Here is a 100,066-nt window from a genome sequence, read left to right on the forward strand (position 1 = left end):
CTGATCCGATCAAGGTCATCACCGTGCGCTCGACCGGTTTTGATGCCGTCGCGGCCGAAGGCGGCAGCGCAGCGGTCGAGAAGATCGAAGCGGCAGCCGACGCAGGCCTCGCGCAGTTCGTGAGCCGGGAAGTGACGAAGCTCGATCGTCCGGAACTGACGAGCGCGAAGATCATCGTGTCGGGTGGCCGTGGTCTGGGCAATGGCGAGAACTACACGAAGGTGCTGGAACCGCTGGCCGACAAGCTCGGCGCGGCGCTCGGTGCATCGCGCGCGGCGGTCGACGCGGGGTTCGTGCCGAACGACTATCAGGTTGGCCAGACCGGCAAGATCGTCGCGCCGCAACTGTACGTCGCGGTCGGCATCTCGGGCGCGATCCAGCACTTGGCCGGCATGAAGGACTCGAAAGTCATCATCGCGATCAACAAGGACGAAGAAGCGCCGATTTTCAGCGTCGCCGATTACGGCCTCGTTGGCGATCTGTTCACCCTCGTGCCGGAACTCGAGCAGGCGCTCGGCTAACCGCATCCAGCGGTTAGCGTCCGGCACAACGCGCAGTTCGCGCCAGAAGAGGGCAAATGCGCGCCCAGCAAGCGGAATAATCATGAATGAGCTTAACGGATACGATTTCGAAGACCTGCGACCGGGCATGAGTGCCCGGTTCGCCAAGACCATCACGGAGGCGGACATTCTGCTTTTCGCGGGCGCGTCGGGAGACATCAACGCGGTTCACATCAACGAGGAGTTTGCGCAAACCACACCCTTCAAGGGGCGCATCGCTCACGGCATGTTGACCGCCAGCATCATCTCCGCGGCGATCGCGGGGCGGCTGCCCGGCCCGGGCACGATCTACCTCGGCCAGAACCTGCGCTTCAAGGCGCCGGTTCGGCCCGGCGACACCGTGCAGGCCGAAGTGACCGTCAAGGAACTGATTCACGACAAGCGCCGCGTGGTGCTGTCCACCGTTTGCACGGTCGGCGGCAAGGTGGTGATCGAAGGCGACGCCGTGGTCATGCCGACAACCTGCCGCGACCGCGTCGTCGAGGACGCGGCTTGCGCCGTCGGCAAAGCATGATAGCGAGCCCCGCCATGAGAATGCCATTCAGCATGCCACACGAGTTTTCCACGGGCTGGGTCAATGCCGGCTTCGATTTCTGGCGTTTTTCGCCGGTCAAGGATGAATACGCTACGACGGTGCCCGACACCGACGGCTCGGACTTCGATTTCAACGGGCCGTTTGCGCGAGGCTCCGTGACCCACACGAGCGCCCACTACCTGCAACAGCAGGCGCAACTGTGGAGCGACGCCGTCGCCGGATTGGTCGGCGGGCGCACGGAGTTGAAGGCGGTCGCCGAGCCCGAGCAGGGAGACCGGCGCTTTCACGCCGACGACTGGTCCAGCAACGGCTGGTACAGCCTTCTTAAACAGAGCTATCTGATCAATGCCCGGGCACTCGCGGAGTTCGTCGAGGCGAGCGCGCTCGACGAAAAGGGCAAGCACAAGCTGCGCTTTTTCATGCGCCAGTTCATCGACTTCGCCAGCCCCGCGAATTTCGTCGCGACGAATCCCGAAGTCATCCGGGCGGCGGTGGAATCGGGCGGATCGAGCCTGCTCGCGGGCGTCACGCATCTGCTCGACGATCTGGGCAGCGGCTCGATTTCGATCACCGATCAAAGCGCGTTCGAAGTGGGCCGCAGCGTTGCCACGTCCAGTGGCGCGGTGGTCTATGAGAACGATCTGTTTCAGCTGATCCAGTATGAGCCGCTGACACCCAAGGTCGCCGCGCGGCCGCTCGTGATCGTTCCTCCGTGCATCAACAAGTTCTACATTCTGGATCTGCAGCCGGAGAATTCCTTCGTGCGCTTCGGCTGCGAGCAGGGCCTGACGGTGTTCGTCGTGTCCTGGCGCAACCCGCAGCAGGACATGGCGCAGACCACGTGGGACGCCTACCTCGAGGACGGCGTGATGCAGGCGATCAGCGTCGCGCGTGCGATTAGCCGGGCCGACCAGGTCAATGCATTGGGCTGGTGCGTGGGCGGCACGATGCTGTCGTCGGCGCTGGCGGTCATGCGTGCGAACGGCGACGACTCCGTGGCCAGCCTGACGCTGCTGACGGCGTTGCTCGACTTCACCGACCCGGGCGATCTCGGCGTGTTCATCGACGAGCAGGGCGTGGCGATGCGCGAGCATGCGATCGGTGGCGGTGGGCTCTATCCCGGACGCGAACTCGGCTTCGTCTTCCAGTCGCTGCGTGCCAACGATCTGATCTGGCCGTATGTCGTGAACAATTACCTGAAAGGCAAAACCCCGGCCGCGTTCGATCTGCTGTACTGGAACGCGGACACGACCAATCTGCCCGGTCCGATGTACAGCTTCTATCTGCGCAACATGTACCTCGAAAACAGTCTGCGCGTGCCGAACAAACTGAAGTTCTGCGACACGCCGGTGGATCTCGGCAACATCGATATTCCGAGCTATCTGATGGCGGCCGAGGAAGATCACATCGTGCCGTGGCGATCCGCCTATCAGTCGACGCAACTACTGGGCGGTCAAACCGAGTTCGTGCTGGGGGCAAGCGGCCATATCGCGGGTGTGATCAATCCGGCCTCGAAGAACAAGCGCAGCTACCGAACCAACGATGCCTGCGACGAGAACGCCGACGAGTGGCTCGCAACGTCGGTTCAGCAGCGCGGCAGCTGGTGGAATCACTGGATCGACTGGGTCAAGCAGCATTCCGGCCAGCAGGTCGAGGCGCGCACGAAGCTCGGCAATAGGAAGTACAAGGCAATCGAGAGTGCACCGGGCCGCTATGTGAAGCTTCGCGCCGAGTGACCGGATGGCGATAGCGGGTGCGGCAACAACGGAGGGTGATGCTCAGTGCATCACCCTCCGTTTTTTTGTCTTCACTGCCACCGGCCGTCACTTCGCATGGCTCGCGCGCCAGTCGCGCGGCGTCATGTGGAAGCGCGACACGAACCAGTTCGTGAACGATCCCTGTTGCGCGTAGCCGAGAAGCGCCGAGACCCGTCCGATCGGATAGGTGGGATTGCTCATGTAACGCACGGCGAGTTCGCCGCGGACTTCCTCGACCTGATCCGAAAAACTGGTGCCGGCCGAATTCAACTGCCGTTGCATGGTGCGTACGCTCAGACGCAAATAACGTGCAACCAGCTCGACGTTCGCCTGCTCGAGCGGCAGCAGCAGGTAGATCGCCTTGCGCACTTCCAGCGCGGCCGATTCCGCGGTGCTCGCGTTCAGCGGAGAGGCGAGGCTTTCCGCATAGCGCACGAGTTCAGGATCGGCCAGTGGATTCGGGTAGTCGAGATCGGCGCTTGCGCAGACGAACCCGTTGAAGTCGCTGCCGAACACCAGCGGACAGCCGAAGAAGCGTCGATGAAACGTCAGGTCTTTGGGCGCCGGATGCGTGAAGTGGACCTCGCGCGGTTTCCAGAACTTGCCGAGCAGGGCACCGGAGTGCCGCGCGAGGACGCCGAGCGCCAGTTCGATTGCCTGCCTTGTCGGGGTACCCCGTTCGACGACGAGTTCCTCCCGAATGGTGACCGTATTGTCCGCGTCCTCGACGTACACCGCCAGGGCTTCGTTGAGCAGATGGCGGTATTCGGCCGCGGCCAGCAACACTTCGCGCAGCGTGCGTTTGTGCGCGAGCAGGACATTGATCACGCCGCTGCCGAAGGTCTGCCGCGTTTCCGCCATTTGCAGCGCGAGGGTCGGGCACGACGCCTTTTCGGCCGTCATTTCCAGCAGCCGGCAACAGGCGGTGGCCGATACGCGATCGTCCGGATTCGCGAGCGCGCCGGCGTCGATGCCGGCCTGTTTCGCGAGCTCGACCGGATTCAGTCCAAGCCGTCGCGTCACTTCGAAATAGCCGCTCATGGCTACCGACGTCACCATCGTTTCCATCGTAGTTTCTCCGGACGATTCATACGCTGAGTATTTTTCTAGTCATTAAACACTTGCTTCGCGCAATTATTGGTGTTAACGCGCAGTGGCACGAATCGCTAAAAGGATGGCGTCCAATCATAAAAGTGTAGCGCGCGATTGCCGTATTGTGGGCACATGTCGTTCGATGTGTTCCAGCAAATTTTCACGCGACCTCGCGATAGCGGAACACCGTCACTTCAAAACTGGATGGAGGCAAACAAATGCAATTTCTCGACGATTCGTTGCACCCTGAGAATCAGGACAAGGTAGTCATCACCACCGCCCCTTACGGCCCGGAATGGATGCCGGAGGACTTCCCGGAAGACATCCCCGTGACGATGGATGAGCAGATCCAGAAGGCCGTCGATTGCTACAACGCCGGCGCCACGGTACTGCACCTGCACGTGCGTGAACTGGACGGCAAGGGCTCGAAGCGCCTGTCGAAGTTCAATGAACTGATCGCGGGTGTGCGCGCGGCAGTGCCCGACATGATCATTCAGGTCGGTGGCTCGATCTCGTTTGCGCCGGAAGATGACGGACAAGCCGCGAAGTGGCTGTCCGACGACACGCGTCATATGCTGGCCGATCTCGATCCGAAGCCCGATCAGGTGACGGTCGCGATCAACACCACGCAGATGAACATCATGGAGCTACTCTATCCGGAGTATCTGGCAGGCACCTCGCTTTCCAACCCCGCGTTCATGGCCGCCTATAGTGAAATGACGGTGCCGGCTGGCCCCGCATGGGTCGAGGAACACCTGCGCCGCCTGCAGGCTTCGGGCATCCAGCCGCACTTCCAGCTCACCGGCATTCACGCGCTCGAAACGCTCGAGCGCCTCGTGCGCAAGGGCGTCTACAAGGGCCCGCTGAATCTGACGTGGATCGGTATCGGTGGCGGCTTCGACGGCCCCAATCCATTCAACTTCTTCAACTTCGTGCATCGCGCGCCGGATGGCTGCACGCTCACCGCCGAGTCGCTGCTGAAGAACGTGCTGCCGTTCAACATGATGGCGATGTCGATGGGACTGCATCCGCGCTGCGGCATCGAGGACACGATCATCGATCAGCACGGCAAGCGCTTCACGTCGGTGCAGCAGATCGAGCAGTGCGTGCGCGTCGCGCGCGAACTGGGGCGCGAAATTGCCACTGGCAAAGAAGCGCGCGAGATCTATCGTATCGGTGTGCAGTATGAGACGGTCGAAGAGACGCTGGTCGCCAACGGCATGGCGCCGAACCGCCAGGCCGGTGTCAGGAACCTGCCGCTTCGCGCGGCGTGATCACCAGGAGCCCGGGCCGGCGCATTGGCCGAGGCTGGGCTTCATGGCTAACGCTTCCGGTGCATAGCGGGGAGCAGATAGCTGAATCCATAACAGGTCGTCGGCCCACGCGGGCAAGGCGGCCGCCAGGGAGTCAGCGTGGAAGGAGACAAAATATGCTCGTTCAGCATGCAGCGCCCGCGACGGGCGAAGCTTCGGCAGCTCAGACAGACGTGCGCGCTTATGCGTGGGTAGTGTTTGCGTTGACGGTCGGATTGCTGCTTTCCGACTATATGTCGCGGCAAGTGTTGAATGCCGTGTTTCCGCCGCTCAAGGCGGCATGGCATCTGTCCGACGCGCAGCTGGGTTCGCTCAGCAGCGTGGTCGCGCTGATGGTCGGTGTGCTCACGTTCCCGCTATCGGTTCTGGCCGATCGCTGGGGCCGCGTGAAGAGCATCGTGCTGATGGCGGCGATGTGGAGTCTCGCGACGGTGGGCTGCGCGATCTCGGCGAACTATGGGCAGTTGCTGCTGGCGCGTGCCTTTGTCGGAATCGGCGAAGCGGCCTATGGCAGTGTCGGTATCGCAGTTGTTCTGAGCATCTTTCCGGTCCGGCTGCGCTCTACGCTGACCGGCACCTTCATGGCGGGCGGCGCGTTCGGCTCGGTGCTGGGCATGGCGCTCGGCGGCGCGGTGGCGGCTCACCTCGGCTGGCGTTCGGCATTCGGCGCCATGGCGGCGATGGGGGTCGTGCTGGTCGTGATCTACCGCCTCGTCGTCACCGAAAAGCGTCTTGTGCCGCTGCAGCCGGCGAGCGTGACGAGGCAGGCGCAATCGCGCGGCATGTGCATGAGCCTGCGCGCGCTGATGAAGGGGTTGTTTTCGACCAAGTCCGTGGTGTGCGCCTATGTGGGCAGCGGCCTCCATCTGCTGGTTCCCGCCGCTGTGTGGGCATGGATGCCGAGCTTCCTGAATCGTTACTACGGCATGGCCACCGGCAAGGCTGCGATGTGCGCGGCGGTGTTCGTGCTGGTGACCGGGGTGGGCATGGTGGTGTGCGGAAACCTCGCCGACCGGCTCAGCAAGAACATGCGGGAACGCAAGTGGAGCGCCGCGATCGCCTTCTGCCTCGCCTGTTTCGTTCTGCTCGCGATTGGCTTGCGGATGCCCGCGGGGCCATGGCAGCTGGTCGTGATCGGCGCCGGCATGTTCTTCTGCGCCGGTGCGAGCGGCCCGTCGGGTGCGATGGTGGCGAACCTCACGCCGCCGACGATTCATGCCTCGGCGTTTGCGACCCTGACGCTCGCGAACAACCTGCTGGGCCTCGCGCCGGCGGCTGTCCTGACGGGGATCATCGCCGATCGGATCGGACTGCTGGGCGCGTTGCAACTGGTGCCGTTCGCACCGCTCGTCGCGGCCGCCGCATTCATGATCGGCAAACGGAACTACTCGGGCGATCTGGATCGGCTGAACATGCTGCGCGAGCAGGCGGCACGCTGACATCGCATGGTGCCGCGCGGACGGCGCGGAGCACCGAACCTGTAACTGCGCCGCTGGCGCAACGAATTCTGCAAAGTGCAGATCAAGTAAAGAATTGGAGAGTCAACATGGCAAAGGCAGTTCGCTTTCATGAAACCGGTGGTCCCGACGTGCTGCGCTACGAGGACGTCGAAGTGGGCAACCCCGGTCCCGGTCAGGTTCGCCTGCGCCATCAGGCAGTGGGCCTCAATTTCGCCGACACCTACTTTCGCAGCGGCCTGTATCCGGTCCCGCTGCCCGCGGGGATGGGCGTGGAGGCCGCGGGCGTGGTCGAGGCCGTTGGCCCGGACGTCACGAACGTCGCGGTGGGCGATCGTGTGACTTACACGGGCTTCCTCAACACGCTCGGCGCGTACAGCACCGAACGCCTGATTCCGGCCGCGCCGCTGATCCGGCTGCCCGATGCGATCGGCTGCGAAACGGCTGCCGGCATGACCATGCGCGGGTTGACCTCCGCGTATCTGATGCGCCGCATTCACGACTTCAAGGCGGGCGACACGATCCTTCTGCATGCCGCCGCCGGCGGTGTCGGCCTGATCGTTTCGCAATGGGCGAAGCTGCTGGGTCTGACCGTGATCGGCACGGTTTCGAACGAGGCCAAGGGCGAGGTGGCCCGCGCGCACGGCTGCGACCACGTCATCAACTACAGCCACGAAGACGTCGCCAGGCGCGTGCGCGAACTGACCGATGGCGTCGGCGTAAGCGTCGTGTTCGACAGCGTCGGCAAAGACACCTTCGAGGCTTCGCTCGATTCGCTGAAGCGCCGCGGTCTGCTGGTTTGCGTCGGCACGGCCTCCGGCCCGATCCCGCCGTTCAATCCGCAACTGCTGGCTATGAAAGGCTCGCTCTATCTGACCCGCCCGGCGCTGGCTGACTACATCGCCGACCCGGCCGAGAAGGACGAGCTTGCCGGCGAAATCTTCGGGCTCATCGCCTCGGGGCGCATCAAGATCGAGTTGAATCAGCGCTATGCGCTCGAAGATGCGGCGCAAGCCCATCGTGATCTGGAGTCGCGCAAGACGACGGGTTCGTCGATCTTCGTCATCTAAGGAGCTAGCCATGCGAGTCGAACAACTGACGTACTCGATCGGCGCCGAACTGATAGGGGTGAATCTCGCCCACGCCATCTACGACGATGGCCTGTTTGCCCAAATCCGCTCGGCGCTGCTGAAGCACCGGGTGCTGTTCCTGCGCGACCAGGACATCACGCGTGCCGAACACGTGGCGTTCGCGCGCCGCTTCGGCGAACTGGAAGCCCATCCGGTCGCGGGCAGCGATCCGGAAAATCCGGGCCTCGTGCGGATCTACAAGACCCCGGATCAGCCCAACGACCGCTACGAAAACGCGTGGCATGCCGACGCCACCTGGCGCGAAGCGCCGCAGTTCGGTGCCGTGCTGCGCTGCGTCGAGTGTCCGCCCGTCGGCGGCGACACGATGTGGGCGAACATGGTCCTAGCCTACGAGAATCTGCCGGCGTACGTGAAGGCTCAGATCGCGGACCTGCGCGCGCGCCACAGCATCGAGGCGAGCTTCGGTGCCGCGATGCCGATCGAAAAGCGTCTCGCGCTGAAGGCGCAATTTCCGGACGCGGAGCACCCGGTCGTGCGCACGCATCCGGAAACGGAGGAGAAGGTGCTGTTCGTGAGCGCTTTCACGAGCCATTTCACGAACTTTCACACGCCGGAGCGAGTGCGCTTCGGGCAGGACGCGAATCCGGGCGCGGGCGATCTGCTGCGCTATCTGATCAGCCAGGCGTACATCCCCGAGTATCAGGTGCGCTGGCGCTGGCAGAAGAACAGCATCGCGATCTGGGACAACCGCAGCACGCAGCACTATGCGGTGATGGACTACCCGCCGTGCCACCGCAAGATGGAACGCGCCGGCATCGTCGGCGACAAGCCGTACTGAACTAGCAGGTAGCTTCCCATGAATTACGAATTGAAACCGACCATTCTGATGGTTCCGGGTCTGCGCGACCACGTCGCGGAGCATTGGCAAACCCTGCTGCAGCAACGGCTGCCGAAAGCGCTGTCGGTGCCGCCGCTCGAGCACGACAAGCTCAGTTGCGCGGCACGCGTCGCGGCGCTCGATGCCACGCTCGCGCGGATCGACGGCCCGGTCATTCTGGTCGCGCATAGCGCTGGCGTGATGATCACCGTGCAATGGGCGGCGCAGCACAAGCGCGAGATTCACGCTGCGCTGCTCGCGGCGCCCGCGGACCTCGAGACGCCGATGCCGGCGGGCTATCCGGAGCTGGGTACGCTCGAGCAGAACGGCTGGCTGCCGATTCCACGCAAGCCGCTGCCGTTTCCGAGCATCGTCGGCGCGAGCCGCAACGATCCGCTCGCGCGGTTCGAGAAAGTGCAGGAGATGGCGCAGGACTGGGGCAGCCGCCTCGTCGATCTCGGCGAAGTGGGGCACCTCAACCCTGCTTCGGGCTTTGGCGAATGGCCGATGGCGGAGACGTTGATTCGCCGCCTGGTACTGATGTGACGCGGCCCGCGTCGGATCAGAAGGAGTCTGGGATGTCGCGTCGGATCGTGGTGGGTGTTGGCGGCGAGCTCGCGCCGGGCCAGCGCAAGCTGGCCTTCATAGATGGCCGCAGCATCGTGCTGTTCAACATCGAAGGCACGCTTCACGCCATCGACAACACATGTCCGCACAACGGGGCCGCGCTGTCGAGCGGCCAGCTGGAAGGCTGCATGTTGCGCTGCCCGGCGCACGGTCTGCGCTTCGACGTGCGCACGGGCTGCATGGCGGGAACAGGCGGATTGAGCGTGACGACCTTCCCGGTCGAAATAGTGGATTCAAAGGTGGTGGTGAGTCTCGACGCGCCGAACGCGGCGCCCTCGCAAGCGCGAGCCGGCAGCGCGGCAACGTAAGGCCTCGTAGGCCAGGCGCGAGACGCCACAACCAATCAGGAGACGGAAAGATGCAAGGCTTGATGATGCAGCAGTCGCTGCTGGTTTCCGCGCTGCTCACGCACGCGGAGCGCCATCACGGCGAACAGGAAATCGTGTCGCGACGCGTGGAAGGAGACATCCATCGTTATTCGTATCGGCACCTCGCGCAGCGCGCGCACCGTATGGCCAACGCGCTGTCGACGCTCGGCGTCGGCCAGGGCGAGCGCGTCGCGACGCTCGCGTGGAACGGCTATCGCCACATGGAGCTCTATTTCGCGGTGTCGGGCTCCGGGTCCGTGCTGCATACGCTGAACCCACGACTGCACGTCGACCAGCTCGCGTACATCATCGAGCATGCGGAAGATCGTGTCGTGTTCTTCGACCTGACCTTTCTGCCGCTGATCGAGAGCGTCGCGCCCCGGGTGAAGAGCCCGAAAGTATTCGTGGCGATGACCGATCGCGCGCACATGCCGCAAGCGAACGACCTGACCGGCATGCTGATGTGCTACGAGGATCTGCTCGAGCTGCACGACGACGTTTTCGAATGGCCGCTGCTCGATGAAAACAGCGCGTCGTCGCTGTGCTACACGTCGGGCACCACCGGCAATCCGAAGGGCGTGCTGTATAGCCATCGTTCGACCGTGCTGCACACCTACGCGGCGGCGCTGCCCGATTCGCTGAACTGTTCCGCGCGCGACGTGATCCTGCCGGTCGTGCCGATGTTCCATGTGAACGCGTGGGGACTGCCCTATATCGCCTGCATGGTCGGCGCGAAGCTGGTGTTTCCGGGGCCGGCGCTCGACGGCAAGTCGCTCTATGAACTGATCGAAACGGAACACGTGACGCTGTCGGCCGGCGTGCCGACCGTGTGGCAGGGACTGCTCACGCATGTCGATGCGATGGGCGGGACCTTCTCGTCGATGCGACGCACGGTGATCGGCGGCGCGCCGTGTCCGACCGCGATGACCGAGGCGTTCCAGAAGCGCCACCGGGTGGAGGTACTGCACGCGTGGGGCATGACCGAATTGAGTCCGATCGGCACGGTCTGCAGCTTCAAGGCGCATCAGCAGTCGCTGCCGATGGAGGATCAGTACAAGGTTCAGGCGAAGCAGGGACGCGCGCTGTTCGGCATCGACATGCGGATCGTCGACTCCAACGGTAATGAATTGCCGTGGGGCGGCGAGAGCGCTGGCGATCTGCAGGTGCGCGGTCACTGGGTCACGCAGCAGTACTTCGGCGCCGACGTCGAGTCGCCATTGTGCGACGGCTGGTTTCCGACCGGCGACATCGCGACGATCGACCCGCACGGCTTCATGCAGATCACCGATCGCAGCAAGGACGTGATCAAGTCGGGCGGCGAATGGATCAGTTCGGCGGCGATCGAAAACGTCGCTTATCTGCATCCGGAAGTCTCGACGGCAGTGTGTATCGCCGCACGGCATCCTAAGTGGGACGAACGGCCGCTGCTGCTGGTCGTGAAAAAGCCGGGCAGCGAGCTGGCCAGCGACGAACTGCTGTCCTTCTTCAACGGCCGGGTCGCGCGCTGGTGGACTCCCGATGCAGTGGTGTTCGTCGACACGGTGCCTATCGGCGCAACAGGCAAGGTCCTGAAGAACCAGTTACGCGATCAGTTCGGCAACTACTACCTGCCCTGACGCACGGCTTTCGCAGCAACGCAGTTCGATTCACGCAACAACGCGACCGGGTACGCCCGGCGCACACAAAACCACCAACCATTTGAAGCGACCGCAGCATCGGCTTTTGCCCCACCGCCGGTACGCGAAGGAGACAAAATGAAGTTGAAGTCAAGCAGCGCTATCGTGTTGGCCATTTTCGCCACCGCGGCTCATGCGCAGTCGTCAGTGACGCTTTATGGCGTAGTCGATACGGGGCTGCTGTATCAGAGCACATCGGCCGCTACCTTTCTGCCGCACGCGCCGAACACGGGCAAAATTTATCAACTGAAGGACGGCGGTATCTATTCGAGCTTCTGGGGTATGAAGGGAAGCGAAGACATCGGCGGCGGCTACAAGATCAACTTCAAGCTGCAGGGCGCGTTCAACACCACGAACGGCAAGTTCGGTCTGTCCGACACGCCGGGCGTCACGGCGATCTTCAACCAGTTCGCGACGGTCGGCGCATCGGGGCCGTTCGGTACCTTCGACGCCGGCCGGCAGATCATTCCGATGATCTACGCGATGGCGGAAACCGACGTCCGCGGCGCGCAGTATTTCGGCAGTATTCTGACCGCGTGGCTGGGCATCAATCAGGCGGCCGGCTGGCCAGGCACGAGCACGAACGCGCCGATCGGCGCGCTGTACGACAGCAACGCGCTCGTCTACAACTCGCCGAAATTCCATGGCGCGTCGCTCGCACTCGAGTACGCGCCGGGCGGCGTCGCCGGTCATTTCCAGGGCGGCACGCGCGAGTCGGCCGTGCTCAAGTATTCGAACTACGGTCTGAATCTGTCCGCGTTGTATTACAACGGCCACGATACCAACCCGTACCCGATCACCTACCCGGCGGCCCCCGCTATCCCCGCGACCGGGCTTGCGAACAACCGTTTCTACTATTTCGGTGCGATGTACACGATCGCCGGATTTTCGGTGTCGGCCTCGTACGGCGCCGGCAAGAACCCGGCCCATACCAACACCGCGGACTTCGAAATGATCTCGGGGGGCCTCGGCTACCAGTTCAATCCGCGTTTCAAGATCACGTCCGGGTACTACTACCTGAAAGACAAGAACAACTCGGCGAACCATTCGGGCGAGTTCGCCGTGGGCGCGGAATACAACCTGTCGCAGCGCACCAAGGCTTACGCGCAGGTGGGTTATGTCAACAACAGGGGGACCATGAATCAGACCATCGTCTATGGCGCCCCGGTTGCACCTGGCGTGTCCACCACGGCGGCCATGGTCGGTATCCGCCATAACTTCTGATTACGTCGCCTATAACAACTGGAGTATTCGATGAAAAGCATTCAGGCACGCGCGTTGGCGATTGCCATATTGATTCTGGCCGCGTCGAGCAGCGCATGGTCGCAGTCGGGCCAGACGGCTAGTGCAGCTTCGGGCGCACCCGCGATGTCAGCTAGCGCAGCCGCTCCCGTCAGCTCGAGGCAAGCCAATCGCGCGTTGCGTCGGCAGGTGTATGCCGCGATCGGCAAGCATAAGGAGATCAGCGCCGGCAATATAAGCGTCATCGCAAAAGGCGGCGCGGTGACGCTGAGCGGCACGGTCACCGACGTTTCCCAGATCAATCAGGTCGCGGAGATCGCGAAGGGTGTTCCGGGGGTGACTTCGGTGACCAACAAGCTCACGGTGGAAAAGCCGTTCGGCGGGATGTAAAAAGAGCTCACGCATCGGGGGATTAAGCGCGAGGAGCCCAATATAACAATCCACTAGCTGTCGAACAGCGCCGTGTAACGGCGCTGCATCTCTTCAGGCGTGAGCGCTTCGATCTGCGCGCCGAGCATCCATTCGTGGCCGAATGGATCGCGCACGGTCGCCGAGCGCTCGCCATAAAAATGATCGGTTAGCGGGCGGACCACGGTTGCGCCCGCTGCAACCGCTCGTGCGAACAGCTCGTCGACGTCGTCGCAGTGGATATGCAGCAGCACACTCGGCCGGCTGTCGCCGGTCGGTCCGAGCATGTCATGCTCGGGATATTCATCGGACAGCATCACGGTCGCGGGACCGATCTTCACTTCGGCATGACCGATGCGGCCGCCTGGCTCGGTCAGGCGAAACTGCTCGACGCCGCCGAATGCCTGCGCGTAGAACTCGATAGCCCGTGCGGCGTTGCGCACGCGCAGATAGGGGTAGACCTCGTGGATCGCATTCATCGTCACCTCCGGGTTGCTGGTGATGATTATCGGAGAAACGTGTCAATCCAAGGGCTTTTTTGCATTTTCGATGCCGGAGCCCGCGCCAACAGGCCGCCAGTGAATCTCGTGTGCACTGAACGAGGTCTGCCTCATGTATTAGTTCAATACGATCTCCACGCGCCGGTTTTTTGCGCGTCCGTCTGCCGTCGTATTCGGCGAAACGGGATTGGCACTACCGTGTCCGTTGACAACGAATTGCTGCGCCTTCAATCCGTGGCTCTGCAGATACTGCGCGACGCTTTGCGCGCGCTGCGTCGATAATTTCTGATTGTAGGAGCTGGATGCCGTCGCGTCGGTATAGCCATTCACCGTGACGGTGTCGAACCTCGCACCTGCCGCAGTTCTGATCAGCGCGTCGAGACGAAGACGAGCTTCGGTCGTGAGCGTCGCCTTATTGAGTTCGAAAGTTGCATCGCCGTTCAACGGCAGCTTCTGAGGCGGCACGCTTGCTGGAGCGGCAACCCGCGCGACGGGGGGAGCGGCAGGCATCGGTGAAGGGGCTGCGACCGGAGCTGTCTGCGCGACAGGCGCCGCTCCGCACTGGAATGTCAGCGTGCGCACGTCGCGATGACTTCCAGCGGCCGCAAGCGGTGCAATCTCCTGCATCGGACGCACGGGGTTCTTGCCGCAGATTTCGCGAGCCTTCGAATAACAGGTGTTCTGGCTCGAGATGAGTCCATCGCAATCGACCCGAAACGCCTTTTCATTATTCGGCAGGTTGACCGAGTATGCACTAAACGTCGGGCCTGATGCGGCGGAACATCCTGCGAGCACCACGCTAACCAGTAGCGCTGCTCCAAATTGCTTTGTCATGTCGAACTTCATGGAGTATTGAGCCTCATTGGTCTTTTTCTTCATCTGCACGAATTCACGTCGGTTTTTCGTTGCGTCGTGGCGGTTGATCCCGTGGGCAATTGACGCGGCCAACCACCGTGCGTCCACTCTCTTTCAGTGTGCAATCGCGGACACCCAAAAAGCGACGCTCTGTTTGGTCTCCTGCGCGTGAGTTCGTGAACTGTAGCTGTGCTTATTCCTGGCAATTGCCACAATTTGTAAATCCGTCCGACGAGATTTACGGGCAGGCGATTTGGTGAAACGCTCAACTGCTGTCCTTCGCGACCAAAATCTGAACTTCTGTCAAAGTTTGCGGATTTACGTCAGTTATTAGAAAAGAGTTAAAGCGTGCTTCACAGGCTCTCTAAAAGCGCTTACCTTACGCTCAAAATATCGCCCGGCCTTGCCAAGGCGCTCAAGCGCAGCAATTTCACGAGAACAGAAATGAAGAGCATCGATCTTGCCAACTCAATTGATGCGGTATTTTCCGATTCGATCCGGCAGTGTCTTGCGGAGCAAATCGGCCTTTCGTCGGAAATACTTGGCAGGATTCCGACCCACGCCAGCCCTGCGCTGATTGCTTCGCTGATGGCGGCTGCGGTGACGCCCGATGGGGCGAAGGCCGTATTCTCCGCTGTGATGTCGCCAGAAGCGAATGCCCGTATCGAAGAGCAATTCCTGCGGCTGTGTAGTGCTTCATCGAGTATCAAAGACCTTGAAACAATAGGAGAGTCGCTCTTCGTGCGTGCTACCGGCACGCGTATCGCGCTGGCGAGTGATCCGATCTCGCGTCAGACCGGCATACCGCCTCAGGCCGCTCATGTCATGACCGCGTTGGTCGGTTCGGTGGTGTTCGGCGTGCTCAAACATCACATTCTGCTTGAGCAAGGAACGTTGGCCGGACTGCCTGCGTTGCTCGGCGGTCAATTACCTGTCGTATCGAGGCTTTTGACCGATCGCGTCGCCGAATCGATCGGATTTGAAAATGCTGGCAATTTCACTCGATCGATTGCAGGCAGGCTTGAGTCAGTAGCGGCCAACATGATGCAACCGATGGCTGACGATGAAAACGTACTTCGACGTTCCGCACCCGCCGCGGCGCACGAAGTCGCGGCGCCGGTCGGCGGAGCGAGGTCTTCGCGTAGAGGCATATGGCTGCTGTTTGCCGTGTTGACGGCCATACTGCTTGGGGTTTTCGCCTATGCCCAATTTTTCGGGCAGAGGGCGGGTGTTGAACCGACCGCGTCGTCGAATGTTTTGACCAGTGGCGTCGTCGCGCCCTCGATCGCGTCGGCCGTCCCTGGCGTCGTCGCGCGACCGGACGCGGCTTCATCCGTACCGCAGGGATGCGCGGCGGCTCCGATGACGGCGTCGGGAGGTGCAGCGTCTGCCCCGGCGGCCGATGCTGTATCCGAAGCCGCTTCAAATCCGGCGGCGAACGCTTCCACGAGAAGTGGAAAAATCGCTTTTAGCGTCAATCAAGCCGGCGTACCTTCATTGACGGGTACGCTGAGTAGTGATGCGGAGCGGCAAACACTTACCGATGTGTTGAACCGAAAATTTGGCGCGGGACGCTTCGCCGCCGACCTGAGAGTCGACGCGAGCCTGCGCCCATCTGACTGGCTGACGCATATCGATGAGCTCTTGTCGTTGATGGCCCTGCCGCGCGCCGAGGTCGGAATAGACGCGCAGCACATCGAGCTAGGCGGGGCGGCGGCGAATGCATCGCTTGGCTGGAAGCAGCGCCTGCAGAATGTGTTCGGTCCGTCCTGGGAAATCGGTCAGTTCAGCGCGGGAACAGCCGTCGATCTCGCCACGCAGCTGTTCCTGAGCACGATGGTGAAGATGCTCGATGCGGGCAACGCCTGCATAGGTCCGGATGTCGCAACAGTTCTGAACTTGCAGGTCGTGGACTTCGCCGCATCCAGTGGACATATCCCTTTATCCGCCAAAGAGAACCTTGCCGAGTCCGCACAACTGCTTAAGGCATGTTCTGACGACGGCCATCCCGTGGCACTCGATATCAAGGCATATTCCGACAACGTTGGCGATGAGCAGGCCAATCTGCTGCTTTCGCAAAAGCGTGCGGACGCGGTGCGCGGTTTTCTGATCGAGGCGGGTGTGAAGCCGGACCTGTTGACGGCACGCGGCTATGGCTCAGCGACGCCGATCGCGAGCAATGCGACGGCGGGCGGTCGCTTTGCGAATCGCCGTGTCGAGTTTGTTCTGGCGCAAGCTTCGGTTGGCTAACAGATTGCGTTGGCTGAAAGCACGGGTTTTACCTGAGAGCGTTAGGCACGTTCGGCCAGACTCGGGAGCCTCGCAGAATGGATCAATCGCAAGCCCTACCCGACAGACGCACAAGGGCCGCCGATGTCACAATTCTTGGCAACCCCCACGTACGCGTCCGGTTACATTCGGTTGCGAGTGTTCTAACCCGAACCTTGTGAGCACCGAACGAAACTGGAGCTATCCATGGCAACCCCGCATCAGGTCCAAGTGACCCTTTCGCTTCACCCCGAAGATTACGCTTCACTCAAGATGGCCGCGCGAGCTGCCGGTCTTGACGAGTTGTCGTTCGGCATTCTGGCAGTCCATCGCGAGGCGCGTCGCGTGTTGGCCGAGGACCGGCGCAATCGCGAAACCGCTCCGCACGACTACAAAATTTTTTGATTGCTGAAGGTGCCTCGCATGGTTGCATGGTCTGCAGAGGATCTGCTCTATCTACGCCTCGGCACGGAGACGCCGAATTGGTCTCTTGCCGCGGATGACGACATGCTCTTGCTCGCGGCCGGCCACGGCGAGAAACGCGTTGGGGTTCGACTCACCAGTGTGCAGTTGGAGAAGATACGCATGGCGAAAGGCGGTCTCGAAAAAATGCTATGGGCGTGATCATTCTAGAAGCATATTTTCGGCTGTACCTGGTAGGCCGGAAAGTCAACGATCATGCGTGGAAAGGGAGGGCGTCCAGCGATGCTAATTTTCTCCACGTGGCACAGGCGGCGGAGGAGTCGACCGCCTATCCGTCGATAGTGGTCGATCTTGTAACAGCACCCTGAAAACAGATACAGATGTCGTTTCCCTGGCCAGACGGCGTTCGATCGAATTCGATCAGGTTTTCACGCCAGAGCCTGGATACGATTCTGGAAATTGTTAGCGGCGACGGGAGCGACGCGTAATGAATGAGTTAAAGACGAAAACAATATCGGAATTGCATCAGCAACTCGAAGCGATGGAGGCGTGGCTCACGTCAAAACCTGCGATTGTGACGGGCGTGCAAGGGGTGAGGATCATGCGTCTGGTTGCACTGATGTCAGGCGATGCATTCCGGTATGTGCTTGTCAGGACGAGACCAAAAGGGCGCTGGTCCTAGTGTGCGTCAGGCACCTTCGTGGTCGTTCTGCCAGCTCTCTACGATTCGCATCTCGAAATCTCCTTCGAGTTTTAACAAATCTTGACAGACCGGGTTGCCCCGCGCCGGTAGAGTACAGGCGTCCGCAAGCCGATGCGGTTCGGTCGCGCGCGCATTGCATTAATCGTTTAGTCGGCGACAAACTGTGTCATACACAAAGCTGTTCAAACGCTTTCTTCGGGAAAAGCTGATATATGCGAAGCGAAGTAACTACTCAACCGGGGCTACCTGAGGCAAAGAAATTCGCCCGCCGGACCGACGAAGTTGAAGACATGTCGGGTCTTCGCAAGCGCTGGATCGCATTGCTTGGCATCGGGACGATTTCACTGTCACTGCTGTTCGTGTGGGGATTTCTCCATTTGATTCTCGCGCTGATATTTCCGAAGTCGGTAATTGTCCATTAGGTCGTTGCGGGGTGAACTCGTGGGCGTTGTATTATGGTCGCGAAGTGATCGGGGGCGGCCTTTCGGTGGTTCACTCGATGGAGTATCCCTATGCATACGGACGTTGCCTCATCTTTCGCGGTAGCGGGACCTGATCCGGCATATCGAGCATGGCTGTATTACTACGACGATGAACAGCAAGCACTTTTAGGCCAGATTCGAGCAGCTTGGGGTCAGGACTGCGTGATTCAGATTTGTGGTGGGCGACTGAGGATTTTTGCCGAGGAAGGGCGGTTGGAATTTTTCAGCGCGCGTGAGCTGTTTGACGCAATCGCTGTGAAGACGCTGAAAGGAATCGGTCGGCGACAGAAGTAGAGCAGTACAAGCCGGATGACCCATTGCGCACGTTAGGAGATTGCGGTGTTGTCCAACGAAGAAAGTCTCCAATTGCTTAGGCTGGTTTGTCACCGCCAGATCCCATGGGGGAAGAAGCCGAAGAAACTGATTACGCTTCGCAACCTCGGGCTGGTCGAGGTCCAGCGCCTTCCGCCCAGAGTCAACGCGAGAGTTCCCGAACCCATCGACATCGCGATCCTCACAAGACGAGGGCAAGAGGAGTTTGCTCGTCTCGAAAAGATGGCCTCGCTTCTGGAATGGCGATGCGCGGGGTTAATGGCATACCAGGTGGGACTAGAAACTTTTCCGTGAGCCCACCACCTGCAGGTCGCCTGTCTTTAGGCCAACCAACTAACATGGTTCACGTCTGCTCAACTTAAGTGGAGTGAAAAGCCGAGAAGATCGTATTGGACTGGCTGAAGGCCACGACTCAGTCGTCACAATGATTCCCATCTAACGAGTGAGTCTTTCATTTACAACGTTATCAATAGCAGACTGAGCGAGCCAATGGCAGTAGCCCCCCAAAGTGTTTCGATCTATCTGGTCTGATCTGATGTCAAAATATTTTCCTGCGCGAAAGTCGTGTTTTGACCAATATTGGTTCGTATGCCACGCATGAATATGCAGAACGTCACTGCCGATATTTCTCGTTGCAGAAGGGAAGTGGTCAAGGAACCCGAGCGAACATTGTTGCGGATAGGTGCGGCGAAGCGCTAGCTCCCCAGCGTACATCGTCAAAACATTCTTACACCAGCCTGGCCATGCACCTTCGAAGTTGGAAAATTCCTCTTTGATTAATTTGTTGCAATAGTCCAGCTGCGCAGTGAGGAAGTTGCACACATGGTCCGATGGTCCCAGGACCGAAGCCCCAACATTATGCAGGCCCGAATGAGGGAATCCCCACCGTAGACTACATTGAGACAATTTCCCTCGGACTTCTTCCTCATAGGCGTACGCGCCGAAACCAAAGCATAGTCCGGATGGAGAAAAGTCAAGCAATGCTGGCGTAACGAACGTGTCGCAGTCCGTTTTCAATATAAATCGGTATTTTTTGCACTCGTCAAAAACGCTTTGATCAACGAAGTTTCCAACGCTATTGATGTAAGCATATCCCTGCCATTCAGCATTCCGCTCGAGGTATGGCGTACTCGGAATGATCGTCAACTTTTCATCTACTGGCAGAAGATTGATCGCATCAGGATGACACACAGCAATAATCCTGGAGCGCAGGAACAAATTGCTGAAAATCATGCTCTTGTAGAGCCAATGAAACTCCTCGACGGTCTCCTTTCTGCTGTCGATATAGACCAAAACGCCCAAGTCGATCGACGCTTCTGAGCAGCTCAGGTCTGATCTGCTTTCAGCGTTGGCGTTGTAGTTGTTTTCCATCTGCTTACAGCCTTCATCAAGGGGCGGGCAATGCATTCCGATATGTGCGTGTCAGAGCAAAGCGAACCGGGCGTTGGTGTTAACGATCAGTCCGCCGTACTTCACGGAATGGTATCAGTGCGCGTTCGAGAGAGATATAGCGAATAGGGAGTATGGGACGAGAAAAGGTGAAGCCCCGGCAATCAAGGATTAGTCGGGGCTTCAAGGAGCAGGCGCAGCTTCGGGGATTAGCTCTCCTGCCCGTGATCGACCGGAAAAGTCGATGAATTCAGCATAACCGGAACGGGGCGTGATGTTGTGAATAATTGTCACGCACTCGCGGGTTTTTGTCGGAGCGGGAAAAGCAGATGTTTGTGACCGACCGCCGTCGAGATTCAACGAGCTTGACAGACCGGTTTGCTGGGAACCGATAGCGTATTTGGATTCGGGGACAGGCTGAATTGAAAGCGACTACTCAGGCCTGTACCAGACTCGTGCAGCTGGAGCGAGGATTGCGCAATCAGATCGCTGGGCGACTGAGAACTAATGAGTGACGCCATGTCTCGCAACGAATTCGTCGATTTGTTCGTTTGTGATCGGTGCGGAGATGTAGTAACCCTGACAATCTATCTGATCGATTGTGCTCGCCCATGCGAACTGCGCTGCCGTTTCGATCCCCTCTATGACAACACGTTTTCCGAGACGTTGTCCGAGTTGCACGAGCGACTCGACCACGACTTTCGAAGCGGCATGCTTCTGAATATCGCACATGAACTTGCGGTCCAGTTTGAGCGTGTCGACCCCAAGCCGATGCAGAATGGTAAGTGACCAGCAGCCCGAGCCGAAGTCGTCGATTGCCATACTTACGCCGGATTCTTTGATGGATTCAACGGCGGAGGCGAGCGCTTCAATTGGACCCGGATCGGTGGCCTCGGTGAGTTCGATCTGAAAGCGTGCCGCATTGAGTGAACGAGTACGAAGCAGGGCGGATAACTTGCTTGCCAGCCCGGGCCGGCCAATTTCTCGGGCGGGAAGATTGACGGCTAGCGAAAGCGTGTTGTATCCGCGAACGGTCCAATCGGCTAGCGTTTGAGCAGCTTCCTCGATAACAAAATCCGTGAAACGCGGGGTAAGTTCAGAGTCTTCCACAAGATGGATAAACGAAGCGGGCGTCAGGACGCCGCGTGCCGGGTGGCTCCATCGCAGCAGTGATTCAAAACCACACAGCCGGCCTTCCTGCATACGCAGCTTAGGCTGATAGAGGAAAAAGAACTCCCGTCTGGCGAGGCCGCGCTCCGCGTCTGCGACCGTGCAGGAGTGGAGAATGTCTGCAGCAACGTGTTCCATAGCAATCTCTAGTGCGCGTATGTTGCAAGCCTCACATCAAAATGGATCGACACTGTCTCGTGAAAGGTCGGCGAAACGCTGGTGCAAAACTTGAAAAATGCGCGCGCTCGAATGGAGGTGTAGTGGAATCGCACAACTTTCATCGTTGTTCATATCAACGTCCTCCGACCATCGACGAATGTGCCAATTGTCGGGTGGCTAGTTCCGGCCATTGAATCGTATCGAATTGAGCGACATGAGTTGTGAATTATTGAAACATCGGAGCGGCGATGAGAAACGGCGGCGCTGTTTTCGACCAGCCTTGCGGTTCACACTCTGTGACGCGCTGCACGGTGGTGTCCTCTACTATTCACCCGCTAATTGATGGGGCGGCTCGGCGGTTGTGCGGGTGAACAACGGAAATCAAGAGGGGATTGTGCGTTCGGCGTATTTGACTGACAGGTTTGTTTGGGGAATTGCATTGGGGGCTCTCGTCGGGTGGGCGATCTCCGCAGGAGTGGATCATTGGAGAATTTCTCATTCGATCGATCCGAGGTTCGGCCTGCGTCTGACGCCGGAAACTGTAGCCTCTGCATGCCTGCTTCTGCCGAGGCCATTGTTGCTGAAGACAGTCTTTCGGTTGCGACGTAGCGTGTTCATGCGGGATGAGGATGTGCATGCGATGCTGATGGGGCGCTTGTTTGGCGTTCTAGGCGGGGTCTGGCTCGGCGCGACGGTCAACTGCCTGCTCTTTTGAGTGCGTTCCCGCCATTGATAAATAAAACGATCCTGACGGCGTTTGCGGCTTGATGTGTGTCGTGTTCACTGCGGCTATCGCACAACTGCTGGACATCTGCTCGCGAAAAATTGACGCTGGTCGTGCCCCGGGGGACATTGGGCAGTATCGCGCGGGCAAGTGGCGATCGACTTGTCACGGGAATACAAGGTCGACGCAAATCGGATCGCTTTGTGAATTCAATCGAATTTCGAGGCCGACCATTGCGCTCCGACTCTAATGGTTTGGTGGCGGCGTGTTGTGAATATTCGTGAACTCTGGCGATATTTTTCGCGAAGTGTATCGAATTGGGCAATCTTCAAGAAATGACGTGGCTTCAGTACTTTCGGACTGTTATATATGCGCGCTGCCGAAAAAACTCCGGCGGTCGGGCGTGATGTAAGTGCCTTCATAAGGCACAGGCTATTTCTATTTCGTTCACCTTATGTACGCAGATTCCCTGAAGCTATCGGTTTGCCGATGGGCCGTTCACCGTAGCCCTTATCGCGTGCGTCTGCCTGGTGATCCCTTTCGGAGGGCTGGAATCGCAGGATCGCGCAAAGCCTCTCCAGAGTGGACGGGTCTCGCAACCTGCACGGGAACGATGGTGAGCGGGAAGCGGGGTGCTATTTGAGTAAATACCGACAGAAACCATGGCATGTCACAAATATTCGCAATGCGGGTTAAGGCGATCGATATGCTGCCCAAGATGATATTTGGGGAATGAGATCGTGTTGAAAGGAATTTGATAGTAATTCCTAGTGGCAGCGTTGTCGCCGGGATCTCGTTTTTTCTGTTTGGGTCGTGCTGAAGCCGGATCAAAGAATTCATGAGCGATCGGGTGGGTGGACGAGGTGGGGAATAAAAAATGAATAAGACGTACCGATCGATTTGGAACGAGTCGCTGGGGGCGTGGGTTGCCGTGTCGGAACACGACTCAGCCAGGGGCAAGCCGAAGAAGTCGAAGGTGGTTCAGGCGGTTACCTTGGCGGCTGTGGTGGTTGGCACGCATGCGCCGGTTGCTCATGCACAGTACTATGCCGGCGGTGGAGCGGGTACAGCTAGTCCAAATACCAATACAGTCGCAATTGGAACTTCTGCTCTTGCCTCCGTTAATGCGGTGGCTATTGGCGGCTCTGCATTAGCTGGCACTAACTCAGAGGCTATTGGCACGACTGCAACGGCTACTGGATGGGCTTCTCTGGCAATCGGTTATCAGAGCACTGCTAATTCCAACTATGCCGCAGCGATTGGATATGCAAACACTGCCAGTGGGAACACCGCTTCTGCGATCGGATATGCAAACACCGCCAGTGCAATGGACGGTATAGCGATAGGGGTTTCCAACGTTGTTACCAACACCGGCTCTTATGGCATCGCAATTGGTACGCAATCTACAGCTTCGGCTCTTGATGCTACCGCAATTGGTGTGACGGCTAACGCGGAGGCTACAAAGGCCACAGCCATTGGATATCAGGCGACAGCGAGTGTCATGGGGTCGGTCGCGCTCGGCAATAACGCCTCTACGACCGCTGCTTCATCGACTGCCACGGCTGGGACCACCGCGTATAGCACTCAGCAGATCGGTGGTACGACTTATGGCTCGTTCGCAGGCGCCGACGGGGCTGCTGGTGTCGTAAGCGTTGGGGCTGTGGGGGCTGAGCGACGCATTCAATATGTGGCCGCTGGCCTGATTGGCCCTAGCAGCACTGACGCGGTAAACGGCAGCCAGTTGTATTCGGTCGCAAGTACGGTCGACTCTTTGTCGACTTCGACGTCGACGGGTATTTCATCGCTGTCTACAGGTTTGAGCACGACCAATAGCACGGTCACGTCGCTGTCGACGGGTGTGAGTTCGCTGTCGGCCTCCACGTCGACGGGTATTTCGTCGCTGTCGACCGGGCTGAGCGCGACCAATAGCACGGTCGCGTCGCTGTCCACGGGCGTGAGCTCGCTGTCGACCTCCACGTCGACGGGCCTCTCGTCGCTGTCGACGGGGCTGAGCGCGACTAACAGCACAGTCACGTCGCTCTCGACGGGTGTGAGTTCGCTGTCGACGTCGGCCTCGACGGGCATCAGCACGGCACAGAGCGGCGTGAATTCGTTGTCCACGGGCGTGAGTTCGCTGTCGACCTCCACATCGACGGGTATCTCGTCACTGTCGACGGGCCTGAGCACGACTAACAGCGCGTTCACGTCGCTCTCGACGGGTGTGAGTTCGTTGTCCACGGGTCTGGGTTCGCTGTCGACGGGCCTAAGCACGACCAATAGCACGGTCGCGTCGCTGTCCACGGGCGTAAGCTCGCTGTCGACCTCCACGTCGACGGGCCTCTCTTCGCTGTCGACGTCGGCCTCGACGGGCATCAGCACGGCGCAGAGCGGCGTGAATTCGCTGTCCACGGGCCTGGGTTCGCTGTCGACTTCCACGTCGACGGGTATCTCGTCACTGTCGACCGGGCTGAGCACGACCAATAGCACGGTTACGTCGCTGTCGACGTCAGCTTCGACGGGCATCAGCACGGTGCAGAGCGGTGTGGATTCGCTGTCCACAGGCCTGGGTTCGCTGTCGACCTCCACGTCGACGGGCCTCTCGTCACTGTCGACGGGGCTGAGCACGACCAATAGCACGGTTACGTCGCTGTCGACGTCGGCTTCGACGGGCATCAGCACGGCGCAGAGCGGCGTGAATTCGCTGTCCACGGGCCTGGGTTCGCTGTCGACCTCCACATCGACGGGTATCTCGTCACTGTCGACGGGCCTGAGCACGACTAACAGCGCGGTCACGTCGCTCTCGGCGGGTGTGAGTTCGTTGTCCACGGGTCTGGGTTCGCTGTCGACCTCCGCGTCGACGGGCATCTCTTCGCTGTCGACGTCGGCCTCGACGGGCATCAGCACGGCACAGAGCGGTGTGAATTCGCTGTCCACGGGCCTGGGTTCGCTGTCGACCTCCACATCGACGGGTATCTCGTCACTGTCGACGGGCCTGAGCACGACTAACAGCGCGGTCACGTCGCTCTCGACGGGTGTGAGTTCGTTGTCCACGGGCCTGGGTTCGCTGTCGACCTCCACGTCGACGGGTATCTCGTCGTTGTCGACGTCGACCTCGACAGGCCTCTCTTCACTGTCCACGGGTATGAGCTCGCTGTCGACGTCGGCCTCGACGGGCATCAGCACGGTGCAGAGCGGTGTGGATTCGCTGTCCACAGGCCTGGGTTCGCTGTCGACCTCCACGTCGACGGGTATTTCGTCACTGTCGACGTCGACCTCGACGGGTCTCTCTTCGCTGTCGACGGGTATGAGTTCGCTGTCGACCTCCGCGTCGACGGGCATTTCGTCACTGTCGACGGGCCTAAGCACGACCAATAGCACGGTCGCGTCGCTGTCCACGGGCGTGAGCTCGCTGTCGACCTCCACGTCGACGGGCATCTCTTCGCTGTCGACGTCGGCCTCGACGGGCATCAGCACGGCGCAGAGCGGCGTGAATTCGCTGTCCACGGGCCTGGGTTCGCTGTCGACTTCCACGTCAACGGGTATCTTGTCACTGTCGACCGGGCTGAGCACGACCAATAGCACGGTTACGTCGCTGTCGACGTCAGCTTCGACGGGGATCAGCACGGCACAGAGCGGTGTGGATTCGCTGTCCACAGGCCTGGGTTCGCTGTCGACTTCCACGTCGACGGGTATCTCGTCACTGTCGACGGGTATGAGCTCGCTGTCGACCTCCGCGTCGACGGGCATCTCTTCGCTGTCGACGTCGGCCTCGACGGGCATCAGCACGGCGCAGAGCGGCGTGAATTCGCTGTCCACGGGCCTGGGTTCGCTGTCGACCTCCACGTCGACGGGTATCTCGTCGTTGTCGACGTCGACCTCGACAGGCCTCTCTTCACTGTCCACGGGTATGAGCTCGCTGTCGACTTCCACGTCGACGGGTATCTCGTCACTGTCGACCGGGCTGAGCACAACCAATAGCACGGTTACGTCGCTGTCGACGTCAGCTTCGACGGGGATCAGCACGGCACAGAGCGGCGTGAATTCGCTGTCCACGGGCGTGAGCTCGCTGTCCACGGGCGTGAGCTCGCTGTCGACCTCCACGTCGACGGGTATTTCGTCGCTGTCGACGGGGCTGAGCGCGACTAACAGCACAGTCACGTCGCTCTCGACGGGTGTGAGTTCGCTGTCCACGGGGCTGAGTTCGCTGTCGACCTCCACGTCGACGGGTATCTCGTCGTTGTCGACGTCGACCTCGACAGGCATCTCTTCACTGTCCACGGGTATGAGCTCGCTGTCGACGTCAGCCTCGACGGGTCTCTCTTCGCTGTCCACGGGTATGAGCTCGCTGTCGACCTCCACGTCGACGGGTATCTCGTCGCTGTCGACATCGGCCTCGACGGGGATCAGCACGGCACAGAGCGGCGTGAATTCGCTGTCCACGGGCGTGAGCTCGCTGTCGACGTCAGCCTCGACGGGGATCAGCACGGTGCAGAGCGGTGTGGATTCGCTGTCCACAGGCCTGGGTTCGCTGTCGACCTCCACGTCGACAGGTATTTCGTCGCTGTCCACGGGTATGAGCTCGCTGTCGACTTCCACATCGACGGGTATCTCGTCACTGTCGACGGGCCTGAGCACGACTAACAGCGCGGTCACGTCGCTCTCGACGGGTGTGAGTTCGTTGTCCACGGGCGTGAGCTCGCTGTCGACCTCCGCATCGACGGGTATCTCGTCGCTGTCGACGTCAACCTCGACAGGTATCTCTTCACTGTCCACGGGTATGAGCTCGCTGTCGACTTCCACGTCGACGGGTATCTCGTCGCTGTCGACGTCGGCCTCGACGGGGATCAGCACGGCACAGAGCGGCGTGAATTCGCTGTCCACGGGCGTGAGCTCGCTGTCGACCTCCACGTCGACGGGTATTTCGTCACTGTCGACGTCGACCTCGACGGGCCTCTCTTCGCTGTCCACGGGTATGAGTTCGCTGTCGACTTCCACGTCGACGGGTATCTCGTCGCTGTCGACGTCGGCCTCGACGGGCATCAGCACGGCGCAGAGCGGCGTGAATTCGCTGTCCACGGGCGTGAGCTCGCTGTCGACCTCCGCATCGACGGGTATCTCGTCGCTGTCGACGTCGACCTCGACAGGCCTCTCTTCACTGTCCACGGGTATGAATTCGCTGTCGACTTCCACGTCAACGGGTATTTCGTCGCTGTCGACGTCGGCCTCGACGGGCATCAGCACGGCGCAGAGCGGCGTGAATTCGCTGTCCACGGGCGTGAGCTCGCTGTCGACGTCAGCCTCGACGGGGATCAGCACGGTGCAGAGCGGCGTGAATTCACTGTCCACGGGTATGAGTTCGCTGTCGACTTCCACGTCGACGGGTATTTCGTCGCTGTCGACGTCGGCCTCGACGGGCATCAGCACGGCGCAGAGCGGCGTGAATTCGTTGTCCACGGGCGTGAGCTCGCTGTCGACGGGGCTGAGCGCGACTAACAGCACAGTCACGTCGCTCTCGACGGGTGTGAGTTCGCTGTCAACCTCCACGTCGACGGGTATCTCGTCGCTGTCGACGTCGGCCTCGACGGGGATCAGCACGGCACAGAGCGGCGTGAATTCGCTGTCCACGGGCGTGAGCTCGCTGTCGACCTCCGCATCGACGGGTATCTCGTCGCTGTCCACGGGTATGAGCTCGCTGTCGACCTCCACGTCGACGGGTATCTCGTCGCTGTCGACGTCAGCCTCGACGGGGATCAGCACGGTGCAGAGCGGTGTGGATTCGCTGTCCACAGGCCTGGGTTCGCTGTCGACTTCCACGTCGACGGGTATCTCGTCGTTGTCGACGTCGACCTCGACGGGTATCAGCACGGCGCAGAGCGGCGTGAATTCGCTGTCCACGGGCGTGAGCTCGCTGTCGACGTCAGCCTCGACGGGGATCAGCACGGTGCAGAGCGGTGTGGATTCGCTGTCCACGGGTATGAGCTCGCTGTCGACTTCCACATCGACGGGTATCTCGTCACTGTCGACGGGCCTGAGCACGACTAACAGCGCGGTCACGTCGCTCTCGACGGGTGTGAGTTCGTTGTCCACGGGCGTGAGCTCGCTGTCGACCTCCGCATCGACGGGTATCTCGTCGCTGTCGACGGGTATGAGTTCGCTGTCGACTTCCACGTCGACGGGCTTCTCGTCGCTGTCGACGTCGACCTCGACGGGGATCAGCACGGTGCAGAGCGGTGTGGATTCGCTGTCCACAGGCCTGGGTTCGCTGTCGACCTCCACGTCGACAGGTATTTCGTCACTGTCGACGTCGACCTCGACGGGCCTCTCTTCGCTGTCCACGGGCATGAACTCGCTGTCGACCTCCACATCGACGGGTATCTCGTCGCTGTCCACGGGTATGAGTTCGCTGTCGACTTCCACGTCGACGGGTATCTCGTCGCTGTCGACGTCGGCCTCGACGGGGATCAGCACGGCACAGAGCGGCGTGAATTCGCTGTCCACAGGCGTGAGCTCGCTGTCGACCTCCACGTCGACGGGTATGTCGTCGTTGTCGATGTCGACCTCGACAGGCATCTCTTCACTGTCCACGGGCATGAGCTCGCTGTCGACTTCCACGTCGACGGGTATCTCGTCGCTGTCGACGTCGACCTCGACAGGCATCTCTTCACTGTCGACGGGTATGAGCTCGCTGTCGACGTCAGCCTCGACGGGGATCAGCACGGTGCAGAGCGGTGTGGATTCGCTGTCCACAGGCCTGGGTTCGCTGTCGACCTCCACGTCGACGGGTATCTCGTCGCTGTCCACGGGTATGAGTTCGCTGTCGACCTCCACGTCGACGGGTATCTCGTCGTTGTCGACGTCGACCTCGACAGGCATCTCTTCACTGTCCACGGGTATGAGCTCGCTGTCGACGTCAGCCTCGACGGGGATCAGCACGGTGCAGAGCGGTGTGGATTCGCTGTCCACAGGCCTGGGTTCGCTGTCGACCTCCACGTCGACGGGTATTTCGTCGCTGTCGACGTCGGCCTCGACGGGCATCAGCACGGCGCAGAGCGGCGTGAATTCGCTGTCCACGGGCGTGAGCTCGCTGTCGACCTCCGCATCGACGGGTATCTCGTCACTGTCCACGGGTATGAGCTCGCTGTCGACCTCCGCATCGACGGGTATCTCGTCGCTGTCCACGGGTATGAGTTCGCTGTCGACCTCCACGTCGACGGGTATCTCGTCGCTGTCCACGGGCATGAGCTCGCTGTCGACTTCCACGTCGACGGGTATTTCGTCGCTGTCGACGTCGGCCTCGACGGGCATCAGCACGGCGCAGAGCGGCGTGAATTCGCTGTCCACGGGTATGAGCTCGCTGTCGACTTCCACATCGACGGGTATCTCGTCACTGTCGACGGGCCTGAGCACGACTAACAGCGCGGTCACGTCGCTCTCGACGGGTGTGAGTTCGTTGTCCACGGGCGTGAGCTCGCTGTCGACCTCCGCATCGACGGGTATCTCTTCACTGTCCACGGGTATGAGCTCGCTGTCGACCTCCGCGTCGACGGGCCTCTCCTCACTGTCGACGGGTGTCTCTTCGTTGTCGACGTCGGCCTCGACGGGCATCAGCACGGCGCAGAGCGGCGTGAATTCGCTGTCCACGGGCCTGAGTTCGCTGTCAACCTCCACGTCGACGGGTATCTCGTCGTTGTCGACGTCGACCTCGACAGGCATCTCTTCACTGTCCACGGGTATGAGCTCGCTGTCGACGTCAGCCTCGACGGGGATCAGCACGGTGCAGAGCGGTGTGGATTCGCTGTCCACAGGTCTGGGTTTGCTGTCGACCTCCACGTCGACGGGTATTTCGTCGCTGTCGACGTCGGCCTCGACGGGCATCAGCACGGCACAGAGCGGCGTGATTTCGCTGTCCACGGGCCTGGGTTCGCTGTCGACTTCCACGTCGACTGGCTTCTCTTCACTGTCCACGGGTATGAGCTCGCTGTCGACTTCCACGTCGACGGGCCTCTCCTCACTGTCGACGGGTGTCTCTTCGCTGTCGACGTCGACCTCGACGGGCCTCAGCACGGTTCAGAGCGGCGTGGCGTCCCTGTCGACGGGCCTGAGCACGACCAACAGCACAGTGGCACTGTTGTCCACCAGCGTTAGTACGGCAACCAGCGGCGTCAGCGCGCTGTCCACGGGCATCGCCACAGGCACGATCGGTCTCGTGCAGCAGGTAGGCGGCGCGCCGGGCAACGGGGCCATCACGGTGGGAGCCAACACGGGCGGCACCAGCGTCGACTTCACCGGCACCGCGGGCGCGCGTCACCTGACCGGCGTCGCCGCCGGTACGGCGCCGACCGATGCAGTGAACGTGAGCCAGTTGCAGGCGGTGGCCTCGGTCGCAAACGACGCCGTGCTGTACGACAGCGCGGCGCATAACAGCGTGACGCTCGGCGGCGTCGGTGCGAGCTCGGCGGTCGCGCTCACCAATGTAGCCGCGGGCACGATCTCCGCCACCAGCACCGATGCGATCAACGGCAGTCAGTTGTTTGCGCTCGAAACGCAAATCAGCTCGCTCGGCAACGGTTCACTCGGCGCCCAGCTTCCGCAGACCTCGCAGTCGACAGTCGCCAGCACGTCGTCGCAGTATGTCTCTGTGAATTCGACCGGTAGTGCGGCGAGTGCTACGGGGACGGAATCGGTGGCGGTCGGCGGCAATTCGACCGCGAGCTCGGCCCATAGCGTTGCGGTGGGTTCCGGTGCACAGGCGACGGGCTCCAATTCGTCGGCGATCGGCTCGAACGCGGTGGCCGCCGCGCCGAACTCCGTGGCGGTGGGCTCCGGCTCGATCGCCAACGAGGCGAATTCGGTGTCGTTCGGCTCGCTGGGCAGCGAGCGGACCCTCACGAACGTGGCGCCGGGTGTGAATCCGACCGATGCGGTCAACATGTCGCAGTTGAACTCCGTTCAGCAGGGCGTGAACGCGCTGGCGCGGCAGGCGTACTCCGGTATCGCGGGCGCAACCGCTTTGACGATGATTCCCGACGTCGACCCGGGCAAAACCTTGGCGGTCGGGATCGGCACGGGCAACTACAAGGGCTACTCGGCGGTCGCGATCGGCTTCTCGGCACGCCTTACCGACAATCTGAAGATCAAGGGCGGCGCGAGTACCAGCGGATCGGGCAGTGTGGTTGGAGCTGGCATTGGCTATCAATGGTAAGGCGGATGGCGCGAGTGAAGGAGCGCGTATGAGTGTGACGGATTACACCGATCGTTTCATAGCCAATCTGCTGGCGGGAGGGCTGGTGACGTGCTTGACGATGTCTGTCGTCGGCTATTTCAACTGGTTCGCGCACGGCATAGGCGGCATGATGCCGGAGGTTGTGCAGCTATGTCTGGTTGTACTGCTGGCTTCTGTCATCCTGTTTGTCTTGCCCTGGCTATGGCGCGTATGTGCGCGCTCGCGACGCACGCTCTTCGCCGAAACCCGGCCGCGCGCGGGGGCGTGGCAGGGTCGGGCGACTGGTCTCGTTTTGGGTCTTGCCGCCGCGGTTTCTATCATCGCGCAGTTGAGGTAGGGGGATGTCGAGGAGACCGCGCAACGCAGTCAATCACGTCTCCTCCTCGCATGAGGAGGAGCATGAGGCACATGACCAGGAGCACAATGTGCAGACTCCAGCGCCGAGGCTTTGGATGAGCGCAGGCGAGCTTGCATCACGTTGGACCGCTCTGCGCCCGTGGGCCTGGAGCGCCGGAGTCGGGCTCCCGCGTGGTTGGCGGTGGGTGAGGCTAAGCCCGGGAGTGCGGGCGCCGTTTTGGAGGGATTGTGCACAATGAGCAGCGCGATGGCGTCGTACTCCGAACGTATTGATGAATTGATGGCCGAGGGGGATCTCGTTGGCGCCTGGCGTCTGCTGGAGGCTCACGGTGCTTCGCGCCCCGGCGATCCGGGCATAGTGGCGGCGGCTGGGCGGCTTTTGCGTCTGCGAGGACGCCACGCGGAAGCCCGTGCATTGCTGGATCGTACATTGCAGGGCGCTTTGGACGACACCCGCGTGGTGACAGAGCTTGCGTATGTCGCGCGGGATCTTGGCGAGCGCGAAGTGGCCGATGGGTGGTTCGAGCGAGCGTACCGCAAAGGTACGGAAGGCGAGCGATGGGTACTGGACTGGATCGATCTCCTGTGCGGTCTATGCCGGTTCGATGTGGCACAACGCGTCGCGGCAACGTATTGCGAACGCATGCCTGGGAGCGCTTCAGGCTGGTTCTCGCTTGGCCTCGCGTACCAGCTCGGCAAGCGGCATGATCAGGCGCTCGACGCTTACGAGCGTGCGATGCGGCTCGATCACGCGTTGCCAATGCTGCGCAACAATATGGCGGCCGCGTACATTGCGACGGAAAATTACCACGAGGTGCAATCGCTGCTCAGGGATGTTCTCCGTGATGATCCCGGCAATGCGTTGGCCTGGACCAATCTCGCGACGATGCTACTGAAACGGGGCGATCCGACAGCAGCCCAGGTGGCAGCAGAGCGTGCCTGTTCGCTCGCACCTAACTATCCCGTTGCGCTGCAGTGCTGCGCGAATGTATTCAGTGAATTGCAGCAATGGGACATGGCGCTGCATTTTGCGCAACGCGCGGTAGAGCTTGAGCCGGCCAATATGTCTTACGTCTGGTCGCTCGCGATGTTGCAATTGCTGCGTGGCGACTATGCGGCGGGCTGGTTGAACCATGAAGCGCGATGGGACGGCTCCCCTGAATTGAACGGCAGCTGGCCTAATTTACCGATGCCGCGATGGACAGGGCAATCTCTGTCCGGCAAGAGCGTTGCCGTGTGGAGTGAACAGGGCAACGGCGATGTTCTGCAATTCGCACGGTTCCTGCCGCTCGTTGCCCGGAATGTCAGACAGGCGGGGGGCAAGCTCATCTTCATTTGCTATGCGAGCCTCCTGACGCTCATGCAGCGCAGCCTTGGCGATGAGGTGGAAGCGGTCATCCCGAGCGAGCAGCCGCTTCCCGAGACTGCGATCGATTACCACTTGCCGCTCGGGAGCCTGCCGTTTGCGCTCGGTGTGACGCCGGACCAGCTTTTCGCCGGGACGTCCTATCTCAAGACGGATCACGCGAAGGTCGGTGCCTGGCGTTCGCGGCACGAGTCGGACACGGGCCGGCTCAAGGTTGGGCTGGTCTGGAGCGGCAGTCGCGCGCATCAGCGCAATCCGTTGCGCTCTGTCGACTCGCGCGTCCTTGCGAGCGCGCTCGGCGCCGTGCGGGGTGTCGATTTTGTCAGCCTGCAGATCGGCGCCGGCAGTGAGACGAAAGCGATGCGCGAGGCCGGGATGAGTGTGTCCGACCCAACTGGCGAACTCCGGTCGTTCGATGACACGGCGGCCTTGCTGCACAGCATGGATCTGGTGATCACCGTGTGTACGTCGGTCGCGCATCTGGCCGGCGCTTTAGGCGTGCGCGCGTGGGTCTTGCTCGACGTCAGACCGCACTGGACCTGGATGATCGAACGTAACGATAGCCCGTGGTATCCGTCGATCCGGCTGTACCGGCAACAGGTCTATGGCCAGTGGGAACCGGTGCTGACGCATGTCGCGCGTGATCTCGCGGCGCTAGTCGTGACGGCAACGCACCAGTTGACTCAAAAGGCGAGCGCGTGATGGTGCCGTGCGAAGCGATCTTTCTGCCGGCGTTCGAGGCACATCGATGCGGGCATCTTCAGGAAGCCGAAGCAGGTTATCGCCGCGTACTCAAGTACGATCCCCGGCACGCCGATGCGCTGCATTTGCTGGGTTTGATTCACGCCGGACGAGGCGCGTTGCCCGAGGCTGCGGCGTTGATGCAGCAGGCAGTTGGCATCGCGCCGACTGCCGTTTACTTCGGCAACCTGGGTGATGTGCTACGCCAGCAGGGACTGCATGCGGCTGCAGAGGCAGCATGCCGCCGCGCGATCCAACTGAAGCACGACCATGCACCGGCCCACTTCAACCTCGGTCTGCTGTTCATGGCGACGGGGCGCAGGGACGAGGCGGAGCACGCGCTTCGTCAGGCATTGACGTTCGCCCCTGCGTCGAACGACGCGCTGAACAACCTCGGCGTCCTCCTTCAAGGCATGGGGCGCGCCAACGAGGCCGAGACCGCATACCGTCGCGCGATCGGCAACGATCCCAGCTACTTGCGCGCGCATTACAACCTCGGCTTACTGCTTCTGCGAGCAGGCCGTTTCGGCGAGGCCGAACTGGCCTTCAGAAACGCGCTCGAAATCGATCCGGCGTACGCCGACGCGCAGAACGATCTTGGTACAGCGCTGCGGGAGCAGCATCGTTACGCGGACGCCGAGGCGACATACCGGAGCGTGCTGCAGCAGTGCCCTGATTTCGCGGATGCCCGCTGGAATCTGGCGCTCCTGCTGCTGGCTCAGGGGCGATACGCGGAGGGTTGGCAGCATGCGGAGGCTCGCTACGATATGCATCGGACGACTCCCGTTTTACTCCCCGATCCGGGCTATCCGCAGTGGCGGGGCGAACCGCTGGCCGGCCGCTCACTCGTGATCTGTCACGAGCAAGGTCTCGGCGACTCCATCCAGTTTGCCCGATACGTGCCGCTCCTGAAGGCGCGAGGCCTGCGCCGTCTTACTTTGTTTTGCCCCGAGCCGTTGCAGGAACTCCTGAAGACGCTCGAAGGCGTGGATGAAGTGGTCTGCAATATGCAGGAAGTCGGACCGCACGATTTCTGGTCGTTGAGTATGAGCCTGCCTTTGCATGTCGGCACCACGACCGCAAACATTCCCGCACGTCTGCCGTATCTGCGCGCGCTGCCCGATCGGGTACGGCGTTGGCGTACCTGCTTGCCCGCACACGGGATCAAGGTTGGACTCGTCTGGAAGGGCTCGACTTCACATAGTCACGACGCAGACCGGTCTTTGCCTGGTCTGCTGTCGCTCGCGCCGCTTTGGTCGGTGCCGGACGTAACGTTCGTGAGTCTGCAGAAAGGGCAAGGCGAAGACGAACCTGCGGCTCTGGCGAAGCAATTGCCGATGGTGTGCGCCGCGCCAGACCTGACTGATCTCGCCGATACGGCGGCCCTCGTCAGCCAACTGGATCTCGTGATTTCCGTCGACACCGCGGTCGCACACCTCGCGGGGGCGCTCGGCAAGCCGTGTTGGCTCCTGCTGCAGAAGCCGTGGACGGACTGGCGCTGGATGCACGGCAGCACCGATTCCCCTTGGTATCCGCACGTAATGCGTATCTACCGGCAAGCGACGCCCGGGGATTGGGCCGAGGTCATAGGGCGGATCGCGGTGGCGTTGGAGCAGTATGCACAACCCACGGTGGCTTCGTGAGCATGCCAAAATCCATCGAGGCGATGTGGCCTCGAATCATTTTCGCCAGTATGGCGAATCAAGCTGCAAACCCTGGCGACGAGCGAGGGTTTATGACATGGCGTAGAGAACTGAATCGTGCGAATCGGAATTTCCGTTATTAGTCGTAGTGGGCAGAGCATCTGGGAGAACGGTCTTGGCCAGAATGTCTTCTTTCTTGCCGAACTGTTTCAGCGCTTGCCCTTTGTGGAATCGGTGCTGCTGATCGATGTCGGCGACCAAAATGCGATGCCGCCGCAAATCGATCTGGCCGCACGCAATCTCAGGCTGACGAGGGTGCGCGAGGCCACCGACGAAGTGGACGTGGTCATCGAAATGGGAGGCGCACTCGATATCGAATGGCTCGATCTAATACGTGCGCGTGGCAAGAAAGTGGTGTTTCACTGCTGCGGTCAGCCGTATGTCAATCTCGTCGAGCCGGCGATCTTCTCAAAGCCCTCATACTCGCCGCGGCCCGAGCGTTGCGACGAAATCTGGTATTTGCCGAAAGACGCAGCGTACGCGCCGATGATGCGCCTGCTGAACCGCTGCGACTTGCATGAGGTGCCGTTCATCTGGCATCCGCAGTTTATTCGGCAACGGGTGAGGGAGGTCGAGGAACTCGGCCTTCGCTACGGTTTCGATGCGCGCGATGCTACCGGCAACGCGGGCGATGTTGTCGCCGCCAGCGCACGACGCGGCCTGCGCGTGGCGATTTTCGAGCCGAACATTTCGGTCGTGAAGGCCTCGACCATTTCGATGCTGGTGTGCGACGAGGCGTACCGTGCGGATGCCGGCGCGGTGGAAGCGATGCACGTGCTCAATACGTTGCACATGAAAGACCATCCTACGATGCTTTATCTGGCCAACTCGCTGGACCTCGTGCGTCAGCACAAAGCCACGTTTCATGGCCGGCACGACATTGTCGGCTTCATGGTTCAGCATGCCGACGCGATCGTGTCGCATCAATGGCAGAACGAACAGAACTACAGCTATCTCGATGCGCTTTATGGCGACTATCCGCTGATTCACAACTCGCCGTGGCTGCGCGAAGCAGGTTACTACTACCACGGCTTCGACGCGCGCGATGGCGCAGCGCAATTGCAGCGCGCGGCCGTTGCACATGCAAGCGGTATCGACGACTACCGCGCCCGCTCGCAACGCGTGTTCGCCGAAGTCGATCCGTTCAACCAGCACAATCTCGACGCCTATGCGGCCCGGCTCCTGCATCTGTGCCGTAACACGAAATTTGCCAATTCCGCGAGCCGCCCATGAGTGTCCAACCCAATCCCCATTCGGTCCCCCGAAACTTACGCGTGGGCGTGTCGATCTTCGTGCGCAAGGGCGAGCAGTCGGTCTGGGAAAACGGCATCTACCAGAACTGCATTTTTCTGGTGATGCTGCTGATGCGCTCGCCGCTAGTCGAAGCCACGTATCTCGTGGCGGGAGGAGGTGACGGCAGTCCCGAGGACGCGCGAAATTTTCTGGCTGATTCGCCGGTGCCGCTGATCGATATGGACGAAGCGGCCGCGACGCTCGACGTAATGATCGAAATGAGCGCGCAACTTGCGCGCGAGTGGGTCGTGGCATTTCGCGAGCGCGGCGGCAAGATCGTGTCGATGCGAGTGGGCAATGATTATGTGATCGATATCGAGCGCATGATCTTCGACAAGTCGCACGGATTGTTATTCACGGCCGCGCCGTATCACGAGGTCTGGACGCTGCCTGAGTACGAGAATACTTGTGTGCCGTATTACGCCAGTACGTTCCGCTGTCCAGTGCGCGTGATGCCGCATCTGTGGAGTCCCGTCATGCTGGAGCGCGAAGCGGCGCGTCTACCGGAGGGGCTCAACTTCGGCTACCAGCCGGGACGTCGCCGTTGGCGGGCCGGTCTGTTCGAGCCCAACATCTGCATGGTGAAGACGAGCTTCATTCCGCTGCTGACCTGCGAAGCGGCGCATCGTGCGAATCCGGACATGATCGAAAAAGTGTGGGCGTACAACACGTTCCATATGAAAGAGCACGTGAGCTTCAACGGTTTCGTCCGCAGCCTCGATATCGTGAAGCATGGCCTGAGTTCGTTCGAAGGGCGCTTTCCATTTTGTCGCGTGGTCTCGGAGCATGTTGATGTCGTCGTGAGCCATCACTGGGAAAACGCGCAGAACTATGTCTACTACGAGGCGCTGTACGGTGGCTATCCACTGATTCATAACTCGCACCTGATTGGTGATTGCGGATATCGCTATCACGGCTTCGATTGCGAGGAGGGTGGCCGGGCATTGCAGCGGGCGTTCGCCGGGCACGATACGCATGTTGACGCCTACCGGCGCACGGCGAATGCATTCCTGCGCGGGCTCGATCCCGAGAACGATGACAACGTGCGGATATACAGCGATGCGTTGGCTGCGCTTTATGAACGAGAGTGAGCGGGCCGGAACACGTCCTTGCTTGCGAGGACTATCCACATCGCTGTTTCTTTATACGAGTACATATTCATACACGGGGAGCATCATTTGAAACACGTCACCATGATCGTCAAGCTGGCGGCCGTCTGCGCACTGACCATGTCGGCCACGCTGGCCGCAGCCGCACAAGGTAACTCGGCCGACGAATTGCTGAACGATGCCGAGCGTATCTTTCAGCAGTTCGACTCGAACAGGTACGCCGAGGTCTGGCAGGATGCGGCGCCATTCATCAAGGGGAAAATTCCGCAGGACCAGTTCGTCAAGACAATGAGCGACGCTCGTCACACGCTTGGAGCGGTGACACGGCGTGGCTGGTCGTCGGTCACGCGCATCCAGTCCATTGGCGTCTCCGGAATGCCCGATGGTCTTTATGCGAACGTGGACTCCACATCGACACTTGCCAATGGCCACACGGCTTTCGAACTGTTGAGCTTCCAGTTGGGAGCCGACGGGCAATGGCACTTGACCGGATATACGCCGCGTCTGACCCAAGCCCAAGCCCAAGCCCAAGCCCAGGGCGCGGAGAGCGCCGTGCGCGCCGGCGCGAAATGAGCGCACTGCGCATCGGCATCACGATCGGCCTGCATCACACGGGCGAGGCGTTGTGGAACAACGGCATCAAACAGAACGCAGTATTCCTCGCCGAGGCGTTGCGGCATTGCCCGCAGGTGGCCGGTGTGGTGCTGGTCAATACGACGGCGGTGCCGGTTACGCCGGCGTTGCCGTGGGATCTCGCCCGCTATCCGACGGTCGGCTTCGAAGCCGCGAAAGACTCGGTGGATGTGCTGATCGAACTCGGAGGGCAGATCGACGGCGCGCAGACCGATTACCTGAAGCAGCGCGGCGCGCGCCTCGTCTCCTATTGCTGCGGGTTCGAATACATTCACGCGATGGAGTCGGTGCTTTTTCGCAGGCGGCTGTGGGGTGAAAACCTGTTCGTCAATCAGCGTTACGACGACATCTGGCTCATTCCACAGGTTGCGCATATCAGCCAGTCCTACTTCGAGGTCTTGCGGCGTCAGACCGCACGCGTCGTGCCGTTCGTATGGAGTCCCATGTTTCTCGACGAACGCGTCGCCGCCATCGAACATGCCGGAGAATACCAGCCGCGGTCTGGCGCGAAGCGTCTGAGCGTGATGGAGCCGAACATCAACGTCGTGAAGTTCTGCCTGTATCCCGCGTTGATCGCCGAGCTTGCTTATCGCGAGCGGCCCGAGAGCATCGCTATTCTGCAGGTGACCAATGCGGAGGCGATCGCGACGGAAAGCCTCGAATTCATCACGTTGCTCAATCAGTTGGATATCGTAAAGGAACACAAGGCCGTGTTTCTCGGACGTTACGACACACCAACATTCCTCGCCGGCAATACGGACATCGTCGTCTCGCACCAGATGGAAAATCCGCTTAATTACTTCTACCTGGAAGTGTGCTGGCAAGGCTACCCGCTGATACACAACGCGTCGCTCTGTGACGATCTTGGCTACTACTATCGCGATAACGACGCCAGCGAGGGCGCGCGACGCGTCATCGAGGCCATTGACACACACGATGCGCAGGCGTCGTCGTATCGGGAGCGGCAACGGGCATTAATCGAACGGTATTTGCCGAACAACGCGCAGTTGGTCGCAACCTACGCCGCGCTGCTCGACGAACTAATGACTCGCCCGCTTCGCTGACCGATGTGCATCGCTGCCCGATATTTCGATCTCGTCTCGAAAGCATTGCGTTGGCTTCGGTTGCGATCTTCACATGGTCGGGGAGACGGAAGGCCTGCAACCCGCCGAACAGATCTCCCGCCCCCCATATGGGGGGCTATGTTGCCGATGCACACCGGTTATCCTGAACTTCAGAAGTTCACAAAGTTTATGCGGAACGACGGCGTTTGTTGGGGGCGCAACCCTGAACAATCGCCGGATGTCTGTCCCGTGAGGGGCGCGCGCCTACTCGACTCGGCCATCCCGATGGGGTGGTCCAGATGGCGCACTCCGGTTCGTTCCGCCGGATGCTCGATTCGCAGGTCCGTCGGCTCGAAAGAAAGAGGTGACACATGAACATCCTGTTGGTGGAAGACGATCCTGCGCAAGCTTCGGCTGTTGAAAAAGCATTGCAGCAACCGGGGCACAGAATAAGCCGGGCGGATTCTGGCGAAAATGCCGTGCGCTTCCTTAAGATCAATCAAGTCGATCTCGTGGTGCTCGACTGGAAATTACCCGGAATGACCGGACTAGAAGTCCTGCACTGGATACGCGGCAATATCGGTCGGGATGTCGCCGTGCTGTTCCTGACGAGCAGAGTGCTGGAGGTCGACGTTGCGCGTGCGCTCGATGCGGGCGCCGACGAATACGTTGTGAAACCGTTCCGCGCGATCGAACTGGTTGCCAGAATCAGCGCCTTATTGCGTCGCACCTACCGCAAGGAAAAGGTCGATAACCTGATAGCCGTGGGGCCCTACGTCTTCGATGTGGAGCGCCGCAACGTCTCTCTTCACGGCAAGACGATAGAGTTGACGGCGAAGGAATTCGACGTCGCCGCGTTTCTCTTCGCCAATATCGGGCGCGTGGTTTCCAGGGACCTGTTGGCGAAGCTTGCCTGGGGACGCGAACTCGATAGTATGTCCCGCACGATCGACACCCATATCTATCGGTTGCGGCGAAAGCTGTCTTTGCACTCGGAGAACGGCGTGCGCCTGAGCACCGTCTATACGCACGGATACCGTCTGGACGAGGTTGTCGTGCATAGCGTGGCAAGCGAAACGCTGGTCTGTGAGGCGTCGGAACAGCGCGCTGAACCCAACCCTTGGCTCCTGCCAACGGCCTGCTAGAGCAGCATCGGCCAGGACTTCGGATCGGAGCAGAGCGCGTTTCCTTGCGTCTGGTCTGAAGCCGGCCCTGCATCGGCGGGCTGTCGCGGACTCTGCGCGCGACGCGCGCCATCAGCTCGTTATGCGACGGAACGCTCTGAGAGCACGGGCCTGGCAACGCTACCTGGACCCGGAAAGCTGTTCGGCTACGTCTGTGATTCGGCGCTGCACGATATGGTTCATCCAGTCGGTAGCATCCGGGTTGGGGGCGGCTGTCAATCCTCGTGTCACCGCAGTGGCGGGTCGTTCGTCGGGCCAATGTCCAAACGACGCATCCTGGTTAGCGCCGCTCATCGACGGTAGTGCCCAGCGGTGTCGATCCGCGGCGCGATCACGCGCGTGCGGCCGATGCGCGGCCTCGAGGCGGGTTTGCCCGCCCATCGAATTCGACGGTAGCCAGGTGTGCGGCGCTGCCTGACGGTCATGCTGTCGATGTTTGCGTGACACGTCAGACGTGCCGTTGCCAACCGGTTGTGGTCCGGCGCGAACGATCTTCGTTTTCATCGTGACCCGCGCAGGCATGCGATGCGTTTCAATCGCCACGGGTAGCGCCGTGCTGCGCGGCTGCGGGACTTTGCACTGGCCGGGGAGTTTGCGGGGCGCCAACGCTCGCTGCCTGGCCGGGTCAGAGACGACATCAGCCTGAAACCGGCGTTCACGTAGCGGAGGATGACCCAGCGCGATCCACGCGCAGACGGCGACCCCACCAATCAGAAACGCAGGTCCGGCGAATGCACGCCGACGCGCTTGCGAATGGCGAGACGCGGATGGCTCATCCGTCACGACGGCCGTGCAAGGTTCCTTCAGTGTGAGAGCAAAGACGGCATTCTGCTCAATGCGTCGCGGTTCCCAGCAAAGTGTCTGGACTGCTGTATAAAGCGCGTCGCGTTGCGCACAAAGAAGAATCCCGGAGGATAACTGCTTCCACACATATGCGGAGACAGGTGGGCAGTGGCGTGGCCATGCTAATGGCACAGCGCTTCCGATACGCGTATGGGAGACTATCGTCAGCATCAGCTACTTTTCAATATCTGACATTCAATTTATACGTGTGCCAAACGATATGCGGCATCAGCAATGCATACCGGCAGATACGGCTCAAGTGATTTCAACGCTGGCAAGGAATGGTTCTGGAGACTGGAGCGCTCATGGTCCAGTCATATCGTGCGTGCAGTCGAATCATGAGTAGGTGGCGAGGCGTTTGATGCAGGCCCGAAGGTATCAGAAGGCCAATAGCGCGATGTGAACTTTTTCAAAGTCGACGTCATTCGCGATTACTCCGCTTTCATTTCCCGATCCACTTCTGTTGCCCGCTTCCGCTGCGATTGGCGCCGTCACAGGGCTGTCGCTTGCACTTCGGTGTTGTCGTTAATTTTCCATGCACGTGGGCACGGTGACCTTCGCCGTCAGACGCGATGTCGCGCCGTAGCAACTTCGCGAATCGTTTCTACGATTTACGCGGATTGGGTGTTTCTGGATATTAAGATAGCGAGCAATTCGTGTTTAGTACTAAAGCAATTCAACGTATACATAAAACGTCCCCCGTGCAGGCAATGGAGACGTCCTTTTGGGCGGTGGTTCGGCGGGATGGGGAATAGTCATGGAAGCCTCTTCAAACAGTGCCGATCGCGAGTGGAGCGTGTCATTGATCCAGACCAAAATGATCGCGCCGCGTATTCCGTCCGGCTGCGTGCAACGGCTTGCTTTACTCAACAGGCTCGATGAGCGACGACCAGGCAGCGTCGTCGTCGTGACCGCGCCGGCGGGCTTTGGCAAGACCACGTTGCTGACCGGATGGAGCGAAGCGCTGTCGGAGGAAAAGCACCCGGTCGCGTGGCTCAGCCTCGACGGAGAAGACGATGACCCGCAACTGTTCGTCGCCTATCTGGTGGCGGCGCTGTCCCGCGTGGCGGAGGACATCGCGTGGCAAGCGCAGCAATTGCTGAAGCTCGATTCACTGACGCCGATCAGAACAGTTATTTCGGTGCTGTTGAATGGCATTGCCGGATGCGGCCGCTGCGTTTTCCTCGTACTCGATGACGTCGATCGTGTGACCGCGAAACCGGTGCTGGCGGTGATCTCTCGTCTGCTGCGCTATGCGCCTGAGAACATGCACGTCATGCTTGGCGCGCGCGCCGAACCCGCGTTGACGCTCGGGCAACTTCGAACGCCGGAGAAGCTGATGCGCATCGACGCCGAGGATCTGCGCTTTTCGATCGACGATGCACAGTCGTTTTTTGACCGGACAGGTACTGTGCGGCTCGAACGAAGCCACATCGAGCTGTTGAACGAAACGACCGAAGGATGGGTCGCGGGTCTCCAGCTGGCCTCGCTTGCGTTAGGTCAGATGCGTGACGCGTCCAGGCTCGCCGACAATCTGGCGGGCCCGGGTTCAGGAATCGACCGCTACCTGAACGATACGGTCCTCGCGCATTTGCCGCCGCCGATTCTGACGTTCCTGCTGCACACGTCGATTCTCGAGCGGCTCAGTCCCGGTGTATGCGATGCGATCATGGGGGATGAAGACGGCGAAAGCGGAGAAAAGCTCGACTGGCTTGAACGGCACAACGTCTTCATCCGACCACTGGACGAAAGGCAAGACTGGTTTCGCTATCACGCAGTGCTATCCGATGCGCTGCGACGGCGTCTCATGCGCCAGATGCCGCAACAGATTCCGGTGCTGCATCGTCGCGCATGCCAATGGTTTGCGGCGCAACGTCTGTGGCCCGAGGCGGTCCGTCATGCTCTGGCCGCCGGCGATTTCGAACTGGCGACGCAGTGGGCGGAGAACTGCGCAATAGACATGCTGGAGCGCGGCGACCCCTACGCGCTGCTCGGTTGGATCAACAAGCTTCCGCCCGATGCCGTTCGTGGACGGTTGCGTTTGCGCCTTGCCAAAGCATGGGCGCTTGCGTTCTCGCTTCAGATCACCCGAGCGTCGAAGGAAATCGGCACGATTGTCGACGAATTCAACCGGAAGCATCGCGCGGATGGTGGCGTGATCGACGAAGCGATGCTGGCCGAGGTCAACGTGGTTGCTGCACTGGTCGCCGGTATCGGTGACGACAGCGAGCGTGCGCTTGAACTGGGATGCGCGGTGGACGCGTGCGGTGTGGCAGTTGCACCGTGGGTCAAGCATTACTCGCAAACAGTGCAATTCTTCGGGTTGATCTATCGGGGCAGATTCGACCAGATCCTTCGTATATGGGACCTCGTCAAAGACCGCACGGAAGCCAATCCCGAGCCGCACCACTCGGACCTGCTGCGAGACTCGATGTATGGTTTCGCCGCGCTGATGCATGGCGAGCTGGCCGAGGCGAGACGAACGTTCGAAGCGACGTTGCGGCGCGCCGAGCGTGCTCTGGGGGCTTCGGCGGCTGGCGTGGCGGGCATCGCCGGTTGTGTTGCATACATCTGCTACGAGTGCAACGAACTGCCGAAAGCACGGGAGATGGTTGCCGGCCGCACGAACATCGTATTGGAGAGCGCTCCGATGGGTGCGCTGGTGCGGCACATACTTGCCGCGGCACGCCTGCTGTGGCGTGACGGGGAGACGGGTTCGGCGCTGGCCGTTCTCGAAGACGGCCGTCAGGTTGCGTTGACCCGGCAATGGTTGCGTCTGAAGCTTACCTGCGATGCCGAAGCGGTGCGATTTCTGATCGAAGCCGGTAACCTGGCGCAAGCGAAGCGGATCGCCGACGAGCTGAGCGGGAGCGTCCCAGCGCTATGTGAAGGGCGGAAAGGATCGGCTATCGAGAGCTGGACGTACTATTGCATTCTGCAGGCCCGGGTTCAGATGGCCGAAGGCCTCGCTGCCAAAGCTGTCGTGCTTCTCGAGCGCTCGCTCGATACGGTCGCCGCAATGGGCTGGCGTGGTTCCGAGGCGCTCGTTTCGCTTCTGCTTGCCTGTGCGCTTGAACAATGCGGGGAAGCCGACAGGGCGCTCGCTATACTCGGCCGCGCGCTGAGCATTGGGGGTGCGATCGGCATCGTCAACAGCTTCGTCGATGAAGGGCAGCCCGTGCGCGCACTATTGCAACGGTTTCGCCGAGGATCGGGCAGCATTGTGACCGCGGAAATGGCCTATGCCGACAGATTGCTCGCGGCGTTCGACGCACGCGATGGTTCCCAATCCGTTCCTCCGAGGTCTGTCAGGATCATGACAACATCGTCAGATATCCTGAGTGTCAGGGAGCTGGAGATCCTCAACTGCGTTGCACTCGGACTTTCCAACAAGGAAATCGGGCGATCGTTGAAACTGGCGCCCGAGACCGTCAAATGGCATCTGAAGAACATCTTCGAAAAGCTCAACGTGAGTTCGCGCATCGAAGCCGTGCAGAGCGTCCTGGGTTTTGGCGTTGGCGAGGGGCGCGCCGCAATGTAGCGGTGCGAGGTGGTTCCAGAAGCGCCCCGCTTGGACATTGCGAGCGACGACGCGACTTTTTCTGCGGAATGGCCGGCCGCGAGCTTATCGAAGTCAATACGTGTGCGGGCCAACCGCGAACACGACCGCAGATTACAATGGCCAGATTGTTACGGCATCCTGCCGTTTTGACCTCGCTCCAATGAACGCATCCGAACGTATCGACGAACTGATCGCAGGACTCACCGACTGGCGCGGCGCAACCTTCGCTCGCATCCGTCAATGCGTGCTCGCGGCGGACCCGGCGATCGTCGAGGAATTCAAGTGGATGGGTAGTCCGGTCTGGTCGCGCGACGGCATGATCGCGGTCGCCAACGCCCACAAGGGCAAGGTCAAGCTGACCTTTGCGCATGGGGCGGGCCTGGCCGACCCGGACGGCTTGTTCAACGCAGGCCTCGAAGGCAACGCGCGGCGCGCTATCGACTTCTTCGAGAGCGACGGGGTCGACGAGCGCGCACTGAAAGCGCTGGTGCGCGCCGCAATCGACTATAACCAGAATTATCTAAAGAAGAACATGCGCGGCGCACTGCCGAAAGCCGGCCGTAAGCGGGCGTCCGGCGACGCCTGAGGCCGGCACAGTCCGCTCGCCAGCCCCGTCGCGCCACCAGCTCCGGTGAGTCGATACCAGAATTGATATCGATATCACCTAAAATATAATTGGAAAGATATCAACTCGCTCCGTACACTTCACCATCCCTGGACACTGAGCGGCAACCTTGCGCCGTAGCGCCGGGCGGGCCGCTTCAGTCAAATTGGCCGGTGAGGGTCCCGGCACATGCATCAAGGACCTAGTATGTCGGAAAAAAAGCGGAAATTGCGCTCGGCCGAGTGGTTCGGCACGGCTGACAAGAACGGCTTCATGTATCGAAGCTGGATGAAGAATCAGGGCATTCCCGATCATGAGTTCGACGGGCGTCCCGTGATCGGTATCTGCAACACGTGGTCCGAGCTGACGCCGTGCAACGCGCACTTTCGCAAGCTCGCCGAGCACGTGAAGCGCGGCGTCTATGAAGCGGGCGGCTTCCCGGTCGAGTTCCCGGTGTTTTCCAACGGCGAATCGAATCTGCGTCCGACCGCGATGCTCACGCGCAATCTCGCGGCGATGGATGTCGAGGAGGCGATTCGCGGCAATCCGATCGACGCGGTCGTGCTGCTGACCGGCTGCGACAAGACGACCCCCGCGCTGCTGATGGGCGCGGCGAGCTGCGACGTGCCGGCGATCGTCGTGACCGGCGGCCCGATGCTGAACGGCAAGCTCGACGGCAAGAACATCGGCTCTGGCACCGCGGTGTGGCAGCTGCACGAATCGCTGAAGGCCGGCGAGATCGATCTGCATCAGTTCCTGTCGGCCGAGGCGGGCATGTCGCGCTCGGCGGGCACCTGCAACACGATGGGCACCGCGTCGACGATGGCCTGCATGGCCGAGGCGCTCGGCACGTCGCTGCCGCACAACGCGGCGATTCCCGCGGTCGACTCGCGCCGCTACGTGCTTGCGCATATGTCGGGAATCCGGATCGTCGAAATGGCGCTCGAAGACCTGAAGCTGTCGAAGATCCTCACGCGCGAGGCGTTCGTCAACGCGATTCGCGTCAATGCGGCGATCGGCGGCTCGACCAACGCGGTGATTCATCTGAAGGCGATCGCGGGGCGCATCGGTATCGATCTCGAACTCGACGACTGGGTGCGCATCGGCCGCGACACGCCGACGATCGTCGACCTGATGCCGTCGGGCCGTTTCCTGATGGAAGAGTTTTATTACGCGGGCGGCCTGCCGGCCGTGCTGCGCCGGCTCGGCGAAGCGAACCTGCTGCCGCATCCGGACGCGTTGACGGTCAACGGCAAGTCGCTGTGGGACAACGTGAAGGATGCACCCAACACCAACGACGAAGTGATCCGTCCGCTCGACAAGCCGCTCGTCGCCGATGGCGGCATCCGCGTGCTGCGCGGCAATCTCGCGCCGCGCGGCGCGGTGCTGAAGCCGTCGGCGGCGACACCCGAGTTGCTCAAGCATCGCGGACGCGCGGTCGTGTTCGAGAACCTGGAGCACTACAAGGCGCGCATCGTCGACGAGACGCTCGACGTCGACGCGAATTCGGTGCTGGTGATGAAGAACTGCGGGCCGAAGGGTTATCCGGGCATGGCCGAAGTCGGCAACATGGGCCTGCCGCCGAAGCTGCTGAGGCAGGGCGTGAAGGACATGGTGCGCATTTCCGATGCGCGCATGAGCGGCACCGCCTACGGCACCGTGGTGCTGCACGTGACGCCGGAAGCGGCGGCCGGCGGCCCGCTCGCCGCGGTGCAGGACGGCGACTGGATCGAGCTCGATTGCGACGCGGGCACGCTGCACCTCGATGTCAGCGACGCGGAACTCGAGCGCCGTCTCGCGCAGCATGTGCCGCCCCAGCCGCCGGAAGGTGGCGGCTACCGGCGCCTGTATATCGATCACGTGCTGCAGGCCGATGAGGGTTGCGACCTCGACTTTCTCGTGGGGTGTCGAGGTTCCGCGGTGCCGCGGCATTCGCACTGACGCGCCGTTGCAACGGCAACGGCTCGGCCCATGACCGTGCGGGCGATGCATTCGTGCATCGCCCGCATTTTTTTATGACCTGTCGTTGGCGTTCACGGCGCAGCTGCCTTGGAAGGTGCGCCGCTAACGGCTATTGGCCGAGGTTGTCGACCGCGTCGAGCACGAGTCCGAAGAACTCGTTCGCCGCGGCCGGATTCAGCCAGCGCACGACCACCGTCATGCGCCGCTCCGGTTCGACCCACGTGAACGAACTGCCTGCGCCGACACCGAAATAGCTCGACTCCGGCACGTTCGGGAACACCTTGCGCCCGGTGTTGAGCCACACGAGGTAGCCATAGAACGGCGCGATCGCGCACGGCGTGCGCATGCGCGCGATCCATTCGGACGACAGCACGCGGTGGCCGTTCGCGACGCCGTCGTCGAGCAGCATCTGTGCGACCTTCAACTGATCGTTCGCGCTGACCGATACGCCGCCGCCCCAGTGCGTGCCGCCCGGCACCGACTGCATGCGTCGCCCGTCGATTCCGACCCACGCATTGTCGTAGCCGACCCATTGCCAGTTTTCGCTCGCCCCCGAAGGCCGCATGATCGCTTCGCGAAACACCTCGGGCAGCGGCTGACGGAACAGATGCAGCAGCGCGAGCGAGAACTGGTTGATGCGGACGTCGTTGTATTCCCAGTACGTGCCCGGCCGTTGCGGCGGACGCAGATCGCCTTTTTTGCCATCGGGCGGCGCGGCGAAATTGACCGCACGGTAGTGATCCGCCTGATCCGACAAACCGAAGTACGTGCCGCGCCATTCGCTCGTTTGCTGCAGTAGATGCGCCCAGCTGATCGGCGCGTTGTGTTCGTCGTCGAAGCCGATGTCGGGTACGCGCACGCGCACCGGTTCGTCGACGTCGGGCAACAGGCCGCGATCGTGCGCGACGCCGGCCAGCAGCGCGAGGTACATCTTCGCGACACTGAAGGTCAGGTCGGCGCGATCCGGTTCGCCCCAGCTCGTCAGCACGCGGCCGTCGACGGCGATCGCGCCCGACACCGGCCCGCGATCATGCACGGGACCGAGCAGCCTGTTCCACGGCGGCGGGTCGTTCACGTGCACACCCCATGCGCCACTCACATGGCGGTCCCAAAGCGATTCATGATCCACCGCGAACTGCACGGCTTGCTGCAAACGGTCTTGCATGGATAAGGTCCTGTCGGTTCAACGAAGTCCGCGAGGCAGAGACTCAGCGTGCGTGCAGTCGCACGCGTGCCCACATCACGGTGAAAAGGCTGAGCACGGCCGCGAGCATCAGATAGAGTCCGGGCGCGAGATTATTGCCGGTCGCCGCGATCAGCGCGGCAACGGCGAGCGGCGTGAAGCCCCCGAACACGGTGGTGCCGATGTTGTAGCCGAACGCCATGCCGGTCGTGCGCGTGCGGGTCGGGAACAACTCGGACATCAAGGCCGGAATCGGCGCGAAGTAGGTCGCCTTCAGCAACGCGACCCACGTGACCGCGGCAAGCAACGAGCCGAGCGACGGGCGCGCGTTCATCAGCACGAAGGCGGGATACACGGTCGCGAAGAACAGCACGCCGGCGCCGAGCATGATGCGCACGCGGCCTACCTTGTCGGACAGATGACCGACGACCGGCGTGAGCATCATCATGATCAGACCGGCCGCGAGCGTCGCGATGAAGCCCGACGACGGTGCGAGTCCGAGCTGCCGCGCCGCGTAGGTCGGCATGTAGAGCAGCATGTAGTTGGCCGTGGTGGTCAGCACGAGCACGCCGATCGACACGAGCACCCGTTCCTTTTGCGTCGCGAGCAGTTCTCGCACCGGCGCGGCGGATTTTTCCGCGCGCTCGAACTCCGGCGTCTCGTCGATGCGGCGGCGAATGTAGAGCCCGACCGGACCGATCAGCATGCCGAACAGGAACGGAATGCGCCAGCCCCAGCCTTCGAGTTGCGCGCTCGTCAGCGTGCTCGTCAACACCGCGCCGAACAGCGACGCCAGCACCGTGCTCGCGCCCTGGCTCGAGAACTGCCAGCTCGCCATGAAGCCTTTGCGCTCCGGCGCATGTTCGATCAGAAACGCGGTCGAACTGCCGAACTCGCCGCCCGCCGAGAATCCCTGCAACAGCCGCGACGCGAATACGCCGATCGGCGCGAGCACGCCGATCGCCGCATACGACGGCATCAACGCGATCATGCTGGTGCCGAGCGTCATCATCGCAATCGATAGCGTCAACGATGCCTTGCGGCCTTTGCGGTCGCTGAACGAGCCGAGCGCGAGCGCGCCGATCGGTCGCGCGAGATACGACAGCGCGAAGGTGCCGAGCGTGAGCAGCAGCGATACGGTGCGGTCGTGCACCGGAAAAAACGTGCGCGACAGCACGGCCGCGAAGTAGCCGTACACGACCAGATCGTAGAACTCCAGTGCGTTGCCGATCGAGGTCGCGAGAATCAGCCGCGATACGCTCGAGCGCGAAGTGTGCCGCGCGAGCGCGTCGGCGGTGGTGACGGAGTCCATGCTCATGACGAAGTCCTCTGGCGGCATTGGGAGGCGCGCCGGCAGTGTCGCGTGAGCGGCGCGGGCGCGGGATCGAAGCGTGTGACCCGATGTTGGGGTGGACGATATTGATAGACAATTACAATATTTGGCAGATATCGTTGCCGAAACGGCAAAGCGGAATCGAGATGACCCAGCTATTCGATATCGCATGCAGTCTCGAAGGCCTCGCGTTCGATCCGGTGTTGCTTGACCGATTTCGCGCCGCAAAAGAAAAAGCGCCCCGTAGGGCGCTTTCCATCGATTCAATCAGGCAGGGAACACAGATGTTCCCCACCGCGAACCGTCTGCTTAGAACTTGTGACGCAGACCGAGACGGAACGCCAGCTGGTTGTCGGCGCCGACGCCCGACGTGCTGAAGTAGCTCGAGCTCGAACCGATCTGTGCCTGCAGATCCTGCGTGCCGTTGCGGCCCGACGCGATCTGATAGATGCCCAGCACGTACACGTCCGTGCGCTTTGACAGCGCGTAGTCGCCGCTCAGGTCCACCTGGTTCCAGTGACCGACGTTCGCGCCGCTCAGGTGCATGTACGTGTAGCCCGCGCCTGCCGTGATAGCCGGCGTGACCGCGTACTTCGCGCCTGCTTCGTAGGCGGCGAACGTGGTCGACCCACCCGAGATCGGTGCGAGGCGCGTGTTCGTGTACAGGGCCCACAGCGTCGCCGGGCCGAATGCGTAGCGGCCGCCAACGCCGAACGTGCGCAGATCCTGGATCTGGCCGTTGCCGATCGTCGGGAAGCTGACGTTAGCCAGCGAAGTCGAGAAGGCCGGCGATGCCTGGCCCGGATAACGGATGTCCGTGTACGCCGCGCCGATACCGAACGGGCCGTTCGCGTAGTTCGCGCCGAAGCTGTAAGCGCGCGACGAACCTGCCACCGGGGCAGTGGACGTGCCCGTACCCGGCGTGCCGGCAAAGCCGCCTGCCGTGTTCGAGAAGCCGTACATCGCGCCGAAGGTCAGGCCGGAGAAGTTCGCGCTGCTGAACTTGACCGAGTTGTTGATACGGCTCGACGTGAGCTGGTCGACGTCGTTGATGTGGTAAGCGTAGTTGCCCGCGACGGTCTGGCCGCCGGTCGCGTAGTTGGAGCCGAGGTAGTCGGTCGAGAACGAGTACTGGCGACCGAACGTCAGCGAGCCGACGTTGTTCTGCGATACACCGACGTACGCCTGGCGGCCGAACATCGCGCCGCCCTGGCCGGCGGTGCCGTTCCCGCTGTTGAAGCCGTTTTCCAACACGAACAGCGCCTTCAGGCCGTTACCGAGGTCTTCCGTGCCACGCAGGCCCCAGCGGCTGCCGTTCGCGACGCCGTCGTCGTACTTGGTCAGGCTGCTGTGGCCGGTGGCCGTTTTCGAGTTGTTCACGTAGCTGATACCGGCATCGATCAGGCCGTACAGCGTGACGCTGCTTTGTGCGTGAGCGGCGGAGGCGAAGACGGCAAACGTAGCGGCGGTCAGGATTTTCTTGTTCAAAATACTTCTCCGAGTTAGCAAATTTTGGCGATCGCGACGCGCTGCTCTGCGGCAACGTCGTGCGATGGCCGGCAATTTAAGGGAACGCAGAGTAAGGTATGTGACACTGAAAAATTCTTTTCACGGTGTCGTGTCGGCGCGACACTTTGCGTGTGCACCGGAGGCAGGTGTATCGGTGGCGGGGCGGGTCGGTCGACCCTGGAGCGAGGCTGGACGCGTGGCAGCGAATCGCCCGCCTGGCGGCGGGCGATCGGTTATTTCAGTTGATGCGTGAAAATTCAGTTACATGGCCGGCCGCGACAGCATCGACGGTCGCAGCGTCGTTGGTGTCAGTTGCTCAGCAACGAGCCGCTGCGGAACGGCGTCTGGCCGGCGATGCGCGCGAATTCGAGGCCGGCCGTCGCGAAACGCGCTTGATGCCGCGCGTACAGCACGCCGGCCACGGTGTTTTTGATCGTGATGACGCGGTCCGTCAACGGATCGACGATGTCCGCGATTTCCTGGCCCACGTCCACCCACGTGCCGACCTCGCAGCGATAGACGAGCACGCCGCTGATCGGTGCGACGAGCGGCTCGGCGCCCGCGAGCGGCGTCGCGGCGAATTCGAGCGGCGGCATCGGCGCCGGCTCGCCGTCGACCACGCCGCGCGAGGTCAGATACTCGATGATCGCCTGCGCGTCTTTTTCCGCGAGTTCGTACGACACATCGCGCTGGCCGCGCAGCTCGATCGTGACCGAGATGCCGCCGTTCGGGATCGGGAAGCGCTCGCCGAAACGGCCGCGCAGATCCGACCAGCAGAAACTGTGGATCTCGTCGAACGGATTGCCGACCGAATTCAGCGCGAGCAGCGACGCCTTCGCGTCCAGGTAGCGCGCGAGCGGCTCGACTTCGGGCCACAGGTCCGGATTGGTGTACAGGTGCATCGCGGCTTCCCAGTCGCAATGCAGATCGAGCACGACGTCGGCGTCGTACGAGAGCTTTTGCAGCGCGAGGCGTTGCGAGCCGAGTTCGGTGGTCGGCTGCTGCGCGTCGAGCGCTTCGCGCATCGCCGTGCGGATGGCGGTGCGGTTCGCGTCGATGTCGCTGGTCAGACGCGATTCGATGAACGGCTGCACGAGTTCCGCGAGGTCGTAGAAGTTGCGGTTGAAGTTCTGCGCGCTGCCGGTTTCGAAGCGGCCGAGCATCTGGCCGAGCAGATGCTGATTAAGGCCGATCGGATTCGGCACCGGCACGACCACGACTTCGCCACGCAGCTTGCCCGCGGCTTCGAGCGCGGCCAGCTTGCGGCGCAGCGACCACGACACCAGCATCCCGGGCAGTTCGTCCGCATGCAGCGACGACTGGATATAGATTTTCTGGCCGCCGCCGGGACCGTAGTGGAAACTCGTCAGTTCACGGGCGGTGCCAAGCGACGGGGCAATCAGCGGATGGGTCTGGGTTTGCATGGTTTTGGCTTCGCGGCCCGTTCGGAGCAGCCGCGCTAGGTGGTTGATTGCAAGGGGAAAGATGCGCGCCGGCAGCGCGCGTGGTCCGCATGCGCGGACTGCGGCAACCTGTCTCAGGGGAGCCGCGTCTCGCACGATCTTAGCCGATATGCCACACGATGTGGCTTGATGTGGCTAGATGTGGAGCCGCAAAAACAAAACGGGCTCCGCGTCGCGGAGCCCGTTTCGGACAAGCTGCCGGCGCGCCGTACGGCGCGCGTGGGCGATTTAGCTGCCGTACACGTCGAAGTCGAAGTACTTCTTCTCGATCTTCTTGTAGGTGCCGTCCTTGATCATGTCGGCGATCGCCTTGTCGACCTTCACCTTCAGATCGGTGTCTTCCTTGCGCATGCCGATGCCGGCGCCATTGCCGAGGATCTTCGGATCGTCGAGGTCCTTGCCGACGAACGCGAAGCCCTTGCCGCGCGGCGTCTTCAGGAAGCCCTGGTCAGCCTGCACCGCGTCTTGCAGCGCTGCGTCCAGACGGCCCGAGATCAGGTCGGCGTAGACCTGGTCCTGGTTCTGATACGCCACGACTTTCGCGCCCGCCGGTTCCCAGTAGGTCTTCGCGTAGGTTTCCTGGATGGTGCCCTGTTCGACGCCCACCGTCTTGCCCTTCAGCGATTCAGCGGTCGGCAGGATGCCCGAGCCCTGCTTCGCGACGAGGCGCGTCGGCGTGTTGAACAGCTTCGACGAGAAAGCGATCTGTTCGGCGCGTTGCGGCGTCATCGACATCGACGACAGCACGCCGTCGAACTTCTTCGCCTTCAGTGCCGGGATCATGCCGTCGAAGTCGTTTTCCACCCACACGCACTTCGCACCGACGCGCTTGCAGATTTCGTTGCCGAGGTCGATATCGAAGCCAACGAGCTTGCCGTCCGCGCCTTTCGACTCGAACGGGGGATAGCTGGCATCAACGCCAAAACGGATCGTCGACCAATCTTTAGCGTGTGCGCCAATCGAGACGGTGGCAAGCAGAGCAACCGTCAAAGCCGCTAGCAGTTTTTTCACTGTTTTAACTCCTCGTGTAGTTCAATTACGCCCTCGGCGGTTGTGCCGCCTTGGGACGCCCGGCGCGTCTCGCAAACGGGCTTCCGGTCAGGATGCAGGCCGGGGTGGCCTGCAACGCGCGCCAAGCTTATCAGTTCAAAAATATTGGGAAGCTAGTAAAACACCGGATGGCGCGGGAGGAGGCCCTCTAGAGCAACGCTTGCGCCCCGGCCGGTGTGACCGGATCGTACACCGTTGGCAGGGTTTGCGTAACGCGGATGCAATGCACGAGCGGTAATAGAGGTGCCGGCGAGCGTAATCGACCGGGATTTACGCCGGTTTTCTCGCGAGTTCACCGAAAACCGGTTTGAAACGCGAGTTTGAAACGTGGACGGATCGTTAAAGCTCGCGGCTGAATTTGCCGTTAATTAAGAACAGCCTCGAGGCTATTGCCTTGCACGTTATTACCAGCACCGATATTTTTGCCCCGCCGTTTCGAATCGGTGCAAAAACAAAGGCTTTGGCGCTATCATCGATGCTCCCCGCGTTGGACGCCGGCCGCCCGCGCAGGCGGGGCGCTCTGGCGCAGGTCGTCGGACGGCCGTCAAGATTCAAATTCCGCGCGTTTGCGCTCGCTCAAATGGCCTTTCTGCTCAACGGTGTTATGCATGCACACGATGTTGTTCACGGCGGATCGAACAGGCTGTCGTAAACAGACTTTTAAGCGACGAATCGCGAGCGCCGCCGTGCGGGCTCGCGCGGCATTATTGCAACGCCGTTTTTTTGACAGTTTTTTGTCGAGCGTTACGTCGGGATTTTCATCGATTCGCGCATCCGGATTTTCGTGCGACGTTTTTTCCGGGTTTTTACCCCGCGTGTCGCGCGTTCTGATAGGCGCATTGCTGTGCGCGGGTTTCGGCGCGGCGACGCCCGCAGCGGCCGCCGAGAAAGTGCTGCACGTTCTCGCATGGCCCGGCTATGCGGACCCGGACGTCGTGAAGGCGTTCGAAGCGCGCTACGGCGCGAAGGTCGAGGTCACGCTCGTCGATTCCGATGAGGCGCTGTGGGCGCAGATGCACAGCAAGGGCGCGCCGCCGTTCGACGTACTCGCCGCCAACACCGCCGAAATCCGCCGCTATACGCAGGCGAATCTGCTCGCGCCGCTCGATCTCGCGAGTCTGCCGAATACGAAGAAGCAGTTGCCGCGTTTCCAGGCGCTCGGCTCGATCGACGGCCTGACTTCGGCGGGCAAGGTATACGCGATTCCGTTCACGTATTCGTCGATGGGACTCATCTACGATCGCAAGCAGATTCCGGTTGCGCCGCATTCGATGCTCGAACTGTGGAACCCGCGCTATCGTGGCAAGGTGCTCGACTTCAATAGCGCGCAGCACAACTTCTCGTTCACCGCGCTTGCGCTCGGCTATCCGCATCCGTTTCAACTCGACCCCGCGCAGATGCGCACGATCGCGCACAAGCTCGTCGATCTGCGCCGCAACCTGCTGACCTACTACACGCTGCCCGAAGAGGCGACCGCGTTCTTCATCCAGCACAAGGTCGCGTTGATGTTCGGCAACTACGGCACGCAGCAGGTGCAGTTGCTGCGGCGCGCGGGCGCCGACGTCGGCTACGTGATTCCGGATGAAGGCGCGCTCGCGTGGCTCGATTGCTGGTCGATGACGCGCGCGGCGAGCGACCAGCCGCTCGCGCTCGCATGGATCAACTACATGCTCGAGCCGAGCGTGAGCGCGTTGCTGACACAGCGCCAGGGGCTCGCGAACACGCTGACCGAGCCGGCCGAAGGCAGCGCCAACGCGCACATCGTCTGGATCAGTCCGGTGGAAGATATCGAGCGCCGCGAGCAACTGTGGACGCGCATCGTGTCGGGCGACCGTTCGGAGCGCTTCTGATGCTGCATCGCGGCCTGACCTTCAAGCTATCCGTGCTGCTCGCGTGCATCGGCGTGCTGGCGTCGGGCGCGACCGGCTATTACGCGTACCGCGCGAATCGCACGATGCTGGTCAACGAAGCGGAGCACAGCCTGCAGACGTCGACGGAGCTGCTCGGCCAGCGCATCGCGGTATCGATCGACGACGTCGCGGCGGACGCGCTCGTGCTCGCGACGATGCCGTCGTCGGTGAGCGTCGCGCAGACCGACGACGGTATCGGCCCGAACCTCGGCCGCGAGCGGCTCGCGCAGGTGTATTCGAGCTTCATGCTGCACCACCCGGAGTATCTGCAGGTGCGGCTGATCACGCGGCAGCATCACGGTCTCGAACTGATCCGTTTCGATCGCGACAGCGACGGCCTCGTGCGTGTGGAGGGTGACGATTTGCAGGAAAAAGCTCAGTTTCCCTACGTATTCGAAACGCTCGCGTTTTCGCCGGGCCGTATCTACACGTCGCCGATTTCGGTCAATCACGAATCCGGCACGCATGCGGCGCAAGGCAAGCCGACGCTGCGTCTCGGCACGCCGATCGCGGATGCGCGTGGCACGGTGGTCGGCGTCGTCGTAATCGATGTCGATCTGGCCGGTATGCTGCGGCGTTTGCAGAGCGATCTGCCGAGCGACTATCAGGTCTATCTGGCGAACGAGTGGGGCGACTTCCTGATCCATCCCGACGCGTCGAAAACCTTCGGCTTCGACCGCGGCCGTCGCGTGCTGATGCAGGACAGCTTCCCGGCCACGAAGCAACTGTTCGAGCAACGCCAAAGCGAGGTGCTCATCAACGGTCTCGCGAGACCGGGCGAGGCGGCCGGCCGTGTGCTCGCGTTCGTGCGGCGGCCGTTCGGCGGTTCCGAGGGCAACCGCTTCATCGTGCTCGGTCTCGCGAAGCCGCTCGAGGACGTGCTGACCGGCGCCAATCAGCTCGGCACGCGGATCATTCGCATGGTGTTGGTGTTCAGCGCATTGTCGGTACTGCTGGCGATCCTGTTCGCGCGAGCGCTGACCAAGCCGCTGCATCTGCTCGCGTATGCGGCGACGCACCTGTTCGCCGACCACGCGATGCACACCTTGCCGCTCAAACGCACCGACGAAATCGGCGTGCTCGCGCGCTGCTTCGAGCGTTTGCGTTGCGAAATCCGCGCGCAGATGGATACGCTGCACAGCAAGCAGAGCGAGCTCGTGCATCTGGCCTCGCACGACGTGCTGACCGGCTTGCCGAACCGCATGCTGTTCATGCAGAAGCTCGAGAACGCGATCGAGGAGGCAAGCTTCCGCCGCGAAGGCCTCGCCGTGCTGTTCGTCGACCTCGACCGCTTCAAGCAGATCAACGATCAGTTCGGTCACTCGGTCGGCGACAAGGTGCTGGTCGCGGTCGCACGCCGTCTGAAGGACGTGCTGTATGCCGGGGACGTGGTCGCGCGGCTCGGCGGCGACGAATTCATCGTGCTGATCGAAGGGCAGCGCGCGGCCGAGGTCACGCCAGAAATCGCCGAGCGCATCATGGACGCGCTGAACGAAACGCTGACCGTCGACGGCAATAGCATGACGGTCGGTGCGAGCATCGGCATCGGCGAGTTCCCGCACGACAGCGGCAATGCCGAGGAACTGCTGCTGAACGCCGATGCCGCGATGTATGCGGCGAAATCGGGTGGCCGTTGCGCGTATCTGCGCTATCAGGATCTGCTCGCCATGCGGCTCGACGAACAGGCTGAGCAGGCGAGGGCTGCCCAAGCCCAGCTCGCCCAGGCGCACGCCGCGCGCGATGCGACCGAGGGGCGCGAGGCGGAGCCCACCGCGTGATGCGGTTTTACCCGCGCCGCTGAGGGTTTTCTATTGCCACGCCGCGATCGCGCCGCGAATGAGCCGGAGCGTGTGCCGTTGTCGACCTGAGACGCATGCGCGCTCAACCAGCCCACTCAAACGATCCGCACCCCTGCGCGATAAGTCGCGCGCGGCACCGGGAGCTTGTCGAGCATCGTCACGCGCACGAGATCCGCGCGCAGGCCGGGCTCGATCGCGCCGCGGTCCGTGAGGCCGGCGGTGCGCGCCGGCTCGGCCGAGACCGTTGCCATCGCGCGCGGCAGCGACCAGCCCGCTTTTTCGACGAGATCGAACACCGCGGTCAGCAAGCTCGACGGCACGTAATCCGACGACAGGATGTCGAGCAGGTCCGCGCGCGCGAGTTCGAGCGCCGACACGTTGCCCGAATGCGAGCCACCGCGCACGATGTTCGGCGCGCCCATGATCGTCGCGATGCCATGCTCGCGCGCGGCTTGCGCGGCGATCCGAGTGGTCGGGAATTCGGCGAGCACGATGCCCTCGGCCTTCGCCTGTTCGACGTGCTCGATCAGCGTGTCGTCGTGGCTCGCAACCGGAATGCCGAGCCGCCGGCAACGCGCGACGATCTCGCGGCGGTGCTCATCCGCGTAACGCTCCTGTTCGACCGCGAGTTCGGCGAGCGTGCTCGCGACACGCTCGTCGCTCATCTTGCCGTTGCGCTCCTGGAAGCGGCGCCATTGCTCGGGGTCGTGCCATTGGCGCTGGCCCGGCGTATGGTCCATCACCGACGCGAGCCGCAGCAGCGGATGCGCGCACAGCGAATCGAATACCTCGAGCACGTCGGCGGTCGCGATCTCGCAGCGCAGATGCAGAAAGTGCTCGGCGCGCAGTAGTCGACGCGTGGACAGCCGCAGCAGCGAATCGGCGCATTGCGTTTGCACATCGCGGTTACGCAGCCCAACGCTCGAGCGCGAGCCGATGGCGAGCGCGTCGAATACCGTCGTGATGCCGGCTGCGGCGACCTGTGCGTCGTGAATCACGAAGGCCGCGTCGGTATTCCATTCGACGCCGGGACGCGGCACGAGGTGCTTCTCGAGGTTGTCCGTATGCAGTTCGATCAGACCGGGCAGCAGATAATCGCCGTCCCAGTCTTCGGCGTCGCGCGCCAAACCCGCGCCGCGTTCGACGTCGCGAATCACGCCGTCTTCCACGCGCACGGTGCCAATGAATTCTTCGTCTCGCGTCACGATGCGAGCGTTGCTGATCAACATCGACTTGCTCCGTAGTCAGTCGGGACTGGTGTCAATTTAGTGCCGCAGCGGCGGCCGCAGTTCCAGGCGGCGCGTCGCGACCTTGTTGCGGGTCTCTTCGTCGTGAAAGATACCAACGATCGCCGCGCCGCGCTCGCGCGCCTCGACGATCAGATCGGCCACAACGTCGCGGTTTTCCGCATCGAGCGAAGCGGTCGGTTCGTCGAGCAGCAGCAGCGGATGTTCGGCGATCAAACCTCGCGCGATGTTCACGCGTTGCTGCTCGCCGCCCGAAAACGTCGCGGGCGCGAGCGACCACAGACGTTCCGGCACGTTGAGCCGCGCGAGCAATTCAGCGGCGCGCGCGTTTGCTTCAGGTTCGGCGACGCCGTGCAAGACCAGCGGCTCGGCGACGAGCGTAAGCGTCGGCACGCGCGGGATCGCGCGCAAAAACTGGCTCACATAGCCGACCACGCGACGGCGCAGCCGCAGCACGTCACGCGGTTCGGCACCGGTGATTGCAATGGGCCGGCCTTGATCGCTGGTGTCGCGGATCGCAATCGAGCCGCTGCTCGCCAGATAGTTGCCGTACAGACAGCGCAGCAGCGTGCTCTTGCCCGCACCCGACGGCCCGACCAGCACCACGCATTCACCGCGCTCGACCTCGAGCGACACGTTCGCGAGCGCGTCGATCCGCACACCGCCCTGGCCGTGCAGCGTGAAAGTCTTGCCGATGCCGATGGCGCGCAGCATCAGCGCCGCGTTGTCGGCGAAAGCGCGCTCGCCGTGGCGTGCATCGCTGCCTGCTTCATTGACTACCTCAGTGGATTGCATCTTGAGCCTCAAACCGGCAGAACCGAGGAAACCAGCGTTTGCGTATACGGGTGCTGCGGATCGTCGAGCACCTGATCGGTCAGACCCGCCTCGACGACTTCGCCCCCTTGCATCACCATCAGCCGATGCGCGAGCAGACGCGCGACGCCGATATCGTGCGTGACGATCAGCACCGACAGATGCAGCGTCGAGCTCAGCGTGCGCAGCAAATCGAGCAGACGCGCCTGCACGGACACGTCGAGACCGGCGGTCGGTTCGTCCATGAACACCAGACGCGGACCGGTGACGAGATTGCGCGCGATCTGCAGACGTTGCTGCATACCGCCCGAGAACGCGGCGGGGAAATCGTCGATGCGAGTGGGGTCGAGTTCGACGCGCTCCATCCATTGCGTGGCTGTGCGGCGAATCTCGCCGTAGTGGCGCGCGCCGACCGCCATCAACGGCTCGCCGATGTTGGCGCCGGCCGATACGCCGGTGCGCAGGCCGTCGCGCGGATTCTGCTGCACGAAGCCCCACTCGGTGCGCGTCAGCAGACGGCGGCGCGGCTCGGACAGCGCGCGCAGATCGAGCGAGTCGCCATGCGACGCGGTGTAGTGCAGCGAGCCGCTATCGGCCTCGGTCTTCAGCGCCAGCGTGTTGAGCAGCGTGGTCTTGCCCGAACCCGATTCACCGACGATGCACAGCACTTCGCCCGGATACAGATCGAAACTCACGTTGCGGCAACCGTTGCGGCCGCCATATTGTTTGGTGAGCGCGCGTGCGCTCAGAAGCGGCGTCATGCGGATTCTCCTTCGCGCGTGGCGTGGGGCAGCGGCGCTTGCGCTTCGATAGCGCCGTCGCCGTCGTTATCGCCATCGCCGCGCCGCCCGTGACAGTAGTCGCTGTCCGAGCACACGAACATGCGCGTGCCCGCATCGTCGACGATCATCTCGTCGAGAAAGCTCTCCTTCGATCCGCACAGCGCACACGCGTGCTGCCACTTCTGCACTTCGAACGGATGATCGTCGAAGTCGAGGCTGCGCACCGGCGTATAGGGCGGAATCGCGTGAATGCGGCGCTCGCGGCCCGCGCCGAACAGTTGCAGCGCGGCGTTCATATGCATCTTCGGATTGTCGAACTTCGGGATCGGCGACGGCGAGCTCAGATAGCGATGATTGACGATCACCGGGTAGTCGTACGTGGTCGCGATGCTGCCGTGATGCACGATGTCCTCGTACAGTTTCACGCTGATCAGCCCGTAATCGGCGAGCGCATGCAGCGTCTTGCATTCGGCGACGCGCGGCTCGAGCCGGTACAGCGGCTCGGGCATCGGCACCTGATAGACGAGGATCTGCTGCTCGGTCAGAGGCGTTTCGGGAATCCGGTGCCGCGTCTGGATGATCGTCGCTTCGCTCGTGTGCCGCGTGGTCGCCACCCCCGTGGTGCGCGCGAAGAAGCGGCGGATGTTGACGGCGTTGGTGGTTTCGTCGGAGCCCTGATCGATGACCTTCAGCGTGTCCGTCCTGCCGATGATCGCGGCCGTCACCTGGATGCCGCCGGTGCCCCAGCCATACGGCAGCGGCATTTCGCGCGACGCGAACGGCACCTGGTAGCCCGGCACGGCGACTGCCTTCAGCAGCGCGCGGCGCAGCATGCGCTTGGTCTGCTCGTCGAGATACGCGAAGTTGTAGCCGTGCGCGGCGGTGTCGTATGAGGTGTTGGCAACAGCGGTGTCGGGCGCGTTCATGCTGCCTGCTCCTTGTCGGTGGCGCGGCTTGTTTCATCGTTGCTGCGATGCTGCGCGCGCAAACGCCGCACCAGTTCCAGCTCCGCCTGGAAGTCGACGTAATGCGGCAGCTTCAGGTGCTGCACGAAGCCCGACGCTTCGACGTTGTCGCTATGCGACAGCATGAACTCGATGTCCTGCGTCGGTGACGCGAGCGTCTCGCCGAGTTCTTCGGCACGCAACGCGCGATCGACGAGCGCCATCGCCATCGCCTTGCGCTCCGAGTGGCCGAACGCGAGGCCGTAGCCCTGCGTGAAGGTCGGCGGCACCGTGCCGCTGCCCGCGAACTGGTTGATCATCTGGCATTCGGTGATGTCGATATCGCCGATGTCGACCGCTTCGCCGAGTTCGTCGAGGTCCATCTCGACCGCGATCGTGCCGAAACGGATCTCGCCCGCGAACGGATGCGAGTGCGCGTAGCCGCGTTGCGTCGCGTAGCCCATCGCGAGCAGAAAGCCTTCGTCGCCACGCGCGAGATTTTGCAGACGCGTCGCGCGGCTCGCCGGAAACGCGAGCGGTTCACGCGACAGGTCGCCGGGTTCCGCGCCGTCGGGTGTTGGGCGCTCCTGTTCGATCAGGCCTTCCTTGTCGAGCAGCGACACGACTCGCGGCATCGATTCTGGCGCTGGCGGTTCTTGCGGAACGGGCGCGTTGCCGCGCGTCACGTCCTGCCGCGCGTCATCACCATCGGCGAGCAACGCGAAATCGAGCAGACGCTGCGTGTAGTCATAGGTCGCGCCGAGCAACTGGCCGCCGGGCAGGTCCTTGAACGTCGCCGAGATGCGCCGCTCGACCTGCATCGTTTCGGTATCGATGGCGCGCGTATAGCCGAAGCGCGGCAACGTGGTGCGATACGCGCGCAGCAGGAAAATCGCCTCGACCAGTTCGCCGGCCGCCTGCTTGATTGCGAGTGCCGCAAGCTCTTCGTCGTAGACCGAGCCTTCGGTCATCACGCGCGCGACCGCGAGCCGCAACTGCTCGCGAATCTGCGCGACGCTCAGCTCGGCGATCCGCGTATCGCCGCGGCGCGCTTTGTCGAGCAGGCGCCACGACGCTTCGATCGCGCGTTCTCCACCTTTGACGGCAACGTACATCAGTTCACCTTCGCTTCGGTTGTGCGCGGCAGGCCGATCACGCGCGGGCCGCAAACCAGATAACAGTCGATGCCGCACGGAAACAGCGGCGCGAGCATTGCGCGTTCTTGCCAGAACCGCGCGGGAAGACCGACCGGCGAAATCGTTTCGGCATCCAGAATGCCGGGGCCGCTCAACGTGACCGCTGCGCCGCCCGTCAGCGCGTCGACGCGGATCAGCAACGTGGCCGATTGTTCCGGTGACTCGGCGCTGCCGGGCGCGAAGCTTTCGAGCGACGGCAACGCGTCGGCATCGTGCACATACGCGAACGCGGCGTTGCCGGGCGCATCGACGAGCGGCGCGCCGGTATGAAAACGCAACGCCGACGCGAGCGCGGGATCAGGCTGCGCGAGCCACACCGGCGTCGCGTAGTCGCAGAGCGTCAGCAGTGCGGCAAACGCGGCGGGTTCGACCGGCGTGTTGCGCAACTCGGGCAGCACGTCGCGGATCACGCCGATCGTGCCGGGCCGCGACAACGCGTCGAGCAGCGTGCGAAACACGGCCTGGGTATCGTGGACCGGGTCCGCGAAACCCGGCGTCAGCGTGGACAACGCAATCGGTGAACGTTCCATCAGTCGCCTCGCACCATCGTGAAGAATTCGACGCGCGTCGCCGCGACGTCCTGTTGCTGTTGCGCGCCCCGGGCCTGCTGTTGCGCGGCGAATGGCTCGATCAATTGACGATGCAGGCTGTCGTGATGCGCGGGCATCTGCAGCAAGGCATCGGCGAGCGCGGCAAGTTCGGCGCGACGGCGGTCGCGTCCCAGATGGCAGGCGACGCCGACGGTGGCTTCGGCGTCGCCGCTGGCATGCAGACGCAGCGTGGCGCGCGTAACCGTGGCTTCGCCGAGATTGAACGGATCGCCGCTGCCGCCGATGCGCCCGCGCACCATCGCGAGGCCGATTTCAGGGGGGCGCAGCCAGTCGTAGGCGGGGGCGGGGCGGCCTTGCAGCGCGCGCTGCAGCGCGGCTTCGAGGTCGGCGCGCGGCGTGCGCGCGAGCACGGCCATCCAGGCGCGCCGCGCCGCCGAAGACACGGCCGGCAATGGCGAGGAGGGTGGATTGGGCGGAACGGAACTCGGGCTCATCGGATTTCCTGTCGATCCAGCGAGTGGGTATTGAAGCATCTATTCATCTAAACGTCTAGACGTTTATAAGCATAGTTGTCTGGACTGTCGTGCGCGGCGGACATTCATATTTTTATCACGGCTCGCGCACTACAATGCACGTCATGGCGATCATTTGAACCGAAGGGAATGACAGCACCATGACATCGAACGACAGCGCGGCGCCGGCCACGACGCTCGAACGGGGCGCGGGCGTGGCCGTCTGGAGACAGATCGAACAGATTCTCGCCGCAGAGATCACGGCAAGCGGGTTCGGCGAAGAAGGGCGGCTGCCGAGCGAGGGTGAGCTGGCGAAGCGCTTCGACGTCAACCGTCACACGGTGCGCCGCGCGATGCTCGGCCTCGCCGCGCTCGGCCTCGTCAGCGTCGAGCAGGGGCGTGGCACGTTCGTGCAGCCCGGCGCGATCGACTATTCGATCGGCCGCCGTACGCGTTTCACCGAAAACCTGCGTCAACAACACCACTCGCCCGCGGGCACGATGCTGTCGGCCGCGCGCGTGAAGGCCGAGCCCAGTGTCGCGAAGGCGTTGGGTCTGCGCGCGGGCGCGGCGGTCTATCGCATCGAATCGCTGAACGCGTCGGACGGCGTGCCGCTCACGTACGCGCGCAGCTGGTATCCGGCCGCGCGTTTTCCGGATTTGCCGGAGGTCGTGCAACGCCTCGGCGGCACGACGAAAGCGCTGGCCGAATTCGGCGTGGACGATTATCTGCGCAAGTGGAGCCGCATCGGCAGCGTGCTGCCCGAGCCGGAAGTCGCGCGGCGGCTCAACATCAACCGTCAGCAGCCGGTGCTGTGGGTCGAGAACGTCGACGTCGATCTGCAGGGCACGCCGGTCAAATACGGCTTCACGCATTTCGCGGCCGATCGCGTGCAACTGCTCGTGGAGCATGACCTGTGAGCGGCTCCGTATGGAGTGCCGAAGCGCGCTTTGCGCTGTACTACGCGCCGTCGGTTGAATCGGCGTGGTGGCAGGCCGGCTCGACATGGCTCGGCCGCGATGCGCACAGCGGCGAGCGTCGCGCGCAGCCGCAGCCGCCAGGCCTGACGCGCCCGCTCGCCGCATTGACCGACGCGCCGCGCCGCTACGGCTGGCATGGCACGCTGGTCGCTCCGTTCCGGCTCGGCGCCGGCGTCACGCAGCCCGACCTGCTCGCGGCCGCGCGAGCCTGGGCGCTCGCGCAGCGGCCGTTCACGTTGCCGGTAGAAACGGCCACGCTGGGCGACTTCGTCGCGTTGCGACCGGCCGATGCAGATGGCGAGACGCGCATTCGCGAACTCGCGTCGAACGCGCTGCAGTCGCTCGACAGGCTGCGCGCGCGGCCGTCGGCGGCCGATCTCGAGCGACGGCTCGCCGCGCCGCTTAGCGAACGCCAACGTGCGTTGCTGTTGCAATGGGGCTATCCGTACGTGTTCGACGAGTTCCGTTTTCATATGACGTTGTCCAGTTCGCTCGCCGATGCCGACGAGCGCGCGACGCTGATCGCATGGTGGCGGGAGCGCACGCCCGCGCTCGGGCCGCTCGCTGTGGATCAGGCCGCGCTGTTCGTCGAGCCGGCGCCGGGTGAGCCGTTCGTGCTTTGGCAGCCGCTGCCGTTCAGCCACGGCGCGCAACCTGGCGATCGCACGAACAAGCAGCAAGACGAGGTGAGCAGCCAATGACTGGGCGTTTGATCTATGTGATGGGGCCGTCGGGCGCGGGCAAGGATTCGCTGCTGCAGTTCGCGCGGATGCGGCTCGCCGGCGAGCCGCTCGTATTCGCGCATCGTTACATCACGCGGCCGAGCGGCAATGGCGAGGTGCATGTTGCACTAAGCGTCGAGGAGTTCGCCGCGCGCTCGGTGCTTGGCCTGTTCGCGCTCGAATGGTCGAGCCATTCGCTGCGCTATGGCATCGGCATCGAACTCGATGCGTGGCTCGCGCGTGGCTGCACGGTGGTCGTCAACGGCTCGCGGCAGTACCTGCAGCATGCGCTCGCGCGCTATCCACGCGCGGAAGTGGTGCACGTGAGCGCCGCGCCGCATATTCTCGAAGCACGGCTCGGCGCGCGGGCGCGCGAATCGTCGGAGCAGGTCGCGGCGCGGCTCGCGCGGCGCGCGCCGTTTGCGTTGCCGGCCGGCGTGCGCTGCACGACGATCGACAACTCCGGCGCGCTCGAAGAAGCGGGGCACGCATTGATCACGGTGCTCAAGGAGCAGGTGAGCGCGTAGCGCAAGCACGCGGCCTTACTGCACGGCTCCCATCCGCTCCCGCGTCACCTGCCGCAAACATGCGACGAACTGCTGCACGGCCGGCGTCGGCAGCAGATCGCGTCGCGAAATGATGCTCAGATCGTAGTTCGGCAGCGCGTCTTCGATCTGTGCGACGCGAATGCCGAGCGGCGCGACCCTCTGCGCAAGCGGCCGCGTGAAGCAACTGATCACGTCGGTCTGCGACACGAGCCCGAGCGTGACTGCAAACGACGACGGCGCGCGCAGCAAGCGCTTCGGTACCGGCAAGCCGTGCGCGCTGAACATCGCCATCATCACGCTGTGCGGGAAGTGGTCGGCGCCCACCGTGACGATCCACTCGGCGTCGAGCAGCTCGGACAGACGCGTGACGTTCGCGAGCGGATGGCCAGCGCGCATCGTGACGACGAACTGCGTCGAGTACAGCGGCACCTGCACCAGATCGTTATCCAATGCCAGAACGTGATGGATCGCCGCGAGATCGAGCGCGCCGTTGCGCAGACGCGCGAGCGCGTCGGGCACCGTCACTTCCTCCAGATGCAGACTCACGAGCGGCATCCGCTCGCGAAAGCTCGACACCGCATGCGGCAGTACCGTCAGCGCCAGCGATGGCATCGTGCCGACGCTGACCTTGCCGGCCAGTTCGCCCTTGACCTGCTCGACGGCCTCGACCGTGCGGCGCATGTCGCCGAGCAACTGCTCGGCGCGCGGCAACAGCGCGAGCCCGCACGCGGTCAGCTCGATGCCGCGCACGCTGCGCACCATCAGCTCGGCGTTGAGCGCGCTTTCCAGCTCGCGAATCGTATGCGTGACGGCCGGCTGCGTGACGCCAAGCTCACGCGCGGCGGCGCGCAGACTGCGGTGATGCGCGGCGGCGACGAAGGCCTGCAACTGCTGCAGCTTCATAAGGGTAACCCCGTATATAAGGCCTGTTAATCAGGGTGAAAAAAATAGCATCTTATTCGAACAAAACAGCGTGGCTATAGTGCGAGGCTACTCACTGGAGCCATACAAACTATGAACGAGACCCCGCGTTTGACCGAAGTGTCCGATCTGGAACCCGCCGCCGCGAGCCTGCGCGAGATTCGCCATCACATTCACCACCAACCGGAACTCGCGTACGAGGAAGTGCAGACCGCGGCGCTCGTCGCGGAAAAACTCGAACAGTGGGGCTGGCAGGTCACGCGTGGGGTCGGCAAGACCGGCGTGGTCGGCACGCTGAAAGAGGGTGACGGCAAGCGCAGCATCGGCATTCGCGCGGACATGGACGCGTTGCCGATCATCGAACAGACCGGCCTGCCGTACGCGAGCGGCACCCACGGCAAGATGCATGCGTGCGGCCACGACGGTCACACCACGATCCTGCTCGGCGCCGCGCAACGTCTCGCGGCCACGCGCAATTTCTCGGGCACCGTGCATTTGTATTTCCAGCCGGCCGAGGAAAGCGGCATCGACAGCGGTGCGCTGAAGATGATCGACGACGGCCTGTTCGAGCGCTTCCCGTGCGACGCCGTGTTCGGCCTGCACAACCATCCGGGAGCCGAGCCGGGCGTGTTGCTGTTCCGCAAGGGACCGTTCATGTCGGCGGGCGACAAGGCGATCATCACGATCGAAGGCGTCGGCGGCCATGCGGCGCGTCCGCATCTGACCGTCGATCCGGTCGTGGTCGCCGCGAGCATCGTGATGGCGCTGCAAACGATCGTCGCGCGCAACGTCGATCCGTCGCAGCCCGCCGTGGTGACGGTCGGCTCGATGCACGCGGGCACCGCGAACAACGTGATTTCCAGCAGCGCGCGGCTCGAACTCAGCGTGCGCTCGTTCAGCCCCGAGGTACGCGCGTTGCTGAAGAAGCGCATCACTGAGTTGGCCGAGTCGCAGGCCGCGAGCTATGGCGGCAAAGCGCACGTCGAGTACATCGAAGGCTATCCGGTCGTCATCAATACGCATGCCGAAACGGATTTCGCGGTGCAGGTCGCGCGCGAACTGGTGGGCGACGACAAGGTGGTCGAGCAGACCGACATCCTGATGGGTAGCGAGGACTTCGCATTCATGCTGCAGAAGCGGCCGGGCACGTTCCTGCGCATTGGCAATGGCGTCGGCGAGGACGGTTGCATGGTGCACAACCCGCACTACGACTTCAACGACCGCAGTCTGCCGATCGGCGCGGCGTTCTGGGCACGGCTGGTGGAGCGCTATCTCGCCCAGTGAGCGCTTGATGCACACGCCGCGGCGCGCACGAGGCGTGCGCGCCCGGCTGCTCATCACCGCGCGGCCAGAGCCACGAAACGTTCATTAGCCGCGCCGCGCGACCATCTCCGAGACTGTCTGCGCGGCTCGCTGCAGCGGTTCCAGGAACGCCTTCACCATCTGTTTGGCCGAATTGCGCTGTGCGTTGCCGCTGATGTTCATCGCGGCGATCACGCGGCCCTGGCGATTGCGAATCGGCGCGGACAGCGAAATCAAGCCGCCCTCGAGTTCCTGATCGACGATCGCCCACCCCTGGCGACGCACCTGCTCGATCAGCTTCTTCAACTCTTGCTTGTCGGTGACGGTGCGCGGCGTGTGCGCGTAGAGCGGCGTCGAGTTCAGCGTCGCGTCGAGCGTCTCGTCGTCGAGCGAGGCAAGCAGCACGCGGCCCATCGACGTGCAGTACGCGGGCAGGCGGCTGCCGATCGACAGGTTGATCGTCATGATCTTGTGAGTCGGCACGCGCAGCACGTAGACGATCTCGGTGCGATCGAGCACGGCCGCGGAGCAGCTTTCGTGCACCTGCGCCGACAGGCTTTCCATCACCGGTTCGGCGAGATTCCAGAACGGCATCGAGGTCAGATACGCGAAGCCGAGGTCGAGAATCTTCGGCGTCAGACGGAACAGGCGTCCCTCGGCTTCCACATAGCCGAGTGTTTGCAGCGTCAGCAGGATCCGGCGCGCGCCGGCGCGCGTGAGGCCAGTCGCCGCGGCGACGTCGGTGAGCGTCTGTTCGGGCCGCGTCGCGTCGAACGCGCGGATGACCGCGAGGCCGCGCGCGAACGACTGCACGTACGAGTCGCCCGGTTTCTCCGGGGCCGGTTCGGCGTTGGCGGGCGCGACGGAAGACGGCGGCAGGGCTTTGCTCATGGACCTTGATCGTGGGTTCGGAAGAGTGCGCGCGAAGGACGCGCGACGCGCGTTCGTTTCGATGCGGCGCCGCGTTTTGCGTTGCGGCGCAAAGGCGAGACGATAGCTTAAGCCTTCTATTTCGCCAAATAACGCCGATTTGTGCAAAAACCCCAGGGTTTGCGTGGATGCGATTCCTCACTCCAAATTTGTATGATGACCCGATAACCTGACTAGTTCGCGACACCCTGTCCAGCCGATCCGCCATGTTCGACAAGATTCCCGCGCGCGCTTTGAGCGACACAGTCGCGCAGCAACTGCTGAAGCAGATCGACAAGGGCACCTTCGCGCGCGGCGCCAGGCTGCCGACCGAAGCCGTGCTCGCGCAACAGTTCGGCGTAAGCCGCACGGTGATTCGCGAGGCGCTGTCGCGACTGAAGAACGAGGGGGTGGTCGAGCCGCGCCAGGGCAGTGGCGTGTTCGTCGCCGGGCACGGCGCGATCCGCCCGCTGCGAATCGACTACGCGCAAGCCGTGGAGCCGGGCTCGGTCGTGCAGATCCTCGCGCTGCGTCGCGCGATCGAGGCGGAGGTCGCGTCGGAAGCCGCGATGCGCCGCAGCGATGCCGACATGGCCGCGATCGACGCCGCGCTCGCGCGCATCGAGCGCGCGGTCGGCAATGGCGAAGACGGCGTCGCCGAAGACGTCGCGTTTCATCGCGCGATCGCGACGGCTACGGGCAATCCGTATTTCCTGAAGACGCTGACGTTCCTCAATCAGTACCTCGAAGCGGGCACGGTCGTCACGCGCCGCAACGAGGCGCTACGCGAGGACTTCTCGCGGCAGGTGCGCGAGGAGCACGCGGCGATCGCCGCGGCGATTCGCGCCGGCGATCCGACGGCGGCGCGCAATGCCGCGCAGACGCATCTGTACAACGCGGCGCGGCGGCTTGCCGAGGCGGGCATCGTCTGACGCGCTGAAGGCGCGCGGTGATTCCGACGCGCGCGAACTCACGAATGCGGCACCCATCCATAGAGGTCATGCATGTCGAGAAATGTCGGTGTCATTGGTTTGGGGGCCATGGGACTCGGCGTCGCGCGCTCGCTGTTGCGCGCGGGCTTCAGGGTCCACGCGTGCGACTTGCGGCGCGACGCGCTGCAGGCGTTCGTCGATGAAGGGGGCATCGGCTGTGCGACGCCCGCGGAGCTCGGCGCGCAGTGCGAGGTCGTGATCACGCTGGTCGTGAATGCGGCGCAAACCGAGGCCGTGCTGTTCGGTGAGCACGGCGCGCTCGCGGCCATGAAGCCGGGCGGCGTCGTGATCGCGAGTGCCACGGTCGCGCCGGAGTTCGCGAGCGATCTCGGCAAGCGCGTCGAGGCGGCCGGTCTGCAGATGCTCGATGCGCCGGTCTCGGGCGGCGCGGCGCGCGCGGCGTCGGGCGAGATGACGATGATGACGTCCGGTCCCGCGGCCGCTTATGCCGCGTGCGAAGACGTGCTCGCCGCGATCGCCGGCAACGTGTATCGGCTTGGCGCCACGCATGGCGCAGGCTCGAAGGTGAAGATCATCAACCAACTGCTGGCCGGCGTGCATATCGCGGTGGCCGCCGAGGCAATGGCGCTCGGCCTGCGCGAAGGTGTCGACCCGCACGCGCTGTACGACGTGATCACGCACAGCGCGGGCAATTCGTGGATGTTCGAGAACCGCGTCCCGCATATTCTCGCGGGCGACTACACGCCGCTGTCGGCGGTCGATATTTTCGTCAAGGACCTCGGCCTCGTGCTCGATACCGCGCGTCGCACGAAGTTTCCGCTGCCGCTGTCGGCGGCAGCGCATCAGATGTTCATGATGGCGTCGACGGCGGGCCACGGTTGCGAAGACGACTCGGCGGTCGTGAAGATTTTCCCAGCCATCGAATTGCCGACGAAGCAATAGGCGAGGGAGAGGTCATGACGGCTCAAACGAAACCCGCGCTGCTCGGCTGCATCGCCGACGACTTCACCGGCGCCACCGATCTCGCCAACATGCTCGTGCGCGGTGGCATGCGCACGGTGCAGACGATCGGCGTGCCCACCTCCAACGCAGCGCTCGGCGCCGACGCGCTCGTCGTCGCGCTGAAGTCGCGCACGATCCGGGCCGCCGACGCGGTCGCGCAATCGCTGGCCGCGCTCGCCTGGCTGCGCGCGCAAGGTTGCCGGCAATTCTTCTTCAAGTACTGCTCGACCTTCGATTCGACCGATGCGGGCAACCTCGGCCCGGTGACCGATGCGTTGCTGAATGCGCTGTCCGCCGAGTTCGCTGAGCGCGCGTCGTTCACGATCGCGTGTCCCGCGTTTCCCGAGAACGGCCGCACGATTTTTCGCGGTCATCTGTTCGTCGGCGATGCGCTGCTCAACGAGTCGGGCATGGAAAACCATCCGCTGACGCCGATGCGCGACGCGAACCTCGTGCGCGTGCTGCGGCGGCAAACGCAATCGAAGGTCGGGCTCGTGCGTTACGACCAGCTCGCGCAAGGCGATGCGGCCGTGCGTGCCGCATTCGCCGCGTTGCGCGCCGACGACGTGCGCATCGCGATTGCCGATGCGGTGTCCGACGCCGATCTGCACACGCTCGGCGCGGCCTGCGCGGATCTCGCGCTGATCACCGGCGGCTCCGGCGTCGCGCTTGGTTTGCCGGCCAACTTCCGGCGCGCGGGTCTGCTCGGCGAGCAAACCCATGCCGCGCAATTGCCGCGTATAGAAGGTTTGTCGGCGGTGCTCGCGGGCAGTGCGTCGACGGCGACCAACGCGCAGGTCGCCGCCTGGTGCGCGACACGGCCCGCGTTCCGCATCGATCCGCTCGCGGCGGCGCGCGGCGAGGACGTCGTCGGCGAGGCGCTTGCGTTCGCACAACAGCGCTTCGTGCACGCGGAACCGGTGCTGGTCTATGCGACCGCGTCGCCCGACGAAGTGCAGGCCGTGCAGCGCGAACTCGGCGTCAACGAGGCCGGGCATCTGGTCGAGAAGACGTTGGCGGCGATTGCGCGCGGTCTGCGCGAACGGGGAGTGCGCAAGTTCGTCGTCGCGGGCGGCGAGACTTCGGGCGCCGTCGTGCAGGCGCTCGACGTGCGCATGCTGCGCATCGGCGCGCAGATCGATCCGGGCGTGCCGGCCACGGTGACGACCGGCGCCGAGCCGCTCGCACTCGCGCTGAAATCCGGCAATTTCGGCACCACGGACTTCTTCGACAAGGCGCTGCGCCATCTCGACGGAGCCGCGCAATGAGCGACGCACCGGCACTTCACACCTGCGCCGAAGCGCGCGTTCGCGAGGAAATCTGCGCGGTCGGCGCGAGCCTGTATCAGCGCGGCTATACGGTCGGCAGCGCCGGCAACATCAGCGCGCGGCTCGACGACGGCTGGCTGATCACCCCGACCGACGCGTGCCTCGGCCGCCTCGATCCCGCCGACATCGCGAAGGTCGACGCAAACGGCCACGCGGTGTCGGGCGGCAAACCGTCGAAAACGCTGGCGCTGCATCGCGGTATCTATGCGCGCAACGGCGAGGCGCGCGGCATCGTCCATACCCATTCGACGCATCTGGTCGCATTGACGCTCGGGGGCGTATGGAGCGAAGCGGACGTGCTGCCGCCGATCACACCGTACTACGTGATGAAAGTGGGCCACGTACCGCTGATTCGCTACGAACGCCCGGGTGATCCCCGAGTGGCCGCGCAGATCGCTGCGCTGGCCGATCGGGTGCGCGCGGTGTTGCTCGAACGTCTGGGGCCGGTAGTGTGGGAGCGCTCGGTCGCGCACGCGTCGTATGCGCTCGAAGAACTCGAGGAGACCGCGCGCCTGTGGCTGATGACGAATCCGCGGCCCGCGCCGCTCGACGCCGCCGCGATCGAAGAACTTCGTGCCGCGTTCGGCGCGCGCTGGTAGCAGCGCGCATGACCGATGAACGCCGCGCACCGTATCGCACTGTCTTGAAGGAGCTGCCGCCATGCCTCGCTTCGCCGCTAATCTGTCGATGATGTACAACGAGCACGCGTTCCTCGATCGTTTCGCCGCCGCCGCGCGCGACGGCTTCAACGCGGTCGAATTCCTGTTTCCCTACGAGTTCCGCCCGGGCGAGCTGAAGGCGCGGCTCGACGCGCATGGCCTCACGCAGGCGCTGTTCAATGCGCCACCCGGCGACTGGAGCGGCGGCGAGCGCGGCCTTGCGTCGTTGCCGGGCCGTGAGGACGAGTTCCGCCGCGGCATCGACACGGCACTCGAGTACGCGCGCGTGCTCGGCAATCGCAAGCTGCATGTGATGGCGGGGTTGATCGCCGGCGATCAAGCGGGTGAAACGCAGCGCAAAACACAACGCGACGTGTACCTGAACAACCTCGCCTATGCCGCGCGGACCACGCAAGCCGAACAGATCACGGTCGTCATCGAGCCGATCAATACGCGCGACATGCCCGGCTATTTCCTCAATCGACAGGACGACGCGCAAGCGATCTGCGCCGAAGTCGGCGCGCCGAACCTGAAGGTGCAGTTCGATTGCTATCACTGCCAGATCGTCGAGGGCGATCTCGCGATGAAGCTCAAACGCGATATGGCCGGCATCGGTCACATCCAGGTTGCGGGTGTGCCCGAGCGGCACGAGCCCGACATCGGTGAGCTGAACTACCCGTACCTGTTCGATCTGATCGATGCGCTCGGCTACGACGGCTACATCGGCTGCGAATACCGGCCGCGCGCGGGGACCTCGGCGGGGCTTGGCTGGCTGAAGCCTTATCTCGATGCGGGGCGTTGACTCTTTCCGACAACCACTAACGCACACGTAACCATGAAAGTACTGATCACCGGCGGTGCCGGTTTTCTCGGCCAGCGTCTCGCGCGCGAGCTGCTCGCGCGCGGCGCACTGAAAGATGCGCACGGCGCGCCGCAAGCGATTACCGGGCTCGTACTGCTCGACGTCGTGCGCGCACACGATTTCGGCGATGCGCGCGTGCGCACCGAAGTCGGCAATATCGCGGAGCGCAGTGTGCTCGAACGCGTGATCGACGATCAAACCTCGGTGATCTTTCATCTCGCTGCGATCGTCAGCGGCCAGGCCGAGGCGGACTTCGATCTCGGCATGCGCATCAATCTCGATGCGTCGCGGCTGCTGCTCGAAATCTGCCGGCAGCGCGGGCACCAACCGCGCGTCGTGTTCACCAGTTCGGTCGCGGTCTACGGTGGCGATCTGCCTGCAGTCGTGCAGGACGACACCGCGCTCAATCCGCAGTCGTCGTACGGCGCGCAGAAGGCGATCGCGGAGCTGCTGCTCAACGATTATTCGCGGCGCGGTTTCGTCGACGGCCGCGTGCTGCGGCTGCCGACCATCAGCGTGCGACCGGGGCGGCCGAATGCGGCGGCGTCGTCGTTCGCGAGCGGCATCGTCCGCGAGCCGCTCAATGGCGAGGAGGCCGTGTGTCCGGTCGCCGGTTCGACGCGGCTGTGGTTGCTGTCGCCGCGCAAGGCGATCGAGGGTCTTATCGCCGGCCTCGAACTCGATGGCGCCGCGCTTGGCAAGCAACGCGTGCTGAACCTGCCGGGCTTGTCGGTCAGCGTCGACGAGATGATCGCGGCACTGCGCGAGGTCGCGGGCGAGGCGGTCGCGAACCGCATTGTGCGGCAGCCCGACGAGCGCATCGAGAAGATCGTCGGGAGCTGGCCCGGCGCGTGGGATACGTCGCGCGCCGAACGGCTCGGGCTCGCGGCCGAGCGCAGTTTCGCGGACGTGATTCGCGGCTACATCGCCGATGAAGGAATCGAAGTTCGCTGAAGATCGCCCCCTCCGCGTATTCCCTGGTGTCGCTTGGCACAGCTGCGGCCGTGCTTGACATGCTTTCGCGCCCCCGCCTATTATCGAGGCTGTTTTGTTCGATATATGACCTTGTGTTCGTATATAGAACATGAGGCGGGGCGAAGAAGGGGCGGCAGCCGTATCGGTCGTCAATCCCAAGCCCATCGTTCACGATCCTGCGCTAAGCTGGTCCGACGTGACGGCCGCCGCGCCGCCGCCGTTTTGCAGCCTCCCGCCCGCGGCCGTTGGCCCTCGGGCCGGTGCCTCGGCGCATCGAACCGGGCGTCATCGGTGCAAGGCCGGCCGAGGCGCAGCGCACGCAGCATCTCAACTGGAGACATCCCATGACCGAAGCATTCCTGTGCGACGCGATTCGCACCCCCATTGGCCGCTATGCGGGTTCGCTGTCGTCGGTGCGCGCCGACGACCTGGGCGCGGTGCCGCTCAAGGCGCTGATGGAGCGCAACAAGAACGTCGACTGGACCGCGATCGACGACCTCATCTACGGCTGCGCCAACCAGGCCGGTGACGACAACCGCAACGTCGCGCGCATGTCGCTGCTGCTCGCGGGTCTGCCGAAGAACGTGCCGGGCTCGACGGTCAACCGTCTGTGCGGCTCGGGCATGGATGCGGTCGGCATCGCCGCGCGCGCGATCAAGTCGGGCGAGGCCGCGCTGATGATTGCCGGTGGCGTCGAAAGCATGAGCCGCGCGCCGTTCGTGATGCCCAAGGCGACCAGCGCGTTCTCGCGTCAGAACGAGGTCTACGACACGACGATCGGCTGGCGTTTCGTGAATCCGCTGATGAAGAAGCTGTACGGCGTCGACTCGATGCCGGAAACCGGTGAAAACGTCGCGACCGACTACAACATCAGCCGCGCCGACCAGGACGCATTCGCGCTGCGCAGCCAGCAGAAGGCGGCGCGCGCGCAACGCGACGGCACGCTCGCGCAGGAGATCGTCGGCGTGACGATCGCGCAGAAGAAGGGCGATCCGATCACGGTCATGCAGGACGAGCATCCGCGCGAAACGAGCCTCGAAACGCTCGCGAAGCTGAAGGGCGTCGTGCGTCCGGACGGCACGGTTACGGCCGGTAACGCATCGGGCGTGAACGACGGCGCGGCGGCGTTGCTGCTTGCCAATGAAGAGACCGCGAAGCGCTTCGGCCTCACGCCGCGCGCCCGCGTGCTCGGTGTGGCCACCGCCGGCGTCGAGCCGCGCGTGATGGGCATCGGCCCGGCACCCGCCACGCAGAAGCTGCTCGCGCGTCTGGGCATGAAGATCGACCAGTTCGACGTGATCGAACTGAACGAAGCGTTCGCCTCGCAAGGTATCGCGGTGCTGCGCGCCCTCGGCGTCGCCGACGACGATCCCCGCGTGAACCCGAACGGCGGCGCGATTGCGCTCGGCCACCCGCTCGGCATGAGCGGCGCGCGTCTGGTGACGACCGCGACGTATCAGCTGCAACGCACGCAGGGCCGCTTCGCGCTGTGCACGATGTGTATCGGCGTCGGCCAAGGCATCGCGATCGCGATCGAGCGCGTGTGATGCGTGAGCTGGTTTAGCGCCAGCTTCGGTCCCCGCGCCAGGCGGGTCTCCGCGCAAGCTGAATAGTAAAAAGCGGAAGGGCCGGCGTCGAGACACGCCGGCCCTTTGTTTTTATCGCACCTTGTTGCGCCGGGCGCAGGCGTTATGACGCCGCTTCGACGGTCAGATGCATGACCTCATGCACCGGTGCGAGCCGCGCGCGGATCGTCTCGGTCGTAACGCCGCCATGCGTGCGCACGCTGACGATCGCCGCTCGCGCCTCCGGGCCGATCTGCCAGACGTGCAGGTCGGCGATCTCGGCATCGCCGTGCGAATCCAGGATTTCGCGGATTTCGCCGGCCACGTGCTCGTCGGTTCTGTCGAGCAGCACGCCGGCCGTGTCGCGCATCAGCGTCCATGCCCAGCGCGCGATGACGATCGATCCGACGATGCCCATCAGCGGGTCCATCCAGACCCACCGGAGATAGCGGCCGGCCAGCATGGCGACGATCGCCAGCACCGAGGTCAGCGCATCGGCGAGCACGTGCACATAGGCCGAGCGCAGGTTGTTGTCGGACCCATGCGCATGGTCGTGATGATGGTGATGATCGTGATGCCCATGGTGCGCATAGCCGCCCGACAACAGCAGCGCGCTGACGATGTTCACGACCAGCCCGATCGCCGCAATCACCGCGGCCTCCCCAAACGCGACACCGGTGGGATGAACGAGCCGGATCGCCGATTCGATGCCAATGCCAAGCGACACCAGCGCGAGAATCAGCGCCGAAGCGAAGCCGGCAAGCTCGCCCACTTTTCCCGTTCCGAAACTGAACGCGCGGTTTGCCGAGTTGCGTCTCGCGAACGCATACGCGAGCGCGGCAATGCCGAGCGCGCCGGCATGCGTCGCCATGTGGAAGCCATCGGCGAGCAGCGCCATCGAGCCGGTCACGTAACCGGCCGCGATTTCGCCGATCATCATGACAACGGTGAGCGCGACGACGAAGCGGGTCCGGCGCGCGTTGTCGTCGTGCGAGCTGCCGAGAAACGAGTGCTCGTGTTTGCGGATCAGATGGTCAGTCATACAAACTTACTTCGAATAGCGGCGGATTGCGCCGATCAATGCATCAACTCCCTTCTTGCGCTGGCTGGCCGTCAGGTCCGGATGCGCGACATGCTCGCGCGCGTGCGCCTCGACGATCTCGTCGAGCAGGCCGTTCATTGCGCCGCGGGTCGCGGCCACCAGGTGCAGGACTTTTTCGCAATCGGCGTCCGACTCCAGTGAACGCTCGATAGCCTGAACCTGGCCCGCGATGCGACGAACGCGTTTCAATAAGCCGTCTTTGTGTATGCTCAGATGTGCCATACATATACCCCCTATTGGTATATAGGATAGCACGGTACCGAGATGGCGTTTCTGATGGCTGTCGGCGGCCATGCCGATGCATACGTCGGCAAATTGTTCGCGTCATACTGTTGGCCGTGGTTGTCCTGTAGGCGCAGAGTTCATGACGCCGGGCACGAATGCTGCGTAGCACGAAGCGATTGCGCTCGACGCGCATGACCGGCCGTCAAGCCGTATTGATACCTTGCAGGAGGAGAACGCGGATGAAAACAGCGACGATAGCTGCAGCATTGGTCATCGCGGTGGTGGCCGCGGCCCCGCCGGCGCGAGCGCAGGACGACATGGCGAGCACCGCGCAAGCGGTGCTCAGCGCGGCGCAGCCGGTGCATATGACGGCGGAGATCGTCGCCATCGATGCGGGCAACCGTTCGCTGACATTGAAGGGTCCGCATGGCGACGTCGCGATCGTGCTCGTCAGCCAGCAGGTCGCCGGTTTCGATCAGCTTAAGATCGGCGATCGCGTCGACGTGCTGTACAAGAATGCGTTGCTCACCAAGGTCGACAAGGCAAGCAGCGCGGGCAAGGGGATTCGCGAGCGGGTCGACCGGCGGAGCTCTGCGCCGGCGTCGGGTGGGTACGAGTCGGCGCGGCAGACCGAGGTGCTCGCGACCGTGCTGAAGATCGATCGCAAGCAGCGCCTCGTGACGCTGCGCGGCGCGTATCAGACCCAGACCTTCGAAGCCGCGCCCGACGTCGATTTGAGCGACGTGAAGGTCGGCGACACCGTGCATGCGGCGTTCGTGTCCGCCGCCGCGGTGCAGGTGACGCCGGTCGGGCAGTGAGCGGCTGGGGCCGCAGTCGATTCCGGCGGCCGCATCTGTTTCGCAAACTATGTCGAAATATGTCGCGGCTCCCGCCGAATGCCCGCAAAACCTTGCCTGGCGGGCCCGCGTCGCGGTGAAACAGCGCGACATATGTTCCGTGATGATTTCCGCGGAGTGTCCTTCTATAGTCCGTTCGTCGCCACGCGGCAGTGACGCAAGTGGCCCGAATCCAGCAAGGACATACCGTGAAAAATCGTTCATTCGCAGGTTCCGACAGGGTCTGCGCCAGCATGGCGCGAGGCGCGCTGCGCAAGGCGGTGGTCGGCGCGGCCGCCGCCGTGCTCGCGCTCGGCAGCGCATCGGCGTTCGCGTTGTCGGGTCACGGCACCGCGTACACGTCGCGCGGCGTCTATAACGGTGCGCACTACGGCTCGTGCGGCGGCGGTAGCTGCTCGCATGCGGGCAGCGTGGCCGGCCCCTATGGCGGCTTCGCAAGCAACACTGGCACAGTCACGCGCACGTCGCCCGGCCAGTTCTCGAACTCGGGTACCGCGACGGGCCGCTACGGCAACTCGGTGCAGCACTCGGGCGACACCAGCTGCGCGGGCGGCTCCTGCTCGCATAGCGGTACGCTGACCGGTCCCGACGGCAAAACGGCGACGACGTCCGGCGACGTGACGCGCACCGCGCCGGGTCAGTATTCGTCGTCGGGCTCGATCACCGGGTCGAACGGCAATACGGTCAATCATTCTGCGTCGACGAATTGCGCGGGTTCGACCTGCGCGCGCTCGGGCACGTTGACGGGTCCGGACAACAACAACGTCTATCACTCAGGCACCGCGACGCGGGTCGCGCCCGGCGTCGTGACGACTTCGACGAGCGTGACCGGCACGCAAGGCCACACGGTGACCTCGAGCGGTACGGTGGTAACAGGCGGCGTGGTGGTCGCGGGCGGGACCACGACGGCGACCGGTACGACCGTGGTCGTTGCGCCGAAGCCGGTGGTGGTCGTGGCGCCGCCCCCGCCGGTCGTCGTGCCGCCGCCGGTCGTGTACGTGCCGTTGAAGCCCGTCGTGGTGACGCCTCCGCCGGCCTATGTTCCGCCGCCGGTGGTGGTCGTGGCGCCGCCCCCGCCGCCAGCCGTCTACGTCGCACCGCGTCCCGTGTATGTCGCGCCGCGGGCTGCGGTCTGGGTGCCGGGCCATTGGGTCGGGCGCGTGTGGGTGCCGGCGCATTGGGCCTGACGATGAGCGCGGCGATGAGAATCAGAACCTGCGTAGAATCGTGGCGCTCACGTCGCGCCGCGCGGTGCGACGCGATGTGCGAAATGGCGGGCTCGTGTCCACCATCTGCTGAGGCGGAGCGTCACTCGCGAGCGCAAAGGGCTGCGCGGGGCGCGCTCCGCAAAACGGTCGCGCTCGCGACGATCGTCGTGGCGACGTTGCTGGCGATCAACGCAGTCATCGACGCCAGCGACGCCAACGACGACCTTCGCGCGAACCCCGACGCCGGCGCGGCGAGCGACTGTTCCGCGCGCTACGCCGCGTTGCTCGATCTGGCCGAACTCGCGCGGCGTGACGGCAAATCGTCCGAGGTGGTCGTGCGTGGCTTGAGCCAGCAGAACGGGGCAATGAGCGAGTGCATACCTGCAGGCCGCGTCAGGCCTGCACCGCCATTACATTGATCGCGGCCGCGTCAGATCGCGTTCCAGAAAAATCGCGGCGGGGATCGGATTGAACACGTAGGCGTCGATGGGCATCGAATCCCAGCGATGCGTAGAGGCCGAGCGCCGCTTGCATCGTCGGCAGCGTGTCGAGACGCATGCGGCGATAGCCCGGCACCAGATGCGTGGCAAGCGCGGTGAGCGTAACCGCGCGCAGTTGGGGGTAGCTACCACTGCGGCCATGAGCAGCGGCAGAGGCGCCGAAATGTCTGCGGTTGGCGGCACTGTCGGCGGGGCGCAGCGTGGTGCCATCCATCGCGAACAGCGAGAATCCCTTGAAGAGGTATCGGTCCTGATCCTGCGCAACCCAGTTTCTAGCTGATTCGTGAAACAGCCACGCCAGTGGCGTCACGCCGACGCGCTACCGCGCCTGGGTGATGGCACTCCTGCTGACAAACGACGCATCGGCCACAGGTAACGCAAGGTCCAGTTCATCGACGACCTCGCTGATTGACTGGTGTCGGTACAGCGCGAGCGCGATCACCTCACCAGCCATACCTGTTGCGCGGGAAGTCGACGCCGACGCACGCTGGCACTGCCACTAGCCTGCACTTCAGACTCGATCCATTCGTACGGCAGATGCTGGCCCAGCCGTCCCCATGCGAGAGGCGGCTGTGATTTGACAAGAAGGCGCAGATCATCAACCAGCATGGCGATGCAAGTTAACATCGCCACGCCCCGTTTACAACTACTTTGCGCAGGAAACAAAAATGCCGTTCAGTCGCTTAACTGAACGGCATTAGGGCTCAATGCCGCCATTTTTGTTGGGCCGTGATATCGGAAAAATGCACTGAATGAGATGCCCGGAATCATCAGAATCGAAAATATTTGTCAAAATGGTTTTATCTCAAATTAAAGTCGTTGACCGTGTCGTGTGTTAGATGGTTAATTCTCTGCGTGTGTTCTGGAAAATCAGAAGAGGTCAAATGGGACAGCAGAAACAGGATGAAGCCGGCGGCAAGGAAGAGTGCCAGCTTTGCCGTATCACCTATTCAATCTACTCAAACTTCCCGCCAATGCCGTCCGCCATGGCGCTGAACGCCGAAACCGGCGAATGGTTTCCGTTCGATAGGCTGAAATCGTATTCAAACGGTTACGACATGGCTGAAGCCCTGGGTTACGCATGGGCGTGCGACTGTCGCGGGCGGAAGGCGGCGCCAGTGCTAACGTCAAAGGATCGCACTCACGACGAACAATACACACTCAAAGATGGTGACGGCCGCGTTATGCCCGACACGTATTACACGGTTCGTCTGCCGTCCGGTTCGCTCGTCCACGGCGTAACGGATGGTCTGGGGCGCACTAAACGCTACAAAACAAACGGCGCTCAATCCATACATATTTATCTTGGTCACAGAGAGGAGGCGTAATGCCTGACGCACTTGGAACAGCGGTAACGAATACAAATCCGGATTCGAATCTGGTGGTCCAATCCAGACGACTAGGCAAACCCTGGAAGATATCGCAACAAGGGATAACTTTCATTGCAGGCTGGGAAGCTTTCATGCCGCATATATATGACAATGACGGGGCAGGTAAAGGAGGTAATGCAACTGTTGGATATGGGCATCTGGTTCATATGGGGCCAATATCTGGTGCGGCGTCTGAAGCGCCGTTTCGTAATGGCGTAACAATTGCGCAGGCGCTGCTGCTTGATCTTGAATACCCGGAGCGCATTGTAAATAAAAAAATTCACGTGCCACTATATCAGTTCGAGTACGACACACTCGTTTGCTTTGTATATAATCTTCCAAGTGGTAATGCTGGCTTGCTGAATCTTGTTAACTCTGGTCATTATGACCGCGTGCCGGCCAAATTTTTAGAATAAACGATGGCCGGTGGTGTGCGTCCGCGTGGACTGATCAAGCGACGTCGCTCAGAAGGTAGTCTTTTCAAAGACGGAAATTATGACCACAGCCATTAAAGCCATCGTGGCCGTATTAATTGTATCGGCATCTATTTCCGTGTTTGCGGATACGTCATGTGAAGAAAAGGCAAAAACGCGAAACGATTTTCTTGCCTGCACTAACGCCGACACAGAAAAAATTCTCGCTGACGCAGAGAAGCTGTATCGAGGCATCAGAAAGATCACGACGGGAGATAAACAAATTGCTCTAGACAAGAATTTTGAAGTATGGAATGAAAAAATATCATCGGACTGTACTTTAATTGCTTATTCGTTTAACGAATGGAGTGATCGCTATGCTCCTGATACTGGTTTTCAGGTTGCGGAATGCCGGTTGAAGATCGCGTCGCAGGAAATGGAATTCTATAAGTGGCTGGCTTGTCCTGGAGATATGGAAACATCAAAAATTCCAAAATGTGCTGCGATCAATAAATTACTTCGAAGAAGTCAGTAGAAAGGATTGCGAGAGTGACGCAATGAATTTGTGTCGACCTCTATCCAATAAAAACGGGTTGAACGACCCGTTTCGACGGGGCCATTTAAGGGCAGGTCATGCGGGCAAGCGGCACCACCACGACTGGGCATACGCGACATTGCCGATGAACTCGATGCCGGTGAGCACGAAGCCTTTAGGCCCCATCCAGCTAATTTCAACATCGTGCAGCGGCGGCAGTGGTGGCCAGTCCCCTCTCCGGTCATTTGACGCTTCCGCAGGTCAACGGCCGGTAAGAAATCCGAACGGACACTCTATCAGCCATTCTCCGTTGACTCTCTGGCCGCCTCCGCGCGCGCGACAACTAGGAGACTTGGCTGATACCAACTAATGGATTGAATCGCTTGACCGGGTATTTGCGGAGGAGCAGCAAGATCAAACTATGTTTCAGTCAGGACTGGTGCATTGCAGAACATCTTTGTCAAAACGTTGCTCAAAATCGCTTCGGCCGAAGCGTTCGACAGATCATTGGGCATCGTCATGTTGAAGTAGAGGATGCCGTCGATCAATGCGATAACGGCGAGCGCGCGGTCGGCGAAAGGGCCCGGCAACTGTATGTTGAGGCGCTTGCATAACTGCTCAATGAAGTACGCGATCATGTCGCGCTTTTGCAGGCATAAGGCATTCACATGTTGTCGGAATTTCGCGTCACGCATGGCATGCAAACGTGCCTCAGCCCAGATGATGTAGTTGTTGTCGTCGCGATAGCACTGCGCGTACAACAAGGCAAGCTGCACTTGCAGGTTTTCGCTGGACGGTGCCGCGTCTCGCAGCTTCTGCAAGTTTTCTTGCATGTTCTGGTGATCGAGACGGAGCAGTTCGACGAATAGATCGCTCTTGCTGCTGAAGTTCGAGTAAAACGCGCCGCGGGTATAGCCGGCCTGGGCTGCGATATCCTCCACGCTAGTCGCAGCAAACCCTTTTTCGGCGATGCTCGACGCTGCTGCGTCGAGCAGGCGCCGCCTGGTTCGCTCGCGGCTTTCTGCTCGCGTCATTCGTCTGTGTGGCATGCGGCAAAGCGCTCATATGGCAAAGAACGATGGCCAAAACCACGCTCCTGGCAAATCGTTGGGTGCGTAGGGTTGCTATTTGATGGCGACCGCTTCGGATTCGCGAGGTTGCCATCCGCCACCGAGCGCCTTGAAGGCAGCAACGGCTGCGCGTGCGGATTCCGTTTGCGCCTGCACCCGCTCGTCGGAGGCGCGTAGCAGGTTGTCGTCGGCCTGCAAGACTTCGATCAGGCTGACGACGCCTTTTTGATAGGCTGCGAACGAGGCGGCTCGCGCCCGGCCGAGCGAGTTCACTCCCTGGGCGAGCACCGCGGCCTCTTGCTCGCGCTTCACGAGTGCCGAGAATGAGTTCTCGACGTCTTCGGTTGCATGAAGCGCGGCGAGCCGATACGCGGCCAGCATTTCCGCCTGCTGCCCCTTGGCCTGCTCGATCTGCGCATTGATGCGGCCGAAATCGAACAGGCGCCAGCGCAGCCCCAGCACGCCAGCGGCCTGATTGGCGCCGGTACTGAACAGGTTGCCGCTGGCCATCGAGGTGGCGCTGCCGAGCAGTCCACTGAGCGACACCTTGGGGTAATACTCGGCGATGGCCACGCCGATGCGCGCGTTCGATGCGGCGAGGCGACGCTCGGCCACGATCAGGTCGGGCCGGCGCCTGAGCAACTCTCCCGGGGATCCTGTGTCCGCGATCCGCGGGGCGACCGGGATGTCGCCAGCTTCGACCAGTTCGGCCCGATGCGTACCGGGCTGTGAACCCAGCATTACATCCAGCGCGTTCATGGCCGCGTCGAGACCCGTCTCGAGCACTGGCACGGATGCCCGAACCTGAGCCAGCGCACCTTCGGCCTGGCTCACCTGAAGGTCGGCCGCCAATCCTTTGCTATACAGGAGGTTGATGGTCGAAAGCAGATCCTGCTGCGTCTGCACCTGCCGCCGGGCAACCTTCAGACGGGCCTGCAATCCACGAATCGTGATGTAAATATCGCCAGTCTGCGCCGCCACTGCCAGGCGCGTGGCCACCGCACCGGCTTCCGAAGCCTGGTATTCGGCAAGTGCGGCTTCCCGCCCGCGACGCAGGCCACCAAACACATCCAGTTCCCAGCTCGCGTTGAAATTAGCCTCGTAATCATTGCCGTAGCGATCGAAACCGGGCGTCGAATTCAGAACTCGCCCCAAGGGGGTTTCGACCGACTGGTAGACTCGCGCCGCCTGCCCGCTGACAGTGCCGGACGGCAGCAGCGCGGCATTCGCCGCGCCAAGTCCCGCGCGCGCCTGCGAGACGCGAGCGGCGGCCTGCGCGAGGTCCAGGTTCTGATCCAGTGCGAGCGTGACGAATCGTGTCAGTTGCGGATCATCGAAACCCGTCCACCACGTGACAAGGTCGGCACTGGCCGCCGCGTGCCGGTGATCCACCGCGGCCTGGCCCTGGAACTGCTTGGGCATGGCTACATTGGGCCGGACATAATCGGGGCCTACAGCGCAGCCAGCCGAGAGACTGGCGACAATAACCGCGGCAAGGATGGGTTTGGGTAGCATGAGCGTCTTCGCAAGATTCCGGTGGTGACTATAATACCAAATAGTCACTGGTTGTCCATTCCTGTATGCTATACCCATGAAAAAAGCCACCACTTCCCCCATCCCGGCGCGCGGCCCCGCTGACCACGAGGTACGGGATCAGATCGTTGTCGCCGCCACCGAGCACTTCAGCCGGTATGGCTACGAGAAAACGACGGTCTCAGACCTCGCCAAGGCGATCGGGTTTTCCAAGGCCTACATCTACAAGTTCTTCGAGTCCAAGCAGGCCATTGGCGAGATGATTTGCGCGAACTGCCTGCACGAGATCGAAACCGAGGTCAGGTCGGCCGTCGCACAGACCGATCTGCCACCGGAGAAGCTGCGGCGGATGTTCAACGTCTTCACGGAAGCGAGCCTCCGTCTGTTTTTCCAAGACCGCAAACTTTACGAGATTGCCGCATCGGCGGCCACGGAGAACTGGCAGGCGGTGCTTGCGTATGAAGAGCGCGTCCAGAAGCTGCTTCGGGACGTCCTCCAGGAGGGTCGGCAAAGCGGGGACTTCGAGCGCAAAACCCCCCTCGATGAGACTGCGATGGCGATCTATCTGGTGTTGCGCCCCTACCTCAACCCAATGCTCCTGCAGTACAGCTTCGATTACACCAAGGTCGCGCCTGCACAACTGTCCGGTCTCGTGCTCCGCAGTCTGTCGCCTTGATGAAAATCTCGGCGGTGACCATTGACTAATTTGGTCACTAGAACCATAATGAAAGCCCCGATCACTCCGTCAATGGGTCTTTCATGCTCCGGCGTCGCCTTGCTACCTCTACAGTCGTCTGTGCACTGGCACTTGCGCTAGCCGCCTGCGGCGCAAAAGCACCGTCCGATCCGCGCACCGAAGCGCCCCTGGTGCGCACCGCCATCGCTCAGGCGGCGATCCCCGCCTCCCGTTCGTTTACCGGAACCGTCGCCGCGCGTGTGCAGAGCGACCTGGGATTTCGCGTCTCCGGCAAGGTGCTCGAGCGGCTGGTGGATGCCGGGCAAACCGTCAAACGCGGCCAGCTGCTGATGCGCCTCGACCCCATTGATCTGAGGCTTGCCGCGCAGGCCCGGCGGGACGCGGTCACCGCCGCGCGAGCACGGGCGCAGCAGACCGCGCAGGACGAAGAGCGCTACCGCGACCTGCGCGGTACCGGCGCGATATCGGCATCGGCCTACGACCAGATCAAGGCGGCGGCCGACGCCGCCAAAGCGCAGCTCAGTGCGGCCGAGGCTGACGCCGACGTTGCGCGCAACGCGACGGGTTATGCCGAACTGTTGGCGGACGGCGATGGCGTCGTGATGGAAACGCTGGCCGAACCGGGCCAGGTCGTCAGCGCCGGGCAGCCCGTGGTGCGCCTGGCGCACGCCGGGCGCCGCGAGGCTGTCATCCAGCTACCCGAAACCCTACGCCCCGCAATCGGTTCGGTCGCCCAGGCCACGCTGTTCGGCAACGGCGGTGTTAGCGTGCCGGCGACGCTGCGCCAGCTTTCGGATACGGCGGATCCTCGTACCCGGACCTTTGAAGCGCGGTATGTGCTGCAGGGAGAGCTGGCCGACGCCCCACTGGGCGCCACCGTCACGGTCCAGATTCCGGACGCGCGTTCCGCGGTGCAAGGCGGTTTGCAGGTGCCGATCGGCGCGCTGTTTGACGCGGGCAAGGGACCGGGGGTGTGGGTCATCAACGGCGAGCCGGCAAAGGTCGCCTGGCGGCCGGTTACTGTCGAACATCTGGACGACGATAGTGCTCGCGTCGCCGGTGAGATCAGGCAAGGCGACCGGATCGTCGCGCTCGGCGCGCAGCTGCTGCGCGAAGGCGAGCAGGTCCGGGTGACAAGTCAAGCCGTCGCCATGACGGCCGAGGGAGCCCGTCCGTGAGCGAAGGCCGTTTCAACCTGTCGGCGCTCGCCGTGCGCGAGCGCTCCATCACCCTGTTCCTGATCTGCCTGATTTCACTGGCCGGGCTCGTTTCGTTCTTCAAGCTGGGCCGGGCGGAAGACCCCGCGTTCACGGTCAAGGTGATGACCATCATCACCGCCTGGCCGGGAGCCACGGCGCAGGAAATGCACGATCAGGTCGCCGAGAAGATCGAAAAGCGCATGCAGGAGCTGCGCTGGTACGACCGGACCGAGACCTATACGCGACCAGGCCTCGCCTTCACGACCTTGACGCTGCTCGACAGCACGCCGCCGTCGGAAGTACAGGAACAGTTCTACCAGGCCCGGAAAAAAATCAGCGACGAGGCAAATAACCTTCCGGCTGGCGTGATCGGGCCGATGGTCAATGACGAATATGCGGACGTCACGTTTGCCCTCTTCGCACTGAAGGCCAGGGGCGAACCGCAGCGCCTGCTGGTGCGCGATGCGGAGACGCTGCGCCAACGGCTGCTGCACGTGCCGGGCGTGAAGAAAGTCGACATCATCGGCGAGCAGTCGGAGCGGATCTATGTCGAGCTCTCACATGACCGTCTGGCAACGCTGGGCGTGAGCCCCCAGGACGTGTTCGCCGCGCTCAACGGTCAGAATGCCCTGACGCCGGCCGGCTCCGTGGAGACCAAAGGTCCGGAGGTGTTCATTCGCCTGGACGGCGCCTTTGACAACCTGCAGAAGATCCGCGACACGCCGGTCGTAGCGCAGGGCCGCACGCTGAAGCTATCGGACATTGCCACCGTCACACGTGGTTATGAAGATCCGGCGACGTTCATGATCCGCAACAACGGCGAACCGGCACTGCTGCTGGGCATCGTCATGCGCGACGGCTGGAACGGGCTCGATCTCGGCAAGGCGCTGGACAGCGAGGTCGGCGCAATCAACGCCGGGCTGCCGCTGGGCATGAGCCTGACCAAAGTCACCGATCAAGCCGTCAACATTCATTCGGCGGTAGACGAGTTCATGCTCAAGTTTTTCGTCGCGCTGCTGGTGGTCATGCTGGTGAGTTTCGTCAGCATGGGCTGGCGGGTGGGCCTCGTCGTTGCCGCGGCCGTACCGCTGACACTCGCGGTCGTGTTCGTGGTGATGGCCGCGACCGGCAAGAACTTCGATCGCATCACGCTCGGATCGCTGATCCTCGCGCTCGGCCTGCTCGTGGACGACGCGATCATCGCGATCGAAATGATGGTGGTAAAGATGGAGGAAGGCTACAGCCGCATCGCCGCCTCCGCCTACGCGTGGAGCCATACGGCCGCGCCGATGCTGGCGGGCACGCTGGTGACCGCCGTCGGCTTCATGCCCAATGGTTTCGCGCGCTCCACGGCCGGGGAATACACCAGCAACATGTTCTGGATCGTCGGCATCGCACTGATCGCATCGTGGGTCGTCGCCGTGGTCTTCACGCCCTACCTGGGTGTGAAGATGCTGCCCGACTTCAAAAAGGTCGAAGGCGGTCACGACGCGATCTACGACACGCCGCGCTACAACCGCTTCCGTCAGCTGCTCACGCGCGTCATCGCGCGCAAATGGCTGGTCGCCGGTTCGGTCGTGGGCCTCTTCGTGCTGGCCATCCTCGGCATGGGCGTGGTCAAAAAACAGTTTTTCCCGATCTCCGACCGTCCCGAAGTGCTGGTCGAGGTGCAGATGCCCTATGGCACGTCGATCTCGCAAACCAGCGCCGCGACGACGAAGGTCGAAGCATGGCTCGCGAAGCAGAAGGAAGCCAGGATCGTCACCGCGTACGTCGGGCAAGGCGCGCCACGCTTTTACCTGGCGATGGGGCCGGAACTGCCCGATCCGTCGTTTGCCAAGATCGTGGTGCGCACGGACAGCCAGGATGAGCGCGACGCATTGAAGCAGCGACTGCGTCAGGCAGTCGCCAACGGTCTCGCCTCCGAGGCGCGCGTGCGGGTCACGCAACTCGTGTTCGGGCCGTATTCGCCGTTCCCGGTCGCCTACCGTATCTCTGGCCCGGACCCGGACAAGCTGCGCGGTATTGCGGGAGAAGTTGAGCAAGGGATGGAGGCCAGTCCGATGATGCGTACGGTCAACGCTGACTGGGGGACGCGCACGCCCACGCTGCACTTCACGTTGCAGCAGGATCGCTTGCAGGCGGTGGGGCTGACATCCAGCGCCGTGGCGCAACAACTGCAATTCCTGCTGACCGGCGTGCCCGTCACCGCCGTGCGTGAGGATATTCGAACCGTGCAGGTCATCGCGCGTTCGGCCGGCGATGTTCGTCTCGACCCGGCGCGGCTCGGCGACTTCACGCTGGCTGGCGCGAACGGGCAACGCATTCCGCTGGCGCAGGTGGGCAAGGTCGACGTGCGCATGGAGGAACCCATCATGCGCTGGCGGGACCGCGTGCCGACGATCACGGTACGGGGCGACATCGCCGACAACCTTCAGCCGCCGGACGTATCGACGGCAATCACCAGGCAGCTCCAACCCATCATCGCCAGGCTTCCGACCGGCTACCGTATCGAAGAGGCGGGCTCCATCGAGGAATCGGCTAAAGCGACGAAAGCCATGTTGCCGCTCTTCCCGATCATGCTGGCGGTTACGCTCATCATCATCATCTTCCAGGTGCGCTCGATCTCCGCAATGGTGATGGTGTTCCTGACCAGCCCGCTGGGCTTGATCGGGGTGGTGCCGACCTTGATCCTGTTCAGGCAGCCGTTCGGCATCAATGCGCTGGTCGGTCTCATCGCGCTATCGGGCATCCTGATGCGCAACACGCTGATCCTGATCGGACAGATTCACCAGAACGAGCAGGCGGGGCTGGATCCGTTCCATGCGGTCGTCGAAGCCACCGTGCAGCGTGCCAGACCGGTGATCCTGACGGCCATGGCGGCGATCCTCGCGTTCATCCCGCTGACCCATTCGGTGTTCTGGGGAACCCTCGCGTACACGCTGATCGGCGGTACGTTCGCCGGGACGATTCTGACCCTGGTCTTCCTGCCGGCGATGTATTCGATCTGGTTCAAGATTCGACCCGAGCGTATCGCCGGCTTGCGCAAAGATCGGCATGAGCAGGTGCAGCCTTCCGAGCAAACGCTACAGGACACGCTCGACGCGGGCAGTTAAAAAACACCATCAATTCACCTGAAGGGAGCTGTTCATGTCGAATTCCACTGTTGTCGTTGTTACCGGCGTCTCATCGGGTATCGGACGCGCCGCCGCCGAGAAGTTTGCCAGGCGGGGGTGCCGCGTATTTGGCACCGTGCGCAGCATCGCAAAAGCGGCGCCTATCTCGGGAGTCGAGCTTGTCGAGATGGATGTTCGCAACGATGCTTCGGTCCAGGCTGGAATCCAGTCCGTCATCGATCGCGCGAGGCGAATCGACGTGCTCGTCAACAATGCAGGAACGAGCATGATTGGCGCGGTCGAGGAAACGTCGACTGCCGAGGCCTCGTCTCTGTTCGATACCAATGTATTCAGCATTCTGCGCGCGACACAGGCTGTACTCCCCCACATGCGGGCACAACGCGGTGGAAGGATCGTCAATGTCAGTTCGGTGCTCGGGTTTCTCCCGGCGCCCTACATGGGACTCTATTCGGCGTCCAAGCACGCTGTGGAAGGGCTGACCGAAACCCTGGATCATGAGGTGCGCCAGTTCGGCATACGCGCGACGCTGGTCGAACCGACTTTTACCAGGACCAATCTCGACATCAATGCACCTCAGGCGGGTTCGAAAATCGCCGACTATGACCGCGAGCGTGCCCTTGCAACGAGCGCAGTCGTGAACAGTGTCAAAGGTGCCCCCGAGCCCGAGGGCGTGGCGAACACTATTGTCGAAGCGGCGCTTGGCGCCTGGCGGATGCGTCGCACGCCTGCCGGGCAGGCGTCGTTGCTGAGCAAGTTACGCCGCTTTATGCCCGCTGGTCCCGTCGATTCAAGCTTGAGGAATACATTCGGACTTGGTTGAAGCGCTCGTCCACGCATCACATTGCGGCCAAGGTTCGACGCAGCGGAAACCGGATCTCGAACGTGGTCCCCACGCCCTCGCGCGACGCAAACTCGATCTGCCCATCGAGCACGCGGCATAGCTCCCTGACGATCGCGAGCCCGAGCCCCGTGCCCGGAATCTCGTCGCAGGCCGCGCGCTCGAACTCATCGAATACGCGCTCCGCGTCGGCGGGCGCAATGCCGACGCCGGTGTCGGAGACGCGAATCGCCCAGTGTTCGGCGCCATGCATCGCGAACCGGATTTCGACTTGCCCCGATTTCGTGTACTTGATCGCGTTGCTCAACAGATTGACCGCGATCTGCTTGAGCTTCAGCCGATTCGACGTGACGACCGGCAGCGCCGCGTCGAACGCGCTGCGCAACGCAAGCCCTTTCGCCTCGATCGACGGTCGCGTCGACGCGACGAGTTCGTCGAAGAGTTCGCGCAAATCGACGTCTTCGAGCACGAGCGGCGCGGAGTCTCCGAGCACGACCGAGTACTCGACCATCTGGTCGACCAGTTGCTTCATGTCGGCAGCCTGACGGTTCGCGAGCGTCAATGCTGTATCGGCTTTCGACGGCGCTCGCTCGATCAGTTGCAGCGCGACCGAAAACGCGTTGAGGAAATTGCGCAGATCGTGCACGACGCTGCGCGTGATCTGCATCCGCGATGCATATAGATCGCCGACCAGCCGTTGCTCGAGCGTCAATTCGTGATTCGCGCGTTCGAGCCGTCCCGTGTATTCGTCGATCTTGCGATCGCGTTCGGCGACCACTTCCTTGATCGACTCATACCTGACCACGCTGAATGCTTCGGCGATCAGGCGGCGCGCGCGGCTCTCGTGACGGCGCGTGCACGTCCGGTCGCGTTCGACGAACTCTTCGAGCGCTTCGAAGAGCACCTGCTGAAAGAGGTCCAGTTCGCGCACCAGCTCTTCGATCCGGTAGCCCTGCTGCAAACGGACCTTGCCGTGCTTCTTCGCGTCGCGTTCGATCGATGTTTCGACGCGCTCGAGATCTTCTGCATCGAGCGCCCGGCACAGCTCGTCGAGAATATCCGGCAGATGGTCGGCCAGTTGCCGATAAGTGAGCTTGTCCGCTTCGACGAGATCGGCGTCGGCGGAGACGGCATGCATCCATTGCCGCGTCAGGCCGCCCCGTTCCGCGCGGATGAAGTTGGCGAAGTTGCGCAGCGGGCTCACGCGTCTGTCGGTCATGATGGATACCGGAATGGAGTTTCTACAACATACAACGCGCGAACGGTTCGAACGCCTCGATTTGCGCGGGCACCGCAAACCTGTTTCGCTGCCGATCGGCCAGGCGACCCGATGCGCGCCGGCAACCCGCGTCATTATCCGCGCAATTGCCGTTCGTGGAACATCTCTTGCGAGACTCTGATCAGACAAGAAGGCAAATTTCGTCCGCAAAACATGATGTATTCGATATTGCTGGTCGACGACGAACCGGAAATTCTAGCCGCATGGCGGTTGATTCTGGAGAGCGAAGGGTATGAGGTGAGTTGCGCGAGCAACGGCGCCGAAGCACTCGCTTGTGTCGTCGCTCACGTTCCCGACCTGATTGTTACGGACTGGATGATGCCGGTCATGGACGGCGCGGAGTTATGCCGCCGTTTGAAATCGATGCCGTTATCCGTCAACGTACCGATTCTGGTCCATACCGCGGTGCCGCCTTCGGACAGCGATGCGCATTACTGCAGCGCATGTCTGCTGAAGCCGATCGGCGCGGATCTCTTTCTGACCACGATCGCGCAGCTCTGCGCGCCACGATGCTGATATGGCACGCGTCGCCGCGTTCACCGTCGTGTGATGACGTCAACGCCGTGCCACGTCATCGTCCGGGACACTTGCTGAGTCGGCCTTCAGGAAATCGACGAACGCGCGCAGCGGCGCGGGCACATGACGATGGCCCGGATAGTAAAGAAAAGGCCCTGAAAAGCGCTGCCACCACGGTTCGAGAATCGCTTCGAGCGCGCCGCTGTCCAGATGCGGGCGCAGCATGTCTTCGAACAGGTGAATGATGCCGAGGCCCGCGACCGCGCCGCTGACCGCGAGGTCGATCGCGGCGCCGGGCCGCACCAGCAGCGGTCCTGTCGGATTCAATTGCAGGAGCTCGCCGTCGCGCTCGAAGTACCAGATCGGCATCGCGCCGCTGGCGAATTGCCCGCGCAGGCAGGCATGCGCGAGCAATTCGCCGGGATGTTGCGGACGGCCGTGCGCGTCGAGATACGTGGGCGCCGCGGCGGTCGCGAAGCGCTGCACGCGCGCGCCGATCGGCACCGCGATCATGTCCTGCTCGAGGCGTTCATCGTAGCGAATGCCCGCATCGCACCCGATCGATAGCACATCGACGAAACCATCCTCGACCACCACTTCGACGCGAATATCCGGGTACTGCTTCAGAAAGCGCGCAAGGACGTCGGGCAGCACGATGCGCGCGACGCTCGACGGCACGTTGAGCTTCAATGTGCCGGTCGGCTTGTCGCGAAAGCCGTTCAGCACGTCGAGCGCCGCTTCCATTTCGCCGAACAGCGGCGTCAGCTTCTCGATCAGACGCAGCCCGGCTTCGGTCGGCGCGACGCTGCGCGTGGTGCGGTTCAGGAGCCGCAGCCCGAGTTTCGTTTCGAGGCGCCGCACCGCGACGCTTAGACTCGACGCCGACACGCCGCTCACGCGCGCCGCGTCGCGAAAGCCGCCGGCGCGAGCGACGGAAACGAAGGCGGCCAGATCATTCAGTTCCATGACGATTGATTGTGCAGAATTTTGAACAACCCGTACACGTTAGACCGCTTTATTCAACAACGCAATTGCGGCGATACTGCCGCTCATCACTTCACAAGGAGATCGTCATGCCGAACTTCAGCTCCATCGACACTTTCGCACTAGCCGGCCGCCCGGTGCGGCGCATGGGCTATGGCGCGATGCAGCTGGCCGGCCCCGGCGTGTTCGGGCCGCCGAAAGACCGCGACGCGGCGCTCGCGGTGCTGCGTGAGGCGGTCGCGTCGGGCGTCGATCACATCGATACCAGCGATTTTTACGGGCCGCACGTGACCAATCAGTTGATCCGCGAGGCGCTCCACCCGTATCCACGCGATCTGACGATCGTGACGAAGGTGGGCGCGGTGCGCGATGGCGCCGGCGCCTGGCTGCCGGCGCAGGAGCCCGCCGACCTCGAGCGCGCGGTGCATGACAATCTGCGCAACCTCGGGCTCGACGCGCTCGACGTGGTCAACATGCGCGTGATGGGCAACGTGCACGAGCCGAGCGAGGGCTCGATCGAAAAGCAGGTCACGGCGCTTGCCGAGCTGCAGCAGCGCGGGCTCGTGCGTCATGTCGGCCTGAGCAACGTGACGGCCGCGCAGATTGCCGAGGCGCAGCGCATCACGAAGGTCGTGTGCGTGCAGAACCACTACAACCTCGTGCATCGCGACGACGATGCGTTGATCGATGCGCTCGCGGAGCAGGGCATCGCCTACGTGCCGTTTTTCCCGCTGGGTGGCTTCACGCCGATTCAATCGTCCGAGCTGTCGGAGCTTGCGCGCAAGCTCGAGGCAACGCCTATGCAGGTCGCGCTTGCCTGGCTATTGCATCGGGAACCTAACATTCTGCTGATTCCGGGCACGTCTTCGGTGACTCATCTGCGTGAAAACCTGCAGTCGGCGCAGTTGAAGCTCAGCGACGAGGTGCTCGATCAACTGAATGCGATCGGCGCTGAAAAGGGCTGATTACACCGATGCCGCGATGAACTCCCGCAACCATTGATGCGCGGGATCGCGATGCACCCGCTCGTGCCATAGCATCGCCATCTCGTAGCCCGGCACCTCGACGGGCGGCTCGACCATCCGCAGCGCGTCCGTGCCGCGCACGAGACGCGCGGGCAGCATCCCCACGAGATCCGTGCTCGCGAGCACCGACTGCATGAACAGAAAGTGCGGCACCGACAGCACGACCTTGCGCGCGAGTCCCACCTTCGCGAGCGTCTCGTCGGTGACCCCGAAAAAGCCGCCGCCATCGGGCTACACGATCACGTGTTCGAGCTTGCAGAACTGCGCGAGGGTGGGCCAGTGGTCACAGGTCTGCACATTGGTGGTCGGTCATGTGTAGCGAGCTATGAGCATAGTCGGCTTTCGGCCGCCGCCTCCGCCCGAAGGACAACATGAACATGATTATGGCAAGAGCCGATGCGGCAATGAGTGTTATCGCCGCGACACCTTTAGACCCTCGCGGATTGCGCGATCGCACTGGCGGCAGCATGCGCATCGATCCTGATCGCGCTGTCTTCGAACACCGTCATCTATGTCAGGTGATGGTTAGCACAAGCAGCGCGCCGACGACGAATTGACAGATCGTATGACCCGGCAAAGTCCGCGCGATAAAAATGCCGGCTAAAGGCGGCCACGTAATCCGCCACTTTCAGTAGAGAATCGTCCGGTCATTGAGCCCGTCATCGGCGCGCAGAGATTCATATGCATAGCTACGCATCGACAAAGTGACGAGATTCGGCGAATAGTTGCCGGCGTTCTCGCCTAACACGCGTACAAGGAGTGTGGTGGGTTCCGTCAAAATCACAATCAAAAGCAGATCGAAACCAAAGATCGATTTGCGGTGGTGAAGATGTTCCGTAGCGAGACTACGTGCCCTCAGGCCTGCAGGGGACAGACAAAGTGGCTAATGAAGCAGTAGTCGGCACTTGGGCATTACCCTTCTCCTTCACAGTTTCTCGCCCCGACAGGCGGAAATGCGTGAACCGGGAAGATATGTTGCACATCTTCAGCGATGCGCGCCAAACAGATTTCGCAGCACCGACAGCATGCCCACGGGAACGAGACGGAAGTGGGCATGGGTTCGGGATGCTTGCATGGCTGTGCGAGTTCGAAAATTCAATCGGAGAGAAAGGCTTCATGGCTATCTCCGTGCAAATCTCAAGAACATAAATGAGATAGTACGGGAATAACATTTTGCATTGTATCGAACCAGTCAGAAATGATGCTGCTACCAGGAATTTCGACTGCGGCAGGAAATCGTGTGACAACTTCACTGTTCGGCGCAGCCATGAACGTGCCCTATCCGCACCTCGCCGCACGCCTGTTCAACACGCCGCTCTCGCGCCAACGGTGCGATGAAAATAGGCGAGCAATGGGTTGGCCACTGTCGATACGGACGGCCCTATCTGGTCAGGCAATCGCGCGCGGAAATCAGTGCTTGTGAAAGACTGCGAACGAAAAATTCGTACCAGTCTCACTGTGTTGTCGCGGCTGTCTGATTTCGCGGGGTCACCGATATCCGGACAATTGGAGCCAGTACGAAATCTCGTGTTTCGTTCATCAGGTCACCCGAATGAGCTGAATCGATCCTTTAAACGACGAGCATTGCTTCATTGTTTTCTGAGTCTGGATTGCGGTTCGGGTGTCGCACCACATACTTCAATCTAACCGGTTACGATCGTGACTCGAAACGATTTTCCTGACGTACAGGCTGCCGCGCCCCTCACCAACGGGGACGGCCTCTCCGGTTTGCGGCTCCGCCCCCTGTCATGGCTGGTTTCGTCGCTGCTGGTCGTGCTCGCCTTGCCGGCGAGTGCCATTGCGGGCGCTCAAACGAAGTCTGATCTGGCGCTGGCGAGCGATGCAGCAACTGCAAGCAGATCGACTCCGGTCGAGATTAAACAGCCGTCGACCCCGGGAAGCCATGCTCCTCCGGTGACGTTCTCACAGTGGCTCGAAACGCAACCGTCCAGTAGCGAGGGAGGGCCTCCGGTGGATTCCGCCACGCTGCGCCGTATCTTCCTGAGCGCCGTCGAGGAAGCGGAGAAGCGCAGTCCCGAAGTCGGGCAGGCGTATGCCGCCTACGAAGCCGCGAAATCAGACGTCGACGAAGCGAAAGGCTTGCGGTGGCCGCAAGTTGACATCGGTTCGCAGACACAGGGTGTGCAATTTGGTCCCGGTAATCGAAATGGCTCCAACAACGGGAACGTAGTGACGGCGAACGTCACGACAACGGTGTACGACTGGGGGCGCACAAAGAACACAATCGGAAGTCGTGAACAACTCTCGGATGCCGCGCTCAGTAGTTATGTAGCGGCCCGCGATCAGAATGCGTTCGAGGTGACGAGCACGCTCGTTGAACTGGGCAAGCAGCGCACGATCGTTGACGTGAGCCAGCAATTTGTTGAGCGTATGGCCACGCTCGTGAAGATGCTCAGCGAAATTGTGGCTGTCGACCGTGGTCGCGGCAGCGAACTCACGCAGGCCAAGGCGCGTCTGCTGCAGGCTGAAGCTGCGCGCGATTCAGCGCAAGCGAAGGCACGTGATGCGGAACTGGCGTTGCAAAAGCTGCTGGGCGAAAGCGTACCGCCGATTCCGCACGCGCGCGACTGGCCGCTCCAACCGGGCAATCTGCCGCAACTCCTGGAGCGGGTGAATGCTCATCCGAGCTTGCATCAGATTCAGTCCGAGGCAAATGCGGCCGACCTGAACGCCAAAGTGGTGAAAGCGTCGGGCCTGCCGTCGGTGAATTGGGTTGTCAGTGCGAATGCCGGAATCGGAGGCACGGGCGCGGGACAACGTGCGCCATGGCAAACCATGTTGACGCTCAACTGGGCGGCATTCCGCGGCGGTTCGACGCAGGCGGCGACGGCTGCGGCAGGGTACCGGGCACAGGCTTCGTGGCAGCGCCTCGACCAGCAGCGGCGTGACCTCGAGTATGGCATTCGCACCGCGGATCAGGATGCGCACACCATGCTCAGCCGTGCGGAGCAGTACAAACGCCTCTCCGCTGAAACCGATCAGGTGCGCAAGGCCTTCTTCGAACAGTGGTACCACCTGGGCAAACGAACCCTGCTCGATGTGCTCCTTGCGGAGAACGATCACTACGGCAACAGCGTGAGCGAAGTGACGAACCGTTTCGATGGCTACGCGGCGGTACTGCGGGAGCACGCATCCGCGGGTTCGCTGGTTGACTGGCTGGAGACCGGGCGCTCCGGCGGTTAGGTGTTGCGGATCAGAGCCGCACCGGATACAGGGCTTCGCGATGGGCTGCCTTCCTTTCTGGATGGCGGCCCTTTTTGCGTCTGGCGCACAGAGGCGAGAAACATCGGACAACTGCCTGTTTAGCCCTTACGCAATCGTGCATAGGCACCGCTGCTCGCGATTCCCGTGCCGGGAAATGCCTCGTTCCTGTCTCGTCCAAATTCGAACTCGTCATATTTCGTTTTATCGCTCACCCATCAAGAATGGAGGTAGAGCAGCACTCTTGCGACTGCCATGTCGCCATTTTCTATCTATACGCTGGCCAGGTGGACCAGCATACGCACTCAAAGAGGCACTACTACTACCATGAGTACCAGTTCAGTGAAGCTGGCCGTTGTCGACGGCAGCACCATCAAGCAGACTGTTGAATTGCGCGGGTCCGCGCAAGGCGCTCCCGTTCGTGTAAGCGCCATCAAAGGTGGCAAATTCATTCTGGCCGAGAGCAAGACCGGCCACGGCCCCGAAAACATTACCGTGCGACGCTCCGGCAAGAATCTTCTGGTCAGCCTGGAAGGGGCGGAGCTGGACCAGCCGCAACTGATCATTGAGGACTTCTACGGCAATGAAGGCGAGCTGGTCGGCCTGGGTGAAGACGGGTCGTATCACGAATATATCGCTGCGGACGGTGAGGATGATCATGAGGCCGCTTTTCTCGTGGATGGCGCGGACTCGCCTCTGGTTCTGGGTGCGGCGCAACTGAACGGTTTCGGCGCGAATCTCGTCGCCGCACCGGGTGTCGGTCTGGTGGGCTTCGGCCTCCTGGGCCTGGGTGCGCTTGCCGCGCTGGGTGCGGGGATTGCTGCCGCGAGCGGTGGTGGTAATGGCGGCAGCGCTCCTGCTGTAGTGGATGAACAGACGCCGCCGGGTGCAGTTGACGACGATACGGATGCGGACGCTGATTCCGATGCGGACGCGGACGCGGACGCGGATGCAGATGCTGACGCCGATGCGGATGCGGACGCCGATGCGGATGCTGACGCGGATGCGGATGCGGATGCTGACGCGGATGCTGACGCGGATGCGGATGCGGATGCGGATGCGGATGCGGATGCCGATGCCGACGCGGATGCTGACGCGGATGCTGATGCTGATGCGGATGCCGATGCGGATGCGGATGCCGATGCGGATGCGGATGCCGATGCCGATGCCGACGCGGATGCTGACGCCGACGCGGATGCGGATGCGGATGCGGATGCCGATGCCGATGCCGATGCCGATGCTGACGCCGATGCGGATGCCGATGCGGACGCCGATGCGGATGCGGATGCTGACGCGGATGCGGACGCCGATGCTGACGCTGATGCGGATGCTGACGCGGATGCTGATGCCGATGCGGACGCCGATGCTGACGCTGATGCGGATGCTGACGCCGATGCCGATGCCGATGCGGATGCGGATGCGGATGCGGATGCGGATGCGGATGCGGATGCGGATGCCGATGCGGATGCGGATGCGGATGCTGACGCTGATGCGGATGCGGATGCTGACGCGGATGCGGATGCGGATGCCGATGCCGATGCCGATGCCGATGCCGATGCCGATGCCGATGCGGACGCTGATGCCGATGCGGATGCGGATGCTGATGCCGATGCTGATGCGGACGCCGATGCGGATGCTGACGCTGATGCGGATGCGGATGCTGACGCGGATGCTGACGCTGATGC

The 100,066-nt window shown here is 62.5% G+C and carries 84 protein-coding genes and 3 pseudogenes; 58 read left to right on the forward strand and 29 right to left on the reverse strand.

All coding sequences use genetic code 11. The features are described from left to right. The 3 genes from F6X39_RS21835 to phaC all read left to right on the forward strand — a co-directional run. Positions 1-521 (forward strand): electron transfer flavoprotein subunit alpha/FixB family protein (locus F6X39_RS21835; protein ID WP_222945283.1); only part of this gene is annotated, 521 nt, incomplete at its 5' end. Between the two features lie 82 nt (positions 522-603). After that, positions 604-1,074, forward strand: coding sequence for a MaoC family dehydratase (locus tag F6X39_RS21840; protein ID WP_187618069.1), 471 nt, complete (start codon positions 604-606; stop codon positions 1,072-1,074). A gap of 14 nt (positions 1,075-1,088) precedes the next feature. Next, a complete protein-coding gene (phaC, locus tag F6X39_RS21845; protein WP_187618070.1) occupies positions 1,089-2,831 on the forward strand; it encodes a class I poly(R)-hydroxyalkanoic acid synthase in 1,743 nt (580 codons plus the stop codon). 87 nt (positions 2,832-2,918) lie between these two features. Here phaC and F6X39_RS21850 read toward each other — a convergent pair whose 3' ends face one another. Then, positions 2,919-3,920 carry an AraC family transcriptional regulator gene (locus tag F6X39_RS21850; protein ID WP_187618071.1) on the reverse strand — a complete coding sequence of 334 codons (1,002 nt, stop codon included), beginning with the start codon at positions 3,918-3,920 and terminating at the stop codon, positions 2,919-2,921. 242 nt (positions 3,921-4,162) lie between these two features. Between F6X39_RS21850 and F6X39_RS21855 the strand changes: the two genes are divergently transcribed. From F6X39_RS21855 to F6X39_RS21895, 9 genes are all read left to right on the forward strand, one after another. Next, positions 4,163-5,218 (forward strand): 3-keto-5-aminohexanoate cleavage protein, encoded by a 1,056-nt coding sequence (locus F6X39_RS21855; RefSeq protein ID WP_187618072.1) that lies wholly within the window; start codon positions 4,163-4,165, stop codon positions 5,216-5,218. A gap of 155 nt (positions 5,219-5,373) precedes the next feature. Further along, positions 5,374-6,696, forward strand: a complete 1,323-nt coding sequence (locus F6X39_RS21860; RefSeq protein WP_187618073.1) for an MFS transporter — start codon at positions 5,374-5,376, stop codon at positions 6,694-6,696. A 107-nt stretch (positions 6,697-6,803) separates the two neighbouring features. Further along, positions 6,804-7,784 carry a quinone oxidoreductase family protein gene (locus F6X39_RS21865; RefSeq protein WP_187618074.1) on the forward strand — a complete coding sequence of 327 codons (981 nt, stop codon included), beginning with the start codon at positions 6,804-6,806 and terminating at the stop codon, positions 7,782-7,784. 10 nt (positions 7,785-7,794) lie between these two features. Then, on the forward strand, positions 7,795-8,643 hold the full coding sequence (locus F6X39_RS21870) for a TauD/TfdA dioxygenase family protein (protein ID WP_187618075.1): 849 nt from the start codon (positions 7,795-7,797) through the stop codon (positions 8,641-8,643). An 18-nt stretch (positions 8,644-8,661) separates the two neighbouring features. Further along, positions 8,662-9,228, forward strand: coding sequence for an RBBP9/YdeN family alpha/beta hydrolase (locus tag F6X39_RS21875; protein ID WP_187618076.1), 567 nt, complete (start codon positions 8,662-8,664; stop codon positions 9,226-9,228). 32 nt (positions 9,229-9,260) lie between these two features. Next, positions 9,261-9,617, forward strand: coding sequence for a Rieske (2Fe-2S) protein (locus F6X39_RS21880; protein WP_187618077.1), 357 nt, complete (start codon positions 9,261-9,263; stop codon positions 9,615-9,617). A gap of 50 nt (positions 9,618-9,667) precedes the next feature. Beyond that, positions 9,668-11,293 carry a 3-(methylthio)propionyl-CoA ligase gene (locus F6X39_RS21885; RefSeq protein ID WP_187618078.1) on the forward strand — a complete coding sequence of 542 codons (1,626 nt, stop codon included), beginning with the start codon at positions 9,668-9,670 and terminating at the stop codon, positions 11,291-11,293. A 138-nt stretch (positions 11,294-11,431) separates the two neighbouring features. Continuing rightward, positions 11,432-12,577 (forward strand): porin, encoded by a 1,146-nt coding sequence (locus F6X39_RS21890; RefSeq protein WP_187618079.1) that lies wholly within the window; start codon positions 11,432-11,434, stop codon positions 12,575-12,577. Positions 12,578-12,607: 30 nt separating this feature from the next. Continuing rightward, entirely contained in the window at positions 12,608-12,985 is a 378-nt protein-coding gene (locus tag F6X39_RS21895; RefSeq protein ID WP_187618080.1) for a BON domain-containing protein, read from the forward strand. Positions 12,986-13,038: 53 nt separating this feature from the next. Here F6X39_RS21895 and F6X39_RS21900 read toward each other — a convergent pair whose 3' ends face one another. After that, positions 13,039-13,482 (reverse strand): VOC family protein, encoded by a 444-nt coding sequence (locus F6X39_RS21900; RefSeq protein ID WP_187618081.1) that lies wholly within the window; start codon positions 13,480-13,482, stop codon positions 13,039-13,041. A 138-nt stretch (positions 13,483-13,620) separates the two neighbouring features. Further along, positions 13,621-14,466 (reverse strand): OmpA family protein, encoded by an 846-nt coding sequence (locus F6X39_RS21905; RefSeq protein ID WP_316251709.1) that lies wholly within the window; start codon positions 14,464-14,466, stop codon positions 13,621-13,623. A gap of 240 nt (positions 14,467-14,706) precedes the next feature. On the opposite strand from F6X39_RS21905, the gene F6X39_RS21910 reads away from it, so the two are divergent. The 5 genes from F6X39_RS21910 (at position 14,707) to F6X39_RS21930 (ending at position 18,528) form a co-directional block, all read left to right on the forward strand. Continuing rightward, positions 14,707-16,608: an OmpA family protein gene (locus F6X39_RS21910; RefSeq protein ID WP_187618082.1), complete on the forward strand. Its 1,902-nt coding sequence runs from the start codon at positions 14,707-14,709 to the stop codon at positions 16,606-16,608. A 225-nt stretch (positions 16,609-16,833) separates the two neighbouring features. Further along, positions 16,834-17,031 carry a hypothetical protein gene (locus tag F6X39_RS21915; protein WP_184060612.1) on the forward strand — a complete coding sequence of 66 codons (198 nt, stop codon included), beginning with the start codon at positions 16,834-16,836 and terminating at the stop codon, positions 17,029-17,031. Between the two features lie 18 nt (positions 17,032-17,049). Then, positions 17,050-17,250, forward strand: coding sequence for a hypothetical protein (locus F6X39_RS21920; RefSeq protein WP_187618083.1), 201 nt, complete (start codon positions 17,050-17,052; stop codon positions 17,248-17,250). Positions 17,251-17,964: 714 nt separating this feature from the next. Further along, positions 17,965-18,174 (forward strand): hypothetical protein, encoded by a 210-nt coding sequence (locus tag F6X39_RS21925; RefSeq protein ID WP_187618084.1) that lies wholly within the window; start codon positions 17,965-17,967, stop codon positions 18,172-18,174. 90 nt (positions 18,175-18,264) lie between these two features. Continuing rightward, on the forward strand, positions 18,265-18,528 hold the full coding sequence (locus F6X39_RS21930) for a hypothetical protein (protein ID WP_184060616.1): 264 nt from the start codon (positions 18,265-18,267) through the stop codon (positions 18,526-18,528). Between the two features lie 474 nt (positions 18,529-19,002). Here F6X39_RS21930 and F6X39_RS21935 read toward each other — a convergent pair whose 3' ends face one another. Next, complete coding sequence (locus tag F6X39_RS21935; RefSeq protein ID WP_262414764.1) at positions 19,003-19,938, reverse strand: hypothetical protein; 936 nt, start codon at positions 19,936-19,938, stop codon at positions 19,003-19,005. A gap of 522 nt (positions 19,939-20,460) precedes the next feature. Beyond that, entirely contained in the window at positions 20,461-21,264 is an 804-nt protein-coding gene (locus F6X39_RS21940) for an EAL domain-containing protein (protein WP_187618085.1), read from the reverse strand. Positions 21,265-21,652: 388 nt separating this feature from the next. Here F6X39_RS21940 and F6X39_RS21945 point away from each other — a divergent pair, with 388 nt between their 5' ends. Together F6X39_RS21945 and F6X39_RS36920 are read left to right on the forward strand one after the other, a co-directional pair. Next, entirely contained in the window at positions 21,653-22,000 is a 348-nt protein-coding gene (locus F6X39_RS21945; RefSeq protein ID WP_187618086.1) for a hypothetical protein, read from the forward strand. 886 nt (positions 22,001-22,886) lie between these two features. Next, positions 22,887-23,759: pseudogene (locus tag F6X39_RS36920) on the forward strand (ESPR-type extended signal peptide-containing protein); the annotation flags it as partial. On the opposite strand, the gene F6X39_RS36925 reads toward F6X39_RS36920, so the two are convergent. Then, positions 23,690-30,073: a hypothetical protein gene (locus F6X39_RS36925; RefSeq protein ID WP_262414765.1), complete on the reverse strand. Its 6,384-nt coding sequence runs from the start codon at positions 30,071-30,073 to the stop codon at positions 23,690-23,692. The pseudogene F6X39_RS36920 and the gene F6X39_RS36925 overlap by 70 nt on opposite strands. 13 nt (positions 30,074-30,086) lie before the next feature. Here F6X39_RS36925 and F6X39_RS36930 point away from each other — a divergent pair, with 13 nt between their 5' ends. The 12 genes from F6X39_RS36930 (at position 30,087) to F6X39_RS22005 (ending at position 47,632) form a co-directional block, all read left to right on the forward strand. Beyond that, positions 30,087-31,211, forward strand: a complete 1,125-nt coding sequence (locus F6X39_RS36930) for a YadA family autotransporter adhesin (protein WP_316251712.1) — start codon at positions 30,087-30,089, stop codon at positions 31,209-31,211. Between the two features lie 28 nt (positions 31,212-31,239). Continuing rightward, positions 31,240-31,569 carry a hypothetical protein gene (locus tag F6X39_RS21955; protein WP_187618087.1) on the forward strand — a complete coding sequence of 110 codons (330 nt, stop codon included), beginning with the start codon at positions 31,240-31,242 and terminating at the stop codon, positions 31,567-31,569. Between the two features lie 255 nt (positions 31,570-31,824). Continuing rightward, a complete protein-coding gene (locus tag F6X39_RS21960; protein ID WP_262414766.1) occupies positions 31,825-33,657 on the forward strand; it encodes a tetratricopeptide repeat protein in 1,833 nt (610 codons plus the stop codon). After that, positions 33,657-35,339 (forward strand): tetratricopeptide repeat protein, encoded by a 1,683-nt coding sequence (locus tag F6X39_RS21965; RefSeq protein ID WP_262414774.1) that lies wholly within the window; start codon positions 33,657-33,659, stop codon positions 35,337-35,339. The genes F6X39_RS21960 and F6X39_RS21965 overlap by 1 nt, the downstream gene beginning before the upstream one ends. 117 nt (positions 35,340-35,456) lie before the next feature. Continuing rightward, positions 35,457-36,632, forward strand: coding sequence for a DUF2827 domain-containing protein (locus F6X39_RS21970; RefSeq protein WP_187618089.1), 1,176 nt, complete (start codon positions 35,457-35,459; stop codon positions 36,630-36,632). Further along, the gene (locus F6X39_RS21975; RefSeq protein ID WP_187618090.1) at positions 36,629-37,783 is read left to right on the forward strand and encodes a DUF2827 domain-containing protein; all 1,155 of its coding nucleotides are present in this window, start codon (positions 36,629-36,631) and stop codon (positions 37,781-37,783) included. Before F6X39_RS21970 ends, F6X39_RS21975 begins: the two co-directional genes overlap by 4 nt. Before the next feature lie 87 nt (positions 37,784-37,870). Next, entirely contained in the window at positions 37,871-38,374 is a 504-nt protein-coding gene (locus F6X39_RS21980; protein WP_262414767.1) for a DUF4019 domain-containing protein, read from the forward strand. Beyond that, positions 38,371-39,498 (forward strand): DUF2827 domain-containing protein, encoded by a 1,128-nt coding sequence (locus tag F6X39_RS21985; RefSeq protein ID WP_187618091.1) that lies wholly within the window; start codon positions 38,371-38,373, stop codon positions 39,496-39,498. Before F6X39_RS21980 ends, F6X39_RS21985 begins: the two co-directional genes overlap by 4 nt. Positions 39,499-39,869: 371 nt before the next feature. Continuing rightward, positions 39,870-40,643, forward strand: a complete 774-nt coding sequence (locus F6X39_RS21990) for a response regulator transcription factor (RefSeq protein ID WP_187618092.1) — start codon at positions 39,870-39,872, stop codon at positions 40,641-40,643. A 1,927-nt stretch (positions 40,644-42,570) separates the two neighbouring features. Continuing rightward, a complete protein-coding gene (locus F6X39_RS21995; RefSeq protein ID WP_316251710.1) occupies positions 42,571-45,066 on the forward strand; it encodes a LuxR C-terminal-related transcriptional regulator in 2,496 nt (831 codons plus the stop codon). 181 nt (positions 45,067-45,247) lie between these two features. Then, positions 45,248-45,673, forward strand: coding sequence for a DUF1801 domain-containing protein (locus F6X39_RS22000; protein ID WP_187618094.1), 426 nt, complete (start codon positions 45,248-45,250; stop codon positions 45,671-45,673). 225 nt (positions 45,674-45,898) lie between these two features. After that, positions 45,899-47,632 (forward strand): IlvD/Edd family dehydratase, encoded by a 1,734-nt coding sequence (locus tag F6X39_RS22005; protein WP_184039247.1) that lies wholly within the window; start codon positions 45,899-45,901, stop codon positions 47,630-47,632. A 130-nt stretch (positions 47,633-47,762) separates the two neighbouring features. Here the strand turns inward: F6X39_RS22005 and F6X39_RS22010 are convergent, their stop codons facing one another. From F6X39_RS22010 to F6X39_RS22030, 5 genes are all read right to left on the reverse strand, one after another. Next, complete coding sequence (locus tag F6X39_RS22010) at positions 47,763-48,818, reverse strand: serine hydrolase domain-containing protein (protein ID WP_187618095.1); 1,056 nt, start codon at positions 48,816-48,818, stop codon at positions 47,763-47,765. A gap of 43 nt (positions 48,819-48,861) precedes the next feature. Beyond that, positions 48,862-50,154, reverse strand: a complete 1,293-nt coding sequence (locus F6X39_RS22015) for an MFS transporter (RefSeq protein ID WP_187618096.1) — start codon at positions 50,152-50,154, stop codon at positions 48,862-48,864. Between the two features lie 324 nt (positions 50,155-50,478). Further along, the gene (locus F6X39_RS22020; RefSeq protein WP_187618097.1) at positions 50,479-51,657 is read right to left on the reverse strand and encodes a porin; all 1,179 of its coding nucleotides are present in this window, start codon (positions 51,655-51,657) and stop codon (positions 50,479-50,481) included. A gap of 329 nt (positions 51,658-51,986) precedes the next feature. Then, entirely contained in the window at positions 51,987-53,102 is a 1,116-nt protein-coding gene (locus F6X39_RS22025; protein ID WP_187618098.1) for a succinylglutamate desuccinylase/aspartoacylase family protein, read from the reverse strand. Positions 53,103-53,369: 267 nt separating this feature from the next. Continuing rightward, entirely contained in the window at positions 53,370-54,152 is a 783-nt protein-coding gene (locus F6X39_RS22030; protein ID WP_184039263.1) for an ABC transporter substrate-binding protein, read from the reverse strand. 647 nt (positions 54,153-54,799) lie between these two features. Here F6X39_RS22030 and F6X39_RS22035 point away from each other — a divergent pair. Both F6X39_RS22035 and F6X39_RS22040 read left to right on the forward strand, forming a co-directional pair. After that, positions 54,800-56,041, forward strand: coding sequence for an extracellular solute-binding protein (locus F6X39_RS22035; protein WP_410450226.1), 1,242 nt, complete (start codon positions 54,800-54,802; stop codon positions 56,039-56,041). Then, on the forward strand, positions 56,041-57,879 hold the full coding sequence (locus tag F6X39_RS22040) for a diguanylate cyclase domain-containing protein (RefSeq protein WP_187618099.1): 1,839 nt from the start codon (positions 56,041-56,043) through the stop codon (positions 57,877-57,879). Before F6X39_RS22035 ends, F6X39_RS22040 begins: the two co-directional genes overlap by 1 nt. A gap of 116 nt (positions 57,880-57,995) precedes the next feature. Here the strand turns inward: F6X39_RS22040 and F6X39_RS22045 are convergent, their stop codons facing one another. Genes F6X39_RS22045 through phnG form a run of 7 tightly spaced genes read right to left on the reverse strand, consistent with a single transcriptional unit; the run spans position 57,996 to position 63,927 of the window. Further along, on the reverse strand, positions 57,996-59,129 hold the full coding sequence (locus tag F6X39_RS22045; RefSeq protein WP_187618100.1) for an alpha-D-ribose 1-methylphosphonate 5-triphosphate diphosphatase: 1,134 nt from the start codon (positions 59,127-59,129) through the stop codon (positions 57,996-57,998). A 36-nt stretch (positions 59,130-59,165) separates the two neighbouring features. Beyond that, on the reverse strand, positions 59,166-59,942 hold the full coding sequence (gene phnL / locus F6X39_RS22050) for a phosphonate C-P lyase system protein PhnL (RefSeq protein WP_187618101.1): 777 nt from the start codon (positions 59,940-59,942) through the stop codon (positions 59,166-59,168). An 8-nt stretch (positions 59,943-59,950) separates the two neighbouring features. Next, on the reverse strand, positions 59,951-60,721 hold the full coding sequence (phnK, locus tag F6X39_RS22055) for a phosphonate C-P lyase system protein PhnK (protein ID WP_187618102.1): 771 nt from the start codon (positions 60,719-60,721) through the stop codon (positions 59,951-59,953). Further along, a complete protein-coding gene (locus F6X39_RS22060; protein WP_187618103.1) occupies positions 60,718-61,668 on the reverse strand; it encodes an alpha-D-ribose 1-methylphosphonate 5-phosphate C-P-lyase PhnJ in 951 nt (316 codons plus the stop codon). The genes phnK and F6X39_RS22060 overlap by 4 nt, the downstream gene beginning before the upstream one ends. Next, entirely contained in the window at positions 61,665-62,801 is a 1,137-nt protein-coding gene (locus F6X39_RS22065) for a carbon-phosphorus lyase complex subunit PhnI (RefSeq protein ID WP_187618104.1), read from the reverse strand. Before F6X39_RS22065 ends, F6X39_RS22060 begins: the two co-directional genes overlap by 4 nt. Next, positions 62,801-63,412: a phosphonate C-P lyase system protein PhnH gene (phnH, locus tag F6X39_RS22070; protein ID WP_090809517.1), complete on the reverse strand. Its 612-nt coding sequence runs from the start codon at positions 63,410-63,412 to the stop codon at positions 62,801-62,803. The genes F6X39_RS22065 and phnH overlap by 1 nt, the downstream gene beginning before the upstream one ends. Further along, complete coding sequence (gene phnG / locus F6X39_RS22075; protein WP_187618105.1) at positions 63,412-63,927, reverse strand: phosphonate C-P lyase system protein PhnG; 516 nt, start codon at positions 63,925-63,927, stop codon at positions 63,412-63,414. Before phnG ends, phnH begins: the two co-directional genes overlap by 1 nt. Positions 63,928-64,106: 179 nt before the next feature. On the opposite strand from phnG, the gene phnF reads away from it, so the two are divergent. From phnF to phnN, 3 genes are read left to right on the forward strand one after another with little or no spacing between them, the layout of a single operon-like run. Continuing rightward, positions 64,107-64,865 (forward strand): phosphonate metabolism transcriptional regulator PhnF, encoded by a 759-nt coding sequence (gene phnF / locus F6X39_RS22080; RefSeq protein WP_184039300.1) that lies wholly within the window; start codon positions 64,107-64,109, stop codon positions 64,863-64,865. Continuing rightward, positions 64,862-65,626, forward strand: a complete 765-nt coding sequence (locus F6X39_RS22085) for a DUF1045 domain-containing protein (RefSeq protein WP_187618106.1) — start codon at positions 64,862-64,864, stop codon at positions 65,624-65,626. Before phnF ends, F6X39_RS22085 begins: the two co-directional genes overlap by 4 nt. Next, entirely contained in the window at positions 65,623-66,174 is a 552-nt protein-coding gene (phnN, locus tag F6X39_RS22090; RefSeq protein ID WP_090809526.1) for a phosphonate metabolism protein/1,5-bisphosphokinase (PRPP-forming) PhnN, read from the forward strand. The genes F6X39_RS22085 and phnN overlap by 4 nt, the downstream gene beginning before the upstream one ends. A gap of 15 nt (positions 66,175-66,189) precedes the next feature. Here the strand turns inward: phnN and F6X39_RS22095 are convergent, their stop codons facing one another. Further along, positions 66,190-67,098 (reverse strand): LysR family transcriptional regulator, encoded by a 909-nt coding sequence (locus F6X39_RS22095; protein ID WP_184039306.1) that lies wholly within the window; start codon positions 67,096-67,098, stop codon positions 66,190-66,192. Between the two features lie 111 nt (positions 67,099-67,209). Here F6X39_RS22095 and F6X39_RS22100 point away from each other — a divergent pair, with 111 nt between their 5' ends. Next, positions 67,210-68,400, forward strand: a complete 1,191-nt coding sequence (locus F6X39_RS22100) for a M20 aminoacylase family protein (protein WP_187618107.1) — start codon at positions 67,210-67,212, stop codon at positions 68,398-68,400. Positions 68,401-68,484: 84 nt separating this feature from the next. Here F6X39_RS22100 and F6X39_RS22105 read toward each other — a convergent pair whose 3' ends face one another. Next, the gene (locus tag F6X39_RS22105; protein WP_018424811.1) at positions 68,485-69,309 is read right to left on the reverse strand and encodes an IclR family transcriptional regulator; all 825 of its coding nucleotides are present in this window, start codon (positions 69,307-69,309) and stop codon (positions 68,485-68,487) included. 245 nt (positions 69,310-69,554) lie between these two features. Here F6X39_RS22105 and F6X39_RS22110 point away from each other — a divergent pair, with 245 nt between their 5' ends. The 7 genes from F6X39_RS22110 to pcaF all read left to right on the forward strand — a co-directional run bounded on the left by F6X39_RS22110 (position 69,555) and on the right by pcaF (position 76,653). After that, positions 69,555-70,259: a FadR/GntR family transcriptional regulator gene (locus tag F6X39_RS22110; protein ID WP_187618108.1), complete on the forward strand. Its 705-nt coding sequence runs from the start codon at positions 69,555-69,557 to the stop codon at positions 70,257-70,259. A gap of 72 nt (positions 70,260-70,331) precedes the next feature. After that, positions 70,332-71,222, forward strand: a complete 891-nt coding sequence (gene ltnD / locus F6X39_RS22115) for an L-threonate dehydrogenase (protein ID WP_187618109.1) — start codon at positions 70,332-70,334, stop codon at positions 71,220-71,222. A gap of 14 nt (positions 71,223-71,236) precedes the next feature. Beyond that, positions 71,237-72,550 (forward strand): 3-oxo-tetronate kinase, encoded by a 1,314-nt coding sequence (gene otnK / locus F6X39_RS22120; protein WP_187618110.1) that lies wholly within the window; start codon positions 71,237-71,239, stop codon positions 72,548-72,550. Further along, the gene (locus F6X39_RS22125; RefSeq protein WP_184073342.1) at positions 72,547-73,209 is read left to right on the forward strand and encodes an aldolase; all 663 of its coding nucleotides are present in this window, start codon (positions 72,547-72,549) and stop codon (positions 73,207-73,209) included. Before otnK ends, F6X39_RS22125 begins: the two co-directional genes overlap by 4 nt. Before the next feature lie 61 nt (positions 73,210-73,270). Next, positions 73,271-74,071, forward strand: coding sequence for a 2-oxo-tetronate isomerase (gene otnI, locus F6X39_RS22130; protein ID WP_187618111.1), 801 nt, complete (start codon positions 73,271-73,273; stop codon positions 74,069-74,071). Between the two features lie 33 nt (positions 74,072-74,104). Next, positions 74,105-75,085 carry a D-erythronate dehydrogenase gene (denD, locus tag F6X39_RS22135; RefSeq protein WP_187618112.1) on the forward strand — a complete coding sequence of 327 codons (981 nt, stop codon included), beginning with the start codon at positions 74,105-74,107 and terminating at the stop codon, positions 75,083-75,085. Positions 75,086-75,450: 365 nt separating this feature from the next. Further along, complete coding sequence (pcaF, locus tag F6X39_RS22140; protein ID WP_187618113.1) at positions 75,451-76,653, forward strand: 3-oxoadipyl-CoA thiolase; 1,203 nt, start codon at positions 75,451-75,453, stop codon at positions 76,651-76,653. Positions 76,654-76,795: 142 nt separating this feature from the next. On the opposite strand, the gene dmeF is transcribed toward pcaF, so the two are convergent. Both dmeF and F6X39_RS22150 read right to left on the reverse strand, forming a co-directional pair. Beyond that, a complete protein-coding gene (gene dmeF / locus F6X39_RS22145; RefSeq protein WP_187618114.1) occupies positions 76,796-77,713 on the reverse strand; it encodes a CDF family Co(II)/Ni(II) efflux transporter DmeF in 918 nt (305 codons plus the stop codon). 6 nt (positions 77,714-77,719) lie between these two features. Further along, positions 77,720-77,995, reverse strand: a complete 276-nt coding sequence (locus F6X39_RS22150) for a metal/formaldehyde-sensitive transcriptional repressor (protein WP_090809546.1) — start codon at positions 77,993-77,995, stop codon at positions 77,720-77,722. A 242-nt stretch (positions 77,996-78,237) separates the two neighbouring features. On the opposite strand from F6X39_RS22150, the gene F6X39_RS22155 reads away from it, so the two are divergent. The 3 genes from F6X39_RS22155 to F6X39_RS22165 all read left to right on the forward strand — a co-directional run bounded on the left by F6X39_RS22155 (position 78,238) and on the right by F6X39_RS22165 (position 80,482). Continuing rightward, the gene (locus tag F6X39_RS22155) at positions 78,238-78,816 is read left to right on the forward strand and encodes a hypothetical protein (protein WP_187618115.1); all 579 of its coding nucleotides are present in this window, start codon (positions 78,238-78,240) and stop codon (positions 78,814-78,816) included. Positions 78,817-79,088: 272 nt separating this feature from the next. Beyond that, a complete protein-coding gene (locus F6X39_RS22160; RefSeq protein WP_187618132.1) occupies positions 79,089-80,042 on the forward strand; it encodes a hypothetical protein in 954 nt (317 codons plus the stop codon). A gap of 188 nt (positions 80,043-80,230) precedes the next feature. Then, positions 80,231-80,482, forward strand: coding sequence for a hypothetical protein (locus F6X39_RS22165; RefSeq protein WP_262414768.1), 252 nt, complete (start codon positions 80,231-80,233; stop codon positions 80,480-80,482). A 124-nt stretch (positions 80,483-80,606) separates the two neighbouring features. Here F6X39_RS22165 and F6X39_RS22170 read toward each other — a convergent pair. Continuing rightward, positions 80,607-81,172, reverse strand: a pseudogene (locus F6X39_RS22170) (transposase domain-containing protein); the annotation flags it as partial. 275 nt (positions 81,173-81,447) lie between these two features. On the opposite strand from F6X39_RS22170, the gene F6X39_RS22175 reads away from it, so the two are divergent. The 3 genes from F6X39_RS22175 (at position 81,448) to F6X39_RS22185 (ending at position 82,881) form a co-directional block, all read left to right on the forward strand. Next, complete coding sequence (locus F6X39_RS22175) at positions 81,448-81,891, forward strand: hypothetical protein (protein ID WP_187618116.1); 444 nt, start codon at positions 81,448-81,450, stop codon at positions 81,889-81,891. Continuing rightward, positions 81,891-82,349 (forward strand): glycoside hydrolase family protein, encoded by a 459-nt coding sequence (locus F6X39_RS22180; protein WP_262414769.1) that lies wholly within the window; start codon positions 81,891-81,893, stop codon positions 82,347-82,349. Before F6X39_RS22175 ends, F6X39_RS22180 begins: the two co-directional genes overlap by 1 nt. Before the next feature lie 79 nt (positions 82,350-82,428). After that, positions 82,429-82,881, forward strand: a complete 453-nt coding sequence (locus tag F6X39_RS22185) for a hypothetical protein (RefSeq protein ID WP_184073327.1) — start codon at positions 82,429-82,431, stop codon at positions 82,879-82,881. Between the two features lie 419 nt (positions 82,882-83,300). On the opposite strand, the gene F6X39_RS22190 is transcribed toward F6X39_RS22185, so the two are convergent. After that, positions 83,301-83,915: a TetR/AcrR family transcriptional regulator gene (locus F6X39_RS22190; RefSeq protein WP_187618117.1), complete on the reverse strand. Its 615-nt coding sequence runs from the start codon at positions 83,913-83,915 to the stop codon at positions 83,301-83,303. Between the two features lie 90 nt (positions 83,916-84,005). Continuing rightward, positions 84,006-85,466, reverse strand: a complete 1,461-nt coding sequence (locus F6X39_RS22195) for an efflux transporter outer membrane subunit (protein WP_187618118.1) — start codon at positions 85,464-85,466, stop codon at positions 84,006-84,008. Positions 85,467-85,542: 76 nt separating this feature from the next. Between F6X39_RS22195 and F6X39_RS22200 the strand changes: the two genes are divergently transcribed. The 4 genes from F6X39_RS22200 to F6X39_RS22215 all read left to right on the forward strand — a co-directional run bounded on the left by F6X39_RS22200 (position 85,543) and on the right by F6X39_RS22215 (position 91,337). Beyond that, a complete protein-coding gene (locus F6X39_RS22200; RefSeq protein WP_187618119.1) occupies positions 85,543-86,160 on the forward strand; it encodes a TetR/AcrR family transcriptional regulator in 618 nt (205 codons plus the stop codon). Positions 86,161-86,243: 83 nt separating this feature from the next. Continuing rightward, complete coding sequence (locus tag F6X39_RS22205; RefSeq protein WP_187618120.1) at positions 86,244-87,359, forward strand: efflux RND transporter periplasmic adaptor subunit; 1,116 nt, start codon at positions 86,244-86,246, stop codon at positions 87,357-87,359. Further along, positions 87,356-90,496 (forward strand): efflux RND transporter permease subunit, encoded by a 3,141-nt coding sequence (locus F6X39_RS22210; protein ID WP_187618121.1) that lies wholly within the window; start codon positions 87,356-87,358, stop codon positions 90,494-90,496. The genes F6X39_RS22205 and F6X39_RS22210 overlap by 4 nt, the downstream gene beginning before the upstream one ends. 34 nt (positions 90,497-90,530) lie before the next feature. Beyond that, complete coding sequence (locus F6X39_RS22215; RefSeq protein ID WP_187618122.1) at positions 90,531-91,337, forward strand: oxidoreductase; 807 nt, start codon at positions 90,531-90,533, stop codon at positions 91,335-91,337. Positions 91,338-91,353: 16 nt separating this feature from the next. Here F6X39_RS22215 and F6X39_RS22220 read toward each other — a convergent pair whose 3' ends face one another. Beyond that, positions 91,354-92,574, reverse strand: coding sequence for a sensor histidine kinase (locus tag F6X39_RS22220; protein ID WP_187618123.1), 1,221 nt, complete (start codon positions 92,572-92,574; stop codon positions 91,354-91,356). Between the two features lie 111 nt (positions 92,575-92,685). Between F6X39_RS22220 and F6X39_RS22225 the strand changes: the two genes are divergently transcribed. Continuing rightward, positions 92,686-93,150 (forward strand): PleD family two-component system response regulator, encoded by a 465-nt coding sequence (locus F6X39_RS22225; RefSeq protein ID WP_262414770.1) that lies wholly within the window; start codon positions 92,686-92,688, stop codon positions 93,148-93,150. 39 nt (positions 93,151-93,189) lie between these two features. Here the strand turns inward: F6X39_RS22225 and F6X39_RS22230 are convergent, their stop codons facing one another. After that, entirely contained in the window at positions 93,190-94,116 is a 927-nt protein-coding gene (locus tag F6X39_RS22230; RefSeq protein WP_187618124.1) for a LysR family transcriptional regulator, read from the reverse strand. A 107-nt stretch (positions 94,117-94,223) separates the two neighbouring features. Here F6X39_RS22230 and F6X39_RS22235 point away from each other — a divergent pair, with 107 nt between their 5' ends. Next, positions 94,224-95,099: an aldo/keto reductase family oxidoreductase gene (locus tag F6X39_RS22235; RefSeq protein WP_187618125.1), complete on the forward strand. Its 876-nt coding sequence runs from the start codon at positions 94,224-94,226 to the stop codon at positions 95,097-95,099. Here the strand turns inward: F6X39_RS22235 and F6X39_RS22240 are convergent. Continuing rightward, a pseudogene (locus F6X39_RS22240) lies at positions 95,100-95,435 on the reverse strand (LysR substrate-binding domain-containing protein); the annotation flags it as partial. Positions 95,436-95,530: 95 nt separating this feature from the next. On the opposite strand from F6X39_RS22240, the gene F6X39_RS22245 reads away from it, so the two are divergent. Beyond that, on the forward strand, positions 95,531-95,716 hold the full coding sequence (locus F6X39_RS22245) for a hypothetical protein (protein ID WP_184060756.1): 186 nt from the start codon (positions 95,531-95,533) through the stop codon (positions 95,714-95,716). Between the two features lie 1,102 nt (positions 95,717-96,818). Continuing rightward, positions 96,819-98,363 (forward strand): TolC family protein, encoded by a 1,545-nt coding sequence (locus F6X39_RS22255; RefSeq protein ID WP_316251711.1) that lies wholly within the window; start codon positions 96,819-96,821, stop codon positions 98,361-98,363. Positions 98,364-98,720: 357 nt separating this feature from the next. On the opposite strand, the gene F6X39_RS22260 is transcribed toward F6X39_RS22255, so the two are convergent. Further along, the coding region (locus tag F6X39_RS22260; protein WP_187618126.1) for a hypothetical protein at positions 98,721-100,066 on the reverse strand (1,346 nt) is incomplete at its 5' end.

The sequence above is a fragment of the Paraburkholderia sp. UCT2 genome, assembly GCF_014397665.1.
Lineage (GTDB): Bacteria > Pseudomonadota > Gammaproteobacteria > Burkholderiales > Burkholderiaceae > Paraburkholderia > Paraburkholderia tuberum.

Excerpts from the sequence above, each read along its gene's own strand:
- F6X39_RS21840 (WP_187618069.1), top strand. The coding sequence starts at position 604 with ATGAATGAGCTTAACGGATACGATTTCGAAGACCTGCGACCGGGCATG.
- phaC (WP_187618070.1), top strand. The coding sequence starts at position 1,089 with ATGAGAATGCCATTCAGCATGCCACACGAGTTTTCCACGGGCTGGGTC.
- F6X39_RS21850 (WP_187618071.1), bottom strand. The coding sequence starts at position 3,920 with ATGGAAACGATGGTGACGTCGGTAGCCATGAGCGGCTATTTCGAAGTG.
- F6X39_RS21855 (WP_187618072.1), top strand. The coding sequence starts at position 4,163 with ATGCAATTTCTCGACGATTCGTTGCACCCTGAGAATCAGGACAAGGTA.
- F6X39_RS21860 (WP_187618073.1), top strand. The coding sequence starts at position 5,374 with ATGCTCGTTCAGCATGCAGCGCCCGCGACGGGCGAAGCTTCGGCAGCT.
- F6X39_RS21865 (WP_187618074.1), top strand. The coding sequence starts at position 6,804 with ATGGCAAAGGCAGTTCGCTTTCATGAAACCGGTGGTCCCGACGTGCTG.
- F6X39_RS21870 (WP_187618075.1), top strand. The coding sequence starts at position 7,795 with ATGCGAGTCGAACAACTGACGTACTCGATCGGCGCCGAACTGATAGGG.
- F6X39_RS21875 (WP_187618076.1), top strand. The coding sequence starts at position 8,662 with ATGAATTACGAATTGAAACCGACCATTCTGATGGTTCCGGGTCTGCGC.
- F6X39_RS21880 (WP_187618077.1), top strand. The coding sequence starts at position 9,261 with ATGTCGCGTCGGATCGTGGTGGGTGTTGGCGGCGAGCTCGCGCCGGGC.
- F6X39_RS21885 (WP_187618078.1), top strand. The coding sequence starts at position 9,668 with ATGCAAGGCTTGATGATGCAGCAGTCGCTGCTGGTTTCCGCGCTGCTC.
- F6X39_RS21890 (WP_187618079.1), top strand. The coding sequence starts at position 11,432 with ATGAAGTTGAAGTCAAGCAGCGCTATCGTGTTGGCCATTTTCGCCACC.
- F6X39_RS21895 (WP_187618080.1), top strand. The coding sequence starts at position 12,608 with ATGAAAAGCATTCAGGCACGCGCGTTGGCGATTGCCATATTGATTCTG.
- F6X39_RS21900 (WP_187618081.1), bottom strand. The coding sequence starts at position 13,482 with ATGAATGCGATCCACGAGGTCTACCCCTATCTGCGCGTGCGCAACGCC.
- F6X39_RS21915 (WP_184060612.1), top strand. The coding sequence starts at position 16,834 with ATGGCAACCCCGCATCAGGTCCAAGTGACCCTTTCGCTTCACCCCGAA.
- F6X39_RS21920 (WP_187618083.1), top strand. The coding sequence starts at position 17,050 with ATGGTTGCATGGTCTGCAGAGGATCTGCTCTATCTACGCCTCGGCACG.
- F6X39_RS21925 (WP_187618084.1), top strand. The coding sequence starts at position 17,965 with ATGCGAAGCGAAGTAACTACTCAACCGGGGCTACCTGAGGCAAAGAAA.
- F6X39_RS21930 (WP_184060616.1), top strand. The coding sequence starts at position 18,265 with ATGCATACGGACGTTGCCTCATCTTTCGCGGTAGCGGGACCTGATCCG.
- F6X39_RS21935 (WP_262414764.1), bottom strand. The coding sequence starts at position 19,938 with ATGGAAAACAACTACAACGCCAACGCTGAAAGCAGATCAGACCTGAGC.
- F6X39_RS21940 (WP_187618085.1), bottom strand. The coding sequence starts at position 21,264 with ATGGAACACGTTGCTGCAGACATTCTCCACTCCTGCACGGTCGCAGAC.
- F6X39_RS21955 (WP_187618087.1), top strand. The coding sequence starts at position 31,240 with ATGAGTGTGACGGATTACACCGATCGTTTCATAGCCAATCTGCTGGCG.
- F6X39_RS21960 (WP_262414766.1), top strand. The coding sequence starts at position 31,825 with ATGAGCAGCGCGATGGCGTCGTACTCCGAACGTATTGATGAATTGATG.
- F6X39_RS21965 (WP_262414774.1), top strand. The coding sequence starts at position 33,657 with ATGGTGCCGTGCGAAGCGATCTTTCTGCCGGCGTTCGAGGCACATCGA.
- F6X39_RS21975 (WP_187618090.1), top strand. The coding sequence starts at position 36,629 with ATGAGTGTCCAACCCAATCCCCATTCGGTCCCCCGAAACTTACGCGTG.
- F6X39_RS21985 (WP_187618091.1), top strand. The coding sequence starts at position 38,371 with ATGAGCGCACTGCGCATCGGCATCACGATCGGCCTGCATCACACGGGC.
- F6X39_RS21990 (WP_187618092.1), top strand. The coding sequence starts at position 39,870 with ATGAACATCCTGTTGGTGGAAGACGATCCTGCGCAAGCTTCGGCTGTT.
- F6X39_RS22000 (WP_187618094.1), top strand. The coding sequence starts at position 45,248 with ATGAACGCATCCGAACGTATCGACGAACTGATCGCAGGACTCACCGAC.
- F6X39_RS22005 (WP_184039247.1), top strand. The coding sequence starts at position 45,899 with ATGTCGGAAAAAAAGCGGAAATTGCGCTCGGCCGAGTGGTTCGGCACG.
- F6X39_RS22010 (WP_187618095.1), bottom strand. The coding sequence starts at position 48,818 with ATGCAAGACCGTTTGCAGCAAGCCGTGCAGTTCGCGGTGGATCATGAA.
- F6X39_RS22015 (WP_187618096.1), bottom strand. The coding sequence starts at position 50,154 with ATGAGCATGGACTCCGTCACCACCGCCGACGCGCTCGCGCGGCACACT.
- F6X39_RS22025 (WP_187618098.1), bottom strand. The coding sequence starts at position 53,102 with ATGCAAACCCAGACCCATCCGCTGATTGCCCCGTCGCTTGGCACCGCC.
- F6X39_RS22035 (WP_410450226.1), top strand. The coding sequence starts at position 54,800 with ATGCACACGATGTTGTTCACGGCGGATCGAACAGGCTGTCGTAAACAG.
- F6X39_RS22040 (WP_187618099.1), top strand. The coding sequence starts at position 56,041 with ATGCTGCATCGCGGCCTGACCTTCAAGCTATCCGTGCTGCTCGCGTGC.
- F6X39_RS22045 (WP_187618100.1), bottom strand. The coding sequence starts at position 59,129 with ATGTTGATCAGCAACGCTCGCATCGTGACGCGAGACGAAGAATTCATT.
- phnL (WP_187618101.1), bottom strand. The coding sequence starts at position 59,942 with ATGCAATCCACTGAGGTAGTCAATGAAGCAGGCAGCGATGCACGCCAC.
- phnK (WP_187618102.1), bottom strand. The coding sequence starts at position 60,721 with ATGACGCCGCTTCTGAGCGCACGCGCGCTCACCAAACAATATGGCGGC.
- F6X39_RS22060 (WP_187618103.1), bottom strand. The coding sequence starts at position 61,668 with ATGAACGCGCCCGACACCGCTGTTGCCAACACCTCATACGACACCGCC.
- F6X39_RS22065 (WP_187618104.1), bottom strand. The coding sequence starts at position 62,801 with ATGTACGTTGCCGTCAAAGGTGGAGAACGCGCGATCGAAGCGTCGTGG.
- phnH (WP_090809517.1), bottom strand. The coding sequence starts at position 63,412 with ATGGAACGTTCACCGATTGCGTTGTCCACGCTGACGCCGGGTTTCGCG.
- phnG (WP_187618105.1), bottom strand. The coding sequence starts at position 63,927 with ATGAGCCCGAGTTCCGTTCCGCCCAATCCACCCTCCTCGCCATTGCCG.
- phnF (WP_184039300.1), top strand. The coding sequence starts at position 64,107 with ATGACATCGAACGACAGCGCGGCGCCGGCCACGACGCTCGAACGGGGC.
- phnN (WP_090809526.1), top strand. The coding sequence starts at position 65,623 with ATGACTGGGCGTTTGATCTATGTGATGGGGCCGTCGGGCGCGGGCAAG.
- F6X39_RS22095 (WP_184039306.1), bottom strand. The coding sequence starts at position 67,098 with ATGAAGCTGCAGCAGTTGCAGGCCTTCGTCGCCGCCGCGCATCACCGC.
- F6X39_RS22100 (WP_187618107.1), top strand. The coding sequence starts at position 67,210 with ATGAACGAGACCCCGCGTTTGACCGAAGTGTCCGATCTGGAACCCGCC.
- F6X39_RS22105 (WP_018424811.1), bottom strand. The coding sequence starts at position 69,309 with ATGAGCAAAGCCCTGCCGCCGTCTTCCGTCGCGCCCGCCAACGCCGAA.
- F6X39_RS22110 (WP_187618108.1), top strand. The coding sequence starts at position 69,555 with ATGTTCGACAAGATTCCCGCGCGCGCTTTGAGCGACACAGTCGCGCAG.
- ltnD (WP_187618109.1), top strand. The coding sequence starts at position 70,332 with ATGTCGAGAAATGTCGGTGTCATTGGTTTGGGGGCCATGGGACTCGGC.
- otnK (WP_187618110.1), top strand. The coding sequence starts at position 71,237 with ATGACGGCTCAAACGAAACCCGCGCTGCTCGGCTGCATCGCCGACGAC.
- F6X39_RS22125 (WP_184073342.1), top strand. The coding sequence starts at position 72,547 with ATGAGCGACGCACCGGCACTTCACACCTGCGCCGAAGCGCGCGTTCGC.
- otnI (WP_187618111.1), top strand. The coding sequence starts at position 73,271 with ATGCCTCGCTTCGCCGCTAATCTGTCGATGATGTACAACGAGCACGCG.
- denD (WP_187618112.1), top strand. The coding sequence starts at position 74,105 with ATGAAAGTACTGATCACCGGCGGTGCCGGTTTTCTCGGCCAGCGTCTC.
- pcaF (WP_187618113.1), top strand. The coding sequence starts at position 75,451 with ATGACCGAAGCATTCCTGTGCGACGCGATTCGCACCCCCATTGGCCGC.
- dmeF (WP_187618114.1), bottom strand. The coding sequence starts at position 77,713 with ATGACTGACCATCTGATCCGCAAACACGAGCACTCGTTTCTCGGCAGC.
- F6X39_RS22150 (WP_090809546.1), bottom strand. The coding sequence starts at position 77,995 with ATGGCACATCTGAGCATACACAAAGACGGCTTATTGAAACGCGTTCGT.
- F6X39_RS22155 (WP_187618115.1), top strand. The coding sequence starts at position 78,238 with ATGAAAACAGCGACGATAGCTGCAGCATTGGTCATCGCGGTGGTGGCC.
- F6X39_RS22160 (WP_187618132.1), top strand. The coding sequence starts at position 79,089 with ATGGCGCGAGGCGCGCTGCGCAAGGCGGTGGTCGGCGCGGCCGCCGCC.
- F6X39_RS22175 (WP_187618116.1), top strand. The coding sequence starts at position 81,448 with ATGGGACAGCAGAAACAGGATGAAGCCGGCGGCAAGGAAGAGTGCCAG.
- F6X39_RS22180 (WP_262414769.1), top strand. The coding sequence starts at position 81,891 with ATGCCTGACGCACTTGGAACAGCGGTAACGAATACAAATCCGGATTCG.
- F6X39_RS22185 (WP_184073327.1), top strand. The coding sequence starts at position 82,429 with ATGACCACAGCCATTAAAGCCATCGTGGCCGTATTAATTGTATCGGCA.
- F6X39_RS22190 (WP_187618117.1), bottom strand. The coding sequence starts at position 83,915 with ATGACGCGAGCAGAAAGCCGCGAGCGAACCAGGCGGCGCCTGCTCGAC.
- F6X39_RS22195 (WP_187618118.1), bottom strand. The coding sequence starts at position 85,466 with ATGCTACCCAAACCCATCCTTGCCGCGGTTATTGTCGCCAGTCTCTCG.
- F6X39_RS22200 (WP_187618119.1), top strand. The coding sequence starts at position 85,543 with ATGAAAAAAGCCACCACTTCCCCCATCCCGGCGCGCGGCCCCGCTGAC.
- F6X39_RS22205 (WP_187618120.1), top strand. The coding sequence starts at position 86,244 with ATGCTCCGGCGTCGCCTTGCTACCTCTACAGTCGTCTGTGCACTGGCA.
- F6X39_RS22215 (WP_187618122.1), top strand. The coding sequence starts at position 90,531 with ATGTCGAATTCCACTGTTGTCGTTGTTACCGGCGTCTCATCGGGTATC.
- F6X39_RS22220 (WP_187618123.1), bottom strand. The coding sequence starts at position 92,574 with ATGACCGACAGACGCGTGAGCCCGCTGCGCAACTTCGCCAACTTCATC.
- F6X39_RS22225 (WP_262414770.1), top strand. The coding sequence starts at position 92,686 with ATGCGCGCCGGCAACCCGCGTCATTATCCGCGCAATTGCCGTTCGTGG.
- F6X39_RS22230 (WP_187618124.1), bottom strand. The coding sequence starts at position 94,116 with ATGGAACTGAATGATCTGGCCGCCTTCGTTTCCGTCGCTCGCGCCGGC.
- F6X39_RS22235 (WP_187618125.1), top strand. The coding sequence starts at position 94,224 with ATGCCGAACTTCAGCTCCATCGACACTTTCGCACTAGCCGGCCGCCCG.
- F6X39_RS22245 (WP_184060756.1), top strand. The coding sequence starts at position 95,531 with ATGAACATGATTATGGCAAGAGCCGATGCGGCAATGAGTGTTATCGCC.